This is a genomic window from Streptomyces sp. NPDC001194 (genome assembly GCF_042896985.1).
Classification (GTDB): Bacteria; Actinomycetota; Actinomycetes; order Streptomycetales; family Streptomycetaceae; genus Streptomyces.
This window is the reverse complement of record NZ_JBIAXU010000013.1, coordinates 1-109,853: the sequence shown is the minus strand read 5'-3', so window position 1 is coordinate 109,853 and position 109,853 is coordinate 1. Positions and strand designations below refer to the sequence as shown.

115 protein-coding genes, 1 tRNA gene and 1 riboswitch (1 of these 117 running past the window's edge) are annotated in these 109,853 nt (G+C 72.3%); of the genes, 51 read left to right on the top strand and 65 right to left on the bottom strand.

All coding sequences use genetic code 11. The features are described 5' to 3' along the window. From groL to thrC, 4 genes are all read right to left on the bottom strand, one after another. On the bottom strand, nucleotides 1-428 hold the 5' end (the start) of the coding sequence (groL, locus tag ACFY1T_RS24260; RefSeq protein WP_030858540.1) for a chaperonin GroEL. 1,195 nt of this gene lie to the left of the window's left edge; the window shows 428 of its 1,623 coding nt (coding positions 1-428); its start codon is at nucleotides 426-428; its stop codon lies off the left edge, out of view. A gap of 353 nt (nucleotides 429-781) precedes the next feature. Continuing rightward, nucleotides 782-985, bottom strand: a complete 204-nt coding sequence (locus tag ACFY1T_RS24255; protein WP_005315736.1) for a cold-shock protein — start codon at nucleotides 983-985, stop codon at nucleotides 782-784. Nucleotides 986-1,368: 383 nt separating this feature from the next. Then, nucleotides 1,369-1,647: a MoaD/ThiS family protein gene (locus tag ACFY1T_RS24250; RefSeq protein WP_030858544.1), complete on the bottom strand. Its 279-nt coding sequence runs from the start codon at nucleotides 1,645-1,647 to the stop codon at nucleotides 1,369-1,371. A gap of 34 nt (nucleotides 1,648-1,681) precedes the next feature. Continuing rightward, entirely contained in the window at nucleotides 1,682-2,956 is a 1,275-nt protein-coding gene (thrC, locus tag ACFY1T_RS24245; protein ID WP_351778154.1) for a threonine synthase, read from the bottom strand. 17 nt (nucleotides 2,957-2,973) lie between these two features. After that, a riboswitch (SAM riboswitch) is annotated at nucleotides 2,974-3,123 on the bottom strand. Between the two features lie 207 nt (nucleotides 3,124-3,330). Between thrC and ACFY1T_RS24240 the strand changes: the two genes are divergently transcribed. Further along, the gene (locus ACFY1T_RS24240; protein ID WP_390790013.1) at nucleotides 3,331-4,281 is read left to right on the top strand and encodes a glucosyl-3-phosphoglycerate synthase; all 951 of its coding nucleotides are present in this window, start codon (nucleotides 3,331-3,333) and stop codon (nucleotides 4,279-4,281) included. 45 nt (nucleotides 4,282-4,326) lie between these two features. Beyond that, nucleotides 4,327-5,787: a trehalose-6-phosphate synthase gene (locus ACFY1T_RS24235; RefSeq protein WP_390790012.1), complete on the top strand. Its 1,461-nt coding sequence runs from the start codon at nucleotides 4,327-4,329 to the stop codon at nucleotides 5,785-5,787. A 6-nt stretch (nucleotides 5,788-5,793) separates the two neighbouring features. On the opposite strand, the gene ACFY1T_RS24230 is transcribed toward ACFY1T_RS24235, so the two are convergent. The 4 genes from ACFY1T_RS24230 to ACFY1T_RS24215 form a co-directional block, all read right to left on the bottom strand. Next, entirely contained in the window at nucleotides 5,794-6,399 is a 606-nt protein-coding gene (locus tag ACFY1T_RS24230) for a hypothetical protein (protein ID WP_390790011.1), read from the bottom strand. Between the two features lie 83 nt (nucleotides 6,400-6,482). Then, nucleotides 6,483-7,331, bottom strand: a complete 849-nt coding sequence (otsB, locus tag ACFY1T_RS24225) for a trehalose-phosphatase (RefSeq protein ID WP_030858554.1) — start codon at nucleotides 7,329-7,331, stop codon at nucleotides 6,483-6,485. A gap of 78 nt (nucleotides 7,332-7,409) precedes the next feature. After that, complete coding sequence (locus ACFY1T_RS24220) at nucleotides 7,410-7,646, bottom strand: DUF3263 domain-containing protein (protein WP_030156982.1); 237 nt, start codon at nucleotides 7,644-7,646, stop codon at nucleotides 7,410-7,412. A 104-nt stretch (nucleotides 7,647-7,750) separates the two neighbouring features. Beyond that, nucleotides 7,751-9,052: an extracellular solute-binding protein gene (locus tag ACFY1T_RS24215; RefSeq protein WP_390790010.1), complete on the bottom strand. Its 1,302-nt coding sequence runs from the start codon at nucleotides 9,050-9,052 to the stop codon at nucleotides 7,751-7,753. Between the two features lie 211 nt (nucleotides 9,053-9,263). Between ACFY1T_RS24215 and ACFY1T_RS24210 the strand changes: the two genes are divergently transcribed. The 4 genes from ACFY1T_RS24210 to ACFY1T_RS24195 all read left to right on the top strand — a co-directional run bounded on the left by ACFY1T_RS24210 (nucleotide 9,264) and on the right by ACFY1T_RS24195 (nucleotide 12,974). After that, the gene (locus ACFY1T_RS24210; protein ID WP_390790095.1) at nucleotides 9,264-10,196 is read left to right on the top strand and encodes an ROK family protein; all 933 of its coding nucleotides are present in this window, start codon (nucleotides 9,264-9,266) and stop codon (nucleotides 10,194-10,196) included. Continuing rightward, entirely contained in the window at nucleotides 10,196-11,347 is a 1,152-nt protein-coding gene (gene nagA, locus ACFY1T_RS24205; protein ID WP_390790009.1) for an N-acetylglucosamine-6-phosphate deacetylase, read from the top strand. Before ACFY1T_RS24210 ends, nagA begins: the two co-directional genes overlap by 1 nt. 93 nt (nucleotides 11,348-11,440) lie before the next feature. Then, nucleotides 11,441-12,361 carry a 1-phosphofructokinase family hexose kinase gene (locus ACFY1T_RS24200; protein WP_390790008.1) on the top strand — a complete coding sequence of 307 codons (921 nt, stop codon included), beginning with the start codon at nucleotides 11,441-11,443 and terminating at the stop codon, nucleotides 12,359-12,361. Nucleotides 12,362-12,515: 154 nt separating this feature from the next. Then, the gene (locus ACFY1T_RS24195; RefSeq protein WP_390790007.1) at nucleotides 12,516-12,974 is read left to right on the top strand and encodes a hypothetical protein; all 459 of its coding nucleotides are present in this window, start codon (nucleotides 12,516-12,518) and stop codon (nucleotides 12,972-12,974) included. Between the two features lie 75 nt (nucleotides 12,975-13,049). On the opposite strand, the gene ACFY1T_RS24190 is transcribed toward ACFY1T_RS24195, so the two are convergent. Both ACFY1T_RS24190 and cdgB read right to left on the bottom strand, forming a co-directional pair. After that, nucleotides 13,050-14,084 carry a CBM35 domain-containing protein gene (locus ACFY1T_RS24190; protein ID WP_390790006.1) on the bottom strand — a complete coding sequence of 345 codons (1,035 nt, stop codon included), beginning with the start codon at nucleotides 14,082-14,084 and terminating at the stop codon, nucleotides 13,050-13,052. A 68-nt stretch (nucleotides 14,085-14,152) separates the two neighbouring features. Continuing rightward, nucleotides 14,153-15,937, bottom strand: a complete 1,785-nt coding sequence (cdgB, locus tag ACFY1T_RS24185; protein WP_390790005.1) for a diguanylate cyclase CdgB — start codon at nucleotides 15,935-15,937, stop codon at nucleotides 14,153-14,155. A gap of 302 nt (nucleotides 15,938-16,239) precedes the next feature. On the opposite strand from cdgB, the gene ACFY1T_RS24180 reads away from it, so the two are divergent. Then, nucleotides 16,240-16,809, top strand: a complete 570-nt coding sequence (locus ACFY1T_RS24180) for a flavin reductase family protein (RefSeq protein ID WP_390790004.1) — start codon at nucleotides 16,240-16,242, stop codon at nucleotides 16,807-16,809. Between the two features lie 23 nt (nucleotides 16,810-16,832). Here the strand turns inward: ACFY1T_RS24180 and arfB are convergent, their stop codons facing one another. Then, on the bottom strand, nucleotides 16,833-17,258 hold the full coding sequence (gene arfB / locus ACFY1T_RS24175; protein WP_030156996.1) for an alternative ribosome rescue aminoacyl-tRNA hydrolase ArfB: 426 nt from the start codon (nucleotides 17,256-17,258) through the stop codon (nucleotides 16,833-16,835). Nucleotides 17,259-17,441: 183 nt separating this feature from the next. On the opposite strand from arfB, the gene ACFY1T_RS24170 reads away from it, so the two are divergent. Next, nucleotides 17,442-18,017 carry a TerD family protein gene (locus ACFY1T_RS24170; protein WP_030858569.1) on the top strand — a complete coding sequence of 192 codons (576 nt, stop codon included), beginning with the start codon at nucleotides 17,442-17,444 and terminating at the stop codon, nucleotides 18,015-18,017. A 102-nt stretch (nucleotides 18,018-18,119) separates the two neighbouring features. Then, a complete protein-coding gene (locus ACFY1T_RS24165) occupies nucleotides 18,120-18,635 on the top strand; it encodes a GNAT family N-acetyltransferase (RefSeq protein WP_390790003.1) in 516 nt (171 codons plus the stop codon). A gap of 123 nt (nucleotides 18,636-18,758) precedes the next feature. On the opposite strand, the gene ACFY1T_RS24160 is transcribed toward ACFY1T_RS24165, so the two are convergent. Both ACFY1T_RS24160 and ACFY1T_RS24155 read right to left on the bottom strand, forming a co-directional pair. After that, nucleotides 18,759-20,183, bottom strand: coding sequence for a M1 family metallopeptidase (locus ACFY1T_RS24160; RefSeq protein WP_390790002.1), 1,425 nt, complete (start codon nucleotides 20,181-20,183; stop codon nucleotides 18,759-18,761). 42 nt (nucleotides 20,184-20,225) lie between these two features. Then, nucleotides 20,226-20,792, bottom strand: a complete 567-nt coding sequence (locus ACFY1T_RS24155) for a heme-binding protein (protein ID WP_363125725.1) — start codon at nucleotides 20,790-20,792, stop codon at nucleotides 20,226-20,228. A gap of 256 nt (nucleotides 20,793-21,048) precedes the next feature. Between ACFY1T_RS24155 and ACFY1T_RS24150 the strand changes: the two genes are divergently transcribed. From ACFY1T_RS24150 to ACFY1T_RS24135, 4 genes are all read left to right on the top strand, one after another. Next, nucleotides 21,049-22,260 (top strand): sensor histidine kinase, encoded by a 1,212-nt coding sequence (locus ACFY1T_RS24150; RefSeq protein ID WP_390790001.1) that lies wholly within the window; start codon nucleotides 21,049-21,051, stop codon nucleotides 22,258-22,260. Then, nucleotides 22,257-22,898 carry a response regulator gene (locus ACFY1T_RS24145; RefSeq protein ID WP_030858579.1) on the top strand — a complete coding sequence of 214 codons (642 nt, stop codon included), beginning with the start codon at nucleotides 22,257-22,259 and terminating at the stop codon, nucleotides 22,896-22,898. The genes ACFY1T_RS24150 and ACFY1T_RS24145 overlap by 4 nt, the downstream gene beginning before the upstream one ends. Nucleotides 22,899-23,129: 231 nt before the next feature. Beyond that, nucleotides 23,130-24,299 (top strand): M4 family metallopeptidase, encoded by a 1,170-nt coding sequence (locus ACFY1T_RS24140; protein WP_390790000.1) that lies wholly within the window; start codon nucleotides 23,130-23,132, stop codon nucleotides 24,297-24,299. A gap of 82 nt (nucleotides 24,300-24,381) precedes the next feature. After that, complete coding sequence (locus ACFY1T_RS24135) at nucleotides 24,382-24,885, top strand: hypothetical protein (RefSeq protein ID WP_390789999.1); 504 nt, start codon at nucleotides 24,382-24,384, stop codon at nucleotides 24,883-24,885. 74 nt (nucleotides 24,886-24,959) lie between these two features. On the opposite strand, the gene ACFY1T_RS24130 is transcribed toward ACFY1T_RS24135, so the two are convergent. Then, nucleotides 24,960-25,637, bottom strand: a complete 678-nt coding sequence (locus ACFY1T_RS24130; protein ID WP_390789998.1) for a pentapeptide repeat-containing protein — start codon at nucleotides 25,635-25,637, stop codon at nucleotides 24,960-24,962. A 134-nt stretch (nucleotides 25,638-25,771) separates the two neighbouring features. Between ACFY1T_RS24130 and ACFY1T_RS24125 the strand changes: the two genes are divergently transcribed. Together ACFY1T_RS24125 and ACFY1T_RS24120 are read left to right on the top strand one after the other, a co-directional pair. Further along, on the top strand, nucleotides 25,772-26,764 hold the full coding sequence (locus ACFY1T_RS24125; protein WP_390790094.1) for a zinc-binding dehydrogenase: 993 nt from the start codon (nucleotides 25,772-25,774) through the stop codon (nucleotides 26,762-26,764). A 79-nt stretch (nucleotides 26,765-26,843) separates the two neighbouring features. Further along, entirely contained in the window at nucleotides 26,844-27,347 is a 504-nt protein-coding gene (locus tag ACFY1T_RS24120; protein WP_390789997.1) for an FBP domain-containing protein, read from the top strand. 28 nt (nucleotides 27,348-27,375) lie between these two features. On the opposite strand, the gene ACFY1T_RS24115 is transcribed toward ACFY1T_RS24120, so the two are convergent. The 3 genes from ACFY1T_RS24115 to ACFY1T_RS24105 form a co-directional block, all read right to left on the bottom strand. Next, entirely contained in the window at nucleotides 27,376-27,879 is a 504-nt protein-coding gene (locus ACFY1T_RS24115; protein WP_390789996.1) for a GNAT family N-acetyltransferase, read from the bottom strand. 72 nt (nucleotides 27,880-27,951) lie between these two features. Next, nucleotides 27,952-28,845, bottom strand: coding sequence for an aminoglycoside phosphotransferase family protein (locus ACFY1T_RS24110; RefSeq protein ID WP_390789995.1), 894 nt, complete (start codon nucleotides 28,843-28,845; stop codon nucleotides 27,952-27,954). Between the two features lie 5 nt (nucleotides 28,846-28,850). After that, nucleotides 28,851-29,588 (bottom strand): DsbA family protein, encoded by a 738-nt coding sequence (locus tag ACFY1T_RS24105; RefSeq protein ID WP_390789994.1) that lies wholly within the window; start codon nucleotides 29,586-29,588, stop codon nucleotides 28,851-28,853. Between the two features lie 154 nt (nucleotides 29,589-29,742). Here ACFY1T_RS24105 and ACFY1T_RS24100 point away from each other — a divergent pair, with 154 nt between their 5' ends. Next, nucleotides 29,743-31,122 carry an NAD(P)/FAD-dependent oxidoreductase gene (locus ACFY1T_RS24100; RefSeq protein ID WP_390789993.1) on the top strand — a complete coding sequence of 460 codons (1,380 nt, stop codon included), beginning with the start codon at nucleotides 29,743-29,745 and terminating at the stop codon, nucleotides 31,120-31,122. A 55-nt stretch (nucleotides 31,123-31,177) separates the two neighbouring features. On the opposite strand, the gene ACFY1T_RS24095 is transcribed toward ACFY1T_RS24100, so the two are convergent. Both ACFY1T_RS24095 and ACFY1T_RS24090 read right to left on the bottom strand, forming a co-directional pair. Next, nucleotides 31,178-31,849 (bottom strand): histone deacetylase, encoded by a 672-nt coding sequence (locus tag ACFY1T_RS24095; RefSeq protein WP_390789992.1) that lies wholly within the window; start codon nucleotides 31,847-31,849, stop codon nucleotides 31,178-31,180. A 111-nt stretch (nucleotides 31,850-31,960) separates the two neighbouring features. Then, a tRNA-Thr gene (locus ACFY1T_RS24090) sits at nucleotides 31,961-32,035 on the bottom strand. A 223-nt stretch (nucleotides 32,036-32,258) separates the two neighbouring features. On the opposite strand from ACFY1T_RS24090, the gene ACFY1T_RS24085 reads away from it, so the two are divergent. The 3 genes from ACFY1T_RS24085 to ACFY1T_RS24075 all read left to right on the top strand — a co-directional run bounded on the left by ACFY1T_RS24085 (nucleotide 32,259) and on the right by ACFY1T_RS24075 (nucleotide 34,774). Further along, complete coding sequence (locus tag ACFY1T_RS24085) at nucleotides 32,259-33,347, top strand: ABC transporter ATP-binding protein (RefSeq protein WP_030858599.1); 1,089 nt, start codon at nucleotides 32,259-32,261, stop codon at nucleotides 33,345-33,347. A gap of 179 nt (nucleotides 33,348-33,526) precedes the next feature. Continuing rightward, nucleotides 33,527-33,940: a hypothetical protein gene (locus ACFY1T_RS24080; protein ID WP_390789991.1), complete on the top strand. Its 414-nt coding sequence runs from the start codon at nucleotides 33,527-33,529 to the stop codon at nucleotides 33,938-33,940. A 54-nt stretch (nucleotides 33,941-33,994) separates the two neighbouring features. Then, the gene (locus ACFY1T_RS24075; protein ID WP_390789990.1) at nucleotides 33,995-34,774 is read left to right on the top strand and encodes an NDP-sugar synthase; all 780 of its coding nucleotides are present in this window, start codon (nucleotides 33,995-33,997) and stop codon (nucleotides 34,772-34,774) included. Between the two features lie 103 nt (nucleotides 34,775-34,877). Here the strand turns inward: ACFY1T_RS24075 and ACFY1T_RS24070 are convergent, their stop codons facing one another. The 6 genes from ACFY1T_RS24070 to ACFY1T_RS24045 all read right to left on the bottom strand — a co-directional run bounded on the left by ACFY1T_RS24070 (nucleotide 34,878) and on the right by ACFY1T_RS24045 (nucleotide 41,138). After that, nucleotides 34,878-36,443 carry a DoxX family protein gene (locus ACFY1T_RS24070; protein ID WP_390789989.1) on the bottom strand — a complete coding sequence of 522 codons (1,566 nt, stop codon included), beginning with the start codon at nucleotides 36,441-36,443 and terminating at the stop codon, nucleotides 34,878-34,880. A 158-nt stretch (nucleotides 36,444-36,601) separates the two neighbouring features. Continuing rightward, nucleotides 36,602-37,573, bottom strand: coding sequence for a 23S rRNA (guanosine(2251)-2'-O)-methyltransferase RlmB (gene rlmB / locus ACFY1T_RS24065; RefSeq protein WP_030300786.1), 972 nt, complete (start codon nucleotides 37,571-37,573; stop codon nucleotides 36,602-36,604). 101 nt (nucleotides 37,574-37,674) lie between these two features. Then, nucleotides 37,675-39,075, bottom strand: a complete 1,401-nt coding sequence (gene cysS / locus ACFY1T_RS24060) for a cysteine--tRNA ligase (protein WP_390789988.1) — start codon at nucleotides 39,073-39,075, stop codon at nucleotides 37,675-37,677. Between the two features lie 88 nt (nucleotides 39,076-39,163). After that, entirely contained in the window at nucleotides 39,164-39,673 is a 510-nt protein-coding gene (gene ispF, locus ACFY1T_RS24055; protein WP_030858608.1) for a 2-C-methyl-D-erythritol 2,4-cyclodiphosphate synthase, read from the bottom strand. Beyond that, nucleotides 39,663-40,409: a 2-C-methyl-D-erythritol 4-phosphate cytidylyltransferase gene (gene ispD / locus ACFY1T_RS24050; protein ID WP_390789987.1), complete on the bottom strand. Its 747-nt coding sequence runs from the start codon at nucleotides 40,407-40,409 to the stop codon at nucleotides 39,663-39,665. The genes ispF and ispD overlap by 11 nt, the downstream gene beginning before the upstream one ends. Before the next feature lie 246 nt (nucleotides 40,410-40,655). Continuing rightward, complete coding sequence (locus tag ACFY1T_RS24045) at nucleotides 40,656-41,138, bottom strand: CarD family transcriptional regulator (protein ID WP_003953493.1); 483 nt, start codon at nucleotides 41,136-41,138, stop codon at nucleotides 40,656-40,658. Between the two features lie 636 nt (nucleotides 41,139-41,774). Here ACFY1T_RS24045 and ACFY1T_RS24040 point away from each other — a divergent pair. Next, nucleotides 41,775-42,455: a DUF461 domain-containing protein gene (locus tag ACFY1T_RS24040; protein ID WP_390789986.1), complete on the top strand. Its 681-nt coding sequence runs from the start codon at nucleotides 41,775-41,777 to the stop codon at nucleotides 42,453-42,455. 94 nt (nucleotides 42,456-42,549) lie between these two features. Here ACFY1T_RS24040 and ACFY1T_RS24035 read toward each other — a convergent pair whose 3' ends face one another. Next, the gene (locus ACFY1T_RS24035) at nucleotides 42,550-43,230 is read right to left on the bottom strand and encodes a response regulator transcription factor (protein ID WP_007265514.1); all 681 of its coding nucleotides are present in this window, start codon (nucleotides 43,228-43,230) and stop codon (nucleotides 42,550-42,552) included. A gap of 52 nt (nucleotides 43,231-43,282) precedes the next feature. After that, nucleotides 43,283-44,500, bottom strand: a complete 1,218-nt coding sequence (locus tag ACFY1T_RS24030; protein ID WP_390789985.1) for a sensor histidine kinase — start codon at nucleotides 44,498-44,500, stop codon at nucleotides 43,283-43,285. A gap of 216 nt (nucleotides 44,501-44,716) precedes the next feature. Between ACFY1T_RS24030 and phoU the strand changes: the two genes are divergently transcribed. Then, complete coding sequence (phoU, locus tag ACFY1T_RS24025) at nucleotides 44,717-45,394, top strand: phosphate signaling complex protein PhoU (protein WP_030858619.1); 678 nt, start codon at nucleotides 44,717-44,719, stop codon at nucleotides 45,392-45,394. A 129-nt stretch (nucleotides 45,395-45,523) separates the two neighbouring features. Then, nucleotides 45,524-45,673 (top strand): hypothetical protein, encoded by a 150-nt coding sequence (locus tag ACFY1T_RS24020; RefSeq protein WP_199813613.1) that lies wholly within the window; start codon nucleotides 45,524-45,526, stop codon nucleotides 45,671-45,673. A gap of 133 nt (nucleotides 45,674-45,806) precedes the next feature. On the opposite strand, the gene ACFY1T_RS24015 is transcribed toward ACFY1T_RS24020, so the two are convergent. Next, a complete protein-coding gene (locus ACFY1T_RS24015; protein ID WP_390789984.1) occupies nucleotides 45,807-46,754 on the bottom strand; it encodes a hypothetical protein in 948 nt (315 codons plus the stop codon). Between the two features lie 263 nt (nucleotides 46,755-47,017). After that, complete coding sequence (locus ACFY1T_RS24010) at nucleotides 47,018-47,776, bottom strand: phosphoglyceromutase (protein ID WP_030858623.1); 759 nt, start codon at nucleotides 47,774-47,776, stop codon at nucleotides 47,018-47,020. Between the two features lie 187 nt (nucleotides 47,777-47,963). Here ACFY1T_RS24010 and ACFY1T_RS24005 point away from each other — a divergent pair, with 187 nt between their 5' ends. Then, entirely contained in the window at nucleotides 47,964-49,238 is a 1,275-nt protein-coding gene (locus tag ACFY1T_RS24005; RefSeq protein WP_390789983.1) for an MDR family MFS transporter, read from the top strand. Nucleotides 49,239-49,327: 89 nt separating this feature from the next. Here ACFY1T_RS24005 and ACFY1T_RS24000 read toward each other — a convergent pair whose 3' ends face one another. Both ACFY1T_RS24000 and mshA read right to left on the bottom strand, forming a co-directional pair. Continuing rightward, a complete protein-coding gene (locus tag ACFY1T_RS24000) occupies nucleotides 49,328-49,816 on the bottom strand; it encodes a YbjN domain-containing protein (RefSeq protein ID WP_384714526.1) in 489 nt (162 codons plus the stop codon). Beyond that, nucleotides 49,809-51,191 carry a D-inositol-3-phosphate glycosyltransferase gene (gene mshA, locus ACFY1T_RS23995; protein ID WP_390789982.1) on the bottom strand — a complete coding sequence of 461 codons (1,383 nt, stop codon included), beginning with the start codon at nucleotides 51,189-51,191 and terminating at the stop codon, nucleotides 49,809-49,811. The genes ACFY1T_RS24000 and mshA overlap by 8 nt, the downstream gene beginning before the upstream one ends. Nucleotides 51,192-51,496: 305 nt before the next feature. On the opposite strand from mshA, the gene ACFY1T_RS23990 reads away from it, so the two are divergent. From ACFY1T_RS23990 to ACFY1T_RS23980, 3 genes are all read left to right on the top strand, one after another. Further along, a complete protein-coding gene (locus tag ACFY1T_RS23990; RefSeq protein ID WP_199813614.1) occupies nucleotides 51,497-52,309 on the top strand; it encodes a class I SAM-dependent methyltransferase in 813 nt (270 codons plus the stop codon). 250 nt (nucleotides 52,310-52,559) lie between these two features. After that, entirely contained in the window at nucleotides 52,560-53,621 is a 1,062-nt protein-coding gene (locus ACFY1T_RS23985; protein WP_390789981.1) for an NlpC/P60 family protein, read from the top strand. A 234-nt stretch (nucleotides 53,622-53,855) separates the two neighbouring features. After that, nucleotides 53,856-55,181, top strand: coding sequence for a PP2C family protein-serine/threonine phosphatase (locus tag ACFY1T_RS23980; RefSeq protein WP_390789980.1), 1,326 nt, complete (start codon nucleotides 53,856-53,858; stop codon nucleotides 55,179-55,181). Between the two features lie 90 nt (nucleotides 55,182-55,271). Here the strand turns inward: ACFY1T_RS23980 and ACFY1T_RS23975 are convergent, their stop codons facing one another. The 5 genes from ACFY1T_RS23975 to ACFY1T_RS23955 form a co-directional block, all read right to left on the bottom strand. Beyond that, complete coding sequence (locus ACFY1T_RS23975) at nucleotides 55,272-55,622, bottom strand: DUF2516 family protein (protein WP_030858636.1); 351 nt, start codon at nucleotides 55,620-55,622, stop codon at nucleotides 55,272-55,274. A 142-nt stretch (nucleotides 55,623-55,764) separates the two neighbouring features. Further along, a complete protein-coding gene (locus ACFY1T_RS23970) occupies nucleotides 55,765-56,343 on the bottom strand; it encodes a hypothetical protein (protein WP_390789979.1) in 579 nt (192 codons plus the stop codon). 26 nt (nucleotides 56,344-56,369) lie between these two features. Continuing rightward, entirely contained in the window at nucleotides 56,370-56,780 is a 411-nt protein-coding gene (locus ACFY1T_RS23965) for a helix-turn-helix domain-containing protein (protein ID WP_030858640.1), read from the bottom strand. Between the two features lie 51 nt (nucleotides 56,781-56,831). Continuing rightward, nucleotides 56,832-57,251, bottom strand: coding sequence for a VOC family protein (locus ACFY1T_RS23960; protein ID WP_390789978.1), 420 nt, complete (start codon nucleotides 57,249-57,251; stop codon nucleotides 56,832-56,834). Between the two features lie 10 nt (nucleotides 57,252-57,261). Next, entirely contained in the window at nucleotides 57,262-57,714 is a 453-nt protein-coding gene (locus tag ACFY1T_RS23955; RefSeq protein ID WP_390789977.1) for a helix-turn-helix transcriptional regulator, read from the bottom strand. Between the two features lie 194 nt (nucleotides 57,715-57,908). Between ACFY1T_RS23955 and ACFY1T_RS23950 the strand changes: the two genes are divergently transcribed. Continuing rightward, nucleotides 57,909-58,241: a deoxyxylulose-5-phosphate synthase gene (locus tag ACFY1T_RS23950; protein WP_390789976.1), complete on the top strand. Its 333-nt coding sequence runs from the start codon at nucleotides 57,909-57,911 to the stop codon at nucleotides 58,239-58,241. A 74-nt stretch (nucleotides 58,242-58,315) separates the two neighbouring features. Here the strand turns inward: ACFY1T_RS23950 and ACFY1T_RS23945 are convergent, their stop codons facing one another. The 3 genes from ACFY1T_RS23945 to ACFY1T_RS23935 form a co-directional block, all read right to left on the bottom strand. Continuing rightward, nucleotides 58,316-59,083, bottom strand: coding sequence for a putative protein N(5)-glutamine methyltransferase (locus ACFY1T_RS23945; RefSeq protein WP_390789975.1), 768 nt, complete (start codon nucleotides 59,081-59,083; stop codon nucleotides 58,316-58,318). A 15-nt stretch (nucleotides 59,084-59,098) separates the two neighbouring features. Further along, nucleotides 59,099-60,343, bottom strand: a complete 1,245-nt coding sequence (locus ACFY1T_RS23940; RefSeq protein WP_390789974.1) for a GNAT family N-acetyltransferase — start codon at nucleotides 60,341-60,343, stop codon at nucleotides 59,099-59,101. An 83-nt stretch (nucleotides 60,344-60,426) separates the two neighbouring features. After that, nucleotides 60,427-61,038: an AmfC protein gene (locus tag ACFY1T_RS23935; RefSeq protein ID WP_390789973.1), complete on the bottom strand. Its 612-nt coding sequence runs from the start codon at nucleotides 61,036-61,038 to the stop codon at nucleotides 60,427-60,429. 162 nt (nucleotides 61,039-61,200) lie between these two features. On the opposite strand from ACFY1T_RS23935, the gene dtd reads away from it, so the two are divergent. Continuing rightward, a complete protein-coding gene (gene dtd / locus ACFY1T_RS23930; RefSeq protein WP_390789972.1) occupies nucleotides 61,201-61,626 on the top strand; it encodes a D-aminoacyl-tRNA deacylase in 426 nt (141 codons plus the stop codon). Between the two features lie 6 nt (nucleotides 61,627-61,632). Here the strand turns inward: dtd and ACFY1T_RS23925 are convergent, their stop codons facing one another. The 13 genes from ACFY1T_RS23925 to ACFY1T_RS23865 all read right to left on the bottom strand — a co-directional run bounded on the left by ACFY1T_RS23925 (nucleotide 61,633) and on the right by ACFY1T_RS23865 (nucleotide 71,681). Beyond that, on the bottom strand, nucleotides 61,633-62,601 hold the full coding sequence (locus ACFY1T_RS23925) for a folate-binding protein YgfZ (protein ID WP_030858656.1): 969 nt from the start codon (nucleotides 62,599-62,601) through the stop codon (nucleotides 61,633-61,635). A 10-nt stretch (nucleotides 62,602-62,611) separates the two neighbouring features. Further along, the gene (locus ACFY1T_RS23920; protein WP_229338304.1) at nucleotides 62,612-63,067 is read right to left on the bottom strand and encodes a Fur family transcriptional regulator; all 456 of its coding nucleotides are present in this window, start codon (nucleotides 63,065-63,067) and stop codon (nucleotides 62,612-62,614) included. A gap of 67 nt (nucleotides 63,068-63,134) precedes the next feature. Next, on the bottom strand, nucleotides 63,135-63,707 hold the full coding sequence (locus ACFY1T_RS23915; RefSeq protein ID WP_390789971.1) for an FABP family protein: 573 nt from the start codon (nucleotides 63,705-63,707) through the stop codon (nucleotides 63,135-63,137). Between the two features lie 275 nt (nucleotides 63,708-63,982). Further along, nucleotides 63,983-64,903, bottom strand: a complete 921-nt coding sequence (locus ACFY1T_RS23910; RefSeq protein ID WP_390789970.1) for a hypothetical protein — start codon at nucleotides 64,901-64,903, stop codon at nucleotides 63,983-63,985. Continuing rightward, a complete protein-coding gene (locus tag ACFY1T_RS23905) occupies nucleotides 64,900-65,715 on the bottom strand; it encodes a hypothetical protein (RefSeq protein ID WP_390789969.1) in 816 nt (271 codons plus the stop codon). Before ACFY1T_RS23905 ends, ACFY1T_RS23910 begins: the two co-directional genes overlap by 4 nt. Then, nucleotides 65,712-66,485 carry a hypothetical protein gene (locus tag ACFY1T_RS23900; RefSeq protein ID WP_390789968.1) on the bottom strand — a complete coding sequence of 258 codons (774 nt, stop codon included), beginning with the start codon at nucleotides 66,483-66,485 and terminating at the stop codon, nucleotides 65,712-65,714. The genes ACFY1T_RS23905 and ACFY1T_RS23900 overlap by 4 nt, the downstream gene beginning before the upstream one ends. A 113-nt stretch (nucleotides 66,486-66,598) precedes the next feature. Next, complete coding sequence (locus tag ACFY1T_RS23895; protein WP_390790093.1) at nucleotides 66,599-66,946, bottom strand: DUF3099 domain-containing protein; 348 nt, start codon at nucleotides 66,944-66,946, stop codon at nucleotides 66,599-66,601. Nucleotides 66,947-67,002: 56 nt separating this feature from the next. Continuing rightward, a complete protein-coding gene (locus ACFY1T_RS23890; protein WP_390789967.1) occupies nucleotides 67,003-67,293 on the bottom strand; it encodes a DUF1416 domain-containing protein in 291 nt (96 codons plus the stop codon). Between the two features lie 63 nt (nucleotides 67,294-67,356). Further along, complete coding sequence (locus ACFY1T_RS23885; RefSeq protein WP_030858676.1) at nucleotides 67,357-68,202, bottom strand: sulfurtransferase; 846 nt, start codon at nucleotides 68,200-68,202, stop codon at nucleotides 67,357-67,359. Between the two features lie 177 nt (nucleotides 68,203-68,379). Then, on the bottom strand, nucleotides 68,380-68,463 hold the full coding sequence (locus ACFY1T_RS23880) for a putative leader peptide (RefSeq protein WP_350206375.1): 84 nt from the start codon (nucleotides 68,461-68,463) through the stop codon (nucleotides 68,380-68,382). 162 nt (nucleotides 68,464-68,625) lie between these two features. Further along, the gene (locus ACFY1T_RS23875; protein WP_390789966.1) at nucleotides 68,626-69,336 is read right to left on the bottom strand and encodes a DUF2993 domain-containing protein; all 711 of its coding nucleotides are present in this window, start codon (nucleotides 69,334-69,336) and stop codon (nucleotides 68,626-68,628) included. Nucleotides 69,337-69,454: 118 nt separating this feature from the next. Continuing rightward, nucleotides 69,455-71,416 carry a hypothetical protein gene (locus tag ACFY1T_RS23870; protein ID WP_390789965.1) on the bottom strand — a complete coding sequence of 654 codons (1,962 nt, stop codon included), beginning with the start codon at nucleotides 71,414-71,416 and terminating at the stop codon, nucleotides 69,455-69,457. A 10-nt stretch (nucleotides 71,417-71,426) separates the two neighbouring features. Beyond that, nucleotides 71,427-71,681, bottom strand: a complete 255-nt coding sequence (locus ACFY1T_RS23865; RefSeq protein WP_030157092.1) for a MoaD/ThiS family protein — start codon at nucleotides 71,679-71,681, stop codon at nucleotides 71,427-71,429. A gap of 462 nt (nucleotides 71,682-72,143) precedes the next feature. Between ACFY1T_RS23865 and ACFY1T_RS23860 the strand changes: the two genes are divergently transcribed. The 5 genes from ACFY1T_RS23860 to ACFY1T_RS23840 all read left to right on the top strand — a co-directional run bounded on the left by ACFY1T_RS23860 (nucleotide 72,144) and on the right by ACFY1T_RS23840 (nucleotide 77,525). Further along, complete coding sequence (locus tag ACFY1T_RS23860; protein WP_030858689.1) at nucleotides 72,144-72,959, top strand: response regulator transcription factor; 816 nt, start codon at nucleotides 72,144-72,146, stop codon at nucleotides 72,957-72,959. Between the two features lie 24 nt (nucleotides 72,960-72,983). Beyond that, complete coding sequence (locus tag ACFY1T_RS23855; protein WP_361759350.1) at nucleotides 72,984-74,006, top strand: LacI family DNA-binding transcriptional regulator; 1,023 nt, start codon at nucleotides 72,984-72,986, stop codon at nucleotides 74,004-74,006. 124 nt (nucleotides 74,007-74,130) lie between these two features. Continuing rightward, entirely contained in the window at nucleotides 74,131-75,258 is a 1,128-nt protein-coding gene (locus ACFY1T_RS23850) for a S1C family serine protease (RefSeq protein ID WP_390789964.1), read from the top strand. A gap of 63 nt (nucleotides 75,259-75,321) precedes the next feature. After that, a complete protein-coding gene (locus tag ACFY1T_RS23845; RefSeq protein WP_030858696.1) occupies nucleotides 75,322-76,077 on the top strand; it encodes a response regulator transcription factor in 756 nt (251 codons plus the stop codon). Beyond that, complete coding sequence (locus ACFY1T_RS23840; protein WP_390789963.1) at nucleotides 76,074-77,525, top strand: sensor histidine kinase; 1,452 nt, start codon at nucleotides 76,074-76,076, stop codon at nucleotides 77,523-77,525. The genes ACFY1T_RS23845 and ACFY1T_RS23840 overlap by 4 nt, the downstream gene beginning before the upstream one ends. Here ACFY1T_RS23840 and ACFY1T_RS23835 read toward each other — a convergent pair. Continuing rightward, the gene (locus tag ACFY1T_RS23835; RefSeq protein ID WP_390789962.1) at nucleotides 77,505-78,395 is read right to left on the bottom strand and encodes a phosphatidylinositol-specific phospholipase C; all 891 of its coding nucleotides are present in this window, start codon (nucleotides 78,393-78,395) and stop codon (nucleotides 77,505-77,507) included. The genes ACFY1T_RS23840 and ACFY1T_RS23835 overlap by 21 nt on opposite strands. 104 nt (nucleotides 78,396-78,499) lie before the next feature. Next, nucleotides 78,500-79,069 (bottom strand): TetR/AcrR family transcriptional regulator, encoded by a 570-nt coding sequence (locus ACFY1T_RS23830; RefSeq protein ID WP_030858702.1) that lies wholly within the window; start codon nucleotides 79,067-79,069, stop codon nucleotides 78,500-78,502. 149 nt (nucleotides 79,070-79,218) lie between these two features. On the opposite strand from ACFY1T_RS23830, the gene ACFY1T_RS23825 reads away from it, so the two are divergent. Further along, nucleotides 79,219-80,001, top strand: coding sequence for an alpha/beta fold hydrolase (locus ACFY1T_RS23825; protein WP_390789961.1), 783 nt, complete (start codon nucleotides 79,219-79,221; stop codon nucleotides 79,999-80,001). Nucleotides 80,002-80,137: 136 nt separating this feature from the next. On the opposite strand, the gene ACFY1T_RS23820 is transcribed toward ACFY1T_RS23825, so the two are convergent. Next, the gene (locus ACFY1T_RS23820; protein ID WP_390789960.1) at nucleotides 80,138-81,952 is read right to left on the bottom strand and encodes a bifunctional metallophosphatase/5'-nucleotidase; all 1,815 of its coding nucleotides are present in this window, start codon (nucleotides 81,950-81,952) and stop codon (nucleotides 80,138-80,140) included. A gap of 197 nt (nucleotides 81,953-82,149) precedes the next feature. On the opposite strand from ACFY1T_RS23820, the gene mshD reads away from it, so the two are divergent. The 7 genes from mshD to pstB all read left to right on the top strand — a co-directional run bounded on the left by mshD (nucleotide 82,150) and on the right by pstB (nucleotide 91,150). Further along, nucleotides 82,150-83,082 carry a mycothiol synthase gene (mshD, locus tag ACFY1T_RS23815; protein WP_390789959.1) on the top strand — a complete coding sequence of 311 codons (933 nt, stop codon included), beginning with the start codon at nucleotides 82,150-82,152 and terminating at the stop codon, nucleotides 83,080-83,082. 343 nt (nucleotides 83,083-83,425) lie between these two features. Then, entirely contained in the window at nucleotides 83,426-85,708 is a 2,283-nt protein-coding gene (locus tag ACFY1T_RS23810; RefSeq protein ID WP_390789958.1) for an RNA degradosome polyphosphate kinase, read from the top strand. Further along, nucleotides 85,689-86,672: a CHAD domain-containing protein gene (locus ACFY1T_RS23805; protein WP_390789957.1), complete on the top strand. Its 984-nt coding sequence runs from the start codon at nucleotides 85,689-85,691 to the stop codon at nucleotides 86,670-86,672. The genes ACFY1T_RS23810 and ACFY1T_RS23805 overlap by 20 nt, the downstream gene beginning before the upstream one ends. A gap of 331 nt (nucleotides 86,673-87,003) precedes the next feature. Then, nucleotides 87,004-88,143 (top strand): phosphate ABC transporter substrate-binding protein PstS, encoded by a 1,140-nt coding sequence (gene pstS / locus ACFY1T_RS23800; protein ID WP_390789956.1) that lies wholly within the window; start codon nucleotides 87,004-87,006, stop codon nucleotides 88,141-88,143. 128 nt (nucleotides 88,144-88,271) lie between these two features. Then, complete coding sequence (pstC, locus tag ACFY1T_RS23795) at nucleotides 88,272-89,261, top strand: phosphate ABC transporter permease subunit PstC (protein WP_390789955.1); 990 nt, start codon at nucleotides 88,272-88,274, stop codon at nucleotides 89,259-89,261. After that, on the top strand, nucleotides 89,261-90,343 hold the full coding sequence (pstA, locus tag ACFY1T_RS23790) for a phosphate ABC transporter permease PstA (RefSeq protein ID WP_390789954.1): 1,083 nt from the start codon (nucleotides 89,261-89,263) through the stop codon (nucleotides 90,341-90,343). Before pstC ends, pstA begins: the two co-directional genes overlap by 1 nt. 30 nt (nucleotides 90,344-90,373) lie before the next feature. Further along, the gene (gene pstB, locus ACFY1T_RS23785; RefSeq protein ID WP_390789953.1) at nucleotides 90,374-91,150 is read left to right on the top strand and encodes a phosphate ABC transporter ATP-binding protein PstB; all 777 of its coding nucleotides are present in this window, start codon (nucleotides 90,374-90,376) and stop codon (nucleotides 91,148-91,150) included. 163 nt (nucleotides 91,151-91,313) lie between these two features. Here the strand turns inward: pstB and ACFY1T_RS23780 are convergent, their stop codons facing one another. Beyond that, nucleotides 91,314-92,315 (bottom strand): inorganic phosphate transporter, encoded by a 1,002-nt coding sequence (locus ACFY1T_RS23780; protein ID WP_030858722.1) that lies wholly within the window; start codon nucleotides 92,313-92,315, stop codon nucleotides 91,314-91,316. A 5-nt stretch (nucleotides 92,316-92,320) separates the two neighbouring features. Next, on the bottom strand, nucleotides 92,321-92,941 hold the full coding sequence (locus ACFY1T_RS23775) for a DUF47 domain-containing protein (RefSeq protein ID WP_030858724.1): 621 nt from the start codon (nucleotides 92,939-92,941) through the stop codon (nucleotides 92,321-92,323). Nucleotides 92,942-93,147: 206 nt separating this feature from the next. On the opposite strand from ACFY1T_RS23775, the gene ACFY1T_RS23770 reads away from it, so the two are divergent. After that, nucleotides 93,148-93,480 carry a metal-sensitive transcriptional regulator gene (locus ACFY1T_RS23770; RefSeq protein ID WP_030858726.1) on the top strand — a complete coding sequence of 111 codons (333 nt, stop codon included), beginning with the start codon at nucleotides 93,148-93,150 and terminating at the stop codon, nucleotides 93,478-93,480. A 15-nt stretch (nucleotides 93,481-93,495) separates the two neighbouring features. Here the strand turns inward: ACFY1T_RS23770 and ACFY1T_RS23765 are convergent, their stop codons facing one another. Both ACFY1T_RS23765 and ACFY1T_RS23760 read right to left on the bottom strand, forming a co-directional pair. Continuing rightward, a complete protein-coding gene (locus tag ACFY1T_RS23765; RefSeq protein WP_165937309.1) occupies nucleotides 93,496-93,648 on the bottom strand; it encodes a hypothetical protein in 153 nt (50 codons plus the stop codon). Nucleotides 93,649-93,789: 141 nt separating this feature from the next. Next, nucleotides 93,790-94,623: a hypothetical protein gene (locus ACFY1T_RS23760; protein ID WP_390789952.1), complete on the bottom strand. Its 834-nt coding sequence runs from the start codon at nucleotides 94,621-94,623 to the stop codon at nucleotides 93,790-93,792. A 195-nt stretch (nucleotides 94,624-94,818) separates the two neighbouring features. On the opposite strand from ACFY1T_RS23760, the gene ACFY1T_RS23755 reads away from it, so the two are divergent. Then, entirely contained in the window at nucleotides 94,819-94,983 is a 165-nt protein-coding gene (locus ACFY1T_RS23755; RefSeq protein WP_390789951.1) for a hypothetical protein, read from the top strand. 83 nt (nucleotides 94,984-95,066) lie between these two features. Continuing rightward, nucleotides 95,067-95,300 carry a hypothetical protein gene (locus ACFY1T_RS23750; protein WP_030858730.1) on the top strand — a complete coding sequence of 78 codons (234 nt, stop codon included), beginning with the start codon at nucleotides 95,067-95,069 and terminating at the stop codon, nucleotides 95,298-95,300. Between the two features lie 180 nt (nucleotides 95,301-95,480). On the opposite strand, the gene ACFY1T_RS23745 is transcribed toward ACFY1T_RS23750, so the two are convergent. The 4 genes from ACFY1T_RS23745 to ACFY1T_RS23730 form a co-directional block, all read right to left on the bottom strand. Continuing rightward, the gene (locus ACFY1T_RS23745; RefSeq protein ID WP_390789950.1) at nucleotides 95,481-96,179 is read right to left on the bottom strand and encodes a phosphatase PAP2 family protein; all 699 of its coding nucleotides are present in this window, start codon (nucleotides 96,177-96,179) and stop codon (nucleotides 95,481-95,483) included. A gap of 216 nt (nucleotides 96,180-96,395) precedes the next feature. Further along, the gene (locus tag ACFY1T_RS23740; protein WP_390790092.1) at nucleotides 96,396-97,406 is read right to left on the bottom strand and encodes an NlpC/P60 family protein; all 1,011 of its coding nucleotides are present in this window, start codon (nucleotides 97,404-97,406) and stop codon (nucleotides 96,396-96,398) included. Nucleotides 97,407-97,482: 76 nt separating this feature from the next. Beyond that, complete coding sequence (locus tag ACFY1T_RS23735) at nucleotides 97,483-99,126, bottom strand: serine/threonine-protein kinase (protein WP_390789949.1); 1,644 nt, start codon at nucleotides 99,124-99,126, stop codon at nucleotides 97,483-97,485. 73 nt (nucleotides 99,127-99,199) lie between these two features. Then, entirely contained in the window at nucleotides 99,200-99,994 is a 795-nt protein-coding gene (locus ACFY1T_RS23730) for a thioesterase family protein (protein WP_390789948.1), read from the bottom strand. 137 nt (nucleotides 99,995-100,131) lie between these two features. On the opposite strand from ACFY1T_RS23730, the gene ACFY1T_RS23725 reads away from it, so the two are divergent. Then, complete coding sequence (locus tag ACFY1T_RS23725) at nucleotides 100,132-100,932, top strand: pentapeptide repeat-containing protein (protein ID WP_390790091.1); 801 nt, start codon at nucleotides 100,132-100,134, stop codon at nucleotides 100,930-100,932. Between the two features lie 63 nt (nucleotides 100,933-100,995). Here the strand turns inward: ACFY1T_RS23725 and ACFY1T_RS23720 are convergent, their stop codons facing one another. Next, complete coding sequence (locus ACFY1T_RS23720; RefSeq protein ID WP_390789947.1) at nucleotides 100,996-101,691, bottom strand: hypothetical protein; 696 nt, start codon at nucleotides 101,689-101,691, stop codon at nucleotides 100,996-100,998. A gap of 412 nt (nucleotides 101,692-102,103) precedes the next feature. Here ACFY1T_RS23720 and ACFY1T_RS23715 point away from each other — a divergent pair, with 412 nt between their 5' ends. The 6 genes from ACFY1T_RS23715 to ACFY1T_RS23690 all read left to right on the top strand — a co-directional run bounded on the left by ACFY1T_RS23715 (nucleotide 102,104) and on the right by ACFY1T_RS23690 (nucleotide 109,167). Next, nucleotides 102,104-102,412 carry a hypothetical protein gene (locus tag ACFY1T_RS23715; RefSeq protein WP_008742356.1) on the top strand — a complete coding sequence of 103 codons (309 nt, stop codon included), beginning with the start codon at nucleotides 102,104-102,106 and terminating at the stop codon, nucleotides 102,410-102,412. Nucleotides 102,413-102,488: 76 nt separating this feature from the next. Further along, nucleotides 102,489-103,334: a hypothetical protein gene (locus ACFY1T_RS23710; RefSeq protein ID WP_390789946.1), complete on the top strand. Its 846-nt coding sequence runs from the start codon at nucleotides 102,489-102,491 to the stop codon at nucleotides 103,332-103,334. Then, nucleotides 103,324-104,643, top strand: a complete 1,320-nt coding sequence (locus tag ACFY1T_RS23705; protein ID WP_390789945.1) for a hypothetical protein — start codon at nucleotides 103,324-103,326, stop codon at nucleotides 104,641-104,643. The genes ACFY1T_RS23710 and ACFY1T_RS23705 overlap by 11 nt, the downstream gene beginning before the upstream one ends. Further along, nucleotides 104,640-106,202, top strand: a complete 1,563-nt coding sequence (locus ACFY1T_RS23700; protein WP_390789944.1) for an SCO6880 family protein — start codon at nucleotides 104,640-104,642, stop codon at nucleotides 106,200-106,202. Before ACFY1T_RS23705 ends, ACFY1T_RS23700 begins: the two co-directional genes overlap by 4 nt. Nucleotides 106,203-106,221: 19 nt before the next feature. After that, nucleotides 106,222-107,640 carry an ATP-binding protein gene (locus tag ACFY1T_RS23695; RefSeq protein ID WP_030858750.1) on the top strand — a complete coding sequence of 473 codons (1,419 nt, stop codon included), beginning with the start codon at nucleotides 106,222-106,224 and terminating at the stop codon, nucleotides 107,638-107,640. Beyond that, entirely contained in the window at nucleotides 107,641-109,167 is a 1,527-nt protein-coding gene (locus tag ACFY1T_RS23690; protein WP_390789943.1) for a type VI secretion protein, read from the top strand. Between the two features lie 10 nt (nucleotides 109,168-109,177). Here the strand turns inward: ACFY1T_RS23690 and ACFY1T_RS23685 are convergent, their stop codons facing one another. Next, complete coding sequence (locus ACFY1T_RS23685) at nucleotides 109,178-109,732, bottom strand: GNAT family N-acetyltransferase (protein WP_390789942.1); 555 nt, start codon at nucleotides 109,730-109,732, stop codon at nucleotides 109,178-109,180. Between the last annotated feature and the right edge of the window lie 121 nt (nucleotides 109,733-109,853).

Sequence of the window (109,853 nt, the reverse complement as noted above, 5' to 3'; positions counted from 1 at the left end):
ATCTGCTCCTTGGTCTCGACATCCTTCGCCTGCTCCAGCAGGGCGCCGGAGACGGCCTCGACGGCCTTCTCGATGCCGCGCTTGAGGGCCATCGGGTTGGCGCCGGCCGCCACGTTGCGCAGGCCCTCGCGGACGAGCGCCTGGGCGAGCACGGTGGCGGTGGTCGTACCGTCGCCCGCGACGTCGTCCGTCTTCTTGGCGACTTCCTTGACCAGCTCGGCGCCGATCTTCTCGTACGGGTCCTCGAGCTCGATCTCCTTGGCGATGGAGACACCATCGTTGGTGATCGTGGGGGCGCCCCACTTCTTCTCAAGGACGACGTTGCGACCCTTGGGGCCAAGGGTGACCTTGACGGCGTCGGCGAGCTGGTTCATCCCGCGCTCGAGACCGCGCCGGGCCTCCTCGTCGAACGCAATGATCTTGGCCATCTGAAGTGGTCCTCCAGGACTGGGGTTCCCCCTGCGCCGTCGGCACGAGGGGAGGGTTGGATTGCTCCGGACCGCGCCCGCGCCCGCGACGGACGGCCTGCGTGCCCGGCGGTTCCTTCCCGCCGGACCCTGCGGGCCTCACCGACCCGGTCCTGTGTAGTAGCACTCTCAGCAGGAGAGTGCTAACGCCAATGATTAGCACTCGACCCCTCCGAGTGCAAGCGGCTTGGGTGAACGTCGACCCGTGCCCGGCCGGGCCCCCGCCCCGCTCCCGGGCAGCACGAAGGGCCCGTACCCCTCCTCTGAGGTCCGGGCCCTGCGTGTGTATGCGTCGGTGGTCGATCGCGCCGGGACTAGACGGCGAGCTTGACCATGTCCGCCTGCGGACCCTTCTGGCCCTGCGAGATCTCGAACTCGACCCGCTGACCCTCTTCAAGGGTGCGGTACCCGTCCATCTGGATGGCGCTGTAGTGGACGAACACATCCGCACCACCGTCGACCGCGATGAAGCCGTAGCCCTTCTCCGCGTTGAACCACTTGACGGTGCCCTGAGCCATGCCTAACTCCCCTATTACTGGCCCTTGCGCAGGACCGCACTTCGCGGTCCCGGGTCAGAACTTGCGCCGGAACGCCTCGACCGGGGCTGAATGTATCCGCACCGCTGCTGTCTGCAACAGGTCAATCCGACGAGAATTCTGGACACGGGGATACATTGAAATAGAGTGAAAAGTTGGCATATTCCCGGGCAACTCGGACCCGGCATATCTCGCCAAAGCCCCATACCGCACTCACACATTGACTCAATGTCAACCATCACGCGACCCGCTCATATGCGGCGGGCAAGTACAGCGGAGGGGACTTCCCCAACTCTACCGCGCCCAACCAAGCAGAATTACCCCCTCCGCTTTTACCGGAGGGGGTAATTCTGGGCTTTCGCGTGTCAGCAGCCGCCCGCGACGGCGGGAATGATCGAGACGCCCGCGCCGTCCGGCGTCACCGCGTCCAGACCGCCCTCGAAGCGCACGTCGTCGTCGTTGACGTAGACGTTCACGAAGCGGCGCAGCTTGCCCTGGTCGTCCAGGACACGGGCGGAGATGCCCGGGTGGTTCGCCTCCAGGGAGGCGATGACCTCGGAGAGGGTCGCACCCTCGGCGGAGACCTCCGCCTGGCCGCCGGTGTAGGTGCGCAGGATGGTGGGGATGCGGACGTTGACGCTCATGGCGCTACTGCCTTTCCGGGGTTCAGAGGAGGGATCAGGCCAGGCCGGCGGCGCGGAACGCGTCCAGGCTCGGGCGGATGGTGGCGGTCTGCCCGCTGTCCGCGGCCACCGCCTCCAGGGTCTTGAGGCCGTCACCGGTGTTGAGGACCACCGTGGTCAGCGCCGGGTCGAGCTGCCCGTTCTCGATGAGCTTCTTCGTCACGCCGACGGTCACGCCGCCCGCGGTCTCGGCGAAGATGCCCTCGGTCTGCGCGAGGATCTTGATGGCCTCGACGACCTGCTCGTCGGTGACGTCCTCGACGTAGCCGCCCGTACGGCGGGCGATGTCCAGGACGTACGGGCCGTCGGCAGGGTTGCCGATGGCCAGCGACTTGGCGATGGTGTTCGGCTTCTGCGGGCGCACCACGTCGTGGCCGGCCTTGAACGCCGTGGAGACCGGGGAGCAGCCCTCGGCCTGCGCACCGAAGATCTTGTACGGCTTGTCCTCGACGAGCCCGAGCTTGATCAGCTCCTGCAGACCCTTGTCGATCTTCGTCAGCTGCGAGCCGGACGCGATCGGGATCACGATCTGGTCGGGCAGCTGCCAGCCGAGCTGCTCGCAGATCTCGTAGGCCAGCGTCTTGGAGCCCTCGCCGTAGTACGGGCGCAGGTTGACGTTGACGAAGCCCCAGCCCTCGCCCAGCGGGTCGCCGATGAGCTCGGAGCAGAAGCGGTTGACGTCGTCGTAGTTGCCCTCGATGCCGACGAGGTCGCCGCCGTACACACCGGCCATGACGACCTTGCCCTGCTCCAGGTCGTGCGGGATGAACACGCAGGAGCGGAAGCCGGCCCGGGCGGCCGCGGCGCCGACGGCGCCGGCCAGGTTGCCGGTGGAGGAGCAGGACAGGGTGGTGAAGCCGAAGGCGCGGGCGGCCTCGACCGCGATGGCCACGACGCGGTCCTTGAAGGAGTGCGTCGGGTTGCCGGAGTCGTCCTTCACGTACAGCTTGCCGGTGAAGCCGAGCTCCTTGGCCAGGTTGGCCGCGTCCACGAGCTTGGTGAAGCCGGGGTTCAGGCTGGGCTTGGAGGCCACGTCCGCGGGGACGGGCAGCAGCGGGGCGTAGCGCCAGATGTTGTTCGGGCCGGCCTCGATCGCGGCGCGCAGCGCTTCGGGGTCCCCGGTGGGAAGGTCGTAGGCGACTTCCAGCGGACCGAAACACTCGACGCAGGCGAAGATGGGTCCGAGCTCGAAACGGGTACCGCACTCACGACACGAGAGGCCGGTGGCAGGTCCGAGATCGACAGAGGTGGCAACAGTCTGTGCAGCCATGATGGCGAGGCCCTTTCTCCTCATCTTCCCCATGGCGCACTTCGCCATGAGACGGAATTGGCACCTTCCCTAGCCGGGGACCTCGCTGCTGCAAGCGAGCGCGAGAACCGACTGGAGGGTTGCCGGGGCTTCAACGGGCCGTGTCCCTCTGCCCCTCTGGATGAGCGGTATGGCACCGGTGCGCGCGCTCTGCGGCGCGTCCGGGCATTTGTGCGCGGGGACCCCCGGCATGCGGTGGTCCTTCGCGTTGTTCAAGACTGTAACCGAAGGCCCGGGCGGTTGAGACAGCCGTCCGAACCGCGAGATGGATCACTTTTCGGCCGAAAGCGCCGAGGGGCGACGGACGAACGACGGACGAGCAGGGAGTGCTGAACGTGCTGGAAGAGGTGGAGCGCTGGTTCGCGGACCGCTCCTGGTCCGCGGCAGACCGACCGCTCGACCAGCTGTTGTCCGCCAAACGGGCGGCCGGCACCACGGTCAGCGTCGTCCTGCCCGCGCTCGACGAGGAGGAGACGGTCGGCGCGATCGTCGAGGTGATCCGGCGCGATCTGATCGACGGGCTGCCGCTGCCCTTGGTCGACGAACTGGTCGTGATCGACTCGGGCTCCACCGACCGGACGGCCGAGGTGGCCGCGAAGGCGGGCGCCCGGGTGGTGCACCGCGACGACATCCTGCCGCGGATCCCGGCCGTGCACGGCAAGGGCGAGGTGCTGTGGCGTTCGCTGCTGGCGACCACCGGGGACGTCGTCTGCTTCGTCGACGCGGACCTGCGGGACTTCTCCTCCGCCTTCGTGTCCGGGATCGTGGGCCCGCTGCTGACCGAGCCGGACGTGCAGTTCGTCAAGGCGATGTACGACCGCCCCCTGGCCGACGCGCCCGGCCAGGGCGGCCGGGTCACCGAGCTCGTCGCCCGCCCCCTCCTCAATCTCCACTGGCCGCAGCTGGCCGGCTTCGTCCAGCCGCTGGGCGGCGAGTACGCCGTGCGCCGGGCCCTGCTGGAACGTCTGCCCTTCCCCGTCGGGTACGGGGTCGAGCTCGGCCTGCTCGTGGACGCGCTGCACACCGTCGGGCTGGACGCGCTGGCCCAGGTGGACGTGGGCGTACGGCTCCACCGCCACCAGGACGGCCAGGCACTCGGCCGCATGGCCGCGGCGATCTACCGGACGGCGCAGCTGCGGCTCTCGCGCGGGCACCTCGTACGGCCCGAGCTGACGCAGTTCGAGCGCGGCCCGGACGGGTTCGTGCCGCGGACGTACCCCGTGGACACCGAGGAGCGGCCGCCGATGGCCGGGGTCAAGGAGTACTCCGGCCGCCGGGTGGCGTGAGGGAACTGACGTTTGAGCAGGCGGGCCCCGGGCTAGGTTCGCCGCATGGCTTCCCAGGTACTCGTTGCAGCGAACCGCGGCCCGCTCTCCTACGACCTCGGCGACGACGGCACCCTCACGGCCCGGCGCGGCGGGGGCGGACTCGTCTCCGGCCTCTCCGCCGCCCTCGCCCGCCAGCCGGAGGCGCTGTGGATCTGCGCGGCGCTGTCGGAGGCGGACCGGGAGGCGGTCCGCCGGGGCGTCTGCGAGCCCGGCGTCCGGATGCTGGACATCGATCCCACGACGTACGACGACGCGTACAACGGCATCGCGAACTCGGTGCTGTGGTTCACCCACCACCACCTGTACGACATCCCGCGCGAGCCGGTCTTCGACGCGGAGTTCCGCCGGCAGTGGGCTTCGTACGTCGCGTACAACCGCGCCTTCGCGGCGGCGCTGGCCGAGGAGGCGGGCGAGGGCGCGGCCGTGCTCGTACAGGACTACCACCTGGCCCTGGTCCCCGGTGAGCTGCGGGAACTGCGGCCGGACCTGCGGATCGGGCACTTCACGCACACGCCGTGGGCATCGGACGCCTACCTGCGGATGCTGCCGGACGCGATCAGGTCCGAGCTGCTGTGGGGGATGCTCGGGGCGGACCGGCTCGGCTTCCACACCCGGGAGTGGGCGGCGGAGTTCGTGCGCGGCGCGGCCGTCGACGACGCGAGCGGAAGCGCCGACCCGTTCTGGCCCTCGGGCTCGAAGCCCGGCGTGCACCACCGCCGGAAGGGCCCCGACGGCAGCCTCGGGGAGCAGCGCACCACCGACGTGTGCACGTACCCGCTGGGCGTGGACGCCGACGAGCTGCGCGCGCTGGCGCACCGGCCCGAGGTGAACGACAAGCTGGCGGCGCTGCGCGCGGAGGTCGGGGACCGCAAGACGATCGTCCGGGTGGACCGGACGGAGCTGTCGAAGAACATCGTGCGCGGGCTGCTGGCGTACCGGGAGCTGCTGACGGCGCACCCCGAGTGGCGCGGGCGGGTGGTCCACCTGGCCTCGGCGTACCCCTCCCGGCAGGACCTGGCGGTGTACCGGTCCTACACGCAGGCGGTGCGGGAGCTGGCGGAGCGGATCAACGAGGAGTTCGGCACGCCGGACTGGCAGCCGGTGCTGGTGTCGGTGAAGGACGACTTCGCCCGCTCCCTGGCGGCGTACCGGCTGGCCGACGTGGCGCTGGTGAACCCGGTCCGGGACGGGATGAACCTGGTGGCGAAGGAGATCCCGGTGGTGTCGGACGCGGGGTGCGCCCTGGTGCTCTCCACGGGGGCAGGGGCGTACGGGGAGCTCCGCGAGGACGCGCTGACGGTGAACCCGTACGACGTGTCGGCGACGGCGGAGGCCCTGCACGCGGCGCTGTCCATGCCGGCGGACGAGCGGCTGGAGCGCACCAAGCGCCTGGCCGCCGCCGCCACCGCCCTGCCCCCGACGGCCTGGTTCACGGCCCAGCTGGACGCCCTGCGCGGGGTGTAGAGGGCTTCAGTCCAGGTCGAACTGCCAGTGCGCGGTCTCGCGGTGGCTCGCGGACGGCGCGTGGACCTCGACCGTGAACGGGGCGCCCCGGCCGTCGGGAACCACCCTCACCTGAACGGTCCGCTTGCCGCCCTTGCCGAGGGGCGGCATGAGGGCCGAGGCCACCTCGTCCTCGTTGACCCAGGTCAGCGTGGAGCCGGTCGCATAGTGGTCGGAGGACTTGCCCGCCCGCACGACGACGGGGGCGTCGCCGACCGTGCTGACGGCGCTCTTCTGCGACTCACCGCCCGGGTTCAGCACCCCGTCGGTGCCGTTGGCGTAGGTGATGGTGAAGCGGTAGGCCCCGTCGTCCCCGCGGCGGGGCCGGCCGACCGTGACCTCGAGGTCGTCGACGTACCGGGCGGTCGTGCCGGGGGCGAGCGGGTCCACCACGCTGCCGGAGGGGCTGTCGTTGTCGAGGTGCCCGCCGCCCTGCAGGCTCTTCGCCAGTTCGGCCAGCGCCACGGCTCCCACGAGGGCCAGCACGGTGACGACGAGCAGCGCCACCGCGCAGCCCGTGAGGCCGCGGGAGCTCGTGGTGGTCGCCGCGGCGGGGGTCGGGTCCGTGTCCATGCAGGTGACGATAGGAGCGGCCGGGCGGCGGATCATGAGCGTTCGTACTCAGAGGTCCGCTGGGTACACGGGTGCCGCGCACGTCAGCCGCGGATGGCTCCGGCCAGCGCGGCCAGGAAGGCCACCACGTCCGCGGGGCCGTTCAGGACCAGGTCGGCCCGGGCGGAGAGTTCGGGGACCTCGGCCGAGCCGCTGGCCACCAGGAGCCCCGGCATGCCGTCGGTACGGAGCTTCTCCACGGCCGCGTACGCCGCGAGGTCGCCCAGGTCGTCCCCCGCGTACAGGACGGCCTCGGCGCCCGTCTCCGCGAGGTACTCGGTCAGGGCCACGCCCTTGTCCATGCCCGGCGGCCGCAGCTCCAGCACCGCCCGCCCCGGCTCCACCATCAGCCCGTGGCGCGCCGCCAGCTCGGCCAGCGGCTCGCGCAGCGCGGCGAACGCCGCGTCCGGGTCGGCCGCCCGCCGGGTGTGCACGGCCAGGGCCCGGCCCTTCTCCTCGATCCACGTGCCGCGCCAGGCGCCGATGGAGTCCAGGAACCCGGGCAGCTCCGCCCGGACGGCGGCGACCCCGGGGTGCTCGGCCGGGGCGTGCACGATCCCGGTCACGGCGTCCCAGCGCTCGGCCCCGTAGTGGCCGAGGACCACCAGGTGCTCCAGGCCGGGGGCGCCGGCGAAGCCCCCGTAGCGGACCGCGACCCCCGCCGGCCGGCCGGTGATCACGGCCACCGAGGCGACCTCCGGGGCCAGGGCGGACAGCGCAGGGACGGCTCCCGGGTGGGCGCGCGCCTGGTCCGGGTCCGGGACGATCTCGGCGAGGGTGCCGTCGAAGTCGAGCGCGACCACGGAGCGGCGGGGCACCCGGAGGAGGGCTTCGAGTCCCTCCCGTCCGGCGGCGGTGACGGGCATCGGCATGCTGTGCGGATGGCTCCCCATGGGGACGACCCTAACGGCCCTGGCGGGCCACGGCTACGGCGCGGCGAAGGGCTCCGGCGCCCGCCCGCCGGCGAGGCGTCAGCGCCGGGCGCGCTGCGCCTCGCGGATGCGGCGGAGCCGGTTGACGGTGCCCGGGGCGTGGGCGAGGGCCCGCGGGTCGTCCATCAGCACGTTGAGCAGCTGGTAGTAGCGGACCGGGGTCATCCCCAGCCCTTCCCTTATCGCCCGCTCCTTGGCTCCGGGACCGGGCCAGGTGCGTCCCTCGTACGCGAGCACCGCGGCCTCGGTGGCCGTCAGCCCCACGTCGTCCGTCATACCGCCAGATTAACGCCGCCGTGTGACACCCACCCGGCCCAGGCCCCCCGGCGGGGGGGTGCGAGGGGCGGCCGGCGAGGGGCGTGCGCCCCGGCGGCGTCGCGTCAGTGCGCGTCCGCCCTGCGCGCCGACTCGGCGATGTCCTCCAGGACCTTCGCCGGCTGCCCGCCCGGCTGCACGCTCTTGCCGATGTTCTGCTTGACGTCCTCGCTGACCCCGGCCCAGGACTTCTTGCCGACCGGGTAGAGCCGCGCGTTCGGCAGTGCCTGCAGGAACGTCTTCAGCTGCGTGGCCGAGCCGCCCGTACTGGCGTCCATCGCCCGGTAGCCGGTCGTCGTGACCGGCAGCAGGTCGTACTTGTTGGTGAAGGCCGTCACGTTCTTCGCCTCGTACAGGTAGTCCAGGAACTTCCCGGACTCCTTGCGGTGGCCGTTCTTGAAGGCCATGACCCAGTCCGCGACGCCCATCGTCGGGTGCTCGGTCCCGTCGGCGGTCGGCATGGCCACCATGCCGAACTTCACGCCCTTCTCGGCCGCCTGCTTCAGCAGCGTGGGGTGGCCGTTGAGCATGCCGACCTCGCCCCGCGTGAAGGCGTCGAAGGCCGCCTGCCGGTCGGTCTTCGCCGGTTCCAGCGCTCCGGTCAGCCCCTGGCCGACCATCTTGTCGCGCAGGAACTCGAACGTCTTGACGTTGTCCGCGGAGTCGATCGCGTACGCCTCTTCGTTGTCGGTGTAGCCGCCACCGCCCGCGAGCATCCACATCATCGACTCGGCCTGCGCCTCCTCGCGGCCCAGCGGCAGTGCGAACGGCGTCGCCACGCCCGCCGCCTTGAGCTTCTTCGCGGCGGCCTCCAGGTCGGCCCAGCTCTTCGGCTGCCATCCGCCCTTGGTGTCCTTCGGCACGACCCCGGCGTCCGTCAGCAGCTTCTCGTTGTAGAAGAGCAGGCGGGTGCTGGCCACGAAGGGCATCCCGTACTGGACCCGCCGGACCTTGCCGGCGTCGGCGAGCGGCGCGAGGAAGTCGGCCTCGGTGCTGACGGAGAGCAGCTCCTCCGCCGTGTACAGCTTGCCCGCGGCCGCGTAGTCGGCGTACGCGCCGATCTGCGCGATGTCGGGGGCCTTGCCGGCCTTGACCATCTCCGCGACCTTGGCGTCGACCTCGGACCAGGAGTAGACGCTGACCTCGACCTTCACGCCCGGATGGTCCTTCTGGAAGCCTGCGGCGAGGTCCTTCCAGTAGCCCGCGGAGGAGTTCTGCGGATTGTCCCCGTAGTCGGCCGCCACGACCCGCAGGGTCACCTCGTTGTCCCCGGTGATGCTCCCCACGGCTCCGCAGCCGGTGAGTGCCGCGGCGGTCAGGCCCAGCGCGGCGCCGGTCGCGGCCAGGCTCAGGTAACGGCCCTTCACAGTTCTCGATCCACCCCTTGTTGTACGTACGATCCACGTAAGGTCTACACCACTTTGGCGGCTCGTCCACATCCGGAACGCACCGTGTCCGGTTCGTCGCCCGACCAAGGTCTCCGATTTTGTATGGCCGCTCAACAATCCCCTCCAATGGACTAGACCTTTCCCCGCCGAGCACGCGAGACTGTCACCTGTGAAACCCGTGAAACACGCCGTGAAGCACGTCATCGCCCTCGATGTGGGCGGCACCGGGATGAAGGCCGCCCTCATCGCCGGCGACGGCACGCTGCTCCACGAAGCACGCCGCGCCACCGGCCGCGACCGGGGCCCGGACGCCGTCGTCGAGACGATCCTGGAGTTCGCCGCCGAGCTGTCCGGGCTCGGCCTCGAGCGCTTCGGCGTGCCCGCCTGCGCGGCCGGCGTCGCCGTCCCCGGCATCGTCGACGCCGAGAACGGGATCGCCGTCTACGCGGCGAACCTGGGCTGGCGCGACGTACCCATGCGCGAGCTGGTCAGCAGACGGCTCGGCGGCATCCCGGTGGCCCTGGGCCACGACGTCCGCACGGGCGGACTCGCCGAAGGCCGCATCGGCGCCGGCCGGGGGGCCGACCGCTTCCTGTTCGTCCCCCTCGGCACCGGCATCGCCGGCGCCATCGGCATCGCCGGCCGCATCGAGGCCGGCGCCCACGGCTACGCCGGCGAGATCGGCCACATCGTGGTCCGCCCCGGCGGACCCGCCTGCGGCTGCGGCCAGTACGGCTGTCTGGAGACCCTCGCCTCCGCCTCCGCCGTCAGCCGCGCCTGGGCGGCCGCCTCCGGCGACCCGGCCGCGGACGCCGCGGACTGCGCCAAGGCCGTCGAGTCCGGCGACGACCGCGCCCGCGAGGTGTGGCTGGCCGCGGTCGGCGCCCTCGCCGACGGCCTGGTCACGGCGATCACCCTGCTGGACCCGCGCACGCTGATCATCGGTGGCGGGCTCGCCGAGGCGGGGGAAACCTTGTTCACACCACTGCGGACGGCCGTCGAGGAGCGCGTGACGTTCCAGCGGCTGCCCGACATCGTTCCGGCGGCCCTCGGGGACACCGCCGGATGCCTGGGCGCAGGGCTGCTCGCCTGGGACCTACTCGCCACGGAGGTACCTGCCTGATGTCCGGAAGCGCACACAGCACCGTTCTCTCCGGCGCCAGGGTGGTCCTGCCCACCGGGACCGTGGCGGGCGGCCGCGTCATCGTCGACGGCGAGCGCATCGCCGGCAGCGCCGGCGAGGGCGCGCGGATCGTCGACCTGTCCGGGCACTGGCTCGTCCCCGGCTTCGTGGACATGCACAACCACGGCGGCGGCGGCGCCTCCTTCACCTCCGGCACCGCCGAGGAGGTCCTCAAGGGCGTACGGACCCACCGCGAGCACGGCACCACCACGCTCGTCGCCTCCACCGTCACCGGCGACCTGGACGAACTGGCCCGCCGCGCCGGGCTCCTCGCCGAGCTGACGCAGGCGGGCGAGATCGCCGGAATCCACTTCGAGGGGCCGTTCATCAACCCCTGCCGCAAGGGCGCGCACAAGGAGGACCTGCTCCGCGACCCCGACCCGGCCGAGGTCCGCAAGCTGATCGACGCCGCGCACGGCGCCGCCCGCATGTTCACCCTCGCCACCGAGCTCCCGGGCGGGCTGGACTCCGTACGGCTGCTGGCCGAGCACGGGGTCATCGCCGCGATCGGCCACACCGACTCCACGTACGAACAGACCCGCCAGGCCATCGACGCCGGGGCCACCGTGGCCACCCACCTCTACAACGCGATGCCCGGCATGGAGCACCGCGCCCCCGGCCCGATCGCCGCGCTGCTGGAGGACGAACGGGTCACCGTCGAGCTGATCAACGACGGCACCCACCTGCACCCGGCGATGCTGGAGCTGGCCTTCCACCACGCGGGCGCGCACCGCGTGGCGCTGATCACCGACGCGATGGACGCGGCGGGCTTCGGCGACGGGATCTACCACCTGGGGCCCCTGGAGGTCGAGGTCAAGCAGGGCGTGGCACGCCTCGTCGAGGGGGGTTCGATCGCCGGCTCCACGCTGACGCTGGACACCGCCTTCAAGCGGTCGGTGACCCTGGACAAGCTGCCCGTCGAGTCCGTGGTGCAGGCGATCTCGGCCAATCCCGCCAAGCTGATCGGACTGTACGACGAGGTCGGCTCCCTGGAGCCCGGCAAGTACGCCGACCTGGTCGTCCTGGACGCCGAGTTCGACGTCAAGGGCGTCATGCGGCGCGGCGAATGGATCGTGAATCCGCTGGTCTGAGCGGGTATCGGAGGCAGCGGGCGGCCCGTGGGACTGGGCCGCCCGCACGCCTGTTTGGCATGATCCCGGCACACACCGAGACCGGGGCCTGCCATGATCCTCACCGTGACGCTCAACACCGCACTCGACGTCACCCACCACGTACCGAAGCTGATTCCGCACGCCTCGCACCGGGTCGGCGCCGTGACCGAACGGCCCGGCGGCAAGGGACTCAACGTCGCCCGGGTGCTGGCCGCACTCGGCCACGAGGTCACCGCGACCGGCTTCGCGGGCGGCCGCACCGGCGCCGTCGTACGCGAACTGCTCGCCGACACCCCACGGGTGACGGACGCCCTGGTCCCCTGCGCGGGCACCACCCGGCGCACCCTGGCCGTGGTCGACGGGGCCTCTGGAGACACCACGCAGTTCAACGAGCCGGGCCCGCAGATCGGTTCCGCGGAATGGGCCGCCTTCCTCGGCCGCTACGAGGAGCTGCTGGCCGGGGCCACCGCGGTGGCCCTGTGCGGCAGCCTCCCGCCGGGCGTGCCGGTGGGCGCGTACGCGGTGCTCGTACGGGCCGCCCGCGCGGCCGGGGTCCCGGCCCTCCTGGACACCAGCGGGGAGGCCCTGCGCCGCGGGGTCGCCGCCCGGCCCGAGATGATCAAACCGAACGCCGCCGAGCTCGCCGAGCTGACCGGCTCCCGCGAACCGCTCCAGGCCACCCGCGACGCCCGCCGCCGCGGCGCGCACGCCGTGGTGACCTCGCTCGGCCCGGACGGGCTGCTGGCGGCCACCGCCCAGGGCACCTGGCAGGCGGCCCCGCCGCGCGCCCTGACGGGCAACCCGACCGGAGCCGGCGACTCCGCGGTGGCGGGCCTGCTGTCGGCCCTGACGGAGGGCCTGGACTGGCCGGCCCGCCTGACCCGCGCGGTGGCCCTCTCGGCGGCCACGGTCCACGCCCCGACGGCGGGAGACTTCGACCCGGGCACCTACGAGGAGCTGCGGCACACCATCTCCGTCACCGGCGGCAACTGACTTTCCTGCCAGGGGACATGCCGTACCGGAACGCCGAAGCGCCCCCAACACACACCCTTGTGCCTGCATTTGACGGTCCGAAGGTAAAAGAAGCGGAATCCAGCCATTAGGATCACCGGACTAGTTGATCTTCGAAGATGCAAGGTTGAACCACATGAACCGAATCCTCCGCAGGGCGCTCGCCGTCGGCACCGGCGTGGCTGCCGTCTCCGCACTGGCCGCGGTTCCCGCCGAGGCACAGACGGTCTCGGGCGGCTCCTGCGGCGCCGGCTACCACCAGCAGGACGCCTACCCGCTCGGAGACAGCCAGGGCGCCACCGGCGCCGCCGTCATCTTCCTGTACTACAACAGCTCCACCGGCAAGAACTGCGCGATCCTGCGCCGTGACGCCAACTTCCTCGTCACCGACGGCATGTCCATCAGCCTGAAGTCCAGCAGCGGTGGCAGCGACGTCGACGGCCAGCGGGCCTACACCACGTACGCCGGCCCGGTGTACGTGTCCGCCCGCGGCGCGTGCGTCCAGATCAGCGCCAGCACCAGGGGCGTCTGGAGGGACTCCGCGTACCTCGCCTCGACGCACTCGGAGAACACCGGCTGGGTCCACTGCGGCTGACGGCCCGGCACGAGACGGGTCCGGCCCCACCGCGCGTGCGGTGGGGCCGGACCCGTTCCGGTTCCTGGCGGGAGGTCAGCGCTTGACGTGACCGCGGCCCAGGTCGAGCTGGTCGAAGACCGCATCGCACTGGTCACCGGCCTCGCACGAGATCTTCATCGTGTTGGTGCCCTTCTTCAGGCTGATCCACGCGAACGTGCGGGTCCAGCCCTTGTCCCAGGCTCCGGCCCCGGCCTTGGCGAAGTTCGACAGGTTCAGCGACTGCGTCGGGCTCTGCCCGTTGACCGTGAGGGTCGCCTTCGCGTCCTTGCCGGGCACGCCGTAGTTCACGAAGACCGTGTAGTCCCCGGCCGCCGGAACGTCCACGGTCCAGGTCAGCGCCGCACCGGGCGCGTTGAAGCCCGCCACGTACTGGCCGCCCGCGCTCTTCGCGCCCGGGACCGTGCCCTCCAGGTGCGCGCCGCCCGTGAGGGACATGCCCGCGCCCGAGGCGTCCGCCTTGGGCAGCGGGGCCTCCGCCGACTGCGAGGGGCTCGGCTGGGACGACGTGGAGTTCTGCGGCTGCGCGGACTGCTGCCCGCCCGCCGTGTTGCCCTTGTCGTTCTTGTCCTTGTCCTTGTCGCCGAAGGCCACGGCCGCGCCGATGCCGATCGCGACCGCGGCGACCACCGCGACCGCCGCGATGAGCATGCCCTTGCGGCTGGAACCGCTGCTTCCGCCGCTGCCGCCGTGGCCGCTCGGCGCGGGGATCGCCGCCGTGGTCTGCCCCTGCTGCGGCGGAACGCCGTAGCCGCCCGCCTGGAGGGCTTCCGGGGCCTGGTACTGGGCCTGGTAGCCCGGCGGCTGCTGCTGTTGCGGAACCTGGGCGCCGCGCTGGCCGCCGTACGTCCGCTCACCGACCGTGCGCACCTGGTTGTACGAGGTACGGGGGACACCGGGCTGCACGCCGGGCTGCCCACCGACCGTCGGGCCGGGGTAGCCGTATCCACCGCCCGGCGGGGGCGGGGTGGCTCCGGCGGCCTGGCCGTCCGCGTAGAGATAGCCGAACGGATCGTCGTCCTCGGGCTTGTTCGCCCCACTGTTCGGGCCGTGGTTCGCGGGCGTCGTCATCGCAGGTCACTCCTTTCGACCCACGGGAGCCTACCCCGAACACGTGCACCCACGGGCGGCCGATCGCCTCAGCCGGCCCGGCGGTGGGCCTTGGAACGGGACCTTTTCTCGATGTACATCCGCTGGTCGGCGGAGCGCAGCACCTCGTCCGCCGACATCCCGCAGCTGGCCCATCCGATGCCGAAACTCGCGCCCACACGGACCGCGCGGCCGTCCACCCGGATCGGCGGGATGATCGCGTTGCGCAGCCGGACGGCCAGGTCGGCGGCGTCGGCCGCGCCCAGTCCGTCCGCGAGGACGACGAATTCGTCACCACCCAGCCGAGCGACGGTGTCACCGTCCCTGACGCCCGTCGTCAGCCGCCGGGCCACCTCGATGAGGACCGCGTCACCCGTGTGGTGGCCGAACCGGTCGTTGATCGACTTGAACCCGTCGAGGTCGCAGAAGAGGACCGCGAGCCCCTTCGTCCCGTCGTCGACGTCGCTCGCGGGCGCCACCGTGTGCACGTGGTGGTCGTACGGGCCCGGGCCCGCGCCGGGTCCGCCCGGCCCGGGCACCCCCGGGGTGCCGGCACCGGGCACGGCCGGGGCGCCCGGGTACTCGAAGGGCTCGGGGTACGCGTCGGGCCGAAAGCCGTGCTCCCCGACGGCACCACCCGCCTCGATCCCGCCGCCGGCGTGCGCCGCGTGCCCGTTGTGGGCCCCGTGGCCGCCGTGGGCCCCGTGCCCCTCGTACGCGGCGTCGAGCGCCTCCACGGCGGTGGCCCGGACCGACTGGGGCCTGCGGCACAGCCGCGCCCCGAGGCGGGAGCGGAGCTCGGCGCTGTTGGGGAGGCCGGTCAGCGAGTCGTGGCTGGCCCGGTGGGCGAGCTGGAGCTCGTGGCGCTTGCGCTCCTCGATGTCCTCGACGTGCGTGAGCAGGAAGCGCGGCCCGTCGGCGGCGTCCGCGACGACGGAGTTGCGCAGCGAGACCCATACATAGGTGCCGTCGCGCCGCCCGAGCCGCAGCTCGGCCCGGCCGCCCTCGGCGGAGGTCCGCAGCAGGGTCCCGATGTCCTCCGGGTGGACCAGGTCGGAGAAGGAGTACCGGCGCAGCACGGAGGCGGGCCGGCCCAGCAGCCGGCACAGCGCGTCGTTGGTCCGCAGCAGCCGCCCGTGCTGGTCCCCGCCCATCTCGGCGATCGCCATGCCGCTGGGCGCGTACTCGAAGGCCTGCCGGAAGGACTCCTCGCTCGCGCGCAGCGCCTGCTGTTCGCGCTCCAGCCGGACCAGGGCCCGCTGCATGTTCGCGCGCAGGCGTGCGTTGCTGATCGCAATCGCCGCTTGGAAGGCGTACATCTGGAGCGCTTCGCGCCCCCACGCGCCGGGGCGGCGTCCGTTGCGCGGTCTGTCCACCGAAATGACACCCAGAAGTTCCCCGCCGGACGCGTACATGGGGGCATAGAGCCGGTCCTCGGGGTGCCACTCGTCCGCGAAGCGCGGATCGGGGCCGTCCGTGTGCCACTGGGGCACGTCGTCCTCGAGGAGGATCCAGCCCTCGGTGTGCGGGATGAAGCGGAGCCCGTCCCAGCTCTCACCCATCGTCAGACGGCGCTCCCAGGAGGCGCGGGAGCCGACGCGGCCGGTGATCAGCGCCTCCGCGGCGGGGTCGCCGGCGAAGGCGGCGACGACGAGATCCCCGTCAGGGCGTACGAGGTTGACACAGGCGAGTTCGTAGCCGAGGCCCACGACGATGCCGTCCACGACGGTCTGCAGGGTGTCCGCCAGGCTCCTGGCCGTGTTGAGTTCGGCCACCACCTGATGAAGCTGCCGCAGGGTCGCAAGACGGACGTACGGCTCCGACTCGGTCTCCATTGCTCGCTCTCCCCGAGACCTCGACAGCAACTCCAGGTTTGTCATCGGCGTTTCGTTGCGGTGTCCCGTCCACTGAATCACAGTGAGCTGTGCCGCCGGTACACAGGGTCAACAAATCTTGCCCTCTGTGACTCAAGTCACATGAGATGAATAAAGGTGGGCGATGGGGGTCGTGTCGCCTGGGAGCGCTCCCCCGCCTTCCCGCGAGCAAACGATACGCCCGGGCCTAGGCCAAGGGGCGGGGACGCGGCTCGGACTCGGGCCCGATGCGTGACGCGGGAGGGCGAGACTAGCGTTCCAACGTGCCGAAGACGACCCCTGTACCCGTGCCGATCCCCGCCACCCTTCATCCTGAGGGCGTGAGCAACGACGAGTTCCGTGCCGCGATGTCCCGACTGGCGGCGGGCGTGTGCCTCATCACCGCGCACGAGCCGCCGCTGACGCCGACCGGCCCGGACGGCGAGGACGTCGGCATGACGGCGACCGCCTTCATGTCCGTGTCCCTGGACCCGCCGCTGGTGCTGGTGAGCCTGCGCGAGGGCTCCCGGATGGACGACCTGCTCGCGGAGCAGCCGCTGTGGGCGGTCTCGGTGCTCGCCGACCACCAGGTGCAGGTGGCGAGCCGCTTCTCGATGAAGAACCGCATCAGCGACCGGCTGCTCTTCGCGGACCTGCCCTACGGGCGCGGCGAGGTCTCGGGGGCCCCGCTGCTGACGGGCGCGCTGGCCACCCTCGAATGCCGTACGGAGAACCGCGTCGAGGCGGGCGACCACACCCTGGTCATCGGCCGCGTCCTGACCGCGGCCCTCCCCTCCCCGGACTCCCCGCCGCTGGCGTACTTCCGGGGCCGCTACCGCCATCTGGCGGGCTGAGGCCCCGGCGGCGACGCCGGTGGCTACCAGTCGCGGCCGGTCCGGCCGCGCTTCGTCTCCGCCCGGGCCTTCTTCTCGCGCAGGCGCCGCTCGTTGATCCCCCGCGGGATCTTCGTGGCGCGGCGGGCCTTCGGCGGCGGGGCGGTGGCCTCCGCGAGCACGGACGCCATCCGGACCAGCGCCATCTCCCGGTTGCGGAACTGCGACCGGTGCTCCGAGGCCCGTACGGTCAGCACCCCGTCCACCAGCCGCGCCGCGAGCCGCTCCAGCGCCCGCTCCTTCCACACGTCCGGCAGGGCCTTGGTCGCCGCCACGTCGAACAGCAGCTCCACCCGCGAGTCCGACGTGTTCACGTGCTGGCCGCCCGGCCCGGAGGATCGCGAGAAGCGCCAGGCGAGCTCCGCCTCGGGGAGCACGACCGAACCGCGGATGACATGGGGACCAGGCATGCCCTCTATGATCCAGCCCCGCGCGATGCCCGTCACCCGTATTTCACCGCCGGATTCCGTCATCGTGTTCGTCACGGTGTTCAGACGCGCGGAACCTACCGGCCCCCTCGCCGCGTTATGAAGGTCAGCGGTACCTTGGCCACGATCTCGCGGCCATCTGAAGACGAAGGGACACCAGTCAAAATGGCAGTAAGCCTGTCCAAGGGCGGCAACGTCTCGCTCACGAAGGAGGCCCCCGGCCTCAGCGCCGTCACGGTCGGCCTCGGCTGGGACGTCCGTACGACGACCGGTGTCGACTTCGACCTGGACGCCTCCGCCATCGCGGTCAACACGATGGGCAAGGTCGTCTCCGACGGTCACTTCGTCTTCTTCAACAACAAGTCCACCCCGGACCAGAGCATCGTCCACACCGGTGACAACCGCACCGGCGAGGGCTCCGGCGACGACGAGTCCATCAACGTCAACCTCGCCGCCCTCGCGGCCGATGTCGACAAGATCGTCTTCCCGGTCTCGATCTACGACGCCGAGGCCCGCAGCCAGAACTTCGGCCAGGTCCGCAACGCGTACATCCGCGTCGTGAACCAGGCCGGCGGCGCCGAGATCGCCCGCTACGACCTCTCCGAGGACGCGGCCACCGAGACCGCCATGGTCTTCGGAGAGCTCTACCGCAACGGCGCCGAGTGGAAGTTCCGCGCGGTCGGCCAGGGATACGCCTCCGGCCTGACCGGCATCGCCCAGGACTTCGGCGTCAACGTCTGAGTCCGAGGCAGAGCCTGAGCCGGAGCCTGAGCGGCTGACGGCAGCAGTGGCCGAAGCCCCCTCCCGGCCGTCCGGGGAGGGGGCTTCGCTACGGTTCGGCAGGTGATCCTGCAACCGCTCGTGCCCGTGGACGGCGCCCTGCCGGGCCCCGTCCTCACCGAGATCGCCGCGCTCTACGCGACCAACCACGCCTTCTTCGAGCTCAGCGGGGACTTCCCCGACCCACGCCGCATCACGGTCGAACAGGTCGCCGCGGCCCTCGCCGACGAACTCGCCCACGAAGGCGCCGAGGTGCTCCTGGCCCGCTCAGCCGGCCGGCTGGTCGGCGTGGCCGTCACCCTCGCGCACCACCCCGATCCGGCCGCCGGCGACCCCGACCCGTGGATCGGCCTGCTGCTCATCGACGCCACCGCGCACCGCGCGGGGTACGGGCGGGCCGTCGCGGGCCTCGTCGAGGACCGCTTCCGCGCCGCGGGGCGCAGCGGCGTACGGATCGCCGTACTCGACGGCAACGCGGCCGGCCTGGCGTTCTGGCGCTCCCGGGGCTACACCGCGCTGCGCCACGCCCGGGACCGCGAGCACGGCCGCGACTGCACCGTGATGCGCAAGGCCCTGTAGGGGGCGCGGGCGACGCGGCGGGCGGGCCCGTACGGACGCGGGCCGTACGGATGAGGCCCGTACGGACGCGGCCCGTACGGATGAGGCCCGTACGGACGGGGCTGCGGACGGCGCCCGTGCGGACTACTTCGGCCGGCCCTCCCCGTACAGCCAGACGTCCCAGACCTTCTTCAGGTCGTGCCCCGTCGACCGCTCCGCGTACGCCGTGAAGTCGGCCGTGCTCGCGTTCCCGTACTTGTGGTCCGTGGCCCAGCCGCGCAGCAGGGCGAAGAACTTCTCGTCGCCGACCTCCTGCCGGATCCGCTGGAGCACCATCGCGCCCCGCACGTACACCGGGGTCTCGGAGATGTCCTTGGCACTGGGCGGGGCGGCGGGCGGGAAGGCGGCCCAGTCGGAGCCGGCTGCCTTGTCCACCGCGGTGTCACCCGTGAGGAAGGCGTCGAAGTGCTGCTGGGCCGTGGTCCCGCCGTGGTCCTCGGACCACAGCCATTCGGCGTAGGTCGCGAAGCCCTCGTTGAGCCACATGTCCTTCCAGGACTTCGGCGACACCGAGTCGCCGAACCACTGGTGGGCCGTCTCGTGCAGGACGAGGTTCTCGTCGGGCGCGCCGGAGAAGACGGGTTTGGTCTGCGTCTCCAGCGCGTACGTGAGGGACTCGGCCGGCAGCACGATGGCCCCGGCGGTGCCGAAGGGATAGGGGCCGAACCGGCGGCTGCCCCACTCCACGATCTCCGGCAGCTTCGCCAGCGCCGGGGCACTGGCGGCCGCCTCGGCGGGCGCGACGGCCTCGTACAGGGCGACCCCGGAGGGGGTCCGGCCCGTGGTCACCTTGAACTTCCCGATCGCGGCGGTGGCCAGGTAGCTCGCCATCGGCTCCGGGCTGTGCCAGATGAACGCGGTCTGCCCGTCGGCGGTGTCGGTCCGGGAGGTCAACTCGCCGTTCGAGACCGCCTCGTAGCCCTTGGGCACGGTCAGGGTGATGTCGTACGTGGCCTTGTCGCTGGGGTGGTGGTTCCCGGGGAACCAGGCCATCGAGCCGATCGGCTCGCCGACCCCGACGGCCCCGTCGGCCGTGGCGATCCAGCCCTCCTCGGAGCCGTCCGCGTCCTCGATGGGCTTCGGCTTCCCGCGGTAGTCGATCTCCGTACGGAAGACCTCGCCCTTCTTGAGGTCCTTGGCGGGGCGCACCGTCAGCTCCCGGCCGGTCCGGTTGTACCGGGCGCCCTCGCCCTGCACGGTGACGCCCTCGACCTCCAGGCCGGCGAGGTCGAGGTTGAAGGAGCTGAGCCCCTGCTGCGCACGGGCGGTGATGACGGCGGTGGCGTTCAACTCCCCGCCGGCGGGGTCGTAGTCGAGGTCCAGGTCGTAGTGCTCGACCTGGTAGCCGCCGTTGCCGGCCTTGGGGAAGTACGGATCGCGCAGCCCGGACGCACCGGGCCGCCCCTGCACCGTGCCGGCCGTACACGCCGTGGTGAGGGCGAGCAGGGCGGCAGCGGCGGCTGCGGGGGCGGCGGAGGTGAGGCGGGAGAGAGCGCGGCGGTGATGCACGCGCCCGATCCTATGCGGGCCCGATGTCGTACTTCGGGCTGATTACTTCTCGAGGGAGTCGGCGCCGGCCTTGGCGTACTTCTCGTCCAGGTCGCCGGACGGGGCGCCGGCCACGCCGATGCCGGCGACCGGGGCGCCCTTGGCCTGCACCGGGGTGCCGCCGCCGAGGAAGAGGGTGCCGGGGATGTCCTTCAGGTTCGGGGTCTGGGCGAGGCGGCCCGCGAGCACGGAGGTCGGGGCGTTCCAGGACACGGCGGTGTAGGCCTTGCGCTGCGCCGACTCGTAGGACTGCGGGCCCGCGCCGTCGCCGCGCAGGGTGACGATGGTGTTGCCGTTGCGGTCCACGACCGCGACCGTCACCTTCTGGTTCTCCTTCTGCGCGGCGTCCAGCGCGGCCTGGGCGGCGCGGGTGGCGGCGTCGACGGTGAGGTGCGTCGTGGTGGTGAAGTTCTTCTCGTTCGCCCCGCCGTCCTTCTTCGCGGAGGCGGCGGCAGCGGCGGCCGGGGCCGTCTCGGCCTGCGCGGCGCTGGCGCTGACCGCGCCGAAGGTCCCGGCGCCGAGCGCGACGGCGAGGGCGGTACCGGTGAGAACGCGGGTGCGGGTGTTCATGTCTGCTGCTCCTGGGTGCATCGGCTGAGTACGTCGCGGCCGTCGGGTACGCCGGCTCGTCCTGCTGCTCCAAGCCTGGGGCCGCACCGGGCGCCGGCCCGTCCGCGTACCGGCTCGCGACGGCTGCCGCACCGGTTGACGCCGGGGTCAACCGATCGGTGGATGCGGGCGGGGTGCGGCTGCGGCTGGGATGGTCGGCGCCATCGCGTACGACCAGGCACGATGGAGGAGCCAGACACCGACCCGGGAGCCCGCCGTGAGCCACGTCAGCCGCGTACGTCCGCCGGCGCCGGGGACCGCGGGCGCCGCGGGTACGCCGGGGAAGGCGGACACGCGGACCCTGGCGGCCGTCATGCACACGGCCTTCTTCCTGCTGCTCGGCGCCTCGGTGGCCCGCTTCCTGCTGCGCCACCCCGGCTCGCCCGGCACCCCGTGGATCATCGCCCTCAGCATCGCGCTGGCCCTGCTGTACGTGCTCGGCCCCGCGCTCGGGGCCGCGCCCACCGTGCGGCGGCTGCTGTGGCTCGGGCTGGTGGTGGCGGTCTGGGTGGTCCTCGTCGTCCTGGCGCCCAGCTTCGCCTGGTGCGCCGTCCCGCTCTTCTTCACCGCCCTGCGCACCCTGCCGCCCCGCGCCGCGATCGTCCTGGTGGCCCTGCTGACCGTGTTCGTGGTGGCGGCCCAACTGAAGCTGTCGCGCGAGTTCGACCCGAACCTGCTGCTGGCCCCGCCCGCGATCGCGGCCCTGGCCACGGCCGTCTTCGTCCACATGGAGCGCCAGGCCGGGTCCCAGCGCGCGCTGATCGACGACCTGATCCGCACCCGCCGCGAGCTGGCCGCCACCGAGCGCCGCGAGGGCACCCTCGCCGAGCGGCAGCGGCTGTCGATGGAGATCCACGACACGCTCGCCCAGCACCTGTCCAGCCAGCAGATGCTGCTCCAGGCCGCGGACCGCACCTGGGACACCGACCCGGCCACCGCCCGCGCGCACGTGCGGACCGCCACCGGCATCGCGGCCCGCGGGCTGGCGGAGGCGCGGCGGCTGGTCCACGATCTGGCACCGCCGGAGCTCGAAGGGGGCGGCGGCCTCGCGGACGCGCTGCGCGCGCTCGACGCGGGCCCGGACATCGACGTCCGCTTCCACCTGGAGGGCGCGCCGGCCCCGCTCCCGGACCGGGTCCAGTCGGCGCTGCTGCGGATCGCGCAGGGCGCGCTGGCCAACGTACGGGAACACGCGCACGCCCGGACCGCGGCCCTGACCCTGAGCTTCCTGGGCGATCAGGTGGTCCTGGACGTCGCGGACGACGGCGCGGGCTTCACCGAGCCGCGGGAGGCGGCCGGCGACCGAGGCCACGGGCTCCCGGCGATGCGCGCCCGCGTCCGCCAGCTCGGCGGCACCCTGACCCTCGAATCCGCCCCCGGCGAGGGCACGGTCCTCTCCGCGGCCATCCCCCTGGAGCCCCCCGCATGACGACCGGACCCGCCCCGATGACGACGATCCTGCTCTGCGACGACCACGCGGTGGTCCGGGCCGGCCTGCTGGCGCTGCTCGGCAGCGCGCCCGACATCGAGGTCCTGGGCGAGGCGGGCAGCGGCGAGGAGGCCGTGGCCCTGGCGGCGAAGCTGCGCCCGGACGTGGTGCTCATGGACCTCCAGCTGGGCGAGGGCATCGACGGGGTGGAGGCCACCCGCCGCATCACGGCGGTGCCCGGGCCTCCGCACGTACTGGTGCTGACGACGTACGACACGGACGCGGACGTCACCCGGGCCATCGCGGCGGGCGCCACGGGGTACCTGCTGAAGGCCGAGCGCCCGGAGGAGCTGTTCGCCGCGATCCACTCGGCGGCGGCGGGCCGCACCACGCTGTCCCCGCCGGTGGCGAGCCGCGTCATGGCCCACATGCGGGGTTCGCGCCCGACGCTGACCGACCGCGAGCTGGACATCCTGGGCCAGCTGGCGCGGGGCCTGGGCAACCGGGACATCGCCAGGGCCCTGTTCATCAGCGAGGCCACGGTCAAGACCCACCTGGGCCGCATCTACGACAAGCTCGGCGTGGACACCCGGGCGGGCGCGGTCTCGGTGGCCAAGGAACAGCGCCTCCTGCCGTAGGGGGTGTCCGCGAAGCGGCGCCGTCCGTCCGGAGGGCGCGCCGTGCTCCGCACGACCCGGCCGGGGCGGGCCGCCGCCGCGCCGGCGGGGCGGGATCCGGACACCGGGCGGGGCGTGTTCGGACAACCGTGCCGGGATCCCCGGGAATCCTTGTCGTAGACCTGCCAAAGGCGCCCCCCGCCCTGCCACGCTCTCTCGCGCCGCCACCCCGGCCACCGCGAAGGAGCCCGAGTGACCCACCCCACGTCCTCTCGCCGCACCCGCCTCGCCGTCCTCCTCGGGACGGCCGCCGTCCTGACGGCGACGGCGGTGACGGCCCCGGCGACGGCCGCGGCCGAGACCCCGTACGGAACCGCCGGAACCGCCGGAACCGCCGGAACCGCCGTGACCGGCGTCGGGACGGGAATCGGACCCGGCCCCGGCGCCGCCGCCGGCACGGGCCACGGCCAGCACGCCGGCACCGTCCCCCTCGGCACCTACTTCACCGGCAGCGCCTACCAGCTCCGCGACCCCGGCCGCGGCAACCAGCGCACCCTCGACGCCATGAACCAGACCGGCGGCGGCACCCTCTTCACCGACCCCGACAACGACTGGGGCGGCACCGGCACCCCCGCCAACCGGCAGTCCGCGGGCGTGGACGCCCACTACGCCACCGCCGTCACCTGGGACTTCTACAAGGGCGTCCTCGGCCGCAACGGCATCCGCGGCGACGGCACCGGCATCACCTCGCGCGTGCACTACGGCAGCAACAACCCCAACGCCTTCTTCGACCCGAGCTGCTTCTGCGCCAACTACGGCGACGACCCCGTCACCGGCAAGACCCTCGCCACCCTCGACATCGTCGGCCACGAGCTCACCCACGGCGTCATCGCCTCCACCGCCGGCCTCGGCTCCGCCGGCGAGCCGGGCGGCCTGGGTGAAGGCTCCGCCGACATCCTCGGCACCGCGATCGAGTTCTTCGCCGACAACGCCACCGACGTCGGGGACTACTTCATCGGCGAGCGCGTCTTCGCCGACGGCCCCCTGCGCCGCATGGACCACCCCAGCCTCGACGGCCACTCCCGCGACTACTGGTCACGCGACATCGGCACGCTGGACGCGTACGCCGCCTCCGGGCCCGCCCGGCACTTCTTCTACCTCCTCGCAGAGGGCAGCGGCCCCAAGGAGATCAACAAGATCGCGTACGACTCGCCCACGTACGACGGCTCGAAGCTGCTCGGCATCGGCCGGGACAAGGCCGTCCGCATCTGGTACCGGGCCCTGAGCACCTACATGACCTCCACCACCAACTACGCCCGCGCCCGCACCGCCACCCTCATGGCCGCCGCCGACCTCTACGGGCCGGCCAGTGTGGAGTACGGGCGCGTCGCCGCCGCCTGGACCGCCGTCAACGTCCGCTGACGCGGCGGGACGGCCACCGCCGGGAGGGGGACCGCCGCGCACCGGTAACACCATCGGGCCGCACCGTGACACCATCGGGTACGTGCTCGACATCGGCTACTCCCTCTCCCGGCGCTTCCCGGACCCCCCGCAGACCGACTACCGCTCGGCGGACGTCCACTCCCTGCGCCACGACCTGTTCTGCGGGGACGTCTACCTCGCCGACACCGTCAAGGACCGGGAAGTGTCCACAGCCTGGGGATGGGTTCCCGTACTGGACTTCGCCTGGGCGCTCTGCGACATCGTCGAGCAGCTCGACCAGGACCCGCGCGGCAGCCGCTCGGCCAACCGGCAGTACGCCGAACTCGACTTCACCGAGTCCACCGACCGCATGCTCTTCGAGCGGCGCTTCGGCTGGGTGGACATCGAGGCCGACTGGATGCCGGCGGAGGAGGAACCGCTGACCTTCAGCCACCGCCTGCTGCGCCGCGAGGCCCGCGACTTCCTTCACGACGTGATCGCGGACCTGACCGACATGCACGACGCCCTCGCCGACAACCCGACCATCTGGACCCTCCAGTCCCGCTTCCCCCGCGTCCCGGCGTAGACCGGACCGGACAGGAGCGGGCCGGACAGGAGCGGGCCCGCCGGGAGGCGGCCGGACGCGCGCCCGCCGTGAGGCTACGAGAGCACGCGGATGCCCAGCTGGGCCGCGAGGGCCGGGGCCAGGTCGAAGAGCTGGGGCGGGCTGATCACCGCGCCGGACAGCGCTTCCACCCCGCGCGCGATGTCCAGCTCCGCGGCCCCCCGCAGGTCCACGTCGGCCATCCGCGCCCCCGTGAAATCGGCCCCCCGCAGCGCGCATCCGCGGAACTCCACGCGCTCCAGCACCGCGCCCGCGAAGTCCGCCTCCACCAGCACGCACCCGTCGAAGACCACGTCCTTGAGCCGCGCCTTCCGCAGGTTCAGATAGTCGATCTTGCCGCCGCGGAACACCACCCGCTCCAGCACGGCCCCGTGCAGCTGCACGCCGCCGAGCCGCGCCTCCACCAGCTCCACGTCCCGCAGCGAAGCCCCGGACAGGTCCGTCCCCACCCCCCGGACCCCCTCCAGTACCGAGTCCAGGATCCGGGCCTTGGCCAGCCCCGTCCCGTCCAGCGCGCACCGCCGCAGCGCGCAGTCCATGAACCGGGCCCCGATCCCCTCCTGCCCCGTCAGATCCAGGTCCGCGAACTCCAGCCCGTCGTAGTCCCCGTCGGGCTCCAGCTCACCGCCCTCCCACGCGCCCAGCTCCGGCAGCCGCACCTCCGGCCGCCGTGCCGCCTTCACCGTCTCCCGCCGCTGTCCCTTGGCTGCCATCCCCCCATCGTCCCCCGCCCCACCGACAACGCCCGCCGGAGCCTTGACCTCAACCGCACTTGAGGTCGGAGCCTGTGGCCATGGACACCACGCAGACCTTGCAGACCGCGCAGAGCCCGCAGAGCCCGCAGACGATGCGCGCCATCCGTCTCCACGCCTTCGGCCCCGCCGGGAACCTCACCCCCGAGCGCGCCGAAACCCCCGTCCCCGCCGCCGGCCAGGTCCGCATCGCCGTGGCCGCCGCCGGGGTCCACCTCCTCGACACCGCCCTGCGCCAGGGCGTGCCGAGCCCCGTCCACGCCCTCCCCGAGCTCCCGACGATCCCCGGCCGCGAGGTCGCCGGCACCGTCGACGCCCTCGGCCCCGGCACCGACCCCGCCTGGCTCGGCCGCCAGGTCGTCGTCCACCTCGGTTTCGCCCCCGGAGGCTACGCCGAGTACGCCGTCGCCGACGCCGACCGGCTGCACCCCGTACCGGCCGGCCTCGACCCCGCCCAGGCCGTCGCCATGATCGGCACCGGCCGCACCACCCTGGGGATCCTCCAGTTCGCCGACCTCGGTCCGGACTCCACCGTCCTCGTTCCCGCCGCCGCCGGCGGCATCGGCACCCTGCTCGTCCAGTACGCCCTGAACGCAGGCGCCACCGTCGTCGCCCTCGCCGGCGGCCCCGCCAAAACCGCCCTGGCCGCCGCGAACGGCGCCCACCTCGCCCTCGACTACACCGCCCCCGACTGGCCGGAGGCCGTACGCGAACGCCACCCGGCCGGCGCCACCGTCCTCTTCGACTCCGTCGGCGGCCCCATCGCCCGCGCCGCCCTCGACCTCCTCGCCCCCGGCGGCCTCCACCTCGTCTTCGGCTGGTCCGGCGGCCCCATTGCGCTCACCGACGCCGACCGCGCCCGCCTCGCCGCCCGCGGCGTCACCACCGAGAACGTCCTCGGCCCCGCCATGCTCCGGCGGGCCGGCGGCGAGAACCCCCTGCGCCTGCTCGAAACCCGCGCCCTCGCCGAGGCCGCCGCCAGCCGGCTCCGGCCCGCCCTCCAGCGCTATCCGCTCGCCGAGGCGGCCGCCGCCCACCACGCCCTGGAGACCCGCGCCACCACCGGCAAGGTCGTCCTCGAACCCTGACGGGCGCCGCCGACCGCGCCGGCCCCCGCCGGGAATACCGGATGACAGCGGCCCGTACCGCCACGTACCGTCCACCGACGTGGACCCGCTCACCGAAAAACAGATCCGTTCCTCCTTCGTGAACTGCACGAAGGGCGAGGCGGCACGCCTCAAGCTCCCGCTGGACTTCAGCGAACTCCCCTGGGAAGACCTCGACTTCCTCGGCTGGGTCGACCCCGGTGCACCCCTGCGCGCCCACCTCGTGCGCCAGGACGGCGACGGCACCCCCGTCGGCATCACCCTGCGCGTCCCGGGCACGAGCCGCACCAGCGCCCTCAAGTCCAGCGTCTGCCAGATCTGCCTCACCGGGCACGCCGCCTCCGGCGTCTCCCTCCTGGTCGCCCCCCTCGCCGGGGCCCGCGGCCGCGAGGGCAACACCGTCGGCGTCTACGTCTGCTCCGACCTCGCCTGCTCCCTCTACGTCCGGGGCAAGCGGCAGCCGAAGCTGCGGGCGGGCCGGTACGAGGAGACGCTCACGCTCGCCGAGAAGATCGAGCGCACCCGCGCCAACCTCGACTCCTTCACCGCGAAGATCACCGCCTGACCACGCATCCCGGCCCGGCGCAGCGCCCTCAGCCCCGCGCCGGGCCGGGTGCCGCGTCCGGCCCCGAGCCGAGCCGCCTCAGCGCGTCGTCCGTCAGCCGGTACACGGACCACTCGTCCTGCGGCCGCGCCCCCAGCGCCTCGTAGAACGCGATCGTCGGCGCGTTCCACTTCAACACCGCCCACTCCAGGCGCTCGTACCCGCGCTCCACACAGATCCGCGCGAGCTCCGTCAGCAGTGCCTTCCCGTACCCGCCGCCGCGCGCGCCGGGCCGTACGTACAGGTCCTCCAGGTAGATCCCGTGCACCCCGCGCCACGTCGAGAAGTTCAGGAACCAGACCGCGAACCCGACGGCCTCCCCGTCCCGCGTCTGCGCGATGTGCGCGAACGCCGCCGGCCGCTCCCCGAACAGCGCCTCCCGCAACTGCTCCTGCGTGGCCCGCGCCTCGTGCGGCACCTTCTCGTACTCCGCGAGCTCGCGGATCATGGCGTGGATGACGGGGACGTCTTCGACGACAGCGCTACGGATCATCCCGGCAGCCTAGGGGGGCCGTGTCCGCGAAGTCCCGCCTGCCCCGCCCTCCGGGCGACGGCTTCCGCACCGTCACCGGCGGCCCAGCAGGACCTCCGCCAGCAGCAGTTGCTCCTCGTCGAGCCCCTCCTCCCCCTCCTCCAGGTCCCACAGGCAGTTCTGCAGCACCCGGCCGAGCGTCCACGCGCGGGCCCGGTCCCGGTCCAGGGCGAGCGCTGCCGTCAGGGCGTCGAAACGCCACCGCACCTCGTCCACCGCGAACTCGTTCCGGATCGCCGGCAGCAGTTCGAAACCCGGATCGCCCGCCAGCGGCTTCGGGTCGATCACCAGCCACGGCTCCCGCCCGCCCGCCAGGACGTTGCCGTAGTGCAGATCCCAGTGCAGCAAGCGGTCCCCCGGCTCGCCCGCCACCTCCGCCAGCGCCGCCGCACAGTCCGCCACCAGCCCACGCGCCCGCCCCGGCGCCAGCCGCTCCAGCGCAGCCGGTACGCAATCCAGCATGTCCGCGGCCACACCCCCGAGCCCCCGCACCCCGGCCGGAGCCCGCACCTGCGTGAGCCGCGCCAGCAACTCCCCCACCACCCGTACCGCCCGGCGCGCGTCCCGCTCCGCCAGCTCCGACAGCGGCCGCCGCTCGTCGAGCCGCTCCAGCAGCAGCGCGCCGGTCGCCGCGTCGTGCGCCAACAGCCTTACGCTGCCCCGCCCGTCCCACGCGCGGAGCGCGAGCGGCTCCCCGGCGCTCTCCTCGTCCACCCGCCCCAGTTTCAGCACGGCCGCCGACCCGTCCGACCGCTCCACCGGCAGCACCAGGGCCGTCACCCCGTGCATCCCGGGCCCGGTGCGCCGCAGGTCCCACCGCTCCAGGAACTCCGCCGCCCGCGCGGGCAGCGCGGCGATGAACTCCCGCCCCGCGTCGCCCTCGTACCCGATCTGCGCCCGCACCAGCCCGTCCGGAATCTCCACCATGGGAGCTAGGCTGCCGCACCGCCGATACCGACGGCCCTCAGCGCCTCCGTGAACGCCTCCGCGTCGAACATCGCCCCGTCCCCGGACCCCACGGGCCGGCCGTCCACCAGCACCATCGGCGTGCCCCGCGCCCCCGTCGCCTCGAACGCCCTCTCCGCGTCGCCGGCCCACCCCTTGTACGTCTGCTCGGCGACCGCCCGGTCGAAGGCCTCCCCGCGCAGCCCCGGCACCTCCGCCGCGATCGCCAGCAGATGCCCGTCCGTGAGCCTCGCCTTCGGCCGGCTCGCGAACACCATCGCCCGGTACTCGGTGAACTTCCCCGCATCCACCGAGGCCCGCAGCGCGTTCACCGCCCGCACCGAACCGCCGGCCCCGCCCCGGTCCAGGAACGACGCCAGCAGGTACTCGACCTTCACCTTTCCCCCGGCGGCCAGCTTCAGCAGCGCCTCACCGCCCGTCCCCTCGAACTTCGCGCAGTACCCGCACTGCGGATCCACCAGCACCTGCGCCGTGCGCGGAGCCGCCGGGTCCCCCACCACGATCTTCGCCCCGTCGACGCGGGCGGGCAGATTCGCCGGCCGACCGGTGACCGGGCCCGTCAGCACCTCCCCGGCGCCCGCTCCGGCACCGGCCCCCGTGCCCGACCCCGCGCCGCAGCCGGCCGCCGCCCCGGCGAGCAGGGCCGCCGCCACGACCGCCCCGACGACACGCCCCGCGCGCCCTGTCCTCCGTACGTCCACCACGAACCAAACCTCTCGCAACCGGCACAAAACACCCCACCGGCATCTTATGGACCCCGCCACCCCCGCCACATCGGCCAAAAGGCCACCCCTCCCACCCCAAAACCCGGCATCCGGTACCTGGACACCCGTCCGGAACGCCCTGTACCAACTCCCCATGACGATCAACGGCGGCATCTCCTTCTGGTACGCGACGGATCAGAGCGCCCAGCAGCCACCCCGCGCCCCCCTCACCGGCCACGCCACGGCCGACGTCGTCATCGTCGGCGGCGGCTACACCGGCCTGTGGACCGCGTACTACCTCAAGACCGCCGCCCCCGACCTCCGCGTCACCGTCCTGGAGCAGAAGTTCTGCGGCTACGGGGCCTCCGGCCGCAACGGCGGCTGGCTCTACAACGGGATCGCCGGCCGCGACCGCTACGCCGGACTCCACGGCCACCAGGCCGCGCTCCGCCTCCAGCAGGCCATGAACGAGACCGTCACCGAGGTCGTCGACGTGGCCGCCAAGGAATCCATCGAAGCCGACATCCACCGCGGCGGCGTCCTCGAAGTCGCCCGCACCCCCGCCCAGCTCAGCCGCCTGAAGGCCTTCCACACCGCCGAACTCGCCTTCGGCGAGACCGACCGCGAGCTCTACGACGCCACCGACACCCGCGCCCGCATCGACGTCGCCGACGCGGTCGGCGCCTCCTGGACCCCGCACGGCGCCCGCATCCACCCGCTGAAGCTGGTCAAGGGCCTGGCCGCCGCCTGCGAACGGCTCGGCGTGGTCATCCACGAGTCCACGCCCGTCACGGAGATCGCCCCCCGCCGGGCCGTCACCCCCTACGGCACGGTCCGCGCCCCGTACGTCCTGCGCTGCACCGAGGGCTTCACCGCCGCGCTCAAGGGCCAGAAGCGCTCGTGGCTCCCGATGAACTCCTCGATGATCGCCACGGCCCCGCTGCCGCCCGGGACGTGGGCGCGCATCGGCTGGTCGGACGCCTGCACCCTCGGCGACATGGCCCACGCCTACATGTACGCCCAGCGCACCGCGGACGACCGCATCGCGATCGGCGGCCGGGGCGTCCCGTACCGCTTCGGCTCCCGGACGGACACCGACGGCACCACGCAGCGATCGACGATCACGTCCCTCACGAACCTCCTCACCTCCTTCTTCCCGGTGCTCACCGGAGTGGAGATCACCCACGCCTGGTCGGGCGTCCTGGGCGTCCCCCGCGACTGGTGCGCCACGGTCACCCTGGACCGCACGACGGGCCTCGGCTGGGCCGGCGGCTACGTCGGCTCGGGCGTGGCCACTTCGAACCTCGCGGCCCGCACGCTGCGCGACCTGGTCCTGGGCGACTCCACGGACCTCACCGCCCTCCCCTGGGTCAACCACCGCGTCCGCCGCTGGGAGCCGGAACCCTTCCGCTGGCTCGGCGTCCAGGCCCTCTACGCGGCCTACCGCGAAGCGGACCGCCGCGAGTCGGCCACCCACGCCCCCACCACGACCCCCCTGGCCCGCCTGGCCGACCGCATCTCGGGCCGCCACTGACCCGAACCCGCCGAAGGCCCCGGCCGAGTGGCCGGGGCCTTCGGCGGGCCCGTCGTCACCGGCCGGTGCCGGCGGTGAGCAGCCCCAGCACCTGCCGGGCCGTCCAGTTGCCCGCGGCGCCCGGGCAGGAGGCCAGGTAGTCGGCGATGTCCCGCTCCTCCCAGGGGCCCGATTCCAGGAGTCCGCCGGCCAGGTACCGCAGGTACGCCGCGGACGGCATGAGCACGTCCACGTCCTGGAGCGTCCACGGCGCAGTGAAGGTCAGCACGGGGATTCCCTCGATCGTGCCCGGGCAGATCAGGGTCTCGTACCGTCCCGGCCCGACCTCGTGGCGGCCCTCCCGGAGAACCGTCGTCAGGTCGAGGTCGGCCCCGGGCTCCTCGTACATCTCCTGTGCGGCGATGTCGGACATCTGGCCGACGGTGACCAGGTGCGCGCGTCCGCGCACACGGCCCGGGGCGGTCGGGTCGTAGAACCCGCGTCCTCCCGTCCACACGGGGGACTCGGTCGCGAAGTAGAGGCGGCCGGCCAACTCCACCGCGAGGGACCGCTCCGGCGCCCGCCGGTCCCGGCAGCCCGGATACGTCCGCCCGGCGCCGACGGGCGTGCCTCCCGCGATGTACGCGGCAAGGCGGTCCATGTGCATGTTGGACGCGTACGAGGCGTACCAGACCCGTTCGGGGGCGGGGAGCGCTCCGTCGAGCGGCATCGCCGTGTGCACGGTCATGCGCGTTTCCTCGGGAGGGGGGGTGAGGGCACGGTCAGGGCGGACTGCGGGCAGGATCCGCCGAAACGCGAAAGCCCGGCTCGGAGGAGATCCGGGCCGGGCCGTCGGCGGAGCCCCCTGTCGGATTCGAACCGACGACCTACGCATTACAAGTGCGTTGCTCTGGCCGGACTGAGCTAAGGAGGCGTAACCGCCCTCACTTTACACAGCGGCCGATCCCCCGGGCCATCACGTTGTGCCGCCCTCGGGTGGTCGGCGGACGGGTCCGGGAGAGGCGGAAGTCACGGGGCTGCGGGTACTGACAGGGACGGGGTACGACGGGTAGCGTCGGGCGGAGTCCTCCTTACTGGACTAGACCTTCCACTCGGATCGTCCGGCACGTTCCTGCCGGTAGAAGGGATTCACCACCATGGCTTCTGTCACCTTCGACAAGGCGACCCGGCTGTACCCCGGCGGCGACAAGCCCGCCGTCGACGAGCTGGAGCTGCACATCGAGGACGGCGAGTTCCTCGTCCTCGTCGGCCCCTCCGGCTGCGGCAAGTCCACCTCGCTGCGCATGCTCGCCGGCCTGGAGGACGTCAACGGCGGCGCCATCCGCATCGGCGACCGCGACGTCACGCACCTGCCGCCCAAGGACCGGGACATCGCGATGGTGTTCCAGAACTACGCGCTCTACCCGCACATGACCGTCGCCGACAACATGGGCTTCGCGCTCAAGATCGCCGGCGAGGACAAGGCGACCATCCGCAGGAAGGTCGAGGACGCGGCGAAGATGCTCGACCTCACCCAGTACCTCGACCGCAAGCCGAAGGCGCTCTCCGGCGGCCAGCGCCAGCGCGTCGCCATGGGCCGCGCCATCGTGCGCAAGCCGCAGGTGTTCCTCATGGACGAGCCGCTGTCGAACCTCGACGCCAAGCTGCGCGTGTCCACCCGTACCCAGATCGCCGCGCTCCAGCGCGACCTCGGGATCACCACCGTCTACGTCACCCACGACCAGGTCGAGGCCATGACGATGGGCGACCGCGTCGCGGTCCTCAAGGACGGTCTGCTCCAGCAGGTCGACACCCCGCGCAACATGTACGACCGCCCGGCCAACCTCTTCGTCGCCGGCTTCATCGGCTCCCCGGCCATGAACCTGGTCGAGGTCCCGATCGCCGACGGCGGCGTGAAGTTCGGCGACAGCGTGGTCCCGGTGTCGCGCGAGGCGCTGTCCGCCGCCGCGGACGCGGGCGACCGCACCGTCACGGTCGGCGTGCGCCCCGAGCACTTCGACATCGGCACCGAGGGCGGCCTGACGATCACCGTCAACGTCGTCGAGGAGCTCGGCGCCGACGGCTACGTCTACGGCCGCACCACCGACGCCGAGGGCGCGCAGGACATCGTCGTGCGCGTGGGCGGCCGCCAGGTGCCCGAGAAGGGCTCGACGCTGCACGTGGTGCCGCGGGCCGACGAGATCCACGTCTTCTCGACCTCGTCGGGCGAGCGGCTCTCCGGCTGACCCAAGAGCGAGTACGGTCAGGGGCGTTCCTTCCGGGGAGCGCCCCTGACCGTCATCCGGGGCAGACCGGGCCATTCGGCCCCACCCGTCAACCCTTAATTCGAAAAGCCACGTCGAACAATCCCCCGACCGGGTGACTAAATGTCGCCAAATCTTCACCGAGCGCTACTCTCGCCCTCGTGACCCACTCTGCCCGCCGTATCGGCCGTTCCCTCGCCCTGGTCCTGCCCGTCGTCCTGGTCCTGTCCGGGACCCTCGCGGTCACCATGGTCCCCTGGGCGGACAACACGCCCTCCCAGATCCTGACCGCCTCCGCCGAGGACGTGTCCGTCCCCGCGAAGCCGCGCGCCGCGCAGGACGTGCTGCGCGACAAGCTGCTGGGCGAGCTCCAGCAGGGCGAGGCGCCGGGCGACGTACTGACCCACCTCCAGCAGGAAGTGGACCGGCGCCCGTCGCTGGCCGAGCACTGCGTGGGGATCGCGCGGGCACTGGGCCGCGCCGCCGTGGACGTGTACGGCCCGACGAAGGCCCAGTCCTTCGCGCGCCCCGTCTGTGACACCGCGTACGCGACCGGCGTCGCCTCGATGGGCTGACGGCTTACGGGCGTCGCCGTTCTCCCCCGCGCCGGGGCCTCTACCCTGACGGCCATGACCGACGCACCCCCCGTGTCCCGCTCCTCCGTTTCCGCGGCCGCGTACCCGGCCTCCCTCGTCCAGGCGCCCGTTCAGGCGGTGGTCCTGGCGGGCGGCCAGGGTTCGCGGCTGCGTCCGTATACGGACGACCGGCCGAAGCCGATGGTGGAGATCCCGGGGACCGGGGTGCCGATCATCGGGCACCAGCTGGCCTGGCTGGCGGCCGAGGGCGTGACGGACGCCGTGGTGTCGTGCGGGCATCTCGCGGAGGTGCTCCAGGACTGGCTGGCCGAGGCGGACCTGCCGCTGCGGGTGACCACGGTGGTGGAGGAGGAGCCGCTGGGGCGCGGCGGCGGGCTGAAGTACGCGGCCCGTCACCTGCCGTACCCGGAGCGGCCCTGGTACGCGACGAACGGGGACATCTGGACGCGGTTCTCGCTGCGCGAGATGGCGGAGTTCCACGCCGAGCGCGGGGCGACGGCGACGCTGGCGCTGGCCCGGCCGCGGATCCCGTGGGGGGCGGTGGAGACCAACGAGTTCGGCCAGGTGCTGGACTTCATCGAGTCGCCGCCGTCGCCGTACCTGATCAACGCGGGCGTGTACGTCTTCGGCCCCGAATTCGCGGCGCTGCTGCCGGACTTGGGCGACCACGAGCGTACGACGTTCCCGCGGCTGGCCCGGGAGCGGCGGCTGGCGGGCTTCCCGTTGCCGCAGGGGGCCTACTGGCGGGCCATCGACACGGCGAAGGACCTCACCGAGGCGGCGCGGGAGTTGGCCGCCCAGAGCGGCTCCTGAGGCCCCGCGCGGCGGCGCCGTACGGAACCGGAGAGGGGCCCGGCGGAACACGCGGAGGGGCCCGGCACGCCGTGTGCGCGCCGGGCCCCTCCGCGTTCCGTCGTCAGCCGAGGAGGCCTCCGACCAGTCCGGGCTTCTTCGGGGCCGTATCCCCGCCGCCGCTGCCGCTTCCTCCGCTGCCGGAGCTGGAGGACGGCGGCTTCGGGGTGGACTGCTTGGGCGAGCTGCCCGTCTTCTGCCCGCTGCCGGAGCCGCGGGTCGCCGTCGGCGACTGCGAGCCGGTGCCGGCGGTCGCCTTGGCGGTGGCACCGGTGGAGCCGCGGCCGGACTTGGCGGCGGGCGCCGACGCGCTGGCGCTGGGCTCGGCCGCCTTGGAGGGCTGCTGGGTGGCGGACTGCTGCTGCCGCGGCTGCTGCTTGCCGGCCGGGGGCTGCGGGAGCGGGGAGCCCGGCAGGTAGTTGCTGGGGGCCTCGCCGGGTCCGGGGACGGTGACCACGGTGGTGGAGCGGACGGCGCCGCCGAGGAGCGAGCCGATGAGCAGGGTGAGTCCGCAGACGACGGTGGCCATGATGGTTCCGCGGCGCAGGACGCGCCGGCGCAGCCGCCAGATCTCGGAGCGCGGCCCGAGGGTGCGCCAGGCCTCGCCGGCGAGGCGCCCGTCGAGGGAGTAGACGGGGGCGCCGGCGATGATCAGCGGGCTCCAGGCGGCCAGGTAGATGATGTCGGGGGCGTCGTACGCGGGGACGGTCTTCCAGCTCACCGTCATCAGCAGCGCGGCGGACAGCAGGGCGCCGATGCAGGCGGCGAACCGCTGCCACAGGCCCAGGACGGTCAGCACGCCGACGATGACCTGGAGGAAGGCCACGCTGAGCCCGGCCCCGACGGGGTGGGCGAGCGCGAAGTCGCGCAGGGGTTCGGCGAGCGCCCAGGGGTGCAGGGTGCGCAGCCACGTGACCATGGAGCCGCGTTCGCCGCCGTCGAAGTAGACGGGGTCGCACAGCTTGCCCATGCCGGCGTAGATGCAGATGAAGCCGAGGAAGACGCGCAGCGGGAGCAGCACGACGCCGAGGTTCATCCGGCGGCCGGGGTAGTACGAGGCCTGGCCGCGGGTGTCGGAGGGGGCGCGGCGGGATTCGGTGCCGGGCCCGCCGTCGAGGCCGTCGTACGGTCCGCCGTACCGGGGGTCGTACGGCAGGTCGCGTACGGCGGCCAGCGGACGGGTCTCGTCCGGGTCCCCGTACGTGCGCTGGCCGATGACGGTCGGCGTGGCCAGCGTGTCCTCGGCCAGGTCGTGGGCGAGGTCGACGCGGGGGATGGTCTGGGTGGCGCCGCCGTCCCCGTCGTCGAAGCCGCCGTGTCCGCGCCCGTGTTCGCGTACGGCCTGGAGGAGTCCGCCCATGGCTGCGGTGTCGCCGGGTGCGGACTTGCCGCTCCAGACGACGGGGGCCCGGCGGCGGCCGGCGCCGGCAGCGGCGGCGACCACGGCGCCGCCGAGGACGGGCACGCGGCCGGGGGCGTTCGCGGGCTTGGAACGCGCGCTCGGGCTCGGTGCGAGCCGCACGCGGAAGCTGGCGTGGTTGACGATGACCTGTGCGGGATCGCACGGCACCTTGACCATGCTCAGCGCGGGCTGGTCGTCGAACCCTGACGTTCTGGTGTCCACACTCATCTAACCGAGTGATCAGTGTTTAGGACACTGCCTTGACAGCAGGGATGTGTCCGAGACCCGTCAAGATCAAGCCACCCCGCCCGAAACGGGCGGGGTGGCACGCTCACGGGTCACGTTCCATGAGCCAAGTGGATCAAGGCGGCGGGGCCGCCCGGGGGTCAGACGCGGCCGCGCGTGGCCCGGCGGCGGGCCGCCTCGTAGAGCACGACGCCCGCGGCGACACCGGCGTTGAGCGACTCGGCGCCACCCGGCATCGGGATGCGGACGAGGTAGTCGCAGTTCTCGCCGACGAGGCGGCCGAGGCCCTTGCCCTCGGAACCGACGACGATGACGACGGGACCGCCGAGCGCCTCCAGGTCCTGCACCTCGTGCGTGCCCTCGGCGGCGAGGCCGACGATGGCGATGCCGGCCTTCTTGAAGTCCTGGAGGGCGCGGGTCAGGTTGGTGACGCGGGAGACCGGGGTGCGGGCCGCGGTGCCGGCCGAGCTCTTCCAGGCACCGGCGGTCATGCCGGCGGCGCGGCGCTCGGGGATGACCACGCCGTGGCCGCCGAAGGCGGAGACGGAGCGGACGATCGCGCCGAGGTTGCGGGGGTCGGTGACCCCGTCGAGGGCGACGATCAGCGGGTCGTCGCCCTCGTCGTACGCGGCGGAGGTGAGGTCCTCCGGGTGCGCGTACTCGTACGGCGGGACCTGGAGGACCAGGCCCTGGTGGTTGAGCCCGTTGGTCATGCGGTCGAGCTCGGGGCGCGGGGCTTCCATCAGGTTGATGTTGCCGCGCTCGCCGGCGAGCTGGAGGGCCTCGCGGACGCGCTCGTCGTTGTCGATGAACTGCTGCACGTAGAGGGTGGTGGCGGGGACGCCGTCGCGCAGGGCCTCGAAGACCGGGTTGCGGCCGACGACCATCTCGCTGGTGCCCTTGGGCCCGCCGCGGCGCGGGGCCGGACGGCGCTTGGCGGCCTGCCGGGCCATGGCGTTGCTGATGCGGTTGGCCTTGTGCTTCTTGCGGTCCTCGGCCTTGGGCGTGGGGCCCTTGCCTTCGAGGCCCTTGCGCCGCTGGCCACCGCTGCCGACCGTGGCGCCCTTCTTGTTGGACGTGCGGCGGTTCCTGCGCTGGCTGTTCCCGGCCATGACCTCTACCTGTTTTCGTTGATGCTGCGATATGTACGTATGAAGAGTGTGCCGCCCGGGAGGCCGGGCGGCACAGTCGGACTGCTCCGGGCGGCGGCGCCTCAGCGCGGGCCGAGCGACCAGCGCGGTCCCGTGGGGCCGTCCTCGATGACCAGGCCCGACTGCTGGAGCTGGTCGCGGATGGCGTCGGCGGTCGCCCAGTCCTTGCGGGCGCGGGCGGACTCGCGCTGCTCCAGGACGAGGCGCACGAGCGTGTCGACGGCGCCGTGCAGGTCCTCGCCGCGGTCGGACTCACCGGCCCAGTGCGGGTCGAGGGGGTCCAGGCCGAGGACGCCGAGCATGGCGCGCACCTCTGCCAGCCGGGCGATGGCGGCGTCCTTGTCGTCGGCAGCGAGGGCGCTGTTGCCCTGGCGGACCGTGGTGTGGACGATGGCCAGCGCCTGCGGCACGCCCAGGTCGTCGTCCATGGCGTCGGCGAAGGCGGGCGGGACCTCGGCGGCAGGCTCGACCGTCTTGCCGGCCTTCTCGATGACGCGCTGGTAGAAGCCCTCGATCCGCGCGAACGCGGACTCGGCCTCGCGCAGCGACTCCTCGCTGTACTCGATCATCGAGCGGTAGTGCGGGGTGCCGAGGTAGTAGCGCAGGACGATCGGGCGCCAGGCCTTGACCATCTCGGAGACGAGCACCGAGTTGCCCAGGGACTTCGACATCTTCTCGCCGGACATGGTGACCCAGGCGTTGTGCACCCAGTACTGCGCGAACTCGTCGCCGAAGGCCTTGGCCTGGGCGATCTCGTTCTCGTGGTGCGGGAAGATCAGGTCGAGTCCGCCGCCGTGGATGTCGAAGGCGCTGCCGAGGTACTTGTGCGCCATCGCGGAGCATTCGAGGTGCCAGCCGGGACGGCCGCGGCCCCACGGGGTCTCCCAGTCGGGCTCGCCGGGCTTGGTGGCCTTCCACATGGCGAAGTCGCGGGGGTCGCGCTTGCCGGTGATGCCCTGCTCCGACGGCTGGCGCAGGTCGTCGATGTCCTGGTTGGACAGCTCCAGGTAGCCGGGGAACGAGCGCACGTCGAAGTAGACGCTGCCGTCGGCCTCGTACGCGTGGCCGCGCTCGATGAGCCCGCGCATCATCTCGATCATCTCGGGCACGTGGCCGGTGGCGCGCGGCTCGTACGTGGGCGGGAGGCAGCCCAGCGCGTCGTAGCCGTCGTTGAAGGCGCGCTCGTTCTCGTAGCCGATGGACCACCACGGGCGGCCCTGGTCCTCGGCCTTCGTGATGATCTTGTCGTCGATGTCGGTGACGTTGCGGATGAAGGTGACGTCGAGACCGCGGTACGCGAACCAGCGGCGCATGATGTCGAAGTTCAGGTAGGAGCGGACGTGCCCGATGTGCGGGGCCGCCTGCACGGTGGCGCCACAGAGGTAGATCGAGACGCAGCCCGGCGTGAGCGGGACGAAATCGCGGATCTGCCGGGCGCTGGTGTCGTACAGGCGAATAGTCACGGCATCCAGGGTAGTGGGCCTGTGGTAGTGCCCCGCGACCCTTTCGGGGGCGCGGGGAAGCTTTGTTGTGGAGTCGGTGCCCCCGGGGCTACGAATTCGTCCGGTACACCAGTGCGGTGGCGATGGCGGCGAGGCCTTCGGCCCGGCCGGTGAGGCCGAGGCCGTCGGTGGTGGTGCCGGAGACGGAGACGGGGGCTCCGGCCGCCGCGGAGAGCGTCTTCTGCGCCTCTTCGCGCCGCTTGCCGATCTTCGGGCGCACGCCGATCACCTGGACGGCGATGTTGCCGATCTCGAAGCCCTCGGCGCGGACGATGCGGGCGGCCTCCGCCAGCAGGGTGACGCCGGCGGCGCCGGACCACTCGGGGCGTGAGGTGCCGAAGTGCGCGCCGAGGTCGCCGACTCCGGCCGCGGAGAAGAGGGCGTCGCAGGCCGCGTGGGCGGCGACGTCGCCGTCGGAGTGCCCGGCGAGGCCGTCCTCCCCCTCCCAGAGCAGCCCGGCGCACCAGAGCTCGCGCCCGGTCTCGAAGGCGTGCACGTCGGTGCCGATCCCGACGAGCGGGATCAGCGGGGCGGCGGAAGCGGCGGGGCTAGTAGGCATCGGTGGCCCTCCTGCGGGCGAGTACGGCCTCGGCGAGGACCAGGTCGAGCGGGCGGGTGACCTTGAAGGCCTCTTCGTGGCCGGGGACCACCATGACGGTGATGCCGAGCCGTTCCACCATTCCGGCGTCGTCCGTGGCGCCCTCGCCGTTGACGGCGATGGCCTCGTGCGCCCGTACGAGGGTCGCGAGGTCGAAGCCCTGCGGGGTCTGTACGGCGCGCAGCCGGGCCCGCTCGGGGGTGGCGACGACCGGCTCGGGCTCGCCGGGCCCGCCGGGCTCCACCTCCTTGACGGTGTCGGCCAGCGGCAGGGCCGGTACGACGGCGGGAGAGCCTTCGCGCACGGCCTCGACGACGGAGTCGACGGTGTCCACGGGGACGAGCGGGCGGGCCGCGTCGTGGATGAGGACGGAGGTGACGTCCGCGGGGAGCGCGGCGAGGCCTGCGCTCACGGATTCCTGGCGGGTCTCGCCGCCGGGGACGACCAGGATCTCGGTCCGGTCGGGCAGCGTGTGCTCGTCGACGAGCCGGCGCACCTCGGCGGCGCCGTCGGACGGGGCCACGACCACCACGAGGGACACGGCCCGGGAGCGGGCCATCGCGCGGACGGCGTGGATGAGCATGGGGGTGCCGCCGATGGCCCGCAGGGCCTTGGGGGCGCCGGGGCCGAGGCGTACCCCGCGGCCGGCGGCCGGGATCACCGCGGCGGTGCGGTGGGGGCGCGATTCGTCAGACATCAGTAGCTCCGAGCCAGGTTTGTGACTTCGGCCGACATGGGTATGGCCTGAAGGGTGCCGGGTGCGACGCCCTCGCCCCTTCCGTGACGACCGGTCGAGCAGGCTGTCAGGACCCGGCACGCCGGTGGAAAAAGTGCAGCAAAGGTGTGGGTACAGACATGCCGCAGCGCCCGGCAACAGCCCTCTCGTGGAGGAGAGGGCATGTCATCGGGCACCGCGGCACAACTGTGTGAAGGTTTTCCCGCGTCAGGACGCGAGAACCTCGTCGAGGAGGGCCTCGGCCTTGTCCTCGTTGGTGTTCTCCGCGAGCGCGAGCTCGCTCACCAGGATCTGGCGCGCCTTCGCGAGCATGCGCTTCTCGCCCGCGGAAAGCCCGCGCTCACGCTCACGACGCCACAGGTCACGCACCACTTCGGCGACCTTGATGACATCGCCAGAAGCGAGCTTCTCCAGATTTGCCTTGTAGCGCCGGGACCAGTTCGTCGGCTCTTCGGCATACGGTGCACGAAGCACCTCGAAGACCCGGTCCAGCCCGTCCTGGCCGACTACGTCGCGAACGCCGACGAACTCCGCATTGTCCGCAGGCACACGAACCGTCAGGTCGCCCTGGGCGACCTTGAGCACCAAGTAGGTCTTGTCCACGCCTTTGATCTGGCGAGTTTCGATGGCCTCGATCAGCGCGGCCCCGTGATGGGGATAGACCACGGTGTCGCCAACCTTGAACGTCATGTGACAGGTACCCCTTCCGTGGCTATCCAGGGTAACACGAGAACTGACTGTTATGAATGGCGTTTTCGCAGGTCAGGGCACATCTCGGGGCTTGACAACAGCGACACGAACGTGCTGCGAAGAGCTTCCGGAGGGGGGTATTCGCAGGTCGGAGGCGCTGTGCGGACCGGGCGAAACGGCCACGCTACACCCGCGCGCCGGTCGCAGCAGTGTGACGTACGTCCCGTTTTGCCGGTTTCGAAGCCGGGAAACCGAACTACTCCGTTCGACTGGCGACCACCCGTACGGGGCGGTTCAGGCCCAATCCGGAATTGATCACCGGGGGCCGTTCGAAGGAATCCCGGAATTGATCACCGTGGGCCCGGCGGGCGATATGCGGGCGGCACATGATCGGCAGATGAACGGCACGGGAAGTGCCGGGCGGAAGGGCCGGGGGAAGAGCGGCGCGAACCGCGGCGGAATGCAAGATCGCGGGGCCGGCGCATGGCGGCCCGTGCGCTGCGGAGGGTCGGGTGCGGGGGCGAGGCGGCGGCTCGGTAACCTAAGCGCGCTGACACACCCTTAGGGCGGCTTTACCTCGGCCGCTCCGAGACTGCCCACCCTTCCGTTCCGTACGTCCAAGGAGATGCCGCCGCCGTGAGCCGCAGCCTTCGACGCGGCGCCCTCGCCGCCACCGCCGTCGTGTTCTCGATCGCCTCGCTGGCCGCTTGCGGTGCAGGCCAAGACGCGGAAACCCTCCAGATCAAGCCGGACAACGCCGCTGTCACCAAGGGCAACATCAAGATCCAGAACGCACTGGTGATCACCCAGGGCGAGAAGGAGGGGAAGGGCCCGGCCGCCGTCTCCGCGACGCTCTTCAACACCGGCATCAAGCCGCAGACCCTTGACGCCATCACCCTCGTGGGTGGCAAGAGCAAGGTCGTGCTGAAGCCCGCCGAGGGCGCGTCCAAGGTCACCGTGCCGGCCAACGGCTCGATCGTCCTGGGCGGCAAGGGCAACGCCTCCGCCGTGATCGAGGGCGGGGAGGCCGTGCAGAAGGGCAACGCGCAGGAGCTCGTCTTCCAGCTGAGCAACGCGGGTGACGTGCCGATCGCCGCCTTCGTCGTCCCGGGCACCGGCATGTACGCGCCCTTCGGCCCCACCGAGGCCCCGATCGCCGCCCCCGGCGCCACGCCGTCGGGCAGCGCCTCGGCCGCCCCCTCGGGCAGCCCCTCCGGCTCCCCGGCCACGACCCCCTCGGGCGCCGCTTCCGGCACCCCGTCCGGCGCGGCCTCGGGCGCCCCGTCGGGTTCCCCGTCGCACAGCGCCGGCCACTGAGCCCGCGCCGCCACGTACGAAGGGCCCCGTCCGCCGGAGCGGACGGGGCCCTTTCGTGTGTGCGGCTCCTCTTGCCGAGCCGCGCGCCCGCGGTTTACGGCTCGAACTTGTAGCCCAGGCCGCGGACCGTGACCAGGTAGCGCGGCGCGCCCGGGTCGGGCTCGATCTTGGCGCGCAGGCGCTTGACGTGGACGTCCAGCGTCTTGGTGTCGCCCACGTAGTCGGCGCCCCAGACCCGGTCGATCAGCTGCATGCGGGTCAGCACGCGGCCCGCGTTGCGCAGCAGCATCTCCAGCAGGTCGAACTCCTTCAGCGGGAGGTCCACCTTGGCTCCGGCGACGGTGACCACGTGGCGGTCGACGTCCATCCGTACCGGGCCGGCCTCCAGCGCGGCCGGGGTGACCTCCTCCGGCTCGCCGCGGCGGCGCAGGACCGCGCGGATGCGGGCGACCAGCTCCCGCGAGGAGAAGGGCTTGGTGACGTAGTCGTCGGCTCCTATCTCCAGCCCGACGACCTTGTCGATCTCGCTGTCCTTGGCCGTGACCATGATGACGGGCACGTTGGAGCGGCCGCGCAGCTGCCGGCAGACCTCCGTGCCGGGCAGGCCGGGGAGCATCAGGTCGAGGAGGACGAGGTCGGCGCCGTTGCGCTCGAACTCGTCGAGCCCGTCGGGCCCGGTCGCGGCGATGGCGACCTCGAAGCCCTCCTTGCGGAGCATGTAGGACAGGGCGTCGCTGAAGGATTCCTCATCCTCGACGACGAGCACTCGGGTCACGGAAGGACCTCCGGGGCAGGAATGGCTGGCTTGGTTCGTGGAGAAGCGTGGTTCAGGCAGGCGTGGGGTGGCTGGGCGCGGGGGACTCCGCGGCCGGGGCGGTCGCGGGTGCCGGAGCAGCTGCTTCCGGCAGGCGCAGGGTGAACGTGGAGCCCTGACCCTCCGAGCTCCATACGGACACCTCCCCGCCGTGTGAGGCCGCTACGTGCTTCACGATCGCAAGGCCGAGGCCGGTTCCACCCGTGGCGCGGGACCGGGCCGGGTCCACGCGGTAGAAGCGCTCGAAGATGCGCTCGCGGTCCTTTTCCGGGATGCCGATGCCCTGGTCGGTCACGGCGATCTCGATCAAGTCTCCCCCAGGTGCCGCGACCCTGCGTCCGGCGATGCCGACGCGGGTGCGGGCGGGGCTGTAGTTGACGGCGTTCTCGACCAGGTTCCCGAGGGCGGCCGCGAGCTGCCCCCGGTTGCCCCAGACGCGCAGGTCGGCCGTGCCGCCCGCGGCCATGGTGATGTGCTTGGAGGAGGCCGTGTGGCGGCAGCGGTCGATGGCCTCCGCCACCAGCGTGTCCACCCGTACGGGCTCCGCGTCCTCGAGCGGGTCGTCGTTCTGCACCCGGGAGAGGTCGATGAGCTCCTGTACGAGGTTGATCAGGCGGGTGGCTTCGATCTGCATGCGGCCGGCGAAGCGGCTGACCGCCTCGGGGTCGTCCGAGGCGTCCATGACGGCCTCGGACAGCAGGGAGATGGCTCCGACCGGCGTCTTCAGCTCGTGCGACACGTTCGCGACGAAGTCGCGCCGCACGGCCTCGATGCGGCGGGCCTCGGTGAGGTCCTCGACCAGGAGCAGGACCAGCCGGGAGCCCAGCGGGGCCACGCGCGCCGAGACCGCGAGGGCCTCGCCGCGGCCGGTGCCGCGCCGGGGCAGGTCGAGCTCGACCTGGCGTATTTCCCCGTCGCGACGGGTGTCGCGGGCCATGTGGAGCATGGGCTCGACGGCCAGTTTGCCGCCGCGTACCAGTCCGAGGGCGTACGCCGCCGAGCTGGCCTTGACCACCGCGTCGCCCTCGTCGAGGACGACGGCGGAGGAGCGGAGCACGGAGAGGACGGTGTCCACACCGGGCGGGAGCACCGCGTTGATGTCGGGGCGCATGGAGCTCCGGGTGGGGCGGGCTTGGTCGCGCTCGCTCCAGCGGAACGCCAGCATCGCGATCACACCGGTGCAAAGACCGGCGATCGCTGCAGCTGCGGCGACCGCCGCGTTCACGTCCATGACTCAAGGTTAAGCAGGCCCGACGGCACTTCCACAGCCGTTCGGGTGGCACCTCGAACAGTCGTCGCCCAGAGTTCACCGTGGCGACGGGGTTGATTCACTTGTGATGCCGGAGTCGGACGCGTTCGCGCCCCACCGTGTCAACGTGGGGGCACGAGGCCGCCCCGGCCCGTCCCACACGGGCAGCAGAGGCAGTAGGCAAGAGAGGGACAAGCCATGCGTGACGCGTACCACGAGGAACTGGACTCGATCGGGGAAGGCCTGGTCGAGATGGCACGGCTCGTCGGGTCCGCGATCGGGCGGGCCACGACGTCCATGCTCGACGCCGACCTGAAGCTCGCCGAGAGCGTCATCGCCGCCGACCAGAAGGTGGACGACCTCCAGCACGACCTGGAGGCCCGCGCCATCGCGCTGCTGGCCCGCCAGCAGCCGGTCGCCACCGACCTGCGCATCGTGGTGACCTCGCTGCGCATGTCGGCGGACCTGGAGCGCTCGGGCGACCTGGCCCAGCACGTGGCGAAGCTGGCCCGGCTGCGCTTCCCCGACACCGCCGTGCCGCGGGACCTGCACGCCACCATCCTGGAGATGGGGCAGCTGGCGCAGCGCCTGATGGCGAAGGCGGCCGAGGTCATCATCACGAAGGACGTCGACCTGGCCCTCCAGCTGGAGCAGGACGACGACGAGATGGACCAGCTGCACCGCACGCTGTTCCAGCACCTGATGGACGACCGCTGGAAGCACGGCATCGAGACCGCGGTGGACGTGACCCTGCTGGGCCGCTACTACGAGCGCTTCGCGGACCACGCGGTGTCGGTGGCCAAGCGCGTGGTCTACCTGGTGACGGGCGAGCACGCCGACGAGCTGCAGGCGCCCACGCAGGTCGAGGGCGTCTGAGGCGTTCTGCTCCAATGCGCCGTTGACGCGCCGGTGCGGCTGGGCATGAATGAGGGCGAAGGCAGTAAGAGGCCTTGCGTACGAGACGTACCGGTACGACGCCACGCACGCCGCCTGCGAGGAGGATCCATGCCCGATTCCCCCGTCCCCATCACCCCGGAGCACGAGCAGCAGCCGCGGCCCGAGCCGCTGCGGCTCCCGCTGCTCGCGGCCTGCGGCTGCGGCTCGGGCTGCGGCTGCGGCTGCCAGTCCGGCGCACCCTGCCAGTGCGGCGGCTGACCCCGCCCCACCGGCTCGGCGGCCCGGCCGTCACGGCACCAGGAGCGGCACCAAGAGCGGCACCAAGAGCAAGGAGAGGTCCCCTGCCCGCGGAGATCCGCGGACAGGGGACCTCTCTCTGCACGGACCTGACCTACCAGAACACGACGAGGTAGCCGTCGCCGCCCACGCCGCCGGGGCTGCCCGCGGCGCCGGAGGGGGCGCCGCCACCGGCGCCGCCGCCACCTCCGTTGCCGCCCGCACCCGTGTTCGTCGCGGGCAGCTGCACGATGCCGTCGACGGCGGCGCCGCCCAGGCCGCCCTGGGCGCCGCTCTGACCGTTCGCCCCGGTGCGGTTGGTCACGTCGAGGCTGGTGCAGGTGCCGTCACCGCCGGTGCCGCCCGTACCCGGTGCGCCCGTCGTACTCGTGCCGCCGCCCCCGCCGCCCCCGCCGCCCCCGCCGTTGGCGCTGAGCTGGATGCCGACCGCGGAGGTCAGCGTCGTCGGGCTGCCGTTCCCGCCGGTGCCGCCCGGCTGTCCGTTGTTGCCGCCGGCCCCGCCCCCGGGACCTTCGGCGCCGGCCGCGCCGCCGGAGCCCACGTCCACGGTGTAGCTCTGGCCGGGCTTCACCTTGAGGACGCACCAGGTGAACCCGCCGGCGCCGCCGCCACCGCCCTGGCCCCCGTTGCCCGCCAGCGGTGCGCTCGCCCCGCCGCCCCCGCCGCCTCCGCCGCCACCGGCTCCCCAGGCCTGGACGTGCACCGAGGTCACGCCCTCGGGCGGTGTGAAGAAGCCGTCCGCGGTGAAGTCCCGCAGGCCGTGGATGACGGCGGGCGCCTTCGGCTCCTTCTTCTCCTTCTCCTTGGAGCCCGAGCCCGGCCTGTCACCCCCGTCGTGGGAACCCTCGGAGCCCGGCCTGTCACCCCCGCCGTGGGGGCCGTCGGAACTCGGCCAGTCGCCTCCGCCTTTGGGGCCGTCGTACGCGAGTGCCCCGGGTGCCGTGGTGAGCAGCTGGCCGGAGAAGGCCACGGCAGCGAGGGCCGAGGCGAGGAGCACCCGGCGGGAGGCGCGGGAGCGCTGGGAAACGGGCTTCTGGTTCACGGAGCGAGTTCCTTCCCCGCGGTGGGCCGAGGCTTTCGCGGAGGACGAGGGAAGTGCGGGACCGGTCGGTCCGCGAGCCCATCGGACCCTCGCCGCGCGCACTCCGCACCCCGGAAACCGGATGCTTGACCCGCGCAGGTGACCGCTTGGCCCACCCGGGCGGCCAAGATCCCCGACCCGCCGCCGGATCCCCCGCCCCACACGCCAACAGGCCCCCCACCTGCCGAACAACAGCAGCTGGAGGGCCTGTTCTTGGGCCAGTACTACTTCTTGCCCTGGTTCTTGACGGCCTCGATGGCGGCGGCCGCGGCGGCCGGGTCGAGGTAGGTGCCGCCCGGCTTGAGGGGCTTGAACTCGGCGTCCAGCTCGTAGGCGAGCGGGATGCCGGTCGGGATGTTCAGGCCCGCGATGTCGGCGTCGGAGATGCCGTCCAGGTGCTTGACCAGCGCGCGCAGGCTGTTGCCGTGGGCGGCGACCAGGACGGTGCGGCCCGCGAGGAGGTCCGGGACGATGCCGTCGTACCAGTACGGGAGCATGCGGACGACGACGTCCTTCAGGCACTCCGTCTTCGGGCGCAGCTCCGGCGGGATCGTCGCGTAGCGCGGGTCCTCGGACTGGGAGAACTCCGTACCGTCCTCGAGGGCCGGCGGCGGGGTGTCGTACGAGCGGCGCCACAGCATGAACTGCTCCTCGCCAAACTCGGCGAGCGTCTGGGCCTTGTCCTTGCCCTGGAGCGCACCGTAGTGCCGCTCGTTCAGGCGCCAGGAGCGGTGGACCGGGATCCAGTGGCGGTCGGCTGCCTCGAGCGCCATCTGCGCGGTGCGGATCGCGCGCTTCTGGAGCGAGGTGTGCACGACGTCGGGGAGCAGGCCGGCGTCCTTGAGCAGCTCACCGCCGCGGACCGCCTCCTTCTCGCCCTTCTCGTTGAGATTGACGTCCACCCAGCCGGTGAACAGGTTCTTCGCGTTCCACTCGCTCTCGCCGTGGCGGAGGAGGATCAGCTTGTACGGTGCGTCGGCCATGCGTACGAGCCTAATGGACGCGCGGGGGCGCTCGCGCGCGTGTCCACGGCTGTGGACGGAGCCGTGGACGGGGCGGTGGGCGACGCCGTGGATTGACGGTGCGCGTCAATCCGGTGGCTCTCGCCGACCCCCACCCGTAGGGTGCGGTGAGCAGGAGAGCCACTTACACCACCGGGGGGAATCCGTCATGTCCGTTGCCAGTCTCAGACGGGCGGCACGTGAGAGCGTGGCCGGCCTGCCCCGCGAGTTCTGGTGGCTGTGGACCAGCACCCTGGTGAACCGGCTCGGAGCCTTCGTCGCCACGTTCATGACCTTGTACCTGACCGTGGACCGCGGCTATTCGGCCTCCTTCGCGGGGCTCGTGGTCGCCCTGCACGGGCTCGGCGGGGTCGTCTCCTCGCTCGGCGCGGGCGTGATGACCGACCGCCTCGGCCGGCGTCCCACAATGCTCGCGGCCCAGGCCTCGACGGCGTTCTCGGTGGCACTGCTCGGCTTCATGGAGCACCCGGCGGCGATCGCGGCGGTGGCTCTGCTGGTCGGCATGACCTCGAACGCCTCGCGCCCGGCGGTGCAGGCGATGATGGCGGACATCGTCCGGCCGCAGGACCGGGTCCGGGCCTTCGCGCTGAACTACTGGGCGATCAACCTCGGCTTCGCCGTCTCGGCGACGGTGGCGGGCTTCGTCGCCGAGTACAGCTACCTGGCCGGGTTCCTCGGCGAGGCGGCGCTGACGCTGGTCTGCGCGGTGCTCGTGTACGCGAAGCTGCCGGAGTCGCGGCCGGAGCGGACCGCCGCGGAGCAGGCGGCGGCCGAACCGGAGGTCGGGCTCGGGACGGTGCTGCGGGACGGGCGCTTCATGGGCGTGGTCGGGCTGTCGTTCCTGATCTCGCTGATCTTCACGCAGGGCTCGTTCGGGCTGCCGCTGGCGATGGGCACGGGCGGGTTCTCCGCCGCGGACTACGGCCTGGTCGCCGCCGTGAACGGGGTGCTGATCGTGCTGCTGCAGCTGCCGGTCACCCGGTTCATCGAGAAGGGCGACCCGCAGAAGCTGCTGGTGGTCTCGGCGCTGCTGGCCGGGTACGGGTTCGGGCTGACGGCCTTCGCCGGGTCGGTGTGGAGCCTGGGTCTGACGGTCTGCGTGTGGACGCTGGCCGAGATCGTCAACTCCCCGACCCAGATGGGCCTGGTCGCCCGGCTCTCCCCGCTGCACGGGCGCGGCCGCTACCAGGGCATGTACACGATGTCCTGGGCGGTGGCCTCGCTGGTGGCTCCGCTGATGGCCGGCTTCATGATCGACCGGTGGGGCGCCGGCTGGCTCTGGGCGTCCGTGGCCGTGCTGGGCACGGTGGCGGCGCTGGGTTACTGGCTGCTGATGCGGAATCTGGCCGAGAGCGAGCCGGGATCGGTGGTCTCGGCTTCGGCTCCGGCCGTCCTGGCCGCCCCGGCCGTCGCCGAGGCCTAGGGGGCCGCGTCCGGTCCCGGACCGGACCCGGTCCTGTACGTACGAAGGCTCCGCGCGCGGAGCCTTCGTACGTGCAGGACCGGCCGCGCTCAGGACGTCGGCTGCGTCAGGTGCTTGAAGGCGTCCAGGTTGCGCGTCGGCTCGCCGCGCGAGACCCGCCACTCGTACTCGCGCCGGATCGCGCTCGCGAAGCCCAGCTCCAGCAGCGTGTTGAACGAACCGTCCGCCGCCTCCAGGACGGTGCCGAGCAGCCGGTCCAGGTCCTCCGGGGTGACGACGGACAGCGGGAGCCGGGCCGTCAGGTAGACGTCGCCGAGCGCGTCGACCGCGTAGGCCATCCCGTACAGCTTGAGGTTGCGCTCCAGCAGCCAGCGGTGGACGCCCGCCTCGTTCTCGTCGGGGTGGCGGATGACGAAGGCGTTCACCGACAGCGAGTGCCGGCCGACCCGGATCGAGCAGGTCGTGGACAGCTTGCGGGTGCCGGGGAGCTGGACGACGTACGAGCCGGGCTCGGGGCTCTCCCAGCCCAGTCCGGCCTCGGTCAGCGTGCTCTCGATGATCGCGGCGGTGTCAGCCATGGTGGGAGCGTACGCGACGGCGGTGATCATGCATCGCCGCGGTGTACACGTCCGCCGTGCCGCTCGCCGCCGTGTCCCAGCCGAAGAACTGGGCGTGCCGCGCGGCCTCGGCGCCCATCCGGTCCGCGAGCCCCGGTTCGTCCACGAAACGCCGCAGCTCGCGGGCGTAGTCCACCGGGTCGTGTCCGGGTACGAGGATCCCCGTCACCCCGTCGTTGACGGCGACGGGCAGACCGCCGACCGCGGCGGCCAGCACCGGGGTGCCGGTGGCCTGGGCCTCGATCGCGACGAGCCCGAAGGACTCGTTGTACGAGGGCATGACCAGCACGGACGCCGCCCGGAACCAGTCGGCGAGCGCGTCCTGGCGGACCGGCGGGTGGAAGTGGACGATGTCGGCGATGCCGAGCTTCGCGGCGAGCTTCTGCAGCCCCTCCGGCTTGGCGAGCCCGCTGCCGCTGGGCCCGCCGACGACGGGGACGAAGAGGCGCCGGCGCAGCGAGGGGTCGCGGTCGACGAGCTCGGCGACCGCGCGCAGCAGGATGTCGGGGGCCTTGAGGGGCTGGATGCGGCCCGCGAAGAGCGGGATGACGGCGTCCTGCGGCAGGCCGAGGCGGGCGCGGGCGGCGGCCCGGCCGTCGCCGACGGTGAAGCGGTCGAGGTTCACGCCCGGGTGGACGACGGCCACCTTGCCGGGGTCGGCCTCGTAGTGGCGGACGAGCTCGTCGGCCTCTTCGGTGGTGTTCGCGATGAGCCGGTCGGCGGCGGCCACGATCTGGGTCTCGCCGATGACGCGGGCGGCGGGCTCGGGCGTGTCGCCCGCGGCGAGCGCGGCGTTCTTGACCTTGGCCATGGTGTGCATGGCGTGGACGAGGGGGACGCCCCAGCGTTCGGCGGCGAGCCAGCCCACGTGGCCGGAGAGCCAGTAGTGGGAGTGGACGAGGTCGTAGTAGCCGGGACGGTGGCCGGCCCAGGCCTGCATGACGCCGTGGGTGAAGGCGCACAGCTGGGCCGGGAGCTCCTCCTTGGCGAGGCCTTCGTACGGGCCCGCGTCCACGTGCCGTACGAGGACCCCGGGGGCCAGCTCGACCGAGGACGGCAGACCGCCCTCGGTGGCGCGGGTGAAGATCTCGACCTCGATGTTGATCGCGGCGAGGCGCCTGGCCAGCTCCACGATGTACACGTTCATACCGCCGGCGTCTCCGGTGCCGGGCTGGTGCAGCGGCGAGGTGTGCACGCTGAGCATGGCGACGCGGCGCGGCTTGCGGTGGTGGCCGACGGCCGGCAGGCGCAGGCGCGGCGGGTCGTGGCGGGTACCGCGGGCGGCGGCGATGCGGCCGCCGAGGCTGCCGCCGAGGCGGGACACGTACTGGCTCAAGGGAGCAGTTCCTCTCGCTCGGACGACACTCGGACGGCGCGCGGCGGGACGGGCGGACCCACCGGCGGGACTCGGACGGACACGGACAGGGCATGGCGGAAGGAGCGCACGGGGCGCCCTTCAAGGAGTGCAACCCGGATGGCCGTGTCCCGCATTCCGGGGGAGCGAGCATTTTTCCCCGGCGTTTGCGTCGGACGCCCGCCCGGGGGCGGTTTCCGTCAGGTCGGACCCTTTCGCGCGGTGGCGCCCTTTCGTGCCGCGGGGACGTTTTCATCCGGCGGGCGCGCTCCGCTTACCCTCGGCGCATGTCCTCCCGCTCCGCCGCCCCGCCCCCGCGCCGCCCCGTGGGCACGGTGACGCGCGGGACGACGAACCCGAACCGGCTGCGCCGGATGGACCGCTGGATCGCGGCCACGCACGGGCCGGTGCTGCGGCGCTCGCAGGACCCGGTCGCGGTGGACCTCGGCTACGGGGCCGCGCCGTGGACGGCGGTGGAGCTGCTGGCGCGGCTGCGGGAGGCGGCGCCGCGAGTGCGGGTGGTCGGCATCGAGATCGAGCCGGCGCGGGTCGCGGGGGCGAAGCCGTACGAGCGGGAGGGGCTGAGCTTCCGGCACGGCGGGTTCGAGGTGCCGCTGGAGGGCGGTGCCCGGCCGACGCTGATCCGCGCGGCGAACGTACTGCGCCAGTACGACGAGGACCAGGTCGCGGCGGTGTGGGAGCGGCTGTGCGCCCGGCTGGCCCCGGACGGGCTGCTGGTCGAGGGCACCTGTGACGAGATCGGGCGGCGCCACGTGTGGGTGGCGCTCGGGCCCGAGGGGGCGCGCACGGTGACGTTCGCCACCCGGCTGGGCTCCCTCGAGCGCCCCTCGGACCTGGCGGAGCGGCTGCCGAAGGCGCTCATCCACCGCAATGTCCCGGGGGAACCGGTGCACGCGTTCCTGCGCGACTTCGACCGGGCGTGGGCGGCGGCCGCCCCCTACGCCTCGTACGGGGCACGGCAGCGCTGGATCCGGACGGCGCGGGCGCTGGCCGCGGACTGGCCGCTGGCGGACGGGCCGGTGCGGTGGCGGCAGGGGGAACTGACGGTGCGCTGGGAGGCGTTGCGCCCGGCGGGGTGAATGTGGCGGCGCGGGGAACCGGTTGCCGGGGTGGCCCGTTGAGTCGTCGGGGACGGGTGTGGGGGACTGGACGGGGTCCGGACCGAGGGCGGAGCCGGGACCGGAGCCGGGACTGAAGCGAAGATCGGGACGGCATCCGAGAGGGTGTTGGAATTCACCCACTCGTGGCACCATCCCGAAGGCAGGGCAAAGTTACTGATGAATAGTCAGATCTGATACGGGATCCGACTCGGGGCACCTTGGGGGGACCATGGGGACCGTGGAGCGCAGGCGACGGAGGGGTGCGTCCGCTCTCACGCTGCTGTGTGCGACGGCGCTGCTGGCGGTGTCGGCCATGACGGGCGTGGCCCAGGCGGCGCCGATGCCCGAGCCCGGCGCCAACTCCCTCGAACAGGTGCGCAAGGAGATCGACGAGCTGTACCGCCAGGCGGGCACGGCGACGGACGCGTACAACCTCGCGGAGAGCGAGGCCAAGGCGCAGTCCGCCAAGATCGTCGAGATCGCGAAGCAGGTGGTGGCCGGTCAGGACCGGATCACCGCCCTGAAGAACCGAGCGGGAGCCGCCGCGCGCGCCCAGTACCGCTCGGGCGGCATGCCGGCCGGCGCCCGGCTGGCCCTGAGCAACGACCCGAGCCAGTTCCTCGACGGGGCGGACCGCATCCGCCAGGGCGAGAAGGCGACCGCGGACCTGCTCTCCGAAATGAACCGCACGCAGAGCGACTTGCAGCAGTACGCGAAGGACGCGAGCGCGCAGTGGGAGAAGCTCGAAGCCAACCGGATCAAGCAGGAGACCTCGAAGAAGCAGATCGAGGAGAAGATCAAGTCGGCGGAGTCGCTGGAGAGCAAGCTGCAGGCCGAGGAGAAGGCCAGGCTGATACAGCTGGAGCAGGAAGCGCAGTACAAGGCGCAGACGGCCTGGCTCTCGACCGGCGTGCTGAAGGAGATCAACGCCTCGGCGTCGGAGTCGGGGAAGAAGGCGGTCCAGTACGCCACGGCGCAGATGGGCAAGCCGTACGAGTGGGGCGCCGTGGGCCCCTCCTCGTTCGACTGCTCGGGCCTCACCTCCCAGGCCTGGCGGGCGGCGGGCAAGAGCATCCCGCGTACGTCGCAGGAGCAGCTGCGGCTGCTGCCGAAGGTCGCGATCAAGGACATGCGGCCGGGCGACCTGATCATCTACTTCGACGACGCGACCCACGTCGGGATGTACGTGGGCGACGGCGCGATGATCCACGCCCCCCGTCCCGGCCGCAACGTCACCCTGGCCGGAGCGGGCTCGATGCCGATCAAGGCAGTGGTCCGCCCCGACGCGTGAGCGCGCCCTCGCGGTGAGGGAACCCCGGAGGGCCGGGCGACGTCTCGGTGGGCGGGACGGCGATCGCCGTCGCCGTGACGTTTCTCATTCAGTGGGCACCCAGTGAGGCGGACTTTCCCCCGCGATAACGGCATATGCCTGCGGCGCCGGCCGGGAACGCCATTCCGCTCCCCGGCCGCCGCCCGCTAGGGTCTGCCGGACGCACCCTCGGGGGGAGGGAAGGAACCGGAGACGATGGCCGTACCCGTACCGCGGCAGAGGGACACCCCCGCCACGGAGAGCGCTCAGGCGACCCCGTCGGCACTCCCGCCGGCCGCCTCGCCGGCGCCTGCGCACGTCCCCGCCGCGCACGCCACCGCGCCCCAGGCGTCCCTGACCCTGCTGGTGATCGAGGACGATCCCGCGGGCGGGCTCACCGTGCCCGAGATCCTCGACGCCGACGGGCACCGCATCCGGCTCCGCACCGCCCGCAACCTCACCGAGGCCTCGCGCCTGCTCACGCACGACGTGCACTGCATCCTGCTCGACCTCTCCCTCCCCGCCACCGGATCCACGACGGCGGGCGGCTCGCGCACCGCCGTCGTCGACCAGCTGGACACCCTGCGCGAGGTGCTCCGGATGGCGCCCCGCCACGCCGTCCTCGTCCTCACGGCCGAGGCCGACGCCGAGCGCGCCGCCGAGGCCGTACGGGTCGGCGCGCAGGACTTCCTCTTCCGCGACGAGCTCGACGGCCGGCTGCTGAGCCGGGCGATCCGCTACGCCGTGGAGAGAAAGCGGGCGGACATCGCCCAGTACAAGCTCGCAGAATCGAAACTTCGGGCCCAGGAGAACGCCCGCCTGGAACGGGGGCTGCTCCCCAACCCCCTCCTCGAAGGATCCGACCTCCGCTTCGCCGCCCGCTACCGCCCCGGCCGCAGCCGCGCGCTCCTCGGCGGGGACTTCTACGACACCGTCCGCACCCCTGACGGCACCGTCCACGCCATGATCGGCGACGTCTGCGGCCACGGCCCCGACGAGGCCGCCCTCGGCGTCGAGCTCCGCATCGCCTGGCGCGCGCTGACCCTGGCCGGCCTGTGCGGCGACGACCTGCTGTCGACCCTCCAGGAGGTCCTGGAGGTGGAGCGCCCCGGCGACGAGATCTTCGCGACCCTGTGCACGGTGGACATCTCCCCCGACGGCCGCCGCGCCGGCCTGTGCCTGGCCGGCCATCCGGCCCCGCTGATATCCCGGCCGGGCCGCCGCGCGCGGCTCCTCCCGTACGAGAACAGCGGCCCGGCGCTCGGCCTGCTGCCCAAGGCCCGCTGGCCGCGCCGCCAGGTCGAGCTGGGCGGCACCTGGAGCCTGATGCTCTACACCGACGGGCTGATCGAAGGCCGCATCGGCGAGGGCAGGGAACGGCTGGGCCAGGACGGAATGGTCGAGATGATCAACCGCCACCTCGACCGCGGCCTGAGCGGCGAGGGCCTTCTGGAGGCCTCCGTCACCGAGGCCCGCCGCCTCAACGGCGGCGAGCTCACCGACGACGTGGCCGTGGTCCTGCTCTCCCGCAACGGATCCTGACGGCCCTGACCGCCCTGACGGCCTTCGGCCTTGTCGAGCCCTGAAGCCCCCGAAGCCCCGACGGGGGCCCGGACGGGTCCCCGACGCGGGTCAGCGCCCGCCGTTGTACGGGCCGTACGGACCGTCGCTGCTGCTCCCGCCACCACTGCGCCGGCCGCCCCGCCCGCCGCCCGAGACCTGCTTGAGGGCCGGACGCACGTCGACGAAGAACACGATGGTGGCCACGAGGCCGGCGATCTCCAGGAACAGCATCCCCAGGAAGAAGTCCACCAGCACGGTGACACCGAGGATGACCAGCCAGAACGTCTTGGTCTGCTTGTCGGCGGCGCGGTAGGCGTCCTCGCGCGCCAGCAGCGCGAACACGAAGGCCACGACGGCGAGTGCCAGCATGGCGAACCCGAGCAACGGAAGCACTCCGTTATCGAACCCGTTCATCAACATCGCCTGACCGCCTTCTCACGCTCGCACGCCTGATGCCGCCTGCCTCCACGCTACCGGCAGAGCGGCCCCCGCAGACGACAACGGGCCGGACACCTCGCTGGTGCCCGGCCCGCCGTCACTGAATCCGAATCCCGTCCGGGATTCAGCTCTCGTCGCCGGCCGCGACGGCGGCCTTCTTCACGTTGTTCTTGCGCGCCGCGTTGCGCCGGGCGGCGGGCTTCTCCTCGGCCGAGGCGTCGGCGGCGGCGGGCTCTTCGGCCTGCTCCTGCGCCGGCACCTGCTCCTGCTTCGGCTCGACGGCGACCGCGATGTCGACGATCTCCTCGGAGACCTCGCCGCGCCAGGTCCGCACGGCCTGCTCGCCGTGCTCGGCGACCTTGTCGTACGTCTCCTTGGCGCGCACCGCGTACTCGGCGGCCACGCCGACGCCGCGCAGCGCCAGGTCCTGCGCGGTCTCCCCGAGCTTCTTCGGGTCGATGGCGGTCAGCACGTCGGCGAACTTGGCGGCGACCGCCTCCTGCGCCTCGCGCGCCTTCTCCTGCACGACCTTGGGGTCGGTGTTCTTCACGGCCTCGATGCGCGCGGGGGCCTCGGCGCGCAGCTGCTCGATGAGCCCGGGCACCTTCTTGGCCTGCTGGACCGCGAGGTCGGCGGTGCCGGCGGCGAAGTAGAGCGGCGTCGGGTCGGTGAGGGTCTTCTTCAGGTCATCGGCGATGGCCATGGTGGCTGGTCCTCCCGGATCACAGTTCAGTTCGTAGGGTGCATCGCGTCGTCCCCGCCGGGCGGGTCGGACGGATCGGCCGGGTCGGCCTCGGCCGCGTTCTCCTTGCGGAACGAGTCGTAGATCTGGAGCAGCACCTGCTTCTGCCGCTCGTTGATGGACGGGTCGCCGAGTATGACGGCCCGTGTCTCGACCTCGTCGCGATCGCGCTCGTCGAGGATCCCGGCCTGCACGTACAGCGTCTCCGCGGAGATCCGCAGCGCCTTGGCCAGCTGCTGCAGGATGTCCGCGCTCGGCTTGCGCAGCCCGCGCTCGATCTGGCTCAGGTACGGATTCGACACCCCCGCCGCATCGGCCAGCTGCCGCAGCGAGAGCTGGGCCTGCCGCCGCTGCTCGCGGAGGTATTCGCCGAGATTTCCGACGTTGAGCGATGCCATGCCCCGATCCTGCCGCACCTTGCTAACTATTGCAAGCACCCGCTTGCAAAATCACCCACCGGCGCGGGGCTGGTTGAAGCGGAGCATGTTGCCGGCCGGATCGCGGAAGGCGCAGTCGCGGACGCCGTACGGCTGGTCGGCGGGCTCCTGGAGGACCTCGCCGCCCGCCGCCCGGATGCGTTCGAAAGCGGCGTCGACGTCGTCCGTGGAGAAGATCACGCCGCGCAGCATGCCCTTGGCGAGCAGCTCGGCCATCGCCTGCCGGTCGGCGGGCGCGGCGTTCGGGTTCGCGGCCGGCGGTTCGAGGACGATCTCCACGTCCGGCTGCGCGGGCGAGCCGACGGTCACCCAGCGCATGCCCTCGAACGCCACGTCGTTGCGCACCTCGAGGCCGAGGGCGTCGCGGTAGAAGGCGAGTGCTCTGTCGTGGTCGTCGACCGCGATGAAGCACTGGGACAGCTTGATCTCCATGCAGTCGACGCTAAGCGCGTGCGGCGGATTCCGCTTCCGGGCCGTTCTCGGCGGGCCCGCTCGTGGCGGGGCCGTTCCTGACGGGCCGCGTGAGGATCTTGGCCACGCACGCCGGGATGGCCGCGCCCGGTTCGTGGCCGCGGGCCCGGTACGCGCTCGGGCTCTCGCCGACCAGCTCGGTGAAACGTGAGCTGAAGGAGCCCAGCGAGGTACAGCCGACCTCGAAGCAGACCTCCGTGACGCTCAGGTCCCCCCGCCTCAGCAGCGCCTTCGCCCGCTCGACGCGGCGGGTCATGAGGTAGCTGTACGGGGTCTCCCCGAAGGCGGCCCGGAAGCTGCGGGAGAAGTGCCCCGGGGACATCAGGGCGACCCGCGCCAGCTCGGCCACGTCGAGGGGCCGGGCGTACTCGCGGTCCATCATGTCCCGGGCCCGGCGCAGCCGTCTGAGGTCATCGAGCGTCACCCGGCCAGCGTACGGCGGGGGCGGCGCCGGCGGGAGCCCGCGACCGCCCCCGGCCGCGCCGGGCCCGGGCCGGGCCCCGTCAACTCGTTCGCCCCGCCGCCGCGTTGTCCGTACGCTCACGGGACGACCGCGGCCCGGGGGCCGGGGGGCCGCATGGCGCGCGGCCGCACGGATCCACGAGCAGGAGCTTCGCCATGCCGCATCGGTTCGCCCACGTCTGCCCGTCCTGCCGGATCTCGCTCAAGCTCGCCCGCCACGGCGAGCGCGGCGAGGAGCGGAGCCACCGGTGCCCGCGCTGCCGCGGGGCACTGGTGTGCGCCGGCGACGCCTTCGCGGCGCCGCCGCGGCGGGACGTCAACGGCTGGCGCGTGGTCGGCGCCCTGCTGGCCGCCGGGGTCGACTTCCGGCAGGCCTGCTGCGGCTGCGGACCCGGCTACCGCCCGCGCACCCTGCGCGAGGTGCGCGAACGCACGGAACGGGCCCGCAGGACCGGCCGGCCCCTGGCCCGGGCCCTCACCACGCCCTGAGGCGCAGGCGTCCCCGTCTCCCTGGGTCGTGTCGTCAGAGTCCCTTCTGGCCGGTGCGACTTTGCCGACACGACCTAGGCCGCGCGCGTGCCGATCGCCAGCGTGGCGTACAGCTCCTCCGAGGTGGTGGCGCGGACGATCAGGCCCGCCGCCGAGAGGGCCGAGGCCGTACGGGGGGACTGGCGGGCGCTCGTCTCGATCAGCAGGCGGCCGCCCGGGGCCAGCCAGGGCAGGGCCCCCGCCGCGACCCGGCGGTGGATGTCCAAGCCGTCCGGGCCGCCGTCCAGTGACGTCAGCGGCTCGTGGTCGCGGGCCTCCGACGGGAGCAGCCCGATCTCCTCCGTCGGCACGTACGGGGCGTTGACCAGCAGCAGGTCCACCCGGCCGCGCAGCGAGTCGGGCAGCGCCGCGTACAGGTCGCCCTCGTGGACCCGGCCGCCGTACGGGGCCACGTTCAGCCGTGCGTACGCCAGCGCCGCCGGGTCGATGTCCGCCGCGTGCAGCTCCACCCGCGGGCCCAGCTGCGCCGCCACCGCCGCGCCCAGCGCGCCGACCCCGCAGCACAGGTCCAGGACGACGGCGTCCGGCCGGCCCAGGGTCACCGCCTCCTGCACCAGGAACTCGGTGCGCCGGCGCGGCACGAAGGCCCCCTCGCCCACGCGCATGCGCAGCCCGCAGAACTGGGCCCAGCCGACGACGTGTTCCAGCGGTTCACCGCCGGCCCGGCGGGCCACCAGGTCCGCCAGGTGCCCGTCGTCCTCGGCGGCGGCCGTCAGCAGCTCCGCCTCCTCCTCCGCGAAGACGCAGCCCGCCGCCCGCAGGGTCTCGACAATCGAAGTCACAGGATCCGATCCCTCTCAGAAGATGTCCGGGCACCACGGGCGGCGCGCCGTGCGGAACACCGCGTCCGCGAGCGCCAGCGCCCCCGGCCGCTCCTCCACGATCCGCCCGAGCGCGCCGAGCCGCACCGCCGACTCGTCGCCGAGGTACAGGGAGCCCAGCGCCGACGCGTCGAGGCGCAGGTCCGCCGGTTCCCCGGTGGCCGCGCACTCCCCCGTGCCCGCGTCCAGACGGTAGCGCCCGGCGGCCGGACCGGCCGGGTCCGTGACCTCCAGCACGAGGACTCCGGGCACCTCGTACGTCCGCGCGCCCAGCGCCCGTACGACGTCCAGCACGCGCACCCACAGGAAGTCCGAGGCCGTCACGATCCTGGCGGCGCGCGGGTCGGGCAGCAGCCTGCCCACGAGGTCGTCGGGGGCGCGGTAGCCCGTGCGGACCTTCAGCACCCAGTCGATCGAGCACAGGAAGTGCCACAGCGCGCGCTGCGCCTGCGGCGTGACCGCTATCAGGTCCTTGACCTGCACGGTGTTGAGCGGGACCTTCGCGTCCGTCCAGTGCTCGTCGGCCCCGTACACGACGAGGCCGGCCGGCTCGCCCTGCGCCGTCCGGTACACGGCGTGGAACTTGTCCTTGTACGGGCGGGTGGCCATCTCCTCCAGTCCGGTGGCCAGGTTCCACCAGCGCGTGTTCCGGCTGACCGTGCCGGGCGACACCGCCCGCAGCCCCTCGTGCAGCCCGGGTCCGACGGTGCGCGCCTCGGCCGCGTCCACCAGCTCGATCCGGCCCCCGTCCGCGGGCCCGGACCAGCGCGGGTCGAGCCCGGTGCGGCTCACGTCGATCTCCCACTCGGCGATCGATGCGGCGGGCCCGTATCCGTAGCGCCCGTAGATCGGGTACTCGGCTGCGATCAGCGTGGACACGACGTCGCCGCGTTCCCGCGCGGCCGCCAGCTCGGTGGCCATCATCCGGGTCAGCAGACCGCGACGGCGGTGCGTGGGCAGCACGGCGACGTTGGTGACGGCACTCGCGGGCACGCTCGCCCCGCCCGGGACGGTCAGCTCCTGGGCGAAGGAGCGGAAGGTGGCCACGCAGCGGCCGGTGGATTCGTCGAAGGCGCCGAGCGTGCGGGCGAAGTCGGTGTGCTTGGCCCGCTGGGCGATTTCTGACGCGGTGGCGGGTGCAGGGCGCAGGAAGCCGCTGTTCACGGCTTGCAGCCATGCGGGGAATTCGGATTCGGCGATGGGCCGGACGGCAGCACTCATAACCGGCCACGCTAACCGCCGCTCCGGTCCTCGTCGCGCGAATTACCCGCGCCGGAACACGCCGGACGGGCGACCCCCGCGGGCTACACCAGCAGGTCGTCCACCTGAGCCTCGCCCTCCCGGTAGCGCCGGGTGATTTCCGCGCTGCAGTCGTCGGCCGTGCGCTGCAACTGCTGCCGGCGCCGCGAGACCTGCTGCTCGTACCGCACCAACCGGCCCATCGCGTCGTGCAGTTCGCCGTCGGTACGGGCGGCCAGGTCCGACAGCTCCACGTCCGACAGCATCTCCGCCGCGAGCAGCCGGAACTCCTCGCTGTGCGGGGTGCAGAGCGTGACGTGCCGGGCGGAGGCGCTGCGGCTGGAGGGCGCGTCGGCGAGGATCTCCGAGAGCCGGTCCACCACCGGCGGCTCGGGGGTCACCGGGGCCTCCGGGTCGCTGCGCCTGGCCAGTTCGGCACGCAGGATGTCGATCCGGCCCTGGAGGAGTCTGCGTACGTAGCTCAGATCGGCCTCGTCGCGCTGCGCGTCGCGGCGCAGCGTACGCAGCTCGGGCAGCCCGAGCGCGGTCGCGGGCGTGGTCGGCGCCTGCTCACCGCCCGTGCGCTGCGCGGGTGGTCGGACCGCGCTGCCCGTCGCGGTCGCCGCGGGTGATGCCGGTACGGGTGTTGCAGGTACGGAGGTACCAGAAGTATTCATGTGAACGTGTCCGTCCCCTCGACCGGTGCATGGGGTCTCCCCCGGCCCGTGGGACCGGGGGGAAGCACCGCCTGCGTGCATCGTGCCACTCTCCGTGGTGCAGGTGCAGTCCCACTCCACCCGATCGGCCCCTGATGGGTGCACGCCTGATACACAGGTGGTATGCGAGCAGTGGTGCAGAGGGTGGACGGCGCGAGCGTCGTCGTGGCCGGCGAGACCGTGGGCGAGATCGTCGGCGAGGGGCTGTGCGTGCTGGTGGGGGTGACCCACGACGACACGCCGGAGAAGGCGGCGCAGCTGGCGCGCAAGCTGTGGTCCGTGCGGATCCTGGAAGCGGAGAAGTCCTGCAGCGACGTGGGCGCGCCGCTGCTGGTGATCTCGCAGTTCACGCTCTACGGGGACGCCCGCAAGGGCCGGCGCCCCACCTGGAACGCGGCGGCGCCCGGCGAGGTCGCCGAACCGCTGGTCGACGAGGTCGTCGCGCAGCTGCGGGCGCTGGGGGCGACGGTGGAGACGGGCCGGTTCGGCGCGGACATGCGCGTCTCGCTGACCAACCACGGCCCGTTCACCATCGTCATCGACGTCTAGCGGCCGTTACGGCGCGACGACGACCTCCTGCGCGGCGGCCGTCGTGCCGGCCAGCAGCGGGGCGTCCACCGGCACGTTCCGCTTGACCAGCGCGAGCGCGATCGGGCCGAGCTCGTGGTGGCGGACCGCGGTGGTCACGAATCCCAGCTGGCGGCCCTCCTCGCCGTCGGCGGCGAGCCGGACCGGCGTGCCGTGGGCGGGGAGCAGCACCTCGGAGCCGTCGAGGTGCAGGAAGACCAGGCGGCGCGGGGGCTTCCCCAGGTTGTGGACGCGGGCCACCGTCTCCTGGCCGCGGTAGCAGCCCTTCTGCAGGTGCACGGCGGTGCCGATCCAGCCCAGCTCGTGCGGGATGGTGCGGTGGTCGGTCTCCAGTCCGAGCCTCGGCCGGTGCGCCTCGACGCGCAGGGCCTCGTACGCGAGCAGGCCTGCGGCGGGGCCGTGGGAGGCGGCGAAGGCCTCCAGCTCGGCGCGGGGCAGGAAGACGTCGCGGCCGTACGGGGTCTCCCGTACCGGGTGCTTCCCGGCGAGCTCGGCGATGGAGCCGGCCGGCAGGTGGACGACGGCGAAGTCGGCGGTGCGGTCGGCGACTTCGACGCGGTAGAAGAACTTCATCGCCTCCAGGTAGGCGATCAGTGCCTCCTGGGTGCCGGGCTCCACGTGCGCCCACACGGTCTCGCCGTCGTCGACGAGGTAGAGCGCGTGCTCGATGTGGCCGTTGGCGGAGAGGATCAGCGCCTCGGTGGCCTGCCCGGGCGGGAGTTCCGTCAGGTGCTGGGTGAGCAGCAGGTGCAGCCAGCTCAGCCGTTCCGGTCCGGTGACGGTGACGACGCCGCGGTGCGAGAGGTCGACGAAACCGCGGCCGTCGGCGAGCGCGCGCTGTTCGCCGTACAGCTCTCCGTAGTGGGCGGCGACGCCCTCGTCGCGGCCTTCGGCCGGTACGGCGCCGGGGAGATGGAGCAAGGGGCTGCTGGTCATGCCACCAAGCCTACGACGGGGTGTCCTGGTGCTTGGCGGCGCACTTCTTGCAGAGCCCGAAGATCGCGAAGTGCTTCATGTCGGTCTCGAAACCGAAGGTGGCGCGCAGCTTCGCGGTGAACTCGGCGGCGATGTCCACGTCCGCCTCGATCACGTCGGTGCACTCGCGGCAGACCAGGTGGATGTGGTGGTGCCGGTCGGCGAGGTGGTACGTGGGGGCCCCGTGCCCGAGGTGGGCGTGCGAGACCAGCTTCAGCTCCTCCAGGAGCTCCAGCGTGCGGTAGACGGTGGAGATGTTGACCCCGGACGCGGTCTTGCGCACCTGGGCGAGGATCTCGTCCGGCGTCGCGTGCTCCAGGCTGTCGACCGCTTCCAGCACGAGCTGGCGCTGCGGGGTCAGCCGGTATCCGCGCTGCCGCAGGTCGCTCTTCCAGTCGGCACTCTCGGTGTCTCCGATGCTCCCCACCCGGCCAGTGTAAGCGCGCGAAGGGGACCGCGGGCCGAGCCCGCGGTCCCCTTTCGCGCAAGACCCGTCAGCGGAAGAAGGCGATGCCGTCGTCCGGCATGTCCGGAAGGTTGCGCGCCATCTCGGCGACCTCCTCCGGGGTGACGACCTTCTTGAGCTGGGCCGACATGTACGGGCGCAGCTCCACGTCCGGGGTGGCCTTCTCGCCGACCCACATCAGGTCGCTCTTCACGTAGCCGTAGAGCCGCTTGCCGCCGCTGTACGGGCCGGAGGCGGCGGTGCGGGCGACGGCGTCCGTGGCCAGGTCGATCTGGGGCTTCTGGTCGGCGAGCTCGCCGTACCAGACCTCGACGACGCCCTGGTCGCGGACCATGACGATCTCGACCTTGCGGTCCTTGTCGATGCGCCAGTAGCCGGACTCGGACTCCAGCGGCCGCACCTTGTTGCCCTCGGCGTCGAGGACCCAGCTGCGGGACGTGTATTCCAGGAAGTCCCGGCCGTCGTGGCTGAAGACGACTTCCTGGCCGAAGTTGCACTTCTCTTCGCCGGGGAAGTCGAAGACGCCCGCGCCCTCCCAGGTACCGAGGAGGAAGGCGAGGGGCACGAGGCCCGGGTTCAGGTCGGACGGGATCTGGATCATGTGTGGCTGCTCAGGCGATCTGTGGGAGGGGTTCCGGGTCCGGGACGGCGGCCGATCTGAGGATCAGCGCTGGCCCTGGTACAGCTTCTTCACTGCGAGGCCGGTGAAGGCGAGCACGCCGACGCAGACCAGGACCAGCAGGGAGGTGAAGAATGCCTCAAGCACGGGGTGCTCCTCGAAGTGATGTGGGCGTGTACGGGGCCGGTCCCCAAGCCTACTGGCCCGGGGACCGGTGCACTCCGTGAGGTAGGCCGCACGGCATTTCCCGTCAGGTGTCAGCCGAGCAGCTGGCTCTGCAGGATCACCGTCTGGTGGAAGGGGACGGTGGCCACCTCGCCCTTGCGGGTCTGGACGATCACGCCCTGGACGTCACCCGCCTGGAGGCACCCGAGCCTGGTCTGCTCGTCGCCGCCCGCCGGCTTGGGCTCCTGGTACAGGTTGACGTGGTTGCCGCTGAGGCCGCCGGCGTAACCGGCGATCCGCCGCTCCGGGCTGGACTGCTTGGTCTTCACGTCCTTCCAGGACAGGTCCATCTCCAGGACCGCGGCGCCCGCCAGCCGCATGTTGACGGTGCAGCCGCGGAAGGCGTCCACGAAGCCCTCGGCGTGGAAGCGCAGCAGGTAGACGTGCGTGCGCGTGCCGTCGGGCATGGTCCAGCCCCGGCCGACGATCTGGCGCAGCCCCTCGTACTCCAGGCCCTCCTTGAGCTTCGCCCGGCCGTCCGGGGCGTACTCCTCCAGGAAGGCGTCGACGGACACCGCCCCGTCCTTGTCCGTCTTGACCCCGTCGTCGGGCCGGGCGCCCTCGGGAGCGGGCAGCAGCAGGCCGGTGAGCGGCGCGTAGTGCGTGCCGGCCTTGTTGTCGGGGCCCTCGGGCAGCGGGGCGCCGGCGGGCAGGGCGGGCTTGGCCAGGGTCGGGTACGTCCAGCGGCCGTCGTCCCGGGTGGACAGGCCCGGGATGTCGGTGCGCTCCGGCCGGGCGATCCCGTACGTGACCCCCGTGCCGACGGCGGCGAAGACGAGGACGGCGGCCGTCCAGCGCAGCGCCGCGAACAGCTTGCGGCGGTCCTTGGGTGTGGCGGCGGGTACGGCGTCCTCGGCCGCCGGGACGGCCTCGGTCTCGGTCTCGGCCGCGGGGACGGCCACGGGGGCGGTCTCGTCCGCCGGGACGGTCTCGGCGGTGTTCTGCTCGGTCACACGGACTCCCCGGGGGACTTCAGGTGGTTCATCTGTTGCTTGAACAGGTCCACGACCTCGGTGGCGGAGAACTGCGGGATCCCGTACGCCCGGAAATCCACGAGGACGTCGCCCTGCACCGCCACGCAGTCGATGGCGTCGATCTCCTCCTTCTCCTTCCCCTCCGGGTCGCCCACCTTCTGCAGCGCGCACTTGGCGTCGGGGAAGCCGTCCACCTTCGGCGCCTGGCGGTCGTCGGCGACCAGTTCGAGGATCTTCTTGGTGACGTCCGAGAACTTGGCGAGCGCCGCCGGATCGGCCTGTGTGAGGCGGACCTCCGCCACCAGCCCGAGGTGGTCCTTGCTGTAGCTGCGTCCGGCCACGCCCTTCAGCTTCAGGTCGGCCAGCGCCTTGTCCCGCTGCTCCCGCTGCGCGCCGGAGAGCCCGGAGCGCGCGTCCTTGAAGGCTTCGATCGCCCGCTCGCCCGACACGTAGAAGTCGTTGCCGTCCTCGCCCATGTCGGGGCCGAGGCTGTAGTTGACCGGCAGCGGCATCAGCTTCCCGGTCAGCTCGTTCGGCGGCACGGCCGGGACCGGCTCCGGCGAGGCGCTCGGCGTGGGTCCCGCCACGAGCCAGTACCGGGTCGGCGCGCTGCGGTCGGCGTCGGCGACCGCAGCGGACGCCCAGAGGGCGCCTGCGGCGAGGACGGCCAGCGCGGCGGCGCCGGCGGCCAGCGCCACGGTCCTGCGCTTCGCCACGCTCGGCGGCGCCGCGGGGGCCGGGCTCACGTCCGTCGCCGGGGCGGTCAGGTCCTCGTTCTGCCGGTCGTTCACAGGCGCTCCCACTGCCGCTTGGCCAGCTCGACGACCGTGCCCTCGTCGATGGTGCCGCGGTTGTTCGTGTACTCGATCTCCATGACGATGTCGCCGCGGCGGGCGATGACCCGGGACGAACGGACCGGGTAGTAGCCGGGCTTCTCGTGGGCTTCGGAGTCGATCCAGAGATGTCCGTAGGCCGCGGGGACACCCGGCAGGTCCTTGCCCTTGTTGCCCGCGTACTCCTTCTTCTCCAGGTAGCCCTTGTCGTTCTGGTAGGCGTCGGCCCCCGAGCGGTCGGCGAACTGGAACAGCTGCACCGAGACGTAGTTCCGGTCGTCCTCGGACCACCGGCGGCTGGCGATCCGCCGGATGTCCTTGCGGAGCAGGAAGCCGAGACCCTGGTTGGGCTGCTTGTAGTAGTCCGCCGAGAACTCGTCCGGGGACTCGTAGCCCGAGGCGGTGACCTTCGCCCCGGACGGGGCCTCGATCAGCATCTTGGTCAGGTCGTCGTCCGTCTTGTGCCAGCGGTTGGCGTTGATGGAGCGCGTGCTCGTCGACTCGTTCGGCGCCTGCGGCTTCGGCTGGTCGATCCTCTGCTGCGCCAGCGGCGGCAGGGGCGTGGGCTCGCGGTCGTACTGGATCGCGTAGCCGGTGACCGTGCCCGCGAGCACGCCGAGTACGACGGCGCCGGCGATCAGGAGGACCGTACGGCGGCCGCCGCGAGGACGGCGGGCTGCGGTCTCCTCCCCGGCCGGCTGCTCAGGGATGGTCTCTGCGTGTTCCAAGGAAGTCCCCCCACAGGACATGGGGCATCGGGTGATCACCCGTGCACACGCATGACCTGTACAGGAGGGGGGTGGTTGTACACGTGCTTATTACATTCTTATCTCGCGGCGCCTCAGTCCTCGCGCCGGTCCTCGCGACGCCGCTTTCCGTCCAGTTCGTCCCACCACTCGTCGGACTTCGGGTCCCCCGAGGGGTCGTCCCACCAGCGGTCTTCCGGACCCCGGCGGTTCGCGATCATCGCGGCGACCGGCGGGATGACCATGGCGACCACGCACAGGGCCACGGCCGCCTCGACCGAGAACAGCCGCACGAAGGACCAGGCGGATACGAAGAGGAAGATGCATCCGCCCATCAGGACGAAGTAGACGCGGCGCCGCCGGGCGTACATGCCTCCAGCGTAGAGCCGGAAGGGGGCGGCGCGCAGGGCCGCGACGGCACGAAGGGCCGCACCCCGTTCCAGTGGCGTCCAACCCCCGGGGGTGCGGCCCTTCGGCCGGTCGTTCAGGCGTGCGGTGCTCAGACCGCGATCGCCACGTCCGTCACGCCGCCGGCCTCGGCCACGACCACGGCGCGGTCGGCCTGGCCGCCGGAGACCAGGGCGCGCAGGGTCCACGAGCCGGTCGCCGCGTAGAAGCGGAACTGGCCGGTCGCCGAGGTCGGGACCTCGGCCGTGAACTCGCCGGTCGAGTCGAGCAGGCGCACGTAGCCGACGACGGGCTCGCCGTCGCGCGTCACCTGGCCCTGGATGGCGGTCTCACCGGGCTTGAGCGTCGAGAGGTCGGGCCCGCCGATCTGTGCTCCACACATGTTCTCTGTCCTGTCCTAGAGAGGTCGTATCTACGGAGGGCGTCGCGTGCCCGGCCGTCGTGGTTACTTGTTGGCGCCGAGCTCGATCGGCACGCCGACCAGGGAGCCGTACTCGGTCCAGGAGCCGTCGTAGTTCTTGACGTTCTCCTGGCCCAGGAGCTCGTGCAGCACGAACCACGTGAGCGCGGAGCGCTCACCGATGCGGCAGTACGCGATGGTGTCCTTCGCGAGGTCGACCTGCTCGGCCTGGTAGAGGGCCGTCAGCTCCTCGTCGGACTTGAAGGTGCCGTCGTCGTTGGCGTTCTTCGACCACGGGATGTTGCGGGCGCTCGGCACGTGGCCGGGGCGCTGCGACTGCTCCTGCGGGAGGTGGGCCGGGGCGAGCAGCTTGCCGGAGAACTCGTCGGGCGAGCGGACGTCGACCAGGTTCAGGGTGCCGATCGCGGCCACGACGTCGTCGCGGAAGGCGCGGATCGAGGCGTCCTGCGGCTTGGCCTTGTACTGGGTCGCCGGGCGGTTCGGGACCTCGGTGCCGTCGACCAGGTCGCGGGAGTCGAGCTCCCACTTCTTGCGGCCGCCGTCGAGGAGGCGGACGTCCTGGTGGCCGTACAGCTTGAAGTACCAGTAGGCGTAGGAGGCGAACCAGTTGTTGTTGCCGCCGTAGAGGACGACCGTGTCCTCGTTGGAGATGCCCTTGGCGGAGAGGAGCTTCTCGAAGCCCTCCTGGTCCACGAAGTCGCGGCGGACCGGGTCCTGGAGGTCCTGCTTCCAGTCGATCCGGACAGCGTTGGTGATGTGGTTCTTGTCGTACGCGGACGTGTCCTCGTCCACCTCGACGATGACGACGTCGGCGTCGTTCAGGTGGGCCTCGACCCAGTCGGCGTCTACGAGGACGTCGCTGCGGCTCATGGTGTTCTCCTCCGGGGCAGTGTGCGGCGGGATCTGCGGGTACTCCTGGTGCGTACCGCTGCGGGCGGCTTCCTCGGGCCCTGCGCGGGGAGGCGTCAGCGGGCAGGAGGGGGCGGCTGCAATGCGGTCACGCGGGAAGGACGGTCGTCCGGCTGATGGAGCGGAAGCGCTCACAGGTCACATGGATCGACAGAGCATGGCGGCGACGCGACACAGGTCTACTGCCCGTCGCTTCGTGAGGTCCGCCTGCTGATGCTTCATAGCCATGGATCGTAGGGACGAATCGGCCGCCCTGTCACCGGTGTGTCATATTCCGAGACAGGATCGTCCGAATAGTGGGATGCATATGCCGCCGCACGGCTGCCGCACCGCCTCCCGGGCCTTCCCGCGCCCCGCCCCTTCTGCGGATCGGACGGCACCGTCTCACGATCCGGCCAGCACCACGTCCGTACCGCTCAGCGTGAGGTGCACGCCGGACTCGTCCGAGGTCAGCGCGGTCAGCTTGAGCCCGGACGGCAGTCCGCTGTCGAGCCTGCGGTCGAAGTCGGTCTTCTTGCGGACCGCGCTCTCGACCCCGGGCAGGCCCTCGCCCGGCACCTCGTCGGCCCGGACGCGGACCGTCTTGCCGCCGCCGGGGGCGTCCACGAGCGTGACCGTCGACACCACGCTGGGGGCGAGCCTGCGGCCGAGGACCTCCACCGCCGCCGTCACCTTCACCTTGCCGGGCGCCCCGCCGTACGTGACGGTCACGCCGGTCTGCGAGGCCTCGGTCAGGTCCCGGTAGGTGACGAGGGCCGTGCCCTCGGCCCGCTTCGCGGTGCCCCCGCTGTAGTCCCCGTTCAGCTTCACGCCGTGGAAGCCGGCGTCCAGCTCCGAGAGCCGCGTCTTGCGGCCGTCCGACACCGCCTCGACGCCCTTGAGCTTCACGTCGACGCGGTCGAGGTCGTGGCTGAGCGCCTGGGTCAGGAACGGGAACCCGTGGATGTCCACCTCCGTGGACCCGGCCAGCCCCTGGCGGGCCTGTATGCGCTCGGCCAGCCGGTTCTCGGCGTAGTTCACCGCCCAGCGGTCGACGCCGGCGAACAGCGCCCCCAGCACCACTCCGATGATCACAACGACGCGCAGGAACCGCACGTGCCCTCCCCCTGTAGACCGGTACGTGCGTTCTAGTTGACCATGGACGGCCGTACGGGGACCGTCAGGACCGGGGATGGGCCGGGCTGCGGGCGCGGCGCGCCCGCCGCGTCCCGCGTCAGCCGACCACCCGCCCGATGAGGTAGACGGCGGGAGCGGCCGCCGCCAGCGGCAGCGCGACACCGGCCGTCATGTGGACGAACTTGGACGGGTAGTCGTACGCGGCCACCCTCAGCCCGATCAGCGCGCACACCCCGGCGGCCAGCCCGAGCAGCGCCCCGCCGACGCCGACGGAGGTCAGCCCGCCGACGGCGATTCCCGCTCCGGTGGCGGCGGCCAGCGAGACGCCGACGGAGACCGGGGTCGGCAGCGGCAGCGCGCGGGTGAAGACGGCGACCGCGACGGCCGCGGCCCCGACGCTGACCGCGGCGGAGTCGGCCGCCAGGTAGCCGGCGCAGACGATGGCGAGCGCGGCGGAGGCCACCGAGGCCATCAGCCCGTACATCCGCTCGTCGGGGTCGGCGTGGCTGCGCAGCTGGAGGACCAGCGTGAGCAGCACCCAGGCGCCGAGGGTGCCGATGATCGCGCCGGGCCCGTACGTGTCGTCCACGGCGAGCACGGCCGCGTCGGCGACGAGGGCTCCGAGGAAGGCGAGGGCGATGCCCTGGCGGGCGGGCCACATGCCGTTGAGCCGGAACCAGCCGGCCGCGGTGAGCCCTTGGAGGACGATCAGCGGCGCGAGCAGGGCGAAGTCCCCGACGGCGGCGGCGCCGGCCAGCAGCAGCCCGAGCGCGGCGGTCAGTACGGCCGGCTGCGGCCCGGGGTCGATGATCGGCGACCGGCCCTCGGCCCGCGCCTGGGCCGGATCGACGGCCCGCAGGGTGTTCCCCCCGAGGGTGGGCGGAGAGTACTCGGGCTCCTCGCCGTCGGCGGAAGCCGCAGCCGCGGAAACGGCCGGGGCGCCGGCGGCCGGCTCCTCGGGGCCCGGGCCGGAGTCGGAACCGGAGTCGGAGCCGGGGCCCGGGTAGGGCGGCAGGAAGGCGGTCTGCTCGGCGGCGCCGCCCGCGGCGGGCTGCGGGTCGGCCTGCGGGGCGGCGGCCTGCGGGGCGGCGGCCTGCGGCGGGAGGTAGGCGGTCTGCTCGGCGGCGGACCCCTCGGCCCAGTCCGCGCCGGACCCGCTGCGCCCCCGGTCGCCGACGGGGGCGGGGGTCTGGGCGGCGGGCGCCTCGTCCCGGAACCACCCCTCGGGAGCCACGGGCGGCGCCTGCTGCTCGGCCGCACCGGCGCCCGGGTACGGCGGCAGGTAGGCGGTCTCGGCCGCGGCGGCGGCCGGCTGACGCCCGCCCGCGTCGGAACCCGGGTACGGGTACGGCGCACCGGCGGCGGCCGGGCCCGGGTACGGCGGGAGGAAGGCCGTCTGCTCGGCGGCGTCGGCCGCCGGGGCGGCGGGCTGCGGCGGGAGGTACGCCGTCTGCTCCGCGGCGGAGCCCTCGGTCCAGGAGCCGCCGGGCTCCCAGCCGGAGGCGGCGGGCACCTCGTCGCGCAGGCCCCAGCCGGCCGCGGGGGCGGCCTGCGCCTCACCGGCCGGCGGCCAGTCGGCCGCGGGGGCCGGGGCGACGGGGGCGGACGGCGCGGCCTGGGCCCCGGTGCTCGGCGGCCAGTCGGACGGCGGGGCCTGGGCTGCGGGTGCCTCGTCGCGGAACCAGCCCTCGGGCGCGACCGGCTGCCCGTACGCGGACTGACCCGCACCGGGCTGCCCGGCACCGGGCTGCCCCGCACCGGGCTGCCCGTACGCGGACTGACCCGCGCCTGCGGGCTCCGGCCACGCCCCGGCGCCCTCCGGCGCCAGGGGCCAGCCCTGCGCCTGCGGGACCGGTGCCTCGCCGGCGGCCGGCGCGGCACCGGCCGCCGCCTCGTCGCGGAACCATCCGTCCGGCGCGACCGGCCGGCCCGGCTGCGCGCCCGGCGGCGGCTGGACCGGCTGGTAGCCGGTTTCCCAGGTGTCCGACTGCCAGGTCTGGGTCCCGTACGGGTCCGGCTCCTGGCCCTGCCGCTGTCGCTGTTCCTCGGGAGTGCTCATCGGTTTCCGCTCACCCGCCCGCGAACGGCGGGAGCACCTCGACGGTGCCCCCCTCGGTCAGCGGTACGGCATCGTGCGGGCGCTTGCCCACGGGCTCTTCGTTCACGAGGAAGGAGCAGCGCTGCAGGACCCGGGTCAGCTCACCGGGATGGCGTTCCCGCACGGCGTCGAGCGCCTCGGCCAGTGTCCGCGCCGAGTACGGCTCCTCCGCCGTCTTGGCCGCGGCCTTGGCCGCCGCCCAGTAGCGGATGGTTCCGGTTGCCACTGCAGCTCCTATCGTCGGCTCTCTACCGTCGGCCTCCATGATGACCCCTCCGGCCACCGGATCCGGTGTGCCTCCACGCGCCCCGCGTGCGCCCGGGCGGCCTCCCGTACGTCCATCGATCCGGTGAAACCGGGGCATACGCCGGTCGTGAGGGTGGCATGAACCACAGACGCGGGGAAGGCCGATCCTCGGCCGCGCGGCGACGGGTGGGCTATTCTGCTGGCGAGAGGATCCGGGCAACGTTGCCCCCGGGTCCTTTTGTGCTTTCAGCGCGTTGAACGGACCGAGAACAGTGGTGTCCGTCCGGACCTCAGGGCGCGGGGACCGGCGAACGTCACACCGCAAGCACCACGCACCACGTACGAAGCAGTACCGCGAAAGTCCTCGACGGGACCGAGGAGGAACCGACGTGATGGACCAGCGAACCGTGCACGAACGCCCGACCTGGGCAGGTGGTCGGGCATGAGCTCACTCCTGCTGCTGACCAATGCCCTCCAGCCGTCCACCGAGGTGCTGCCCGCCCTCGGCCTGCTGCTGCACAGCGTCCGGGTGGCCCCCGCCGAGGGCCCGGCCCTCGTGGACACCCCCGGCGCGGACGTCATCCTCGTCGACGGCCGCCGGGACCTGCCGCAGGTGCGCTCGCTCTGCCAGCTGCTCCGTTCCACGGGGCCCGGCTGTCCGCTGATCCTCGTCGTCACGGAGGGCGGCCTGGCGGCCGTCACCGCCGACTGGGGCATCGACGACGTCCTCCTCGACACCGCGGGCCCGGCCGAGGTCGAGGCGCGGCTGCGCCTGGCCACCGGCCGCCAGCAGCTCGGCTCCGACGACTCCCCGATGGAGATCCGCAACGGCGACCTGTCGGTCGACGAGGCGACGTACTCGGCGAAGCTGAAGGGGCGGGTCCTCGATCTCACCTTCAAGGAGTTCGAGCTGCTCAAGTACCTCGCCCAGCATCCGGGCCGGGTCTTCACGCGCGCGCAGCTGCTCCAGGAGGTGTGGGGGTACGACTACTTCGGCGGCACCCGGACGGTGGACGTGCACGTACGGCGGCTGCGCGCGAAGCTCGGCCCCGAGCACGAGTCCCTGATCGGCACGGTCCGCAACGTCGGCTACCGCTTCGTCACGCCGGAGAAGGTCGAGCGGGCGGCCGCGGAAGCCGCGGCCCAGGCGGCCGCCAAGGCCGCGGCGCAGGCGGCGGCCCGGGCCTCGGCCGACGTCCCCCGTATGGAGGAACCTCCTGTGATCGTCCAGTCGACAGGACGGCCTGCCCAGAGGTAGGTCACCCCGCGTAGACTCCCGAGCGTGGCCAAGGTGACGCGGGATGACGTTGCACGACTTGCGGGTACGTCTACCGCCGTCGTGAGCTACGTCATCAACAACGGACCCCGGCCGGTCGCCCCGGCCACGCGCGAGCGTGTACTCGCCGCGATCAAGGAGCTGGGCTACCGCCCGGACCGGGTCGCGCAGGCGATGGCGTCGCGGCGCACCGACCTCATAGGCATGATCGTCCCCGATGCGCGGCAGCCGTTCTTCGCGGAGATGGCGCACGCGGTCGAGCAGGCCGCCGCCGAGCGCGGAAAGATGGTCCTGGTCGGGAACTCCGACTACCGCACCGAGCGCGAGGTCCACTACCTGCGGGCCTTCCTCGGGATGCGGGTCTCGGGCCTGATCCTGGTCAGCCAGGGCATGAGCGAGCAGGCGGCGAGCGAGATCGAGGCCTGGGACGCCCGCGTGGTGCTGCTGCACGAGCGCCCCGAGGCGATCGACGACGTCGCGGTCGTCACGGACGACATCGGCGGCGCCCAGCTCGCCACCCGGCACCTGCTGGAGCACGGGCACGAGTACGTCGCCTGCATCGGCGGCATCGAGAACACCCCCTCGGTCGGCGACCCGGTCGCCGACCACGTCGAGGGCTGGCGCCGGGCCATGCTGGAGGCGGGCCGCTCGATCGAGGGCCGGCTGATCGAGGCCCCGTACAACCGCTACGACGCGTACACGGTGGCCCTGGAGGTCCTGGCCCGGCCGGACCGGCCGACGGCCATCTTCTGCGCCACCGACGACCAGGCCATCGGCGTCCTTCGCGCGGCGCGCGAACTGCGCATCGACGTCCCCGGTGAGCTGGCGGTGGCCGGCTTCGACGATGTCAAGGAGGCGGCCCTGACGGACCCGCCGCTGACGACGATCGCCTCGGACCGCCCGGCGATGGCCCGCGCGGCCGTGGACCTCGTCCTGGACGACGCCCTCCGCGTGGCCGGCTCGCGCCGCGAACGCCTGAAGCAGTTCCCGTCGGCCCTGGTCATCCGCCGCTCCTGCGGCTGCCGCTGACCCCTTTCCACGCGCCCCGGGCCATCGCCCCGGCGGGCGGGCCTATTTCGGGCATACGCGGTTCTGTCGGGCTTCTCAGGGTGGACTCAGGAAGCTCTCATGATCCGCGGACAGAGTCGTAGACATGACCGAGAGCTTCCGCCGCGACGGCGAGTACCCGCAGGAGAACCGCCCGACCCAGAGCGCCGGCTTCGGGGAGTACCCGCCGCCGCCCGCGTACCCGCCGCCGGCGGCGGCTCCGGCGCCCGGGTGGCACGAGGCGCACCAGCCGCCGATGGCGCCGGCGCCCTCCGAGGGGCCCGCGCACGCGGCCCGGGCCAAGCGGCCCGTCGCACTGCTCGCGGCCGTGGCGCTGGCCGCCGCCGTCATCGGCGGCGGCACCGCCGCCGGCGTGCAGCAGCTGCTCGCCGGCCAGGACCGCAGCGGCGGCGGCATCAGCGGCACCAACGTCTCGCAGTCCAGCACCGGCACCGTCGCCGGCGTCGCCGAGCAGGTCAGCCCGTCCGTCGTGCGGATCGACACCCGCACCGGCTCCGGCCAGGGCACCGGCTCGGGCGTCGTGGTCACCGCCGACGGCGAGATCGTCACCAACAACCACGTCGTCGACGGCGCCACCGAGATCCAGGTGACGATGAGCGACGGCAAGAAGTACACGGCCAAGACCGTCGGGACCGACCCCGACAAGGACCTCGCCCTCATCAAGCTCCAGGGCGCCAGTGGCCTCAAGCCGGCCAAGCTCGGCAACTCCGACAACCTCAAGGTCGGCGACCAGGTCGTCGCCATCGGCTCCCCCGACCGCCTCACCGGCACGGTCACGAGCGGCATCGTCTCCGCCCTGAACCGCGAGGTGAACGTCCCCAAGTCCGAGCAGCAGGCCCCCCAGCGCCAGCGCGGCGGCGGCAGCTGGCCGTTCTCGTACGACGGCCAGCAGTTCAACGGGAACACCGGGTCGAACACCACCTCGTACAAGGCCATCCAGACGGACGCCTCCCTGAACCCGGGCAACTCCGGCGGCGCCCTCGTCAACATGAACGGCGAGATCGTGGGCATGCCCTCCGCGATCTACTCCCCCTCCAGCGACAGCTCCGGCGCGGGCAGCGTCGGCCTCGGCTTCGCCATCCCGGTGAACACGGTCAAGGCCGACCTCGACTCCCTCCGCAAGGGCGGCCCGGGCGGAGCGGGCAACGGCGGCGGCGCGGGCAGCGGCAGCAGCGGCAACGGCGCCGCCGACGGCTTCGGGACGTCGTTCTAAACGGCCCGGGCGTCCCGTGCGAGCCTGGTACGACCGAACACGACCACCCCTGGGGGACCGAAGATGAATCCGGCCGAAGGCGACCCGCACCGCATCCTCGTCGTCGACGACGAACCGGCCGTGCGGGAGGCCCTGCGCCGCAGCCTCGCCTTCGAGGGGTACGCCGTGCAGACCGCCGTCGACGGGCTCGACGCGCTCGAGAAGGCGGCCGCCCACGACCCCGGCCTGATCGTCCTCGACATCCAGATGCCCCGGATGGACGGCCTCACGGCGGCCCGCCGGCTGCGCGCCTCCGGCAGCACCACCCCGATCCTGATGCTCACCGCCCGCGACACCGTCGGCGACCGCGTCACCGGCCTGGACGCGGGCGCCGACGACTACCTCGTCAAGCCCTTCGAGCTCGACGAGCTGTTCGCCCGCGTCCGCGCCCTGCTGCGCCGCAGCTCGTACGCGGCCTCGCGGGCCGGCGCCGACGGGGCCGCCGACGACACGGACGCCCTCGCCTTCGGCGACCTGCGCATGGACCTCGCCACCCGCGAGGTCACCCGCTCCGGGCGCCAGGTCGAGCTGACCCGCACCGAGTTCACCCTGCTGGAGATGTTCCTGGCGCACCCGCGGCAGGTGCTGACCCGCGAGCAGATCCTCAAGACCGTCTGGGGCTTCGACTTCGAACCCAGCTCCAACTCCCTGGACGTGTACGTCATGTACCTGCGCCGCAAGACCGAAGCCGGCGGCGAGCCCCGCCTGGTGCACACCGTGCGCGGGGTGGGCTACGTCCTGCGCGCCGCCGGGGCCGGCGACTCCGGAGGGCCCGAGTGAGCCCGGCGGCCAGATTCCGCGCGCTCCCGCTGCGCTCCCGCATCGCCCTGCTGGTGGCCACGGCCGTGGCCGTCGCCGTGGCCACCGTGGCCGCAGTGTCGTGGGTGATGGTGCGGGCCCAGCTGGGCAACCAGCTGAACCAGTCCCTGATGTCCACCAATCCGACCGCGCAGGTGCTGGAACGGCTGCGCGAGGGCTGCCCGGCCCGCCCGCCGGCCCAGGCCCAGCAGGACATCGCCGAGAACCTGAACGCCACGGTCCAGGTCGTCGCCTCGGACGGCAGCCACTGCTGGGTGAGCGGGCAGAGCGACCTGCCGGTGACCGCTACGGACAAGCAGGTCGCGGCGGGCCGCAAGGCCAAGGCGCTGCACGACGCGACGACCGACAACGGCGTCGCGATGCGCGTCTACACCTTCGCGGCGCGGACCCAGCCCGGCGCCCCGGTCTTCGCGGTCTCGGTGGCCCGGCCGCTGGCCGACATCGACAAACCGCTGTCCACGCTGGCCTGGGTGCTGATCCTGGTCTCCGGGATCGGGGTGGCCGGCGCCGGTCTCGCCGGCCTGTGGGTGGCCCGTACGGGGCTGCGGCCGGTCGACGAGCTCACGGGCGCCGTCGAGCACATCGCCCGGACCGAGGACCTGACCGTGCGCATCCCCGACGAGGGCGACGACGAGATCGCCCGCCTGTCGCGGTCCTTCAACTCCATGACGGCTGCGCTCGCCTCCTCCCAGGAGCGGCAGGCCCAGCTGATCGCGGACGCCGGGCACGAGCTGCGCACGCCCCTGACCTCGCTGCGCACCAACATCGAGCTGCTCGCGCGCAGCGAGGAGACCGGCCGCGCCATCCCGCCCGAGGACCGCAAGGAGCTGCTGGCCTCGGTCAAGGCGCAGATGACGGAGCTGGCCGCGCTGATCGGGGACCTTCAGGAGCTGTCCCGCCCGGACGCGGCCCCGCCCGCCAAGCTGGAGGTGGTGGCCCTGCACGAGATCGCGCAGAGCGCGCTGTCCCGCGCCCGGCTGCGCGGTCCCGAGCTGCACTTCACCGACGAGGTCGCGCCCTGGTACGTGCGGGGCGAGGCGGCGGCGCTGGAGCGGGCGGTGGTCAACGTCCTCGACAACGCGGTGAAGTTCAGCCCGCCGGGCGGCACGGTCGAGGTCGCGCTGCGGGCCGGCGAGCTGACCGTGCGCGACCACGGGCCGGGCATCCCGGCGGAGGACCTGCCGCACGTGTTCGAGCGGTTCTGGCGCTCCTCCTCGGCCCGCGCCCTGCCCGGCAGCGGGCTGGGCCTGTCGATCGTGGACCGTACGGTGCGCCGCGCGGGCGGCAGCGTCGAGCTGCGGGGGGCCCCGGACGGCGGACCGGGCACGGAGGCGGTGCTCCGCATCCCGGGCGCTCCGGCGCCGCCGCCGGAGCGGCCGGGGCAGCCGTCAGTTGTGCCGTATGAGTGAGGCGACCAGTCCGGAGCGGGTGTTCGGGAAGTCCATCGGGACGATCCCGAGCCCGGTCCGGCCGGCCAGCTCCCCGCCGTCGACGAACGAGTGCACCTGCGGGTTGAGCCGGTCGGAGTTCCAGCGCGGGGGCATGTAGGCGGCGGTGCTGACGTAGTTCACGAACAGCTTCCCGGGCTGCTGGACGGCCTTGCGGAACTGGTTCTCGATCCGGCCGCGCTTGGCGAAGGGCTCGGTGTTGTAGTCGTCCTGGATGTCGAAGACGTTCCCGTCGCCGTAGCGCAGGCCGGGCAGACCGCCGTTGTCGGCGAGCAGGACCACCTTGCCCCTGGCCTGGCCGAGGGTGGGCAGCGAGTCCGCGATCCGGAAGAGCGGGCGCCAGCCCCGGTTGTCGAGGTAGTCGTCGAAGACGGCGCGGAAGGTGGCGTCGCTGTCTTCGGAGTACTCCTGCTTGACCCGCATGAGCACGGTCTCGGAGGGGTGTGCGGCGAGGAAGTTCCAGCAGGCGACGAGGACGTCGCCGAACATCAGGTCCTGGAAGAACGCGGCGTGGTGGATGGCGAAGGAGCCGCCGGTGACGCGGCAGCGGACGTCCAGGAAGCGGATCCCGGAGTCGAGCTGCTGGGCGATCGAGGTGTTCTGGCAGGCGACGTAGAGCCCGCCCTTGGTGGCGCCCGAATCGTGGGTGCCGGGGATCGTCATCCGCTGGAGCGCGGTCCCGTCGCCGAGTCCGGCCATCCAGTCCTGGGTGGACAGGGCCTGCGTGCCGAGCGTACGGGCGCCGGCCGGCCCCGCCGCTCCGAGTACCGAGGCCGCGCCGGCGCCCGCCGCCAACGCCCCGACCAGAAATGCCCGACGATCCAGTGCCATGCCCGCCCCTTTGCCGACCCGGTGATGGACTCCCAGCCTCCGCTGGGGTGGTGCCTCCGGGATTCTGGCGTGCGGGACGCGGCTTTACTACCCTTCGGTAGCCCCTAGCTTTCGAGCAACTCGGCCATGGCGCGCAGGCCTTGGGCGAGCTCCCGGCCGGTCGGCGCCTGTTCCGGGTCGGTCAGGGCCTGCACCATCACCCCGCTCAGCAGCGCGATGTGCACGGATCCGAGGGCCCGTACGTCCTCCTCGGCGACCGCGTCCTCGGGGACCCCGCGCAGCTGCGCGGCCACCATGCGGCGGGCCTGGCGCTGGTTCTCGGCGAGGGTGGCGAGCAGCTCGGGCGCGGACTGGGCGTGGACGAAGGCCTCGACGGAGGCCATCCAGAGCCAGCGCATGTCGCCGAAGTCGCGGATCTTGCGGTCCCAGGTGTCGGCGTAGCGCTCCGCTGTGGTGGCGCCCTGGCCGGCGAGCCGGCCGGACCCGGCGGCCCACTCGTCCATGGCGGCGAAGAGGGCCAGGTTGAGGAGGGCCTCGCGCGAGCCGAAGTGGTAGCCGATCGCGGCCATGCTCACCCGCGACGCCGAGGCGATGTCGCGCACGGTCGTGCGCAGGTAGCCCTTCTCCTCCAGACAGCGCCGCGCTCCGGCCAGCAGGTCCTCGCGATTTCCCATGCCGGGATCGTATCCGCGACGGATATTGGGCAAGTGCGCAAGACAATCGTATTGCGCACTTGCCCAAATCCTGGCAGGCTCGTACCCGTACTGCACCGGAACCGCACGACCCAACCGGCACCGCACGACCAACAGGGGAGAGCCAAGCCATGCGCCACACGCTGACGATCGACGGCCGCGCACTGTCGTACCTGGACTTCGGCGGCCCGGGCCGCCCGCTGCTCGCCCTGCACGGGGGCATGTCCGAAGGCCTCGCCTTCGCCGGCCTCGCCGACGCCCTGGGCGACGCCTGGCGGGTCATCGCCCCCGACCAGCGCGGCCACGGCGACTCCGACCGGGCCCCCGACTACGGCCGCGCGGGCTACCTCTCGGACACCGTGGCCCTCCTCGACCACCTCGGCCTGGACGCCCCCGTGGCCCTCCTCGGCTACTCCCTCGGCGGGATCAACGCCTACCACCTGGCCGCCGCCCACCCCGGCCGGGTCGCGGCCCTCGTCGACGTGGACGCCACCGTGGCGATCGAACCCGACACCGCGGGGGCCCTCTTCGGCTTCCTGCGCGACATGCGGTACACCGCCCCCACCCGCGAGGAACTCCTCGCCGCGGCCGGCCCGGTGGGCTCGCAGTTCGTCGCGAAGGCACTGCGCCCGCTCCCCGACGGCGGCTGGCGGCTGCCGTTCCACCCGCAGGACATGACCGACTCCGCCGAGGCCTGCCGCGGCGACCACTGGGACACCTGGCTCGGGAGCCGCTGCCCGGCACTGCTGGTCCACGGCACGCGCAGCCAGACGCTCACGCAGGAGACGGCCGACGCGATGGTCGCGCGCCGGCCCGGGACCTCGTACGCACCCGTGGACGGGGACCACTTCCTGCCGTTCACCCACCCCGAGGAGTTCCACGGGGCCGTCCGGAAGTTCCTCGCGGACCTCTGAGCCCTTCGCCCCGGTACGGGGGTCCGGTACGGAGGTCCGCAGCGGGGGTCCGGGGCGGGGGTCCGGGGGCGGACACGCCGAAGGGGCGGCGGGCCGGGAAGGCCCACCGCCCCTTCGGGCTTGCCGCAAGCGGGTGTTACTTGACGACCGTGATGCGGTCCGCCGCCGGCGGGGCGAGCGGGGCCGCCTCCGTCGACTTCGCCAGGTAGGCGTTGAAGGCCTCCAGGTCGGGCACGCCGACCAGCTTGTTCTTGTGGTCCTTCAGGACGGTGAAACCGTCACCGCCGCCCGCAAGGAACTCGTTCATCGCGACCCGGTAGGTCTTGGCGGGGTCGATCGCCGCGCCGTTCAGCTTCACCGAGTCCACGACGATGCGGTCCGCGCCCGCCTTCGTCATGTCCAGGGTGTACGTGAAGCCCTTCGAGACCTGCAGGATCTTCGGGTTCGGGCCGTTGACCGTCCCGCTGACCTGCTGCTGGAGCGCGGTGATCAGCTGCGCGCCCGTCAGGTCCACCACGTTCATCAGGTTGTTGAACGGCTGGACCGTGTAGGACTCGCCGTACGTCACGACGCCGTCGCCCTCGCCACCCGCGGCCTTGTAGGCCAGGTCGGCACGGATGCCGCCCGGGTTCATGATCGCCAGCTGCGCACCGCCCTTGGCGGCCGGGGCCGTGGCCTCCAGCTGCGCGTCGGCGATCATGTCGCCGAGCGGCTTCTCGGGCGCCTCGGAGCCGCGGCCCGCGATGTCCGCCGAGATGTAGCCCATGGGACGGCTCGCGACCGGGGCGGCCAGCGCGTTCCAGCGGGTGATCAGCTCGGTCATGTCCGGGGCCTTGGGCTGGTTCCGGCTGACGAGCTTGTTGACCGGCTTCGGCGCGAGCGCCGCCGTACGGACGATGTCCTTGGTCTGGCGGTCGTACGTGAGCGTGGTGTCCGTGAACAGACGGCCGTACGAGGCGGCCGAGGTCACCATGCGCGGGTTGCCCGCCGGGTCCGGGATGTTGCAGGCGTACGCCTGGTGCGTGTGGCCGGTCACCAGCGCGTCGACCTTCGGGTCCACGTTCTTGGCGATGTCCACGATCGCGCCCGAGATGCCGGCACCGGCGCCCGGGGAGTCGCAGTCGTAGTTGTAGGCGCCGTTGGCGGGCAGGCCGCCCTCGTGGATCAGCGCGACGATCGACTTGACGCCCTGCTTGTTCAGCTCGGCGGCGTACTTGTTGATCGTCTCGACCTCGTCGCCGAACTTCAGGCCCTTGACCCCGTCGGCGGTGACGACGTCCGGCGTGCCCTCCAGGGTGACGCCGATGAAGCCGATCTTCACGTCGCCCTTCTGCCAGATGAAGGTCGGGTTCAGCATCGGACGCTTGGTCTTCTCGTCCGTGACGTTCGCCGCGAGGTACTTGTACTCGGCGCCCGTGAACTCCTTGCCGGGCTCGAAGCAGCCGTCGACCGGGTGGCAGCCGCCGTAGGACATGCGGCGCAGCTCGGCCTTGCCCTCGTCGAACTCGTGGTTGCCGACGCTGCTGACGTCGAGCTTCAGCTTGTTCAGCGCCTCGACGGTGGGCTCGTCGTGGAAGAGACCGGACAGCATCGGGCTGCCGCCGATCATGTCACCGGCCGCGGCCGTGACGGAGTACTCGTGACCCTTGCGGGCCTCGCGCAGGCTGGTCGCCAGGTACTCGACACCACCGGCGGGTATCGCCTTGGTGGTGCCGTCCGCCTGACGCTCGTTCACGGTGCCGGAGGAGCCCTGCGGGGGCTCCAGCGTGCCGTGGAAGTCGTTGAACGACAGCATCTGCACGTCGACGGTGCGGCTCTTGCCCGCACCGCCACCACTCGCGGCACCGGCCGGCAGTGCGGCCGCGACCATCGCTCCGGCACCGGCCGTGACGGCGATGGCGGCGAAGGTCAACCGGCGGGTTCGGCGGTGCCGTTGTGGCGTCGCTGACATTTAGTCCCCTTTTGGACAGCGGTAAAACTCGGGAGGTCGGCGGCAGCCTATGGTCAACGCGCGTAGCACGACAGGGGGTAGGGGTGTCGGACTGGTTACATGCAGAAGACGGCTCACCGTCGGCCCGCCGCACGCACACCGCCGCGGGCGCCCCCTCGGTCGTACGCGGGCGCCCCCCGCGGTCGTAGGCTCGACGCATGACTGACGACGCAGCAACGGCCCTCGAGCCGGGACGCCAGATCCAGACCCTCGACGAGCTGACGGAGGAACAGGCCGACGCCGTGCTCACCCTCATCGAGGACGCGGCGCGCACGGACGGCACCACCGCCGTCTCCGAGCAGGGCCGCCTCCAGCTGCGCGGCGGACGCCGCGAGGGCATCCGGCACTTCCTGCTCACCGAGAAGGGCCGGCTCGCCGGATACGGACAACTGGAGGACACCGATCCGGTGGAGGCCCCCGCCGCCGAGCTCGTCGTCCACCCCGCGCTGCGCGGCCGCGGGCACGGGCGGGCGCTGGGTTCGGCCCTGCTGGCCGCCTCGGGCAAGCGGATCCGGGTGTGGGCGCACGGCGGCAAGTCGGCCGCCCGCCACCTCGCGCAGGTGCTCGGCCTGACCCTGTTCCGGGAGCTGCGCCAGCTGCGCCGCCCGCTGGGCCCGGACGGGCCGCCCCTGCCCGAGGCGGCGCTGCCCGCCGGGGTGACCGTACGGACCTTCGTGCCCGGCCAGGACGACGCGGCCTGGCTCGCGGTGAACTCGGCCGCCTTCGCCCACCACCCCGAACAGGGCTCGCTGACGCAGCGGGACCTGAACGACCGGATCGCGCAGCCCTGGTTCGACCCCAAGGGCTTCTTCCTCGCCGAGCGGGACGGCGAGCTGATCGGCTTCCACTGGACGAAGGTGCACGCCGAGGAGCGCCTCGGCGAGGTCTACGTGCTCGGCGTCCGCCCCGGCTCCCAGGGCGGCGGCCTCGGCAAGGCCCTCACCGCGGTCGGCCTGAACCACCTCGCGGAGGCCGGCCTGCCCACCGCGATGCTGTACGTGGACGCCGACAACCCGGCGGCCCTCGCCGTGTACGAGGGCCTCGGCTTCAGCACCCACGAGGTCGACCTGATGTACCGCACGGAAAGCTGACGCGGCCCCGCCGAAGGCGGGCGGAGCCCTCGCGGAACGCCGACGCACGACCGGCGAAGCCCTCACGGAGGGACGCCCGCGGGGCACGGAGAGCGAGGGTCCGCCTTCGGGCGGGCCCCGCGCCCGGGGCGTACGCGGGGGACACGAGGGACGCGCCGGTGCATTCCGGGCGCGGAAACCACGTAAAAGACGGACTCGTGCACCACCCGGAGCCTGGAAGCCATGCGGCATTCACCGGACCTTCATGCACGCTTGCGACTCTCCCCGCATGCAGCCCCGACTCCGACTGACGGCGATCCCGTCCGACGCGCCTGTCCCGCCCCCTGCGCGGAACAATGGAGTCATGAGCCCCCAGCCCAGCGCAGGCCCCACCGAGGTCCCCGCCCAGCACCCGTCTCACACGTCTGCCGACGCCGCCCCGGCCGCCCCCGGCCCGGCGGCCAAGCCCGCGCGGATCGGCTCCATAGCCGCGCACCGCCCGCACTCCGGCCAGGGGCCCGGGCTCGCGCCCGATCTCGACGCCGACCTGGACGCCTACGACGACAAGGACGGCGACGAGCTCCCCCCGGGGCGCTTCCTCGACCGCGAGCGCAGCTGGCTGGCCTTCAACGAGCGCGTCCTGGAGCTGGCCGAGGACCCGGCGACCCCGCTCCTGGAGCGCGCCAACTTCCTGGCGATCTTCGCGAGCAACCTCGACGAGTTCTTCATGGTCCGCGTCGCCGGCCTCAAGCGGCGCATCGCGACGGGCGTCGCCACCCGTTCGGCCTCCGGCCTCCAGCCCCGCGAAGTGCTGGACCTCATCTGGACCCGCTCGCGCGAGCTCATGGCCCGGCACGCCGCCTGCTTCCAGCAGGACATCTCACCGCAGCTCGCCGAAGAGGGCATCCACCTCATCCGCTGGCCGGACCTCACCGAGAAGGAGCAGGCCCGCCTCTTCACCCTGTTCCGCAACCAGATCTTCCCGGTGCTCACCCCGCTGGCCGTGGACCCCGCGCACCCGTTCCCGTACATCTCCGGGCTCTCGCTGAACCTCGCGGTCGTCGTCCGCAACCCCGTCAGCGGCCACCGCCACTTCGCGCGCGTCAAGGTCCCGCCGCTGCTCTCGCGCTTCCTGGAGGCCTCCCCGCAGCGCTACGTCCCCCTCGAGGACGTCATCGCCGCGCACCTGGAGGAGCTCTTCCCCGGCATGGAGGTCCTCGACCACCACATGTTCCGGGTGACCCGCAACGAGGACCTGGAGGTCGAGGAGGACGACGCGGAGAACCTGCTCCAGGCCCTGGAGAAGGAGCTCATGCGGCGCCGCTTCGGCCCGCCGGTGCGCCTGGAGGTCGAGGAGTCCATCGACCCCGCCGTCCTGGACCTCCTCGTACAGGAGCTGAACGTCTCCGCCGCCGAGGTCTACCCGCTGCCCGGCCCGCTGGACCTGACCGGCCTCTTCGGCATCGCCTCCCTGGACCGGCCCGAGCTGAAGTACCCCAAGTTCGTCGCCGGCACCCACCGCGACCTCGCCGAGGTCGAGTCCGCGTCCGCGCCCGACATCTTCGCCGCGCTGCGCGAGCGGGACGTGCTGCTGCACCACCCGTACGACTCCTTCTCCACCTCGGTGCAGGCCTTCCTGGAACAGGCCGCCGCCGACCCGGACGTCCTCGCGATCAAGCAGACGCTGTACCGCACCTCCGGCGACTCCCCGATCGTGGACGCCCTGATCGACGCCGCCGACTCCGGCAAGCAGGTCCTCGTACTCGTCGAGATCAAGGCCCGCTTCGACGAGCAGGCCAACATCAAGTGGGCCCGCAAGCTGGAGGAGTCCGGCTGCCACGTCGTGTACGGCCTCGTGGGCCTCAAGACCCACTGCAAGCTGTCGCTCGTGGTCCGCCAGGAGGGCGACACGCTGCGCCGCTACTCCCACGTCGGCACCGGCAACTACCACCCCAAGACCGCCCGCCTGTACGAGGACCTCGGCCTGCTCACCGCCGACCCGCAGGTCGGCGCGGACCTCTCGGACCTCTTCAACCGGCTGTCCGGCTACTCGCGCCGCGAGACCTACCGCCGCCTGCTGGTCGCCCCGCGCTCGCTGCGCGACGGCCTGATCGCGCGGATCGACAAGGAGGCCGCCCACCACCGGGCCGGCCGCCCCGCGTACGTGCGCCTCAAGATGAACTCGATCGTCGACGAGGCCCTCATCGACTCGCTCTACCGGGCCTCCCAGGCGGGGGTGCCCGTCGACATCTGGGTCCGCGGCATCTGCGCCGTGCGCCCCGGGGTCCCCGGGCTCTCGGACAACATCCGGGTCCGCTCGATCCTCGGCCGCTTCCTGGAACACTCCCGGGTCTTCGCCTTCGGCAACGGCGGCGAGCCCGAGGTGTGGATCGGCAGCGCCGACATGATGCACCGCAACCTCGACCGCCGCATCGAGGCACTGGTCAGGGTCGCCGACCCGGCCCACCGCGCGGCACTGGACCGGATGCTGGAGACCGGCATGTCCGACGCCACCTCCTCCTGGCACCTGGGCCCGGACGGCGAATGGACCCGGCACAGCACGGACCACGAAGGCCAGCCGCTGCGGCACGTTCAGGAGATGCTCATAGACGCCCGGAGGCGCCGGCGTGGCTCTGCCAAACCATGACCTGACAGCGCGTGGAGAGGGCTCCGCGGGTGACGTGCTCGGCACGTACCTGCGGGCCCAGGCCACCGCCTTCCTGCGCGGGCTGCGCCTCCACGAGGAGTGGGGGTCCCCCCGGACGGAGTCCGGGGGAGGGGCCGACGCCGCGGAGGGCGGCGATGCGGCGCGCAGCCTGCGGGGGGCTGCGCGCCGCATCAGCGGCTCCCTGTCCACCTTCCGGGTGGTGACCGAGTCCTCCTGGGCCGACGGGCTGCGCACCGAGCTGGTGTGGCTGTCCTCGACGCTGGCGGACGAACACGCCTACGCCGCCCGGCTGACCCGGCTGCTGGACGCGCTGCACCGGCTGTCGGGCTCCCCGGAGGTGCCCGCGCCCCGGGGCGCGGCCGGCGCGCTGACGGTGGGCTCGGCGCGCGCCGGGGCCCTGCTGGAGCGGCAGCTCACGCTGGCCCGGACCCGCGCCCACTCGGCGACCCTGCAGGCGCTGGGCTCGTCCCGGTTCCACGCGGTCGCGGACGCCGTGGCCGTACTGGCCTCCGACGTGCCGCTGGACCCGGTCGCGGCCCGCGGGCGCGTGGACGAGGTCCTCGTACCGCTGGCGGAGGTGGCCCGCACCCGGCTGGCGGCGGCCGTCTCGGCGCTGCCGCACACCGCCGAGTCCCAGACGTACAACGCCGACCACGACGGCTCCTGGCACGAGGTGCGCCGGCTGCTGCGGGTCCACCGCTACGCCCGGGAGACCCTGGGCGAGGACGTGGCCAGGCTGGCGGCGGCCGGCGAGGCCCTGGACCGCCACCGCGACGCCGCGGAGGCCGCGGCCGCCTCGGCGACGGCGGCGCGCACCCCCCGGATCGCCCCGGCGACGGCGTACGCCCTGGGCGTGCTCCACGCCGACCAGCGCCACGAGGTGGAGGCGGCCCGCTCCACCTTCCAGGGCCTGTGGCAACCGGCAACGGCCGCCGCTCCCTGACCGGGCGGCGACCGAAAAGATTCGGCCATCCCCGGGTCCGGCGCAGGCCCGGGGAACCACCCCGTCAAGGGGTCACATAACGGTAACGGCGGGACAACGGCGGATGACACTCCGGAGCAAACCCGACCATCCACACCAGGCCGTCCGCCACGGTTCACTGTCCGTTCACTTGGCCCGGTCGGCCGCTTCACCTGATCTGCCTAATTTCAGTGGTGCACGGAGCGCGTCGCGCACCAGGTCGAGTGACACGCCGTGCATCCGACGTAGTCCTCTTCGCACGCCGCCCCGACACAGAAAGCGGCCGGCGGCTTCTGGAAGGAACACCCGAAAAGTGAAGCTTCAGCGCAAGAACATGCTTCGTGCCTCCGCCCTCGGGGCGCTTGTCGTGTCCGGCGCCCTGGTCCTCACGGCGTGCGGCTCGGACGACAACACGAAGGATGGCGGCGCCGCCAGCGGCAAGCCGTCGGCCGCCGCTGCGGGCGACATCAAGTGCGACGACGCCAAGGGCAAGCTCCTCGCCTCCGGCTCCTCCGCCCAGAAGAACGCCGTGGACCTGTGGGTCAAGAACTACATGGCCGCCTGCTCCGGCGTCGAGGTCAACTACAAGTCCTCGTCCTCCGGTGAGGGCATCGTCGCCTTCAACCAGGGCACGGTCGGTTTCGCCGGCTCGGACTCGGCGCTGAAGCCCGAGGCCGTCGAGGAGTCCAAGAAGATCTGCACCGGCGGTCAGGGCATCAACCTGCCGATGGTCGGCGGCCCGATCGCGCTCGGCTTCAACGTCGCCGGCGTCGACAAGCTGAACCTGGACGCCACCACGGTCGCCAACATCTTCAACGACAAGATCAAGAAGTGGGACGACGAGGCGATCAAGAAGCTGAACCCCGGCGTCACGCTTCCCTCCACCGCGATCCAGCACTTCCACCGCTCCGAGGACTCGGGCACCACCGAGAACCTGGGCAAGTACCTCAAGGCCGCCGCTCCCGAGGCCTGGACGTACGAAGCCGCAAAGAAGTGGCCGGCCCCGGGCGGCCTCGGCGCCACCGGTTCCGCGGGTGTCGCCACCCAGGTCAAGCAGGTGGACGGCTCGATCGGCTACTTCGAGCTCTCCTACGCCAGCGCCCAGGGCATCAAGACGGTCGACCTGAACACGGGCGCCGCCGCACCGGTCAAGGCCTCCTCCGAGTCCGCCTCCAAGGCCATCGCCGCCGCCAAGATCGCCGGCACCGGCTCCGACCTGGCGCTGAAGCTCGACTACACCACCAAGGCCGAGGGTGCCTACCCGATCGTCCTGGTGACGTACGAGGTCGTCTGCGACAAGGGCAACAAGCCCGAGACGCTCGCCACCGTCAAGTCCTTCCTGAACTACACCGCCTCGGACGCGGGCCAGAAGGTCCTCTCCGAGAACGGCTACGCGCCGATCCCGGCCGAGATCAACACCAAGGTCCGCGAAGTCGTCAAGTCGCTGTCCTAATCATTGAGCCTCCGGTGCCGGGCAGTTCCCGTCCGAACTGCCCGGCCCGCGAGGACCCTCCCCTCCACCCAGGGGATCCGGTGCACCGCCGCCAGGGGGCATGGCCCCCCACCCAGACCGGAAAGACCATGGCTTCCACCACACCCACCCAGATAGACCAGGCTCCGCCTGTCTCCAAGAGCGCAAGGTCCACCGGCCGAGCCGGTGACAAGATCTTCGCCGGTCTCTCCAAGGGATCCGGCATCCTGCTCCTGGTGATCATGGCGTCGATCGCCATCTTCCTCACCTACCGCGCCTCGATCGCACTGTCGAAGAACGAGGGCAACTTCCTCACCACCTTCGACTGGAACGCGTCCGCCACGCCCCCCGTCTTCGGCATCGCCGTCCTGCTCTTCGGCACCGTCGTCAGCTCGATCATCGCGATGGCCATCGCGGTTCCGATCGCTGTCGGCATCGCCCTCTTCATCTCGCACTACGCGCCGCGCAAGCTGGCCGCGCCCCTCGCGTACGTGGTCGACCTGCTGGCCGCCGTGCCGTCGATCATCTACGGCATCTGGGGCGCGCTCTTCCTGGTCCCGCAGCTCGCCGGCCTCAACCTCTGGCTCGACGAGTACATGGGCTGGACCTACGTCTTCGACAAGACCCAGGTCGGCGTCGCCCGCTCGCTCTTCACCGTCGGCATCCTGCTCGCGATCATGATCCTGCCGATCGTGACCAGCGTCAGCCGCGAGGTCTTCCTCCAGGTCCCGCGCATGAACGAAGAGGCCGCCCTGGCCCTCGGCGCGACCCGCTGGGAGGTCATCCGCTTGTCGGTGCTGCCCTTCGGCCGCTCCGGCGTCATCTCCGCCTCGATGCTCGGCCTCGGCCGCGCCCTCGGCGAGACCATGGCCGTCGCGACGATCCTCTCCCCGAGCTTCCTGATCAACGGACACATCCTGGACCCGGGCGGCGGCACCTTCGCGCAGAACATCGCCGCGAAGTTCGACGAGGCCAACGAGTTCGGCCGTGACGCGCTGATCGCCTCCGGCCTGGTCCTCTTCCTGCTCACCCTGCTGGTCAACGGTGCAGCCCGCCTGATCATCGCTCGCCGCAAGGACTTCTCGGGGGCGAACGCCTGATGAGCCACGCACTCCAGGACCAGCGGCCCGCCCGGGCCCCGAAGTCCGCCGCTCCCGCCAGCCTGACCCGAGGCGGCCTCCCCCGCTGGGCCCCGGCCGGCATCGCCGCCCTCTCGATCGTCCTCGGCTGCGGCATCGGCGTCCTCGCCGACCTGCACAGCAAGGTCCAGTGGGGCCTGATCGGCGCAATCCTGTTCCTCGTGATCACGTACACCGCCAGCGCGGTGATCGAGAACCGCCGCCAGGCCAAGGACCGCATCGCGACCTCCGTCGTGTGGGTCAGCTTCGTCCTCGCGGTCATCCCGCTGCTCTCGCTGATCTGGACCACCGTCAGCCGCGGCATCAAGGCCCTCGACGGCGACTTCCTCAGCCACTCGATGAACGGCGTCACCAGCTTCGAGCAGGGCGGCGGCGTCTACCACGCGCTGCTCGGCACCATCGAGCAGGTCGCCCTGGCCACCGCGATCGCCGCGCCGATCGGCCTGCTGACCGCCGTCTACCTGGTCGAGTACGGCCGGGGTTCGCTCGCCAAGGCCGTGACCTTCTTCGTCGACGTCATGACCGGCATCCCCTCCATCGTCGCGGGTCTGTTCATCCTCACGACCTGGAACCTGGCGCTCGGCTTCGGCCCGTCCGGCTTCGCCGGCTCGATGGCCCTGTCGATCCTGATGATGCCCGTCGTGGTCCGCTCCACCGAGGAGATGCTGAAGCTCGTCCCGAACGAGCTGCGCGAGGCCGCCCTCGCCCTCGGTGTGCCGAAGTGGCGCGTGATCCTCAAGGTCGTGCTCCCCACCGCCATCGGCGGCATCGCGACCGGCGTCATGCTGGCCGTCGCCCGCATCGCCGGTGAGACCGCGCCGATCATGCTGCTGGTCTTCGGCACCCAGCTGATCAACGGCAACCCCTTCGAAGGTGCTCAGTCCTCGCTTCCCCTGTACATCTGGGAGCAGTACAAGGTCGGCAGTGACGCCTCCTACGACCGGGCATGGGCCGCAGCGCTCGTCCTGATCGCCTTCGTCATGATCCTCAATCTGGTGGCCCGCGGCATCGCCCGCTGGAAGGCCCCGAAGACCGGTCGCTGACGCGACCCCCTGAAAGCGAAGTGACCCCTCATGGCGAAGCGAATCGACGTCAGCGGACTGTCCGCCTTCTACGGCGCCCACAAGGCCATCGATGACATCTCGATGACCGTGGAGCCCCGCTCCGTGACCGCCTTCATCGGCCCGTCCGGCTGCGGCAAGTCCACCTTCCTGCGCACCCTGAACCGCATGCACGAGGTCACCCCCGGCGGCCGCGTCGAGGGCAAGGTGCTCCTGGACGACGAGAACCTGTACGGCACCGGCGTCGACCCTGTCGCGGTCCGCCGCACCGTCGGCATGGTCTTCCAGCGCCCGAACCCCTTCCCCACCATGTCGATCTTCGACAACGTGGCGGCGGGCCTGCGGCTCAACGGCAGCTTCAAGAAGTCCGAGCTCACGGAGATCGTGGAGCGGTCCCTGAAGGGCGCGAACCTCTGGAACGAGGTCAAGGACCGCCTGAACAAGCCGGGCTCCGGCCTCTCCGGCGGCCAGCAGCAGCGCCTGTGCATCGCCCGCGCCATCGCGGTCGAGCCGGAGGTCCTGCTGATGGACGAGCCCTGCTCGGCCCTGGACCCGATCTCCACCCTCGCGATCGAGGACCTGATCGGCGAGCTCAAGGAGCGCTTCACGATCGTCATCGTGACGCACAACATGCAGCAGGCCGCCCGCGTCTCCGACCGCACCGCGTTCTTCAACCTCGCGGCGGTCGGCCAGCCCGGCAAGCTCATCGAGATCGACGACACGGACCGGATTTTCTCGAACCCGTCCGTCCAGGCGACCGAGGACTACATCTCGGGCCGCTTCGGCTAGGCCGAAGCCCCTCCGACGAGACGTCATGCGGCTTCGCCGCGTGGTCCCGACGTCCTGCGGTGCTGCATGGCGGTGCCACCGCAAGGCGAAAGAAAAGGGCCGGCTCCCCCTGGGTGGGGGGAGCCGGCCCGCTTTCGTTTCCCGGTCGCGGCCGGGAAACCGCCTAGCCGACGAAGGCCAGGTCCACGATCCAGAAGCTGAGCGCGGCGACCAGGGCCGCGGCCGGCATGGTGATGAACCAGCCCAGCACGATGTTCTTGGCGACGCCCCAGCGGACCGCGTTGACCCGCTTGGTCGCACCCACGCCCATGATCGCCGAGGTGATCACGTGGGTGGTGGAGATCGGCGCGTGGAACAGGAACGCCGAGCCGAACATGATCGAGGCGCCGGTGGTCTCGGCGGCGAACCCCTGCGGCGGGTCCAGCTCGATGATCTTGCGGCCGAGGGTCCGCATGATGCGCCAGCCGCCCGCGTACGTACCGAGCGACAGCATCACGGCACACACGATCTTGACCCAGACCGGGATCGGCGCGTCGGCGGCCTGCACATCGGCGATGACCAGGGCCATCACGACGATGCCCATCGTCTTCTGCGCGTCCTGGAGACCGTGGCCGAGCGCCATGCCGGCCGCGGACACGGTCTGCGCGATACGGAAGCCGTGCTTGGCCTTGTGCGGGTTGGACCGGCGGAACATCCACAGGATGGCCACCATCACCAGGTAACCGACGACCAGGCCGACGACCGGCGAGACGAACATCGGGATGACGACCTTGTCGATCACCCCGCTCCAGATGACACCGGTGCCGCCGGCCAGCGCCGCGCCGACCATGCCGCCGAACAGCGCGTGCGAGGAGGAGGACGGGAGGCCGAAGTACCAGGTGATCAGGTTCCAGACGATCGCGCCGACCAGCGCCGCGAAGAGGATCCACATGCCCCGGTTGCCCTCGGGCGTTTCGATCAGGCCCTCACTGACCGTCTTGGCGACCCCGCTGCCCAGGAAGGCGCCGGCGAGGTTCATCACCGCGGCCATCGCCAGGGCGGCGCGCGGAGTCAGCGCGCGGGTCGAGACCGAGGTCGCGATCGCGTTCGCCGAGTCGTGGAAACCGTTGGTGTACGTGAAACCGAGCGCGACACCGATGGTCACGATCAGAGCGAAGGTGTCCACGAGGTTCAGGACTCCTTGACCGCGATGGTCTCCACCGTGTTCGCGACGTGCTCGAACGCGTCGGCCGCCTCTTCGAGCACGTCGACGATCTGCTTGAGCTTCAGCACCTCGATGGCGTCGTACTTGCCGTTGAAGAGCGTCGCGAGCAGCTTGCGGTGGATCTGGTCGGCCTGGTTCTCGAGGCGGTTGACCTCGATCCAGTACTCGGTCAGGTTGTCCATCGTCCGCAGGTGGGGCATGGCCTCGGCGGTCAGCTCGGCCGCGCGCGCCAGTACCTCGATCTGCTGCTCGACACCCTTGGGGAGCTCCTCCACCTGGTACAGGACGACCAGGTCGACAGCCTCCTCCATGAAGTCCATGATGTCGTCGAGCGACGAGGCCAGGTTGTAGATGTCCTCGCGATCGAACGGCGTGATGAAGGAGGAGTTCAGCTGGTGGAAGATCGCGTGGGTGGCGTCGTCCCCCGCGTGCTCCGCTGCCCGCATCCGCTCCGCGATCTCGGCCCGGGCGGAGGAATCCGCTCCGAGCAGTTCCATCAGGAGCTTGGAGCCCGTGACGATGTTGTCCGCGGATGCGGCGAACATGTCGTAGAAGCTCGTCTCCCTGGGGGTCAGACGAAATCGCACGTGAGGTCCTCGGGGTGCATTGGATTCGGTCAGGCTGATGCTAGGCGCATCCCCCGGCCAGGGCTAACCGGCGGTTCCGGGCGATTACCCAGTGTCCTCCATCAGGCAGAGTGAGGACCACGGGCCCCCGCCACGCCGCCGAGGGCCCAGTACCCTATACCCATGAGGGGTATACACCCCCCTCGATCCGGACCACGGGAGGACGCATGACTGCCATCGAGGCGGAGGGCTCCGGAGCCGACGTCACCACCGGCGCCGTGCACGGCTACCACCACCAGAAGGACGAGCACCTCAAGCGGCTGCGCCGCATCGAGGGCCAGATCCGCGGCCTGCAGCGACTGGTCGACGAAGACGTCTACTGCATCGACATACTCACCCAGGTCTCGGCGAGCACGAAGGCCCTCCAGTCCTTCGCGCTCCAGCTGCTCGAGGAGCACCTGCGGCACTGCGTCGCCGACGCGGCCGTCAAGGGCGGGGACGAGATCGACGCCAAGGTCGAGGAAGCGACGAAGGCGATCGCGCGCCTGCTGCGCACCTGACCGGCACGGCGGCGGCTACAGCCCGAGCCCCATCAGGACCTCGTCGATCCGGTCCTGGCTGAGCCGCTCCTCGTCCGCCGCGGACGCCGCGATGATCAGCTCGCCGCACAGTTCGATCTCGGCGAGCGCCACGTGGTCCTGCACCGTCGTACCGCCCGCGGGAGTCACGCGTGTCACCTCGATCTGCCGTCATCGGTCAGGGGCCGTCTCAGCGTAGGGAGGGCGGGGCGCTGTGCGCATGACACGGATGGACCATTTCCGGATACCGGGCCATGGCCCGATGGCGCCGCCCCGGCACCGTCCGGCCCGCTACTGGGCGATCTTCCCGGCGTAAATGTCCCCGCTCGCGGGCAATACGACCTTCACCGGCGTCCCGAACCCGTAGAGCAGCGTGGTCGAGGAGACATCGATCACGCCATTGTTGACGTAGCTGAAGCGGTGCCGGACCTTCCGCAGCCGGCCCTCCTCGTCCAGGTAGACGTCGAACGGGACGACGTCCGTGCTGAACCCTTTCGCCGCCGCCTCCAGCGCCCCCTTGACCGCCGGTGAGGCGCTCTTCGCGGCCCGGCCGATGTCGGTGGTCCCGCGGTAGTGCCGCACCTTGGTGCCCGCCACCTCCGTCTCGCCCACGTACGTCGCCTCCTGTACGCCGCGCAGCAGCTCGGCCGCGGCCAGCGGGTCGGTGGCCCCGCCCGTGACGAGGTTCCCGTCGGGGAGGGCCGTCGTGTCCACCCTGACCCACTTGTCGTCGGGGACGCCCGCGCCCCGGTTCTTCATGTACAGGGCCCCGGGAACGAGCAGCTCGGTGATGGGCCGGTGCTCGTCCTTGCCGGCCGCGTCCGCCGGGAGCATCACCAGGAGCTGGCCCATCCGGTTCTTGAAGTCGACCCCGCCCTCGCCGCGGATCGTGACCCGGGTCCCGCCCGTCGCCATCTCCATCGCGGTACGGGCCTGCGCGCTGCCGGTCTTCGCCAGCCGGTCGGCGGCTCCCCGTACGGTCGCGGCCGGGTCGTCGGGGGGCCGGGCGTCGGCCCGGTCCGCGCCTCCGCACCCGCTCATCGCGGCCACGGTCACGGCCATGCCGAGGGCGAGCACCACCTCACCCGCACGCCCGCGCCGCCGCCTGTGCTGGTGCACCACCATCGCCTGCCAACCCCCAACGCATGACCGCTGCTTGCCCGAGGCCCCCACCCGCTCCGGTTAACGAGGTCCCGGGTTTCCCGTCACGGGCCGCCGCCCTCCCGGGCCCGTCCGGGACCCGGGTACCTTGGTGGTGTGGATTCGCACAGCAAAGCGTCGCTTGTCCCTCCGCTTGACGTCGTGCCGCACTCCCGCCCCATGGAGCGGCCACCTGCCGGGCCCACCGGACACACCGGGCACACCACGAGCACCGCCGAACGGGGCTCCTTCTGCGCGGCTTCGTGCACCTGCGGCTGGCGGGGCCCGGCCCGCCGCTCCCGCGATCTGGCCCGCAGGGACGCGGACCGGCACACCTCGACCTGAACCCGCAGGCCCGGCGGCCCGCCGGATCGCCCGTTCGGACGGCCCGGCTGGCCGGGGCACCCGGGAGCGGATGCCCTGGATGCATGCCAGGACCCGCACCCCGCGTCGCCGCCCTCCTCTGGGCCCTGCTCATCACGCTCACGCCCGCCGCCGCGGCCTCGGCGCGCCCGACGGGTTCGGCGGACGGTCCGGCCGACGTGGCCCTGGCCATCGGGGCGACCACCGCGGCGGCCGTGGCCACCGGTCTGTGGCTGCGCTCGCGGTACCGCCGCGAGGAGGACACGGAGGGCCATGGCACGGAGGGCGGCGACCCGTGACCCCGCGTCCCCGCCGCAGGGCGGTCCGCCTGTGCTTCGGCGGAGCGGGCCTGTGCCTGCTGGCGGCCGTCCTGATCTCCGTATGGAACGCGTACGGGCACTCTTGAGGCGGGCCCGGGACACGAGGCCCGGGCCGCGAGGTCAGGCCGCGAGATCAGGCCGCACGGTCAGGCCGCGAGGTCAGGCCGCGAGGTCGCTTTCGTGCGGGGCCTGCGGCTGCCCGAGGTCCACCGGGCGCGCCAGGGCGCGCCGCTTGGCGCGGACCAGCCGGCCGGCGCGCGGCGAGCGGGCCACCGCCCGCACCACCGGGGTCAGCAGCGCCATCGCGAGCGGGGCGGGCAGCAGGACGACGGCGGTGCCGAGCGCGAAGCCGCCGATGACGTCGGTGGGGTAGTGGACGCCGAGGTACACCCGGGACAGGCCCTCGGCGAGGGCCAGCCCGATCCCGATGAGCCCGAGCCTGCGGTTGGCGATGAACAGGCCGACGCCCAGCGCCATCGCGAGGCCGGCGTGGCCGCTGACGAAGGAGAAGTCGCCGGGTCCGGGGTACGGGGCGAGCACGTCCAGCCCGTTGTGCGCGACGGACGGCCGCGGCCGGGCCACGAACGCGCGCAGCGGGACGTTCACGAGGAGGACGAGGGCGGCGGCGAGCGGGGCCCACACGAGGGCGGCGAACGACTCGGCGGCCGTGACGTCGTCCTGCCGGCGCGTACCGTGCCAGCACCACAGGAAGAGCAGCACCAGGGCCAGCGGGATCCCGTACGAGCCGACGAGTGCGACGGCCCGGTCGACGGCGGCCGGGGCGTGCCGCGCCAGTCCGTTGATGTCGTACAGCAGGCTGACGTCCACGTTCGGCCCACCGTTTGTGAGTCCAGCCATGGCGATACGGCCCCTTAGCCCTTGCTCGGTTCCCCTCGGGCGCACGGCGGTGTGCGCCCCTGAACCCCCCCGTTGATCAAGCCTGCGTCCATGGAACGCCCGTTCTGAACGCCACGTTCCACTCTCCACGAAATGATCACGGCAACGTTATCGAAGAGAGACTCGTCGTCGCAGCTCAGGGCCTCGGGTTGACTCAGCGTGGCAAGGGCGGCGGGGTCAGGAGGACTTGGCGTCGGCGCCGCGGTCGGGCAGGGCCGCGGCCCCGTCCTTGGTGACACGCGTCGCGCCGAAGTAGTCCGGCGTGTCGATCTTGTCGAAGCGGATCACGGCGCCGGTGTACGGGGCGTTGATCATGTATCCGCCGCCCACGTAGAGGCCGACGTGGTGGATCGCCCGGGAGTTCGTCAGATCGTCGGAGAAGAACACCAGGTCTCCGGGGAGCAGTTCCTCGCGCGAGGGATGCGGACCGGCGTTGTACTGGTCGTTGGCCACGCGCGGCAGCTCGATCCCCACCGACTCGTACGCGGCCTTGGTCAGCCCGGAGCAGTCGAACCGCCCGTCCTGATCGGGCGTCCCGTTCCCGCCCCACAGGTACGGCGTCCCCAACTGCTTCTGCGCGAAGTAGATGGCCCCGGCCGCCTGCTGCGAGGGCGCCACCCGCCCGACGGGCCGCTCGAAGCTCTTGGCAAGGGTCGTGATGGCCTTCACGTACCCCTGGGTCTCGTTGTACGGGGGCACGCCGCCGTACTTGATGACCGCGTACGCCCCCGCGTTGTAGGCCGCGAGCATGTTGCTCGTCGCGTCCCCCGGCACGCCCGCCACGTCCTTGGCCAGCTCGCAGTCGTACGAAGCCGCCGAGGGGATGGCGTCGTTGGGGTCCCAGATGTCGCGGTCTCCGTCACCGTCCCCGTCGATGCCGTGTCCGGCCCAGGTACCCGGGATGAATTGCGCGATGCCGCGTGCGTCGGCCGGGCTGACGGCGTTCGGATTCCAGCCGCTCTCCGAGTACAGCTGGGCGGCCAGCAGCGCCGGGGTCATGGCCGGGCACAGCGTGCCCCACTTCTGCACCAGGTTCTGGTACTTCGCGGGTACGGCCCCCTTGGCCAACCCGAGGGCACGCCCCCCGGCCGACCCTACTCCGGCGAGGCCGGCCGCGGCCGAGTACGTCCCCACCACGATGAGCACGAGGAAGCTCAGACACAATCCGATCCCGATCCCGCCTGCCATCCAGAATCTGCGCACCCGTCAACACTCCCCCATCCCCGTCGCTTTCACGTGCGATTCGCCCGTGTCACCCGCTCCACTACCTCGCTTGGAAGCCCGTGCAGTGGATGCTCGCGTACTTCGCAGGGTCATCCTCGACGTGGTAGAAGACCACCGTCCAGTCCCCCGGATCGTTGGCCAGGGGCACGCCGGGGCGCGTGTTTCCGTTGACGTGCTCCGCGAAGTCGTCCGGGTACGTGAGCGTCAGGAACTCACCCGTGTTCCATTTCCCGTAGATGTCGATCGGCTTGCTGGTGAAGCCCACCGCCCGGTTGTCCATGGGGAAGGGCTTCCCGGTCGCTGGATCAAGGTCGTGCGGAGACCTGACCGCCACCGACACGTAGTAGGGATCGGGTTTGGTCGGGCTGTTCTCGGCGTACTTGACGCGCATGCTGATGGTCACCGACTTCCCCGATACCTCGGCACCGGTCTGCAGGTCCGCACCGGGCCCCTTCTGCTCCACCCCGATGTTGCACGCGCCGGTGCCGTGAGCGGCGCGTTCGGGATCGGTGGAGGGCAGCCAGAAGTAGTGCGAGATCTGGTTGCCCTCGATGTACTCGGCGGGCGGCTTGGCGGCGACGCCCTGCGACGCCGAGGGCGCGGCGGCGCCGTCCCGGCCCTCTCCCCGCCCCTTGGCCTGCGCGCCGTTCCCGTCGATCGGAAGCAGCTTCCACGCGGCCAGGGACAGCGCCGCCACCACCGCCACCGCCGCGGCGGCCCACGCCGTACGCCGCCCCGCGCCCCGCGCCGCCGCCGGCGGCGGGGTGTACTGCGTCGGCGTGTAGCCGGTCGGCAGGCCCGGCCCCTGCGTGCGCATCTCGTGCACCGGCACCGCCTCGCCCAGCGCCCCCAGCCCCGGGTACACGGGGTCGTCGACCAGCGCGTCCCGCACCCCGCACCGGGCGATCACCTCCGCCGGCCCCGGCCGCGCCGCCGGGTCCTTCGCCACGCACGCCTCGATCAGCGCCGCCAGCCCCGGCTCCACCCCGGCCACGTCGATCGGCTCGTGCACCGCCCGGTAGCCCACCGTCGCCGCCACGCCCGTACCGAACGGCGGCCGCCCGGTCGCCGCGTACGCGAGCGTCGCGCCCAGCGCGAAGACGTCCGCGGCGGCCCCGGCCTCGGCGCCCAGCAGCACCTCCGGTGCCGTGTACCCCGGCGTACCCGGCGCCTGCCCGTCCTGGGTGAGGGCCGTCTCCCCGACCCCCCGCGCGATGCCGAAGTCGATCAGCTGCGGACCCTGCGCGCCCAGGATGACGTTCTGCGGCTTGAGGTCCCGGTGGGTCACCCCGTACGCGTGGACGCTCGCCAGCCCCTCCGCGAGGGCCGCGAACAGCCGCAGGCAGGTCGGCGCGGGCAAACCGCCGCGCTCCGCAACGGCATGACCCAGCGTCGGCCCCGCCACGTACTCCGTCGCCAGCCAGAACGGCGGCGCCGCCAGCGAAGCGTCGATCAGGTTCGCCGTGTACGCCGACCGCACCGCCCGTACGGTCTCGGCCTCGCGCCGGAAGCGGGCGAGGGCCTCCGGATGCCCGGTGATCTCGTCCCGGATCACCTTCACGGCCACCAGGCGGCCGCCGGGCGAGCGCCCGAGGTACACCTGCCCCATCCCTCCGGCACCGAGCCGGGCCAGCAGGGCGTGCGCCCCGATACGGGCGGGATCGACGTCTCTCAGAGCCTCCACCGGCACGAGCCTGCCACACCGACTCCCCTGCGGAGCGGGCGGGTTGACCAGGACCGGGGGTCAGGAACGGGGGTCAGGAACGGGGCGCGACGAACAGGCTCTGGGCGCTCCGCCCGATGGGCCCCTTCTCGTCGTGCAGCCGGGCGTCCGCCAGCCCGATCCCGCCCGCGTCCACGCTCGTGGCGGCCTCCACGCAGGCCCACTCGCCCACCGGGTGGCGGTGCAGGTGCACGGTCAGGTCGCCGTTGACGAACACGTACCGGCCGAAGTCCATCACCGAACTGATCCCGTTGCCCGAATCGGCGGCGACCAGCACCCGGTCCAGCGGCCGGGTCTCCTCCCCGGCGATGAGCGGCACCTTCATCCGCATCCAGCAGGTGCCCGGCCCGAGCGACACGAACGCGCCCTCGGTGAACCGGGTCTCCATCGCCGAGTGGTAGCCGGTCTCCCACGGCACCGGGAAGAACGCCGTCGGCCCCACCTCCCCGGGCGGCGGCAGCTGCGGCCCCGGCGCCACGCCCGGTACGGCCTCCCCGGCCACCCGGATCCGCAGCGCCCGCGCGAGCATCACCGGCGCGGCCCCGGCCGGGGCGAGGGCGGCCTCGACCACCTCGGTGCCGCGTCCGGCCCGGAGCACCGAGGTGGTGACCTCCAGCGGCCCGATCGGCACCGGCCGCAGGATGTCGTACGTGATCCTCGCGATCCGCATGTCCGAGCGGGCGCCCTCCCGCTCCTCCACGGCCCGGCCGAGCAGCGCGGCCGGCGGCCCGGCGTGCTGCGAGCCCGGATCCCACGGCCCGCGCGTGTACTCGGTGGCCAGGAACCGCCCGGCACCGACCCGCTCGAAGAACGCCTCGGAGATCGACATGGCGCAGACGCTACCGACAGGTAACCCGACCCGCCAGACCCCCGCCCCCGACCGGTCACAATGGAGGGGTGTCCGCCAACCCCGCCACCCCCGCACCCGCCGACCCCACCCCGCCCGCGCTCCCCGCACCGCCCGCGCTGCCCGTCCTGCAAGCAGACTGCTCCAACTGCTTCGCGCTGTGCTGCGTCGCGCTGCCCTTCGCCAAGTCCAACGACTTCGCCGTGAACAAGGCCGCCGGAACCCCCTGCAAGAACCTCCGGGAGGACTTCCGCTGCGGCATCCACACCCGCCTGCGCGACAAGGGCTTCCAGGGCTGCACCGTCTTCGACTGCTTCGGCGCGGGCCAGCAGGTCTCCCAGGTGACCTTCGGCGGCCGTGACTGGCGCACGCACCCCGGCACGGCCGGCGCGATGTACGAGGTCTTCCCGGTACTGCGGCAACTGCACGAACTGCTCTTCTACGTCACCGGGGCCCTCGCCCTCCCGGCCGCCGCCCCGGTCCACGCGGACCTGCGCAGCGCGCAGGCCGAGACCGTCCGGTGGACCGCGGCCGACGCGGACGCCCTCACCGCCCTGGACGTCGGCGCCCTGCGCGGGCGCGTCAACACCCTCCTCCTGCGCGCCAGCGAACTGGCCCGCGCCAACGCCCCCGCCCGCAAGAAGAACCACCGCGGCGCCGACCTCATGGGCGCCCGCCTCGCCGGCGCCGACCTGCGCGGCGCCAACCTCCGCGGCGCCTACCTCATCGCCGCGAACCTCCGCGGCGCCGACCTGCGCCTCGCCGACCTCATCGGCGCCGACTTCCGCGACGCCGACCTGCGCGGGGCGGACCTGCGCGACGCCCTCTTCCTGACCCAGCCCCAGCTGGGCGCGGCCCGGGGCGACGCCGCGACCAAGATCCCCTCGACCTTGGCCCGGCCCGCCCACTGGTCCGCGTAAACGGCACCGTCACCGGCGCCCACTCACCCGGTCACCCGGTCACCCGGTCACCCGGTCACCCGGTCAAGGCCGGATGATCGCCGTCCAGCCCGACGGGCAGCTCAGCACGGCCGACGGCGTGTACGTGCACTGGTTCTCGAACACGTCGCCCGTGGTCGTCAGCACCTTCACGTACACCGTGTAGCCCACGGTGTTGACCGCGACCCCGCACGCGTTGCGCGGGTGACCCGGGTTCAGCTGGGTCGTGAGGTCCCTCCAGGTGTACGGACCGACCGGCGTGTTCGTCTCCCGCGCTCCCAGGGAGGTCCGCCCCCGGTGCAGCACGGCGCTGAACTCCGTGTCGCTCTGCCCCAGGGCCGTGTCGATGTCCTCGCACGGCCCGTGCGGCCCGGTCTGGCCCCGGTCGCCCTTCGGACCCCTGTCACCCTTGGGCCCCTGCGGCCCGCGGTCACCCTTCGGACCCTTGTCACCCTTGGGCCCCTGGGGACCCCGGTCGCCCTTCGGCCCGCACGCGTTCGCCGGCTTGGCCGCCTTCCTGGCCTTCGCGGCCTTGGCCGCCTTGCCGGGAGCCTTCGCCGGCAGCGTCCTCGCGTCCGGCTCAGGGCACTTGGCACTGCTCCAGCCGGGCGCGACCGCCGCACCCGTTCCCTGAGCCGCGGCCATCGCCGGAACCGAGCTGCCCGCGAGCGCGATCACCAGCGGAACTGCGAACCCTGCGGCCAGCCATGCACGCCGACCGAATTGCACTGCGGAACCCATTGACCCACTCCTAGCGTCGTCTCAGCGTCTACCCGACGGCCTGGAGCATCTCCCGCAACCCGGGACAAAGATCGAACGACTGACGGAATGTCGGACGAACGTCATCGGCTCGGCCCAACGACACGCCCGCACACTGCGCCGAACGGCGGCCACCCGAGCGGCCGCGCGCACGCCGAGAGGGCAATCATTGCCCGGGGTCACCCCCCGTGATACACAGAGTGACCATGTGTTCTCCCGCGCACCCGCCACCCGTGCCCAGGTCAGAGCGCACGGACGGGTCGAAGGCCGGGAGATCGGGTAAAGAGAGGCGTCAAGTCGACGTACGACGCCGGTTTCATCAGCGAAGATAGTGCGTGACCCCTGCCGTCGGGCACGGGCTACCGGAACTACCCATACAGGGGCGGTGAGTTACATGATCCTGGCAGCCGAAAAGGGCGACATCACCACCATCATCGGCGGAATCGCCCCGAACTGGGGGCCGTTCGGCAGTCTCGGCAATGAAGCGAAGGTCATGATCGAGGTGGTCATGGCCGTCGCGATCCTCCTCTGCCTCGGCATCGCCATCTGGGGCGCGGCCAAGCAGCGCATCGGCGCGACCGCCCTGCGCGACACCTTCAGCGCGGAGCAAGGCAAGGGCCTGATCGTCGCCGGCCTGACCGGCGTGTTCATCATCGGCTCACTCGGCACCCTCTTCACCATCGTCTACGGAATGGCCGTCTAGCCGGGCCGCCCACCGGCTGCCGGACCTGAAGACAACCAGCGCTACCGTCGTACGAGGCGGAGGGGGCGGACACGGAATGAGCAACGACGACCAGTACGGCGGCGGCGCCGGCGGCAGCGGGTACGGCGAAGTCGGCGGCACGGGCCAGACCCGCACCCGCCTCCCGGACTCGGCCTCCGACCCGTACGGCACCGCGCCCCGCCGCACCCCCCGCGCCTCGCGCGGCCTGGTCACGGTGGTCGGCGTGGTGGTCCTCCTGATCGCCGCGATCGCCTTCGCCAACCAGTCCGGAGACACCCCCGAAACCCCGGCCGCCCAATCCCCCCCGGCAGCCACCTCCACGGAAGCAACGGGCACCCGCCCGGTGGACGGCAAGAACGGCGGAATCCCCTCGGGCTTCGCCCAAACCGAACAGGGCGCCCAGTCCGCCGGCTCGAACTACGCCGTCGTGCTGGGCTCTGACGGCATGTTCAACACCACACGCAGACACGCCATCGTGGACGCCGTGGCCGACACCAGCACGCGGGCGAAGCTCCAGGCCGGGTTCGACGCCGACTACTCGGCCGGTCTGCTGTCCCAGATCGGTCTGACCAAGGACGGCACCGCCCCGGCGGGCTTCACCTTCGTCAGCCGGACCGTCCCGGTGGGATCCAAGGTCAAGAACTTCGCCAACGGCACCGCCTCGGTGGACGTGTGGTGCGTCGGCCTGTTCGGGCTGACCGGCGAGAAGTCCACCCGCCCCGTGACCAACGGCTGGTTCACCCTCTCCCTCAACCTCAAGTGGAACGGGTCCGACTGGAGGGTCCTCGAGACCAGCCAGAAGACCGGTCCCACCCCGGTCACCGGCGACAACCCCGTGTCCACCTCCGACGAGATCGGCAAGGCCGTCACCGAATTCGGAGGGTTCACCTATGCCCGCTAACCGCAGGCCCTCGATCCGCCGCATCAGCGCCAGCGCAGCCGCCGTACAGGCCGCCGTCATCCTCCTCGCCGCGCGTGCGACGGCCGACCCGACGCCCACGCCCACGCCCACGCCGGGCACCAGCAACGACCCCTGTGCGCTGATCGCGGGGCCTGCCCGGGACTACTGCGAGCGCGGCAGCGGCGCCGCAGGCGCCCCCCGCACGGGCCTCGCCCCCAACGACCCGGCCGATGCCCTCAACCCCCTCGCCTCCCTCGCCAAGGGCTGCGCCGACGCCGCGGCCTGGATCGTCACCGAGCTCAGCAAAGCGGTCAACGGCACGGCCAACGTCGACTTCACCAACGGCGCCTTCCTCAAGCAGTACGCCGTCGTCTTCGCCGCCTCCACGATCCTCACGCTCGTGCTCTGGCTCTTCGCGGTCGCCAAGCGCGCCATCCGCGGCGTCCCCCTCACCACCGCCATCTCCGAAGCCGTCGGCTTCCTCTGGCTCACCGTCCTCGCCTCCGCCTTCACCCCCCTGATCCTCTACACCGTCGTCTCCGCGACCGACGGCGTCACGGAAGTCATCGCATCGGCGAGCGGCGGCCAGACCGACGTCTTCTTCGGCTCCTTCATCGAGGCCCTCAAGAAGGGCGACTCCATCGGCGGCGGCCCGATCATGCTGATCGTCGTCTCCCTCGTCACCGTCCTCGCCGCCGGCGTCCTCTTCCTCGAGCTCTTCATCCGGGCCGCCCTCCTCTACGTGGGCGCCCTCCTCGGCGTCGTCGTCTACGCCGGACTCGTCGACCGGAACCTCTGGGGCCACGTCCGCCGCTGGGCCGGCATCATGATCGCCGTCATCCTCGTGAAGCCGGTCATCGTCATCGTCCTCGGCCTCGCCGGCGCCCTCGCGGGCGAGAAGGGCCCGAACGCCTTCTCCGCCGTGGTCTCCGGCCTCGCGATCATCCTCCTGGCCATCTTCGCCTCCGCGATGATCTACCGCTTCGTACCCGGCTTCGGCGACGAGATCGCCTCCGCCCGGTCCAACCGCAGCAAGGCCACCGACGGCGCCCAGGCCGCAGCCGTCATCAGCTCCCCGGCCTCCCTCGTATCCCAGGGCATCAAGACGCACAGCAGCCGCGGCGCCCACCGCGGCGGCGGTGACGGCGGCGGCTCCAGCGCCCCCCGCCCCGCCAACCCCCTCTCCGGAGGCGTGGCCGCCCACAGCAGCCGCCCCTCCGGCGGCGCAGGCGGCGCATCCGCCCCCTCCGCCGCACCCGCGCCCCGCTCCGGATCGAGTACGAGGAACACAGGAGGTGACGGGCGTTGACGACCCAGTCACACCAGCTGCACCCGGTCGCGCCCCGCCGCACCTATCTCATCGGCCGGGCCCGGCCGAACGCGATCGTCGGCAAGAACCGCGAGAGCGGCGAGATCGCCCTGATCATCGTCGGCGCGTTCCTCGGCATGATGAGCGGCCTGCTCGTCCCCGACCTCACCCTGCGCATCGTCAGCCTCGCCGGGTTCCCCATGCTCGCGCTCGCCGCCGTCTACGTCCCGTACAAGGGCCGCACCTTCTACAAGTGGTTCGAGATCAACCGCAGCTACAAGCGCACCCTGCGCCGCGGTACGACGTACCGCTCCTCCGCCATGGAGGCCGGCGTCCGCGCCGCCGACGGCCGCGAGGTCGAGGTCGGCCCGCCCCCCGGCATCGGCCGGATCAACTGGCTCGCCGCCCCCTTCGGCCCCGACGAGATCGCCGTCCTCCTCCACGCCGACCGCAGAACCGTCACCGCCGCCATCGAGATCGAGGGCCCGGGCGTGGGCCTGCGCGACAGCGAGGACCAGGAAGCCCTCGTCGACCGCTTCGGCACCCTCCTCAAGCACGTGGCCAACGGCGACGGCTTCGTCACCCGCCTCCAGATGCTCGCCCGTACGCTCCCCGCCGACCCGGACGCCCACGCCAAGGACGTCGCCCAGCGCGGCGACGCAAGCGCCCCCGTCTGGCTGCGCGACTCGTACGACCAGCTCCAGTCGATGGTCTCCACCTCCTCCGAGCAGCACCGCGCGTACCTCGTCGCCTGCATGCACTACACGCGCGAACTCGCCGCCGAAGCCCACACCATCGCCCGCGCCGGCACCCCCCACAAGGGCCGCAAGCTCGACCGCGACGCCGGCCTCGCCATCGTCATGGCCCGCGAGCTCACCGACATCTGCGCCCGCCTCGCCGAGGCGGACATCCGCGTCCGCCAGCCCCTCGGCCAAGGCCGCCTCGCCTCCCTCGTGCACTCCATGTACGACCCGGACCACCCCATCGACCACATCCAGGCCATGACCAAGCGCAACGCCTGGCCGGCCGAACTCGACGCGGTCGAACCCACCTTCCTCCAGGCCAAGACCCGCGAGTCCTCCACCCGCGCCCCCTGGTGCCACGCCACCGCCTGGGTGAAGGAGTGGCCGATGACCCCGGTCGGCGTCAACTTCCTCGCGCCCCTCCTCGTCCACACCCCCGACGTGATCCGCACCGTCGCCGTCACCATGGATCTGGAGCCCACCGAGGTGGCCATCGAGCGCATGCTCACCGAGAAGACCAACGACGAGGCCGACGCCAGCCGCGCCGCCAAGATGAACCGCACCGTCGACCCCCGCGACATCGCCGCCCACGGCCGCCTCGACCAAAGAGGTGAAGATCTCGCCAGCGGTGCGGCAGGAGTCAACCTCGTCGGGTACATCACGGTGTCCTCGCGTTCTCCGGAGGCCCTCGCCCGCGACAAGCGCACCATCCGCGCCTCGGCGGGCAAGTCCTACCTGAAGCTGGAGTGGTGCGACCGCGAGCACCACCGCGCCTTCGTCAACACCTTGCCGTTCGCCACCGGCATCCGACGCTAGCTGGAGGGAAGTGCCGCCCATGCGAGATCCCATGTCCGCTCTGACGGACGCCTTCACCAGCTTCCTGTTCGGCAAGGTCGAGACCACGCGCCTGCCCGTACGCACCTCCACCGGGCAGGCGCAGGCCGTCTACCTGCCCACCGCCGCCCCCGGACTCGGCGACTCCGGCGTCATCATCGGCCGCGAGGTCTACAGCGGCAAGGGCTACATCTACGACCCCTTCCAGCTGTACGGCCAGCAGCTGCCGGCCCCCCACTGGCTGGTCCTCGGCGAGTCCGGCAACGGCAAGTCCGCCCTGGAGAAGACGTACGTCCTGCGCCAGCTCCGCTTCCGGGACCGCCAGGTCGTCGTCCTCGACGCCCAGGGCGAGGACGGCGTCGGCGAGTGGAACCTCATCGCCCAGCAGCTGGGGATAACCCCCATCCGCCTGGACCCCATCGCCGCCAACGACGACGGGATCCGCCTCAACCCCCTCGACCCGGCGATCACGACGACCGGCCAGCTCGCGCTGCTCCGGACCATCATCGAAGTCGCCATGGGCCACGGCCTCGACGAGCGCTCCGGCTTCGCGCTCAAGGTCGCGCACGCGTACGTCGTCGACGCGATCCGCGACCGCCAGCCGGTCCTCACGGACATCGTGGAACAGCTCCGCCACCCGGAGGCCGAGTCCGCGGAGGCCATGAACGTCGACATAGACGATGTCCGCGCCTGGGGCCTCGACGTCGCGCTCGTCCTCGACCGCCTGGTCGACGGCGACCTGCGCGGCATGTTCGACGGCCCCACGACGGTGGGCATCGACCTCGACGCCCCGCTCATCGTCTTCGACCTCTCCCACATCGACCGCAACTCGATCGCCATGCCGATCCTGATGGCGATCGTGGGCGTCTGGCTGGAACACACCTGGATCCGCCCCGACCGCAAGAAGCGCATCTTCCTGGTCGAGGAAGCCTGGCACATCATCAACAGCCCGTTCGTGGCCCAGCTGTTCCAGCGCCTGCTGAAGTTCGGCCGCCGCCTCGGCCTGTCCTTCGTGGCCGTCGTCCACCACCTGTCCGACGTGGTCGACGGGGCCGCGGCACGCGAGGCGGCAGCCATCCTCAAGATGGCCTCCACCCGCACGATCTACGCCCAGAAGGCCGACGAGGCCCGGGCGACGGGCCGGGTCCTGGGCCTGCCCCGCTGGGCGGTGGAGATCATCCCGACCCTCACGCCGGGCATCGCGGTCTGGGACGTCAACGGCAACGTGCAGGTGGTCAAACACCTCATCACGGAAGCCGAACGCCCCCTCGTCTACACCGACCGCGCCATGACGGAGTCCTCGTCCGGACCCCAGCTCCCCGACGACCTGCTCGCGGCCGAACTGGAGGCGGAGGAAAGAGCCCTCCTGATGGAACGCCACCGCAACGGCGGCCCGGGCTCGGCAACAACGGTGGCCTAAATGCACGAGGAACGGAACGCCCAAGCGGGCGGCATCCCGGACGCCCTCCTGATCGCCCTCCTGGCGTTCCTCCTGGGTCTGGCGACCCTGGTCTGGACGTCCACGGGACTGGCAGCGCTCTTCTCGAAGGGCGCCTGGCCGTCCGCGGTGACGTTCACCCGCACCCCGGGCGCGGTCCGCGCCCTGATAGCTCAGCCGCACGACATCCAGGGAGCCTGGCCGGACACGGCCCCGTCGGCCCTCTCGGGCTGGGGCCTGTTCTGGGGCCTGTTCATCAGCCAGCTCCTGATCCTGCTCGTGCTCACGATCTTCGTCATGGGCGTCGTCGCCCGTACGAGGTCCCGCCGCTCCAAGCCGGCCCCGCCGCCCGCACCGGCCGATCCGCACCCGGCGGCCCAGCCGGCCCATCCGGCCCACACGGCCCAACCGGCTTTCGATGCACGGGGGTCCGGGGACGGCATCCCCGACAGTCCCGGCCCCACGATCCCGGCCGCTCCGCACCACGCACCCGCACCGCCCGTCCCGGCTCCGGTGCCCCGTCCGGCCCCGCCGCCGTTCGAAGCCGGCGGGCACGGGGGCGGAGCCCCCGCCCAAGGCGGCGGCAACGGCACCACCGGCATGGCCTACGGCACTCCCGCCCAGCGCCACGCCCTGGCCCTCCGGGCCTTGGCGGCAGCCGAAGGCGCGGCCCTGGTCGTCACCTCCTCCCCCGCCCTCTGGGCGGAGACGAAGGACGCCCGCGCCAAACTGGGCCCGGTCCTCCTCTACGACCCCTCACACCTCTGCGACACCCCGGCCCGCATGCACTGGAACCCCGCCGACGCCTGCGCCGACCGCGATACCGCCGCCGCCCGCGCGATCGCGCTCCTGGCCCCCGTACGCCCCCAGGCCCGCATGGACGCGGCCATCGCCGATACGGCGGAAACCCTCCTGCGCAGCTGGCTGCAAGCGGTGGCCCTGGACGACCGCCCGTTCAAGCAGCTGCACCGCTGGGCCCAGGGCAACAGCGCCCAGGACCCGGTCCGCATCCTGCGTACGCACCCCCAAGCCGCCCCCGGCGCCGCCGGCGAGCTCGAGAGCGCCCTCACCGCGCACCCCGAACGCCGCGAGCAGGCGCAGCACCTGACGGCCCGTGCCCTCTCCTGCCTCACGTCGATCCACATCCGCGAGGCCTGCAACCCGAACCGAACAGATGCACTGACCCTGGCATCGTTCGTGGCCGAAGGGGGCACCCTGTACGTGGTGGGCGAATCGCTGGAAGATCCCCGTACCCACCCGGGTGCGATGCCGCTGCTCACCGCACTCGCCGCGAGCGTGGTCGAGCACGGCCGCCGCATGGCCGCACGGTCATCCCACGGCCGGCTCGACCCACCACTCGCGCTGGTGCTGGAGGACGTCGCGGCCGTGGCCCCGATCCCCCAGCTCCCGGAGCTCCTGCAGGAGGGGTCCCTTCCCCTGCTCGCCCTGTCCCGCAGCCGCGAACAGGCCCGCGCCCGCTGGCCGGAGGCGGCAGCCCTCCAGCACTAGGGGGTGTCCGCTAGGGACGCGGCAACACGTACTCGAGTTCCTTGGCGCCCGGATCCGCCGGCACCGGCAGGACTTCCCCGGTCGCCCGGAATCCGAACCGCTGGTAGAAGGCCGCGGCGCGTGCGTTCTCCTCGTGCACGAAGAGCCGTACGCGCTCCAGCGCCGGCTCCTCCAACGACCAGGCCCACTCGAGCGCGGCCGCGAAGAGCCCTTCGGTCAGCCCGGTACCGCGCTGCTCGGGACGTACGAACACACCCACCAGGTGCCCCTGGGTCTGCTCGATGGCGCGCTCGAAGAAATCGGTGCTCCCGCCCTCTTCGACGAGGACGGTCACGGAGCCGGCCCACTGCCCGTCGGGCGCTTCGGCCACGAACTGCCGCGCGTGCCGCCCGTGCGAAGCCCCCTTCGCACGGTCCTGCCAGAACTCGTCGGGCCTGGCTTCGGCCTGCTCCAGGGTTTCCAGGAAGGCCACCGGCGCCGCGGGGTCATTGAGCGCGGCGATCCGCAGCTCCTTGACCTTCTCCCACTCGCCGGCCCGCACTGCACGCATCACAAACTGATCCATGCCCCGGATCCAATCACAGGACCACCTGCCCGTAAACGCAGAAAAGCCCCGCACCATAAGGTGCGGGGCTTTCCCACAATGATTGTTCGGCGGCGTCCTACTCTCCCACAGGGTCCCCCCT

Coding starts and splice junctions, on each gene's coding strand:
- ACFY1T_RS24255 (WP_005315736.1), bottom strand. CDS start 985: ATGGCTCAGGGCACCGTCAAGTGGTTCAACGCGGAGAAGGGCTACGGC.
- ACFY1T_RS24250 (WP_030858544.1), bottom strand. CDS start 1,647: ATGAGCGTCAACGTCCGCATCCCCACCATCCTGCGCACCTACACCGGC.
- thrC (WP_351778154.1), bottom strand. CDS start 2,956: ATGGCTGCACAGACTGTTGCCACCTCTGTCGATCTCGGACCTGCCACC.
- ACFY1T_RS24235 (WP_390790012.1), top strand. CDS start 4,327: ATGGCTTCCCAGGTACTCGTTGCAGCGAACCGCGGCCCGCTCTCCTAC.
- ACFY1T_RS24230 (WP_390790011.1), bottom strand. CDS start 6,399: ATGGACACGGACCCGACCCCCGCCGCGGCGACCACCACGAGCTCCCGC.
- otsB (WP_030858554.1), bottom strand. CDS start 7,331: ATGGGGAGCCATCCGCACAGCATGCCGATGCCCGTCACCGCCGCCGGA.
- ACFY1T_RS24220 (WP_030156982.1), bottom strand. CDS start 7,646: ATGACGGACGACGTGGGGCTGACGGCCACCGAGGCCGCGGTGCTCGCG.
- nagA (WP_390790009.1), top strand. CDS start 10,196: ATGTCCGGAAGCGCACACAGCACCGTTCTCTCCGGCGCCAGGGTGGTC.
- ACFY1T_RS24200 (WP_390790008.1), top strand. CDS start 11,441: ATGATCCTCACCGTGACGCTCAACACCGCACTCGACGTCACCCACCAC.
- ACFY1T_RS24195 (WP_390790007.1), top strand. CDS start 12,516: ATGAACCGAATCCTCCGCAGGGCGCTCGCCGTCGGCACCGGCGTGGCT.
- ACFY1T_RS24190 (WP_390790006.1), bottom strand. CDS start 14,084: ATGACGACGCCCGCGAACCACGGCCCGAACAGTGGGGCGAACAAGCCC.
- cdgB (WP_390790005.1), bottom strand. CDS start 15,937: ATGGAGACCGAGTCGGAGCCGTACGTCCGTCTTGCGACCCTGCGGCAG.
- arfB (WP_030156996.1), bottom strand. CDS start 17,258: ATGCCTGGTCCCCATGTCATCCGCGGTTCGGTCGTGCTCCCCGAGGCG.
- ACFY1T_RS24170 (WP_030858569.1), top strand. CDS start 17,442: ATGGCAGTAAGCCTGTCCAAGGGCGGCAACGTCTCGCTCACGAAGGAG.
- ACFY1T_RS24155 (WP_363125725.1), bottom strand. CDS start 20,792: ATGAACACCCGCACCCGCGTTCTCACCGGTACCGCCCTCGCCGTCGCG.
- ACFY1T_RS24145 (WP_030858579.1), top strand. CDS start 22,257: ATGACGACCGGACCCGCCCCGATGACGACGATCCTGCTCTGCGACGAC.
- ACFY1T_RS24130 (WP_390789998.1), bottom strand. CDS start 25,637: ATGGCAGCCAAGGGACAGCGGCGGGAGACGGTGAAGGCGGCACGGCGG.
- ACFY1T_RS24125 (WP_390790094.1), top strand. CDS start 25,772: ATGCGCGCCATCCGTCTCCACGCCTTCGGCCCCGCCGGGAACCTCACC.
- ACFY1T_RS24115 (WP_390789996.1), bottom strand. CDS start 27,879: ATGATCCGTAGCGCTGTCGTCGAAGACGTCCCCGTCATCCACGCCATG.
- ACFY1T_RS24110 (WP_390789995.1), bottom strand. CDS start 28,845: ATGGTGGAGATTCCGGACGGGCTGGTGCGGGCGCAGATCGGGTACGAG.
- ACFY1T_RS24100 (WP_390789993.1), top strand. CDS start 29,743: ATGACGATCAACGGCGGCATCTCCTTCTGGTACGCGACGGATCAGAGC.
- ACFY1T_RS24095 (WP_390789992.1), bottom strand. CDS start 31,849: ATGACCGTGCACACGGCGATGCCGCTCGACGGAGCGCTCCCCGCCCCC.
- ACFY1T_RS24085 (WP_030858599.1), top strand. CDS start 32,259: ATGGCTTCTGTCACCTTCGACAAGGCGACCCGGCTGTACCCCGGCGGC.
- ACFY1T_RS24075 (WP_390789990.1), top strand. CDS start 33,995: ATGACCGACGCACCCCCCGTGTCCCGCTCCTCCGTTTCCGCGGCCGCG.
- ACFY1T_RS24070 (WP_390789989.1), bottom strand. CDS start 36,443: ATGAGTGTGGACACCAGAACGTCAGGGTTCGACGACCAGCCCGCGCTG.
- rlmB (WP_030300786.1), bottom strand. CDS start 37,573: ATGGCCGGGAACAGCCAGCGCAGGAACCGCCGCACGTCCAACAAGAAG.
- ispF (WP_030858608.1), bottom strand. CDS start 39,673: ATGCCTACTAGCCCCGCCGCTTCCGCCGCCCCGCTGATCCCGCTCGTC.
- ispD (WP_390789987.1), bottom strand. CDS start 40,409: ATGTCTGACGAATCGCGCCCCCACCGCACCGCCGCGGTGATCCCGGCC.
- ACFY1T_RS24045 (WP_003953493.1), bottom strand. CDS start 41,138: ATGACGTTCAAGGTTGGCGACACCGTGGTCTATCCCCATCACGGGGCC.
- ACFY1T_RS24030 (WP_390789985.1), bottom strand. CDS start 44,500: ATGGACGTGAACGCGGCGGTCGCCGCAGCTGCAGCGATCGCCGGTCTT.
- phoU (WP_030858619.1), top strand. CDS start 44,717: ATGCGTGACGCGTACCACGAGGAACTGGACTCGATCGGGGAAGGCCTG.
- ACFY1T_RS24020 (WP_199813613.1), top strand. CDS start 45,524: ATGCCCGATTCCCCCGTCCCCATCACCCCGGAGCACGAGCAGCAGCCG.
- ACFY1T_RS24010 (WP_030858623.1), bottom strand. CDS start 47,776: ATGGCCGACGCACCGTACAAGCTGATCCTCCTCCGCCACGGCGAGAGC.
- ACFY1T_RS24005 (WP_390789983.1), top strand. CDS start 47,964: ATGTCCGTTGCCAGTCTCAGACGGGCGGCACGTGAGAGCGTGGCCGGC.
- ACFY1T_RS24000 (WP_384714526.1), bottom strand. CDS start 49,816: ATGGCTGACACCGCCGCGATCATCGAGAGCACGCTGACCGAGGCCGGA.
- ACFY1T_RS23990 (WP_199813614.1), top strand. CDS start 51,497: ATGTCCTCCCGCTCCGCCGCCCCGCCCCCGCGCCGCCCCGTGGGCACG.
- ACFY1T_RS23985 (WP_390789981.1), top strand. CDS start 52,560: ATGGGGACCGTGGAGCGCAGGCGACGGAGGGGTGCGTCCGCTCTCACG.
- ACFY1T_RS23980 (WP_390789980.1), top strand. CDS start 53,856: ATGGCCGTACCCGTACCGCGGCAGAGGGACACCCCCGCCACGGAGAGC.
- ACFY1T_RS23975 (WP_030858636.1), bottom strand. CDS start 55,622: ATGTTGATGAACGGGTTCGATAACGGAGTGCTTCCGTTGCTCGGGTTC.
- ACFY1T_RS23970 (WP_390789979.1), bottom strand. CDS start 56,343: ATGGCCATCGCCGATGACCTGAAGAAGACCCTCACCGACCCGACGCCG.
- ACFY1T_RS23965 (WP_030858640.1), bottom strand. CDS start 56,780: ATGGCATCGCTCAACGTCGGAAATCTCGGCGAATACCTCCGCGAGCAG.
- ACFY1T_RS23960 (WP_390789978.1), bottom strand. CDS start 57,251: ATGGAGATCAAGCTGTCCCAGTGCTTCATCGCGGTCGACGACCACGAC.
- ACFY1T_RS23950 (WP_390789976.1), top strand. CDS start 57,909: ATGCCGCATCGGTTCGCCCACGTCTGCCCGTCCTGCCGGATCTCGCTC.
- ACFY1T_RS23940 (WP_390789974.1), bottom strand. CDS start 60,343: ATGAGTGCTGCCGTCCGGCCCATCGCCGAATCCGAATTCCCCGCATGG.
- ACFY1T_RS23935 (WP_390789973.1), bottom strand. CDS start 61,038: ATGAATACTTCTGGTACCTCCGTACCTGCAACACCCGTACCGGCATCA.
- dtd (WP_390789972.1), top strand. CDS start 61,201: ATGCGAGCAGTGGTGCAGAGGGTGGACGGCGCGAGCGTCGTCGTGGCC.
- ACFY1T_RS23925 (WP_030858656.1), bottom strand. CDS start 62,601: ATGACCAGCAGCCCCTTGCTCCATCTCCCCGGCGCCGTACCGGCCGAA.
- ACFY1T_RS23915 (WP_390789971.1), bottom strand. CDS start 63,707: ATGATCCAGATCCCGTCCGACCTGAACCCGGGCCTCGTGCCCCTCGCC.
- ACFY1T_RS23890 (WP_390789967.1), bottom strand. CDS start 67,293: ATGTGTGGAGCACAGATCGGCGGGCCCGACCTCTCGACGCTCAAGCCC.
- ACFY1T_RS23885 (WP_030858676.1), bottom strand. CDS start 68,202: ATGAGCCGCAGCGACGTCCTCGTAGACGCCGACTGGGTCGAGGCCCAC.
- ACFY1T_RS23880 (WP_350206375.1), bottom strand. CDS start 68,463: ATGAAGCATCAGCAGGCGGACCTCACGAAGCGACGGGCAGTAGACCTG.
- ACFY1T_RS23870 (WP_390789965.1), bottom strand. CDS start 71,416: ATGAGCACTCCCGAGGAACAGCGACAGCGGCAGGGCCAGGAGCCGGAC.
- ACFY1T_RS23860 (WP_030858689.1), top strand. CDS start 72,144: ATGAGCTCACTCCTGCTGCTGACCAATGCCCTCCAGCCGTCCACCGAG.
- ACFY1T_RS23850 (WP_390789964.1), top strand. CDS start 74,131: ATGACCGAGAGCTTCCGCCGCGACGGCGAGTACCCGCAGGAGAACCGC.
- ACFY1T_RS23845 (WP_030858696.1), top strand. CDS start 75,322: ATGAATCCGGCCGAAGGCGACCCGCACCGCATCCTCGTCGTCGACGAC.
- ACFY1T_RS23835 (WP_390789962.1), bottom strand. CDS start 78,395: ATGGCACTGGATCGTCGGGCATTTCTGGTCGGGGCGTTGGCGGCGGGC.
- ACFY1T_RS23830 (WP_030858702.1), bottom strand. CDS start 79,069: ATGGGAAATCGCGAGGACCTGCTGGCCGGAGCGCGGCGCTGTCTGGAG.
- ACFY1T_RS23825 (WP_390789961.1), top strand. CDS start 79,219: ATGCGCCACACGCTGACGATCGACGGCCGCGCACTGTCGTACCTGGAC.
- ACFY1T_RS23820 (WP_390789960.1), bottom strand. CDS start 81,952: ATGTCAGCGACGCCACAACGGCACCGCCGAACCCGCCGGTTGACCTTC.
- mshD (WP_390789959.1), top strand. CDS start 82,150: ATGACTGACGACGCAGCAACGGCCCTCGAGCCGGGACGCCAGATCCAG.
- ACFY1T_RS23810 (WP_390789958.1), top strand. CDS start 83,426: ATGAGCCCCCAGCCCAGCGCAGGCCCCACCGAGGTCCCCGCCCAGCAC.
- pstC (WP_390789955.1), top strand. CDS start 88,272: ATGGCTTCCACCACACCCACCCAGATAGACCAGGCTCCGCCTGTCTCC.
- pstA (WP_390789954.1), top strand. CDS start 89,261: ATGAGCCACGCACTCCAGGACCAGCGGCCCGCCCGGGCCCCGAAGTCC.
- pstB (WP_390789953.1), top strand. CDS start 90,374: ATGGCGAAGCGAATCGACGTCAGCGGACTGTCCGCCTTCTACGGCGCC.
- ACFY1T_RS23770 (WP_030858726.1), top strand. CDS start 93,148: ATGACTGCCATCGAGGCGGAGGGCTCCGGAGCCGACGTCACCACCGGC.
- ACFY1T_RS23760 (WP_390789952.1), bottom strand. CDS start 94,623: ATGGTGGTGCACCAGCACAGGCGGCGGCGCGGGCGTGCGGGTGAGGTG.
- ACFY1T_RS23755 (WP_390789951.1), top strand. CDS start 94,819: ATGGAGCGGCCACCTGCCGGGCCCACCGGACACACCGGGCACACCACG.
- ACFY1T_RS23750 (WP_030858730.1), top strand. CDS start 95,067: ATGCCAGGACCCGCACCCCGCGTCGCCGCCCTCCTCTGGGCCCTGCTC.
- ACFY1T_RS23745 (WP_390789950.1), bottom strand. CDS start 96,179: ATGGCTGGACTCACAAACGGTGGGCCGAACGTGGACGTCAGCCTGCTG.
- ACFY1T_RS23740 (WP_390790092.1), bottom strand. CDS start 97,406: ATGGCAGGCGGGATCGGGATCGGATTGTGTCTGAGCTTCCTCGTGCTC.
- ACFY1T_RS23730 (WP_390789948.1), bottom strand. CDS start 99,994: ATGTCGATCTCCGAGGCGTTCTTCGAGCGGGTCGGTGCCGGGCGGTTC.
- ACFY1T_RS23720 (WP_390789947.1), bottom strand. CDS start 101,691: ATGGGTTCCGCAGTGCAATTCGGTCGGCGTGCATGGCTGGCCGCAGGG.
- ACFY1T_RS23715 (WP_008742356.1), top strand. CDS start 102,104: ATGATCCTGGCAGCCGAAAAGGGCGACATCACCACCATCATCGGCGGA.
- ACFY1T_RS23710 (WP_390789946.1), top strand. CDS start 102,489: ATGAGCAACGACGACCAGTACGGCGGCGGCGCCGGCGGCAGCGGGTAC.
- ACFY1T_RS23705 (WP_390789945.1), top strand. CDS start 103,324: ATGCCCGCTAACCGCAGGCCCTCGATCCGCCGCATCAGCGCCAGCGCA.
- ACFY1T_RS23695 (WP_030858750.1), top strand. CDS start 106,222: ATGCGAGATCCCATGTCCGCTCTGACGGACGCCTTCACCAGCTTCCTG.
- ACFY1T_RS23690 (WP_390789943.1), top strand. CDS start 107,641: ATGCACGAGGAACGGAACGCCCAAGCGGGCGGCATCCCGGACGCCCTC.
- ACFY1T_RS23685 (WP_390789942.1), bottom strand. CDS start 109,732: ATGGATCAGTTTGTGATGCGTGCAGTGCGGGCCGGCGAGTGGGAGAAG.